The organism is Myxococcus sp. RHSTA-1-4 (assembly GCF_020037125.1).
Lineage (GTDB): Bacteria > Myxococcota > Myxococcia > Myxococcales > Myxococcaceae > Myxococcus.
The window spans coordinates 1-114,667 of record NZ_JAIQDG010000029.1; the positions used below are offsets into that span (position 1 = coordinate 1).

Consider the following 114,667-nt stretch of genomic DNA (forward strand, 5'->3'; position numbering starts at 1 on the left):
GTGGTCTCGCGGCCCCAACATGCCTCCCTACACGCACGGCCAGGGAGCGACACGCTCCCTACACCTTGAAAGGGGTGGGGCTCAGCACACGCAGATGCTGACGCAGATACTGGCGAGAACCCCTTCGCTCATTCCGCCGCTCAAGGTAAGCGATGCAATGTCGGGCGCGGAGAGCCGCACATTGTTGTATTGATTGTTCCCTGGAACCGTGCGGTTGCGCACGACGGCCCCCGTGCTATCGAGTGCCGCGATGTCGACGGGGCCAGCAAACGTCCCGATGCGAAGATTGACCGAGGCGGAGGAGACCGGCAGGGTGATTTCGATACCCTGGTCAGGAAACTGCAAGCCCTTCGAACCGCCCGTGGAGCTGACGAACATCAGTATGCCGCCCGAGGGCTGGACGAAGTCGAACCCGGCGAGCGAGAAGCTGGGGCCGAGCTGGGTGCCGACGGGGAACAATGAGAAGTCGGCACACAGTTGAAATCCAATGCGAGCTGCGGACATGGGTTGGCTCTTTCGGGGGCACCCTGGCTGCGGTGCTCAGGTGTGGAGGGTCTTTCAAAGGGGAGTGAGCCGAGGCACGCCCGATGTGACGTGGAGCGAACGCGCCCGGGTCTTCAACTGAACCCTTTCACGCGCCAACTTCCTCGGCGCTCACCGGTTCGCCTGCGTGAGGTGTGGAGGCAGGCTCAAGGGTCTTTGCGGACGTGAAGGGAGCACCCGGGGGGCAGGCGATTCTGGAGCAACACTCGGGCGGCCCCGTCAGCGGCCCTCCTCGGCCCCTCTTCACCCTCCCCCTCCTCGGGGCCCCCTTCCCTCTTCAGCGCCTTCGACGACACGGCGGCCAGCCAGCGCTGGACGGTGCCGCTGCTGCCCCGCCCGTGAGGCCAGGCTCGGAGGCCGCTACTTGCTGTCGAGGATGAAGACGCCGTCCCAGTCCTCGGGAGGGGGCGCCGCGAGCAGTGCCTCGCACCGCGCGGCGAACCGTCCCGAGGGCCCGTCCTCCGGCGAGGCGAGGAACGCGGCGCGGGCCTCGGCGAAGCGGCGGGCCCGGTAGAGGGCGAGCCCCTCGGCGAAGCGCGCGAGGTGCGGCGGAGGCGGAGTGCCCGCCGCGCCGACGAGCTCGAAGACGCGGACCGGCTGCTGCTTGCCCTTGACGCGCAGCAGGTCCAGCTCGCGCGCCAGCACCACGCCCCGGGCGGCGGTGAGGGTGTCCTCGGCCACCAGCGTGCGGGTGCCGTACACCTTGGCGGCGCCCTCCAGGCGCGAGGCCAGGTTCACCGTGTCGCCGATGACGGTGTAGTCCTGGGCCGCGCTGGAGCCGATGTTGCCGGCCACGCCCTGTCCGGTGTTGATGCCGATGCGGCAGTCCAGCCGGGGCAGCCCGCGCGCTTCGAACCCGGGGGCGAGCCGCTCCACCACCGCCACCAGGTCCAGCGCGGTGAGGCACGCGCGCGCCGCATGGTCCTCCTGCGGCAGGGGCGCGTTCCAGAAGCACATGATGGCGTCGCCGATGAACTTGTCGAGCGTCGCGCCGTGCTTCGTCAGCACGCCGGTGGCCTGCTCGAAGTAGGTGTTGAGGATGGCGACGAGCGCCTCCGGGCTCATCTGCTCGCTCATGGAGGTGAAGCCCACCAGGTCGCTGAAGAGCACGGTGAGCATCTTCCGCTCGCCGCCCGGCGCGGCCTTCTCCGGGTGCTTGAGGAGCTCGTCCACCACCTGGGGCGCGAGGTAGCGCTTGAAGAGGCCCTTTATCTGGTCTCGCTGCCGAAGGCCGCTGACCATCTCGTTGAAGGACTGCGCCACCCGGCCCACCTCGTCCGTGCTCCGCACGGGCACTTCCACGGAGAGGTCTCCCAGGCGCACGCGGCCCGCCGCCGCCTCCAGCTGCACGAGCGGCGAGGCCATGCTCCGCGCCATGAAGACGGCCGCCGCCAGCGCGAGCAGCGCCACGCCCACCGCCGTGGGCACCAGCCAGCGCTGGAAGCGCTGGAGGATGGGGTTGATCTCCGCGTCGAAGTCGCGAAGGACGAACACCTGGCCGATGCGCGTGCCATCCACGCCGCTCAGCTCCCCCCCGCGCACGAGGTAGTGCGTGTCCCCGAGGTACACGTCGTGGGCCTGCCCGGACCGCACGCCCTCGCCATCGAGGAGGGCGCCCACGGCGAGCTGCGAGGCCAGGGCCCCGTCTTCCGTGCGCACGGCGAAGCGGGCGCGGGTGTCCCCCATGTGGGGCCCCGGGGCTCGGGGTGCCGCCGGGCTCCCCAGCAGCACGTCCCCCACCCACTGGCCGGACAGCACCACGCCCACCTTGTCCCGCCGCGAGCCAAAGGCGGGCTGCGCATGGACGAGCAGCAGGTCCCCTTCACGAAGCGCCTCGCGCGGCACGAAGACGAAGGGCAGCGCCCGAAGCTGCGCGGGGGACCAGAGCACGGAGGTGGGGCCGTGCTGGAGCGCCGTGGCGAGCAGGGGGATGTCGAGCGGCCCGTCCCCCACCTGGTCCGGGTCCGCGCGCGTGTAGACGAGCCGCCCGCTGGCGTTGAAGAAGGCCCAGGGCACCGGGCCCCCACGGCTCCAGCCGAAGGCCTCGGTGTCGGCGGAGTCGATGATGGCGCGGGCGCTCTCGATGCCCTCCGTCTCCGAGCTCGCGTCGCCGAGCCCCGCCTCGGCGTCCACGGAGTTCACCGACAGGGACATCTCCTTGAAGGAGCGGTCCAGCGTGCGCGCCTCGGCCACGTCGCGGATGCGCTCCTGGCTGGCCCGGGCGAGCTGCTGGAAGGCCTCCAGCGTCCGCTCCAGGTCACTGGCAATCTTCTCCTTCGCCGCGGCCTCCACGGCGAGGTTGGTGAGCAGCAGCGCGGTGACGAGCGCCGCGCCCGCGAGCGCCATGAAGGCGAGGATGAGCTTCCGGGTGAGCGTCACTGGGGGCCAGGATAGCGGCCCGCGCGGGCCCGCGGCGAGTTCAGCGGTCCTTCTCGGAGTAGTCGGGCCGGGGGCCGTACTTCTTGCCGCGCTTGTCCAGGTGGCTGTCGTCGGTGCGCGTCTCCACGAGCGTCAGGGTGGCCGTGCTGGTGCGGCCCGCCTCCACGACGACCTCCGCCCGGGCGATGTCGCTCTTCTCGTCCCGCCGGTGCACCGCGAAGATGGGGTAGCGCCCGGGGGGAACGCCGCTCAGCCGGAAGCTCCCATCCTTGCCCGTGACGGCGAAGGCGCGGTTGGGCACCACCACCAGCGTCGCCACCATCTGCTCGTGGATGTCGCAGTAGACGTCGACGATGCCCGTCTTCTTGAACGCCTCCACGTACGTCTCGTTGGGCCGGTTCTTGCCCGCGTCGAACTTGCGGGCCACCGAGCGGGAGAAGACGTTGTGCACCACCACGTCCTCGTTGGCGAACTCCACCTTCTGTCCCGCGACGATGGGCAGCACGGAGGGGATGAACGTCTTGTTGCGCTGGCTCATCCGCACCACGCCGGCCGGGGGCGCCTCGGTGTAGCCGGTGAGGTAGACGACGACGCCGGAGCGGTCCGCCTTCGGCCGCGGCTTCCCGTCCGGGCCGACGACGGAGATGAGCACCTCGCCCTGGACGCTGCCCGGCTCCGCCGACGCGAGCGGCGCGGCCAGCAGGAGCGACAGGAGGAAGGGTTTCAGAGAGCGACTGCCCATATGAGCCTCGGCATGAAGCGGGGGGTTTCGGAGGACACGGCCGTCAGGCCGAACAGGGTGCCGGCGGTCACCCACGTCCGGCCGAACGTCCAGGCCACGCTCGGCCCGACGAAGAGGTGCGGGTCCTGGCCCACGTCCTTCAGGTCGAACTCCCCGAAGGACTCGAGCGACAGCCGCAGCTCGTCCTCGATGACGGGATGGGACACGCCGACGGAGTACGTCCCGAGGATGCGGGCCGGGCCCTCGTCGCCGCGCAGCGCGGGGACGCCCACCTGCACGCCCAGGTCGACCACCGCCCGGAAGCCACTCTCCCACTGGTACGAGCCGACGAGGTCCAGGTCCACGCGGTTCGGGCCCGCCGTGTTGATGGCCTGGTGCCACACCGCGCGCACGAGCGGCTGGAAGGCTCGGTCGTCGCCCCGGGGGAAGAGCCGGTAGCGGAAGTCCGCCTCGAAGGACTCAAGCTGGGTGACGGTCCGGTTGGCGCGCACCTGGAAGGGCAGCGCGAGCTCCAGGTGCTGGCTCAGCCCGAGGACGGGCCCCCACCATATCCAGTATACCGAGGGCCGGTCGGGGGCACCGGGAGCGCGGCTGCGGACCCACAGCCACTGCTCGAGCTCGACGTCCCCCTTGGGGACGATGTCGGTGTCGAAAGTCCAGATGAAGGGCCGGCGTCCAGCCTGCGCGGGCGCGGCCCACGTCAACCCCATGATGCATGCCACCACTGCCGCCCAGCGGGCTGCGCGCATTCTGCCTCCCCACCCCCGGCCTCAGGGGCGCCTGCGCGGTGACTATCACACAGCCCGGGAAACGGACGGGAGACGCCGGCTCAAGGCGCGGGGGCGCTCCCGGAGGAAGCGGCCTGGCGCGCGGGGGTGCCGGGCACCGTGACGTGCAGGCAGTAGTTGGGCGAGTCCCGTTTGACGACGCGGCCGGGGCCTGGCGCGAGGTGGACAACGGCTCCCCGGTGGACGCGGCGGGCAACTTCCGGGGCGTCGCCTTCGAGGGGCCGAGGCAGCTCGCCACCATCCTCAAGGGGGACCCCGCGTTCGCGGAGTGCATGAGCCGCAAGGCCCTGGCGTATGGGCTCGGCCGCGAGCTGACGGATGCGGACTGTCCCGTGGTGCGCAGCGTGGACCAGCGCTTCGCCCAGGGAGGACACCGGCTGCCGGAGTTGCTCGTGGCCGTCGCCATGAGCGAGAGCTTCCGCAACCGCTGCCCCGTGCCGGCGGAGCCCTGAAGCCCCGCTGTCCCTGCGCGCCCTTGGGAGTCACGGACGACGGATGGCGTACCAGCCGAACGGGATGCCCGCCCACCATGTACGGCCCGCCATGCCCGAGCCCCCATGCGTGAACAAGTAGCCCTCGAAGGGCTGGGGCGGCTGCCCGCCCCCCAGGTCAATGGTGAAGGCGATGCGGTGGCTGGACTGCGGACAGGGCTCTCCCCGGCGACGGTCGGAGTCCTTGCCTCCCAGCGTTCCGCGCACCGGATGGGCGATGCCGTCGTTGCCCGTATAGGTGCCGTCGATGCGGTAGTGCCGGTAGACGCAAGCGCCATCCACCCCCTCGAAGGCCTGGTCTGGAGGGTGGATGCGAAGCGTGCCCCGCCAGTCGTCGTGCACCATGTCCCATGTGCCGTCCACTCGCAGGGGCGCACGGGAAGCTCCACCCTCTCGGGCCTCCGGCGCGCCTTGCCTCTCCACCTCGCTACCCAGGGCTTCTCTCTTCTCGGTGTCGGTCTGCAACATGGCTTCTCCTCGACGCAGGTGTGCATCGCTTGAATGGGCGAAGGACTGCAGATGGCGCCCAGGAAGTCTGAGTCACACGTGCGCGGGTGTGACGGGACGTACCGGAGACCGTGCCGACTTCCGCATGGAATCCCGCCAGGCTCGCGCGCGATTCCCGGACGGAGGTCACGACGATGACCTTCTCCTCCAGCACCTTCGTCACCCGGCCCATCTTCCGGGTGGAGACACCTTGTACGTAGGCCGCGGTGATGGCCTCGTCCACCTCCTCGGTGCGCCGCTTGTAGCGCTCGAGCACGGCGCCCGCGCTGCCGCCATGGCGCGTGCGAGGCACCTGCACCTCCAGCTTCCCCAGCGACGTGGTGAGGCCGCGCCGATAGTGGCCGTTGCGCGCGTCCTGCCGGCCCACGAGCACCTGAAGGGGGCGCTGTCGCTCACGCCGCGCGCCGCATGCGCTCCAGCGTCTCCACGACCCGGCGCTCGAAGAATCGGCTCTCATGACAACGAGCCACCTCCAGTGCCCTGTGAAGACTGGTGCGTGCCGCGGCTTCGGCCCCCTTCCGCCAGAGCAGCTGCCCCTTCATGTGGTGGAGCTCGGCCTCGAAGATGTGCTCTCCCATCAGCTCGACCCAGCCCAGGGCTTCCCCCACGACCTCCAGACCGGGCTCGAGTTCCCCGCGCCCCAGGTGCAGGTCGGCCAGCAGTCCGAAGCAGTAGGGGATGCCCTTGCGCATCCCCACGGAGGCCCACTGCTGGATGCATGCGAGCAGCCCGCCGGCCTCTCCCCGCTTCTCCAGGCTCCACGCATGCAGGGCCGCCGACACCCCGACGCAGCTCGACAGGTTGTAGCGCGCCGTCAACGGGGTCAGCCTCGCGGACATGGCGAGGGTGCGCTCGACGTCGCCGCAGAGCTGGGAGAAGGCGCCCACATAGACGAGCGCAAGAGACTCGGTCATGGGGCAGCGGAGCGTCTCGAGGTGGCGCAGCGCCTGCTCGCAGTCGCTCAGTGCTTCCCGACACGGACCCTCGAGCAGGAGCCGGGTCATGGCCGGGAGGATGTATGCGAGCACGCGGGGTGAATAGCCATACACCTGCGAAAGCGCCCGCTCGTGCTCCGGGTCGAACTCCGGCCCCAGGAGCTTACGGGCCTGCTCGAAGTGGGCCATTGCTGGCCGCAACCCTCCCTGGAGGAGCTGGCAATTGCCCATCTGCAGGGTGCCTACGGCCCGCGCTTCCGGGGAGTTCGTGCGCTCACCCACCTCCACCAGGGCTTTCGCCATCTCGAATGCATCCGCGTAGTTCGCCCGCTCCATGTGCCAGAAGAAGAGCCCGGAGAGGGCGGGAGGGAGATGCTCGATCGCCCCGGTCTGGTGACACAGCGCCCGGGCTCGGAGGAAGAGGTCCCTCACCGTTTCCTCGGTGCTCTGGGTGAGCAACATCGGCACACCCATCTCCAGCAGCAGCCGCAGCTCCTCCGCCGCGTGGGCTGCCTTCGGGGTGAGCTGCTCCAGCGCGGCCCTGGCTTGCTGATAGTGGTGCACCGCCTCGGTGTAGGCCCGGTGTCCCAGGGCCATCCGCCCCGCCTCCTTCCACCAGTGATGGGCCTGGGCCCACTCCCGCGCCTGGGTGAAGTGGTGGGCCACCCACTCCGGAGGAAACCCGGAGGGCTCCGCGATGTGCTCGGCCAGGTGCCAGGCGATGCGCTGGTGGACACGGCGCCGCTCGGCGGGGGGCAGGGACTCGCGCGCCTGCTCCTGCAACAGGACATGGCGGAACTCGTACCTCGCCTCCTCCGCCTCGTCTTGCCTCCGAAGGAGCCCGGCTGCCACCAGTGCCTCGAGCCTGGGGCGCAGCGCTTCGGCCCGCTCCTCCACACAGGCGGCCAGCAGGGACGGGGAGAAGCCACGGCCAATGATGGCGCAGCGTCGGGCCAGGCTCCGCTGTTCCCTCGGGAGTGAGTCCAGCCGTGCCTGCAGCAGGGACTGCAAGGGAATGGGAATGGCCGGAGTGCTCGTGAAGCGTTGGGCAGTCGCGGCCTCGCTCAGGAACATGCGGGCCATCTCCTCGATGAAGAGCGGGTTTCCGTCTGTCTTCTCGCGGAGGTGCCGGAGTTGCTCTTCGGAGAGGAGTTGGCCGCGCGTCACCTCTGCCACCAGGTGGGTGGTGTGCTCCACGGACAGGCGCGGCAGGACGAGCCTGTGGACCCCGGGGGCGCTGGACTCGGGCAGGCGGAACTCCGGACGGGCGGTGAGCAGCACGCAGAGGCGGGCCGACTGCGTCCGGGTGAGCAGGTGCGTCAGCAGGTCCAGGGTGGAGGGGTCCGCCCAGTGCAGGTCCTCGATGATGAGCAGCGCCGGGCGGGCCGCCGCGTCCCTGGCCCGGGTCAGCTCCAGGAGCAGGGTGACGAGCAGCTCCAGGAACTGTGTCTGCCGGCGCTCCACGCCTCCAGGCGAAGGGGCTTCGGCGCCGGGCAGGCAGAGCAGGGATTCGAGCAGCGGCAGGTGCTCCTCACGGGAGCCGCCCAGCGCCTCCACCTGTTGAAGCACACGCTGTCGCCACTGCGCGGGTGACGCCTCCGGAGGCATGGCGAAGAGCTGTCGCAACAGCTGGCTGAACGGGAAGAGGGGGCTGGTGCTGGACTCCTGCCAGCACTGCGCCACGGCCTGGAGCCCCGCCTGGGAGCCCACCTGTTCGCGCAGCTCCCGCAAGAGCCGGGACTTGCCGATGCCGGCTTCGCCCTGAAGGAGTACGAGCGTGCCCTCTCCCCCGCGCGCCCGTTCCCAGTGCTCCTGGAGCTGGCGCAGCTCCTCGCTTCTTCCCACCAGCGGAGAGAGGCCCGGAGGACACATCCGGTCGAAGCGCAGCGGCTCCTGGCGCTCCCGCATCAGGCGGTACAGGGCGACGGGCTCTGGCCCCGGAGGAAGGGGCTCCGTGACGAAGGCGCCGCGCAGTCCCTGATACGTGCTCTGGCTCAGCAGCACCGTGCCGGCCTCGGCCTGGCGCGCCACGCGGACCGCCAGCAGGTGCGCATCTCCCTGGATGGCCGCGGAGGCTCCGCTCTGTCGTTCCGCGAGCGGGCTCAGGACGACCGAGGCCGTATGGAGCCCCACCCGGACGGCGAAGTGCGCCCGCGGCATCGATGCCAGCTCGAGCCCCGCGCGGACGGCGTGCGACAGCGCGTCTTCTTCCGCGCGTGGGTGCCCGAGGCACCCGAGCACCTCGTCTCCCATGCACTGCAGCACCGTGCCGCCATGCTGCTGGAGGTGTGCCGCGCAGGACTTCTGGAAGCAGTCCTGCAGCTCCCCGAGCGCTTCCTCATCGAGCGGCTCCCTGGGGCGCGCCATGAGACAGCAGACGAAGGTGACCTGGGCTCGCCGGGGCGCGGCCGGAGCCTTTCGCGCGGCCTCCCGCCGCTGTTCGAGTGCCTCCAGCTGGTCCGCCAGCTCCTGGACGGACTGGAAGCGGCGCGCGGGCTCCCGGGCCGTGGCCCTGCCGAGCAGGGCGTCCACCTCCGCGGGAAGCTCCGGACGGCAGTCTCGAATGGAGGGCAGTGGCCTGGGGGAGAGCGCCCATTCACGCAGCGCTTCAGTCGAGCTCCCGGGACAGGGATGCTGCCCGGTCAGCAGCAAGTAGAGCATCAACCCCGCGGCCCACAGGTCGGTTCGCACATCGTGCGGTGCCTCCAGCCACTGCTCCGGGGCCATGTAGGGGGGCGAGCCCTCGGGGCCGAGGCCGCGGGTGGAGGCATCCCCGGGGCTGGCGGCGAGCCGGGCCAGGCCGAAGTCGAGCAGCTTGGCGCGCCCGCCCTCGAGGAGGAGGACATTGCCGGGCTTGAGGTCGCGGTGGATGACCCCGTGCGCATGGGCGTGGGCCAGCCCCGCGAGCACGTCACGGAAGACAGCCACGGCCTCGTCCCAGTCCAGGGCTCCCTTGCGCAAGCGGGCGGAGAGGGATTGTCCCTTCAACAGCTCCATGACGAGGAAGGGGACGACGGCCGAGGGGCTGGCCCGCCATTCCGAGACATCGAAGATGCGGATGATGTTGTCGTGGTCCAGCCGGGCGATGGCTCGCGCTTCCTCCTTGAGGAGCGAGGTGAGCGTCGGGCCGGAGAGCTTCTCGAGAGGCTGCATGAACTTGAGCGCCACGTGGCGCTGCAGCACCGAATCCCAGGCGCGGAAGACCTTGCCCATTCCGCCCTGGCCCAGTTGCGCACGAAGCTCGAAGCGCTCCCCGCGCTGTCCGCCCAGGCTGTCGCCGGGCTGGGGCAGGGGAAGCGGCGCGGAGGCTTCCAGGAAGAGCATCAGGAGCGGGTCATCAAACTCCGATGCACCCTCAAGCGTCTGAAAGCCCGTGTTCTGTCCCATCCCTGGCCTCTTTCGTCAGCGCATCCAAGAGGGTGGGAGTGGCGGAGACGATGTCTGTGAGCAGGCCCTTCCATTGGGGCGTGCTCCAGAGGCGGTCAGGGGTGCTGACCGGCATTGCGTCCAGGCCGCCATGGAGCGTGCGCCCTCGAACGCGAGCAGCAGGCTGTCGCCGCCCTGGTTGTCGTGGATACCGCCACCCATCAGCGGCAGTCCCCCGTTGAAGCCCGGCCCCAGCTCCTCGAGCGAGGCGCTGAGCGGGTACTCCCGGGGCCAGTGGAACTGCTGCGGGAAGACCCGCGGCTCGAAGCCACCCGGGAAGCATGACGGCGCGGCGGCGATGTCCGCCAGCCGGACGTGCCAGGCCACGGAGCGCGGCCTCGTCAGGTGGCAGGGCCTCCGTTGCCGGTCAGGCTTCCTCGTCGGGGAGGAGCGTCCGGAGCAGCTCGTCGTCGGGGCGGAGCGGGCGCCAGCCGGGCGGCGGCGGCGTGGCGAGGAGTGCATCGCTGACCTGGTCTACGCGCTCCTGATGGGTTTCCGGGGGCGTGTGCCCCGAGGGGCTGCGCGGCCTGTCCACCGGCAGGGAGCTTCACTCGGGCGGCCCCGTCAGCGGCCCTCCTCGGCCCCTCCCTCCCTTCAGCACGGCCCCCTTCCCTCTTATGCGTTGGGCTCGGGAGCGGCGCGGGTCAGCGCCCGGTCTGGGCGACGAAGTCGGCGGTGGAGACCACCTGGGCATAGGCCATACCCAGCGCCGCGAGGAACGCGGCGTGGACCTGGGGCGCGGGAACAGTCTGCCCGTTGAGCTCCAGGGCCCGGGCCGCGCACGCATCGTGGAGCACCGTGACGGTGTAGCCCAGGTCCGCCGCGGCACGCACCGTGGCGTCCACGCACATGAGCGTCATCATGCCCGTCACCACCAGCCGCTTCACGCCCAACGCCCGCAGATGCTCCTGGAGGTTCGTCTCCCGGAAGCTGTTGGGGAAGTGCCTGCGCACCACCACCTCTCCTGGGCGCGGCTCGACCCGGGGATGAATCTCCGCCCCCGGCGTCCCCGGGAGGAAGAACGTCGCCCCCGGCTGCATCGAGATGTGCTGCACGTGGATGACCGGCAGGTTCCGCTCCCGGAAGAGGTCCAGGGCGGCCCGCGCCTGCGCCGCCGCGGCGTCGGAGCGGTCCAGCTCGGACCACCCTCCGGGGAAGTAGTCATTCTGGATGTCGATGAGCAGCAGCCCCGTGTGCTCCAAGGTCTTCTCCATGGGTGCCTCCAGGTGGGGTGTGGGGATTCGCGACCACCCACTGGGGGCTCGCCCAGCGCTTCGTGGCGCGCTCCCCCCGCGTGTCGCTCAAGCCCGAGCTGCTCCTGGTGGACTTGGGTGACGTGCTCACCACGGGTGGAGTCACCGCCTACCTGGCCCCCTCCCTGCATCTCGTCTCGAAGCAGGCCTCACCGGAGCTGGCCGCGCTCTGCGCCAAACCGCGTTCCGCCGCCGCTTCAAGGCGCGCACCGGCCTGACACCCGATGCGTACCGGCGGCGCTTCGCGCTGCGCTGAAGCCGCTCCACCGCGAAGGCCCGGAGGTCGCCGGCGGCCTGCCCCGACATCCGGGAGGCCGCCAGCGGAAGGCCGCGTTACTCGATGGACGCGACCTTGTCGTCGTCGCCGAACTTCACCTTCACCTTGGTCACCTTGCTCTTCCAGTACGTCCAGACGCTGGAGTTGAACGAAGGCGTCTCATGCGGAGGCGGCGGGCCCCACGCCATGCGCACGGCCTGGCGCGACATCCCAGGCACCACCTCCGACGCGGAGACCTTCTTGCGGTCCTCCGCCGTCAGCGTCTCCAGCCTGGGGGCCTGGTCCTGGGGCGCGAACGAGCCCTGGAACAGCACCCACGTGTCCGCGCCGGAGCGGGAGTCGTTCTCGAACGTGAACTCCATCCCCGTGTCGACGACCTTGAACTTCACCTTGGACGAGCCCTTGTCCAGCACCTCGACGCGGGTGTTGAACGGGAGGATGGGGCCCTTGAGGTAGTTCACCCAGGACAGCGTGGCGTCCTCGAAGTGAAAGTTCGCGGTCGCGTAGTGGTAGACCTTCTCCGCGGGCGGCGGCGGCGGGGGAGGCGGCTCGTCACCGTACGACACCACCTTGCCCTCGGCGTTGAAGACGACGTCGAAGGTGAAGAACTTCGAGCTCCAGTAGGTCCACTTCGTGGCCCCGAGCGACGGCGTCCGGTGCGGCGGCGGGGGCCCGATGGTCAGGAGCACCGCGTCCCGGCTCATGCCCTTGGCCAGCTCGCCCGCCTTGACCTGCTTCTGCTCCTCCGGCGTGAGCGCGGCGATTCGGGCCGCCGGGTCCGAGGCGGAGAAGAACCCCGAGAACAGCTCCGAGGCATTCTTTCCCAGACTCTTATGAGACACGAACCGGAACTCGGCGCCCGTCTCGACCACCCGGCAGCGCACCTCGTCGTCGTCCCGCTCGAGGACCTCGACCTGGGTCCCCACGGAGAGCAGGGCACCCTTGTTGCGGTAGTTCACCGCGGAGAGCTGATTCTTGTTGAGCAGGAAGTTGGCCTGGGAGAACAGCACCTCGGCCTGGGCACTCAACGCCGTCAGCAGCCCCAGTGCCAGCAGGGTGCCGAAAACGTTCTTTCGATACATGTAGACCCCTCGGTTGTTCAGCATCATCGTTGTAGGTGTCGCCTCGGAACGGTCGCAAGGACATTGCACTCGGAGTGAGGACGCGTCTCCCGGGTACGGCCCTGCCACTGTCGCCACGTCGAGGACGACACGGGGGAAGTCCGCCCGGGTCGCGCTGAAAACGGTGGCAGGGGGCGGATATTCACCCGGGGGCGCTGTCATGCGGTACGGCCTTCGGCCCTGGCCGGTGGCGCCAGGGGCGGTGGGTGTCAACGTAGATGTCGCGTGAGAGGATCAAGCCGAGCGCTTCAACTCCTGCAGTGCCTGGGTGGGGTGCGGGGAGGGGCCGAGGCGCACGGGGCCGGCGGGAGTCCAGTCGCGCGTCTTGCCGCGCCAGCGCTCGGGGTGACGGCGGCGAGCGCGCTGGTAGAGCTCGGCGCGCTGGGCCAGCACCTGCTGTTCGCGGTCAGAGTGACGCTCGTCCGGGGTGACGGAGCACAAGGCGCTGTGGCGGTGCTGGCCGTTGTACCAGGCGACGAAGGAGGCCACCCTGCCCTTCGCCTCGTCGAGGGAAGCGAAGGGCCTGGCGGGGAAGCCGGGCCGGTACTTCAGGGTGCGGAAGAGGGCCTCGGAGAAGGGGTTGTCGTCCGAGACGCGCGGGCGGCTACCGGGCTCGCGGCACTCGCGGCTGGGAGTCCGCGTACTGACGGAGAGGAGCTCCCCGCGGCTCAGCCGTGGCGCGCCGAAGCGTCCACGGGGCGGTGACTGTCGGGGCGTGTCGCCAGGGCACGGCGCAACATCGCCTCCGTCCATTCCAGGCTCTCGCGGGGCAGGCCCGTGCCAACGGCAACGTCTCCGCCCTCGTAATCGACGACGACGCGCTCTCCCCAAAGGTTGTTGCGCGTCCCAACGCGCAGGTCGATATCCCAGACCTTGGAGGCTGCAATCCGCGTAAGGCGGCCGCTCGCCCAGCGCCCATGACGAGACACCTCCAAGCCGCGGGACGAGGCCTTGATGAGCCAGCCGCTGGTGGCCTCGCGCATCACCCGCCAGAGCAGGTAGCTCCCACAGACAAAGAGGACGAGGCATCCCACGGCGGGTTTGAGGACATTCGCCGACGTCCATCCCTGCGAGCGCGCCCAGGCCCACCCGAAGAGAATGGGCCCGGCGACTCCGACGAGCGTGGCGATGCCGGCCTGGGCGACGTAAAGGGGGCGCCAGCCGCGAGCGGGCAACGTCACCGTCAGAACGCCGGACTCACGCGCGACGCGAATGTGGCTGCCCATCGGGGGCGACGGCTGGGTTTCCCGAAGTGGCGCTGCGGACAGGCGTTCGTCCACGGAGCGAGTGTGTCCGCCATCCACCTGGAGTCCGCCGCCCAGCACACGCGAGGCAGCGCGCGCCAACTCCAACACCTCATCCCGGTCATGGCTTCGAGCCAGGACGATGGCCCTGCCTGGCTGGGCACCTTGCAGCACCACCTCATCGGGAGCCCTGTGATGCGAGCGCACCTCCACGCGGGTGAACTGCTCGAATGCGGCCTCCGTCCGAGAGACGCTCCAGAGAAGGCGGGAGTGCCGCTCCACCCTGCGCGACTCTCGATTCATCACGACCTGGTCCCGGGCCAGGAGATGGTGAAGCGCCCAGAGTCCCCCAATCAGCGCGAAAACACATTCAACGAAGGTGTCTCCCCGCAAGCCGGTACGGAGGGAGTATGCAATGAGCGCAGGCGCTCCAATGAGCGCTCCCAATGACAGCGCCCGCTCCACCGGCTTGACGTCTTTCTGGACGACGAGCGAGGAACCCTCCACCTTCCACCTGCTGTTTCCGCAGCGCATGGGGGGAAAGACTACGCCACGCCGCGGGCGAAGGCGCTGGAAACACCAGGGAGCCGTCACTCCGCCGCTTCCGGCAACCCGAAGGCGGTGGTCGATGGACCAGGCGATGTCCAGCCCCACACGGAGAACGAGACGAGTTGGAGCCCCGTTCCGAAGGATGCGGTGCGCTCCCGCACGCCGGCCATCTTCCGCGTGAAGGCGGGGCGGACGGTGGGGCAGCGGGTGAAGATGAAGTTGGCGATGTAGGGCCGCCCCGGAGCTGCGCGCTGCCGAAGGGCTGGCCGTCGTGGCGCGTGAAGGTGAACTCCGGAAGGGCTCCGAGCTGGGGCAGCGGCTCGCTCCGGCCGCGCAGCAGGGTGGCTCCGGAGGCGATGGCCATGCCGAGCATGAACACGGCGAGGCCGCCCCAGAAGCCGGGGCGCTGGGTGAGGCGGGCCGGGCGGGCCGGGAGCGTGGATTCGGCGGTCATGGGAGCCCGAGGTAACGGAAGGCGGAGGGCGGCGCACGGCCGCTCCGAGGGCAGGCAGGCCCGGAGGCGCCGTCGCGCCCCAGCTTGGCGGTTGACGCGCCCAAAAACTCTTTCTGCCGTGAAGGGTACTTCCGGCCCGGGTTCGAATCGCCTCGGGAGGCTCACAAGCTTTCAGCTCCCCCGCGTCTGGAAGCCAAGGCGCCGCACCCGGTGGCGCCGTACCAACGGGCAGAGCTGAACTGAAAGAGGGGAAGTCCACATGCATGAGTCCGTGGATCCGACGTTGATGGGAGAGGTGCGCCTGGGGATGGGTATCAGGCGCGGTTGGGTGTTCTTGTGTTTTTCCGTGGCGTGCATGGCAGGTGCGTCCAGCATGGCGCAGCACCTGGACCCCGCCTGCGCTGTGCCTGCGGCCGTGCCCAATGACGGGCTCGACGATCGCGCGGCGATCCAGGAGGCGCTGACCACTCAGGGCTGCGCGTACCTGCCGGCTGGCACGTACGACATCGACACGCCGAGCTTCGTTCCGCCCGCTCGGCGGATCTACGCCATGCTGACGGCCACCGGCGCCAGGCTGTACGGCGATGGCCCGGCCACGGTGCTGCGCTTTCGCGGCGACGCCGGAGGACAGGACTGGCAGGGGGTGAGGCTCGACGGAGTGAGCCCGTCGCTCCACGACCTGTCGATGAACACCGCGGACCTCACGAACACGAACGAGCAGACCCATGCCGTGCGGGTGGTCGGTCCCACTGCGGACCCGACGATCTACAAGGTCTCATTCACGCACCCGCAGCGCGGCGAGCCCGGCGGCGATTGCGTTCAGCTCGTCGGCTATGCACCGGCTCAACTGATCACCCGGGCGCGCATCCATGACAACGAGTTCGGCAAGTGCGACCGCAGCGGTGTGGCCATCCACAGTGGCACACAGGACCTGGAGATCGCCGACAACCGATTCCACGATACCGGCGACCAGGATATCGATGGCGAGGGGACGGGAGACAACTCGGATTGGCTGATCGCGCGCAATACCATCTCGCTGGGCGCCGCGCCTCAGGGCGCAATCGCGATCCAGATCCAGCTCACCAGCAACGTCCGCATCACCGAGAACGTCCTACAGGGGCGGGGCATCTTCGCCTACAGCTGCAGCGCATGCGAAATCGACCACAACTTGATACTGCGGCGCGCCGGCACGTCCGGGATGGGCGCCGTGGAGATCCAGAAGGCGAGCTCGCACGTGAACGTTCACCACAACGTGATAGAGCGCGCCGACTCCGCAGGCACGGGAAGCGTGGTTCGCGCGTACCCGCACGGCACCGGGACTCCGGACCACGTGACGATCTCGGACAACGTGCTCATCCAGCGCGCCACGGCCGGAAGTGTCATCGAGACCATGGGCGTCGTGGGCCTGTTCGTGGAGCGCAATACCGTGACCCATGCCGGCGCGGCCGATACGAGCTACGGCGTGCTGGCCAATGGATCCGCCGGAACCAATCCGATCCGGACCGACGACCTGCATGTGAATAGCAACACCTGGAGCGGCCCGCTCAAGGCCGTGATAGCCATCAGCGGCTCGTACGGCGGCTGCGGTTCGCTCAGCGCCACGCACAACGTCGCCGCAGCCCCGGGTGTGCTCTGCCAGAACGCCACGACGGGGAGCATGATTCTCGGGCCGCTCGATGTGAGCGGCAACACCTGGCTGCCGTCATTGTGCGGAACGATGATCGCTCCTGGAAACTGATGCAGCGTATTGGCGGACTCGCGGACAGCTCCCGCGCTTTCACTCCATGAGAGCGCGGTGAGTCAGATGCCCGGGAAAGCGCGGGCGAGTCCATCGCCCCGCACCTTCATGGCTCGCGAAGCCGTACGAGCCTCCATCAGCTCTCGGCGGAGGCTACGGGAGCCGGTTGCTCTTCGCAGACGGCGGACGTGTCGTCGGACTGCTCCGTCTCCTCACTCACGGAGGCCTGCTTCTGGCTGGGGGCGCGGCACAGGTCGATGCAGACTCCATCTTGCGCGCAGGAGATGACGACGTTGCTGGTGGGGGTGTGGGTGCATAGAACGCTGCAGCTCGTGTTGCAGGTACAGACGTCCTCACACGGACGGGGAAGCGCGGAGGCCGGCTGTGGGGTGAGGGCGATGAATGCAACGGAGGCCAGCAGCGACTTGAGCATGGGGCGCATCTGCATCTCCTAGCGGTGTGAACTGCCGCGCCAGGGTGGGGGAACTGTGACTCGAAGTAAATACGTGCTCACTCATAGAAGGTGTGCACTTCAAGACAGGCCCGCGTTTCGAAATCAGAGAGAGAGGGATTGCAATCGCCCGCTTCCACGAGCTTCGGCCCTACCGGGCCCGTGCGATGCGGGAGAGCCCCTCGGGGCTGGTGTTCCCGCGTCCGGATGGCTCGATGCACTTCCCGAACGTGGACCTCGTCGCGCTGCTCCGGTTCGCGATGAACCGGGCTCAGCTTGTCGATGGGGGCCACAAGTGCCGCCGCTGTGGACACTCCGAGCACGCGGCCTCATCCGAAGTGCGCCGCTGCTGGCTCGCGCAGGCCGAGGCGAAGAGCAGATGTGCGCTGCGCGCTCGGGGGCGCATGGCCATGCCCTCTCCATCAAGCCAGGGCCTATCGTCAAGAACGGCCCGTTCTGGAGCATGTCAGGCAGGTGGGTTCCCAGGTCATGGGTGTAAATCCTGTCGAACTCCTGCCCCCTCCCGGCCCGCATTGAGGCCCCCGAGCCTCACGAGTGCCAGGGGCAGCCGCTATCTTCCCGAAAGTCGGTCCGTACGATACGACCGCTACGTACGTGGATGCCGGCTCGTCAGAATCGGCCGCCGGGGCCGTCCGCGTGCGACACACCCACGACTCTCCATGAGGGGGAACCATGCCCAGACGCGCGCTTCGCGCCTCCATCATCCTTGCGTCTTTATTGACATCCACACCCGCGGCCGCGCAGCAGGAGTCGCTCTGTATCGACGCCCTCGGCCAGGACCGTCAGCCCGACTTCACGCCTGACAGTCTCTACCTGTCCAGCGTGGTCGTCGTGGATGCGTATCCCCCGGCGCTTCGGCTCGACGTCTCGAGCCTCGCCGGCTTGGACTCGGAGCGCTTCATCCTGCCCGGGGACCAGCAGCTCTCGGTCAGCTTCGTCTCCGAGAGCTCGAGCGCATCCCATGCGCTCGGGTGGTTCTACTACGACGAACTGCTCCAGCGGGGCTACGTCCACCCGGGCCTCCCGGGGGACCCCTCGGATGACGTGCTCGCCGATACCAACGGGAACGGCATCGCGGACCTGCACGAGGACCTCTACAACCTCGCGCCGCCGGGCGGCCCCCAGGCCCGGCCCTACGTCGGTACGACCCGCCGCTGCACCACGACGTTCACCCACAACGGGTTCGTCTACAGCGAGCCGGCCCTCGCGATCCGCGGCTGCAACCCGTCCTATGTACCGCAGAGCCTCTTCACCGATGCCCGGCCCGGTGGCACGGGGAGCTACTACGCCGCGTCCACCGGCGTGATTGGCGCCACCACGGTCACGACCAACGACTACAGCGACAACGGCCTCTACCCACGTGTGCCCAACCTGCTGGAGCCCACCCATGCCGCCAATGGCAACCGGGGGTTCGGGAACCTGCTGTTCCTGCTCGTGGATGACGACTCGGACACCACGACCTACCGAAACCTGGCCCCCGTCCTGGACCGGGCCACGACCTCGGACGGCATCCCGGACTATCCCACCTCGCAGTACGACGAACGGGGCGTCCTGCGGCCCGCGGGCAATGTCGCGGCCCCCATCACCGCCGCGGACCGCACCGTCAAGACGGCCACGTTGCAGGCCGGCCGCGAGGTCGTCTTCTTCCTCATCAGCTACCGCGACTCGGGCAGCTCCGGCGTGCACCCCTGCCTGCGCTACGACGGGACGGGACGCTGTGAGCTGTACCTGAAGACGCCCGTGTCGGTGTTCTTCTCCAAGAGCTTGCTCAACCTGGACCAGAACCCCACCGCGAGCGACCCCGTGGTCTCGCTGGACATGGGGCACGACCAGGACACCTGCGGCTCCTGGCCGAACGACTGCGGCTGGCTGGAGCTGCCCACCCTCGAGCGGCTCGCCACCCCGCCGTACTCCCTGCCCCTGCCCACCGGCGAGCGCGTGAGCCTGCGCCGTTCTCCCAGCGGCAGGATGCCGCATGCCCTGCTGGGCAAGCCTTCCACGGACGCCACCCGGTGGGTGCTCGCCTTCGAGGACGAGCACGGCGGTGGCGACCTCGACTTCAACGACGTGGTGTTCCACTTCCAGCGCGCCCTTTCGGGCACCGTGAGGTCGGAGGTCGTCACTGACATCCCCCCTGAGCTCCAGCAGGATTTCGCCATCACCCGTGTGACGTTCGCCAAGGACGACCAGCCCTCGTTCGAAGCCATTCCGGGGGCCTGCGGCGGGGGAACGCCTCCGCGCATCGACTACGCCATCGCCGCCGACTGCAAGCTCTGCGATGGCTGGGACTGCACCTACAACCCGAATCCCACGTGGGTCTCCGTGCCGCTCACCCCGGGCATGGCTCAGGCCGACCTGGACCTGACGCTGAGCAATCCCTACGGGGCGTCGCTCTGCTGGAAGGCCTCGCTGACCAGCCCCCACATCGGCTGCCTGCCCACCATCCGCAACGTCAACATCGCCTTCCAGGCCGAGCGGCTGCCCCTGGCCACCAGCGGCACCTCCGTGGTTCCGCTCGGCAATGCGTTCGTGCAGGCCGTCACCCGGCGGTGGAGCCCCCAGTCGGCGCCTTCCGCCTCGCTTCGCAAGTACGACGGGCGCCGGGACCTCTCCGCGCGCGGGCACCTGTACCTCCGCACGCTCCATGAGCCGGAGACGCCTGACTTCACCCAGGTCCTGTCCCACTGGGACGCCGGACAGGTCCTGTCCGCGTGGGCCGAACCACTCAATCGCCGTCTCCTCACGGGCACCGGCCCGGGCGCCTCGCAGACCCTGGCCACGGACCTGGCGGAAGGCAACAGCTCCAGTGTGGGCTTCAGCACGGCCCAGCTCTGCACGTTCGCGAACGGGCTCGTGTATGACCTGAACCGGGACGGCTTGTGCGACACGCGGGACCGTGGCTTCCTCCGCGACTGGCTCTACGGGTACGAGTCCCGGACTTCTTCCACGTCCATCCGGCGTGCGTGGACGCTGGGGGCTTTCCGCCAGTCGACTCCGGCCCTCCTCACCCCGCCCCGGCTCCCCGCCAGCCTCCAGCACGCGAGCCCCGAGGAGCTGGCCGCGTTCCAGGTCTACGCAGGCTCGCTGCAGAACCGCCCGACGGTTTCGTTCGTGGGCTCCGCCTCTGGCTTCCTCCACGCCTTCTTCGCCGGAAGGTACGTCCTGGGTGACGACGCCTGTACCCCGGAGGTCGAGGCCGACGGCTACTTCCTGCCGAGCGCTGGGTGCGGCTCGCCACGGCTCCTCGGGGACGGCATGGAGATGTTCGCCTGGTCGCCGCGCAAGCTGCTGTCGAAGTTCGCGCCCCAGTACGTGGGGTATGGCGGCCAGGACGCGCTGGTGCCGAGCCTCGATGCACCGCCGGCCATCTCCGAGGTGGACCTGGGCGGAACGTCGGCGCCGTGGACCTACAGCAGCACGCCGGGCGTCGGCGCGAAGACGGTGGTCGTCTCCACCTCCGCTCGCGGACCGGGTGTTGCCTTCGCGCTGGACGTGAGCAACCCGGACGGCCCCAGCTTCCCTCTGCCGCTGTGGGAGTACGCGCTGGCGGATGTGAACGCGTGGTTCTGGCCCACGAACCTCCGTCCCGACACGCTCGGCTCGCGGCATCCTCCCGTGGTGACGCGGGTGATGCCGGGCCAGGGCGCTCCACGGTGGGTGACCCTCGTCGCCACGGACTTCGTGCCGAGCACCGGGACCGCCGGCGCGCTCTACATGCTCGACCTGGCCACCGGCCTTCCCCTGCGGGATGGACCGACGGGGAAGTGGACCGGCGTCATCCCCTTCGTCAGCGGCCAGGGGCTCGCCGCGGAGCCCGTCCCCGTCGATGTCGACTCCGATGGTTCGACGGACGTGCTCTACGTGCCCACCACCGACGGTGGCATCTACCGGGTCAACCTCCGGGAATCGCGTCCGGAGCGTGCGCCGGCACGCGCGTTCGGCATGTGCCGCGTGGCCCATGTCCCGGGGGACCTGGCTCCCATCCTCACTGGCCAGCGGGTCGACAGGCAGCGGCTCCACTCGCGCATCGCGGCCCGTGTCGAGCGCGATGAGCTGGGCCAGCCCACGGTGCGCCTCTTCGTCACGACCGGGGACAACCCGGATGTCGCCGACCCGGTGGCCGATGAGCCCGCGGACCAGTACCTGGTGCTCGCCTACGAGGACAGCCAGCCGCTCGCCTCCGAGGCCGACTGCGGCACCAGCCGGGCCACGCTGAAGTGGTACTTCCCGCTGTATCCGGGCGAGGTCGCCTGGGGTGGCGTGACGCTCGACGGAGACAGCGTCCTGCTGGCCACCTCCGTGGGGACGTCCACCGCGGCGTGCAGCCTGTCGCCGGACCGGAGCGGCGGCTTCCTCCGGCTCAATCAGGCCATGGGTTTCCCCATGGAGGAGCGGCAGTTCCTGGGCGGTCACTTCCCGCGCGCGCCCGTGGTCCACGGCGGGCGAATCATCCTCGTCGGCGCGGATGGCACGCCCTGGATTCGCGACGCGGGCGGCTGGACGCACTAGGGTTCAACCTGAGCGGGCGCGGTGCTCAGCGTGAGCGCCGCGCCCGCGTGCCGCGCGCCACGGGCAAGCTGGTGCGTGACGAGACCGGCGGCCCTCAGTAGACGTGCCCATCCTCGGCGGGCGCCGGGCGCGCTAACCTCGCGCGGCCCTCAGCCGTCCCTCGCCGGGAGACGCCCATGCCCCCCACATCCATGGCCCGCGCCGTGGCCCTCGCCCTGGACCAGGAAGGCCACGTCCCTCCCGCCTCGCTGGAGACCGCCTGGGAGTCATGTGATGGCACGCTCGCCTCGTTCCTCACGGTGCTGCAGGAGCTCTGGCGGGTCGAGCAGACCCGGCTCCTGCTGACCGCCGCGCGCGTGGTGGGCCTGCCCCCCATCACGCTCGAGCCCCTCCCCGAGGTGCCAGGCGCCCAGCGGCTCCCCTACCACGCGCTCCGAAGCGGCAGCTCGCGGCTCGCGCTCTTCCAGCGGCAGATTCCGGAGGACACGGCCCGGCGCCACCGGCTGGTCCCCTTCCACAGCGCGGACTTCCGGAGCCTGGAACTGGCCGTGGTGGAGCCGCTCTCGCCCGAGGCACTCGCCGCGGTACAACAGGGCACGCGGCTGGCACTGCGCCAGCACCTGCTGCTGCCGGATCAGCTCGCCCCCGCGCAGGAGTGGGTCTACACGACACCCGCCCAGCCGCCCGATTACGCCGCGCCCCTCCCGGTGCGCTCGACGCGCCTCCAGTCCGGGAGCTTTCCTTCCCTGCGCGAAATGGAGGCCCAGGTGCGGGCGGACGCGGGCTCGGGGCGTACCCCTCTCGGGAACCTCCTGCGGTCGCTGCGGAACGGGGTCGGCCCGGGCTGGCTGGCGGACCATCCAGAGCTCCGCGACGGCGTCGCCGAGGTCATCCGCGAAGGGCTCGCCGCTCGCGCGTACGTCCTGTTCCGCGAGGGGGACATCCACTACGACGAGGAGGCCAGCGTGGTGCTCTACGGCTGGCTGGACGAAGCCGGAGCCCTGCAGCTCGCCGTGGCCCGGCATCCGTTCCGTCAGGACCGCCTGCCGCTCTCCGAGGCGGGGCTCTGGCAGCATGCCTTCGATGAGGTCCTGACAGCGGACGTGTGCACCGGCGAGGTCCCCGTCACCGTCATCTACAACCCGCGGACCCGGCGCCACTTCGTCTTCGAGGCCCTGCGCCACAAGCAACGCGTCTTCGGGATGTGAGTTGCCCGTCTTCACCCGGCGGCTTCGAGTGGCGTACCTCGGCGCGAAGCTGGGTCCGCCGCCACCGCTTCGTGGGCCCACTCCCAATACAGCGCTCGGGTGACGGACTCGGGCACGCTGGTACACCTGGTGGCGCTGGCCCGAACGGGCTACGAAGACCGGTACTCCGGCCCTTCCGTCGTGCGGCCCAGGGTGAAGCGCAGGGCGTCTTCCAGGTCACGGTGGAGAAACCTGTAGCCGAGCCGCTCCGCGGCCGTGGGCAGCACCCGGGCCCCCGACAGCACCGTCTCCTGGCCCATCTCCCCGAAGAGGGTGCGGATGACGGGAGCGGGCACCGGGAAGAAGGCCGGGCGGCGGAGGACCCGGCCGAGCGTCCGGGCAAATTCCTCCTGCCTCACCGTGCCCGGCGCCACCGTGTTGATGGGGCCGCGCGCCGCTTCGGTGAAGAGGGAGAAGTGGATGAGGCCGAGCACGTCCTCCAGCGACACCCAGCTGAACCACTGACGTCCGGAGCCGACGGGCCCGCCTCCACCCGCCTTGAACGCGGGCAGCATCTTCGCCAGCGCGCCCTCGCGCGCGTCCAGCACCGGGCCGATGCGCAGGCGAACCACGCGGATGCCGGCGGCCTCGGCGGGGGCGGTTGCGGCCTCCCACGCGCGGCACACGTCGGCGAGGAAGCCGCCACCAGGGGCGCTCTCCTCGGTGAGGGGCTCGTCTCCGCGGTCACCGTAGATGCCGCTGCCGGCGGCGCACACCAGCACCCTCGGCTTGCGCTTCATGCGGGCCAGGGCCTCGGCCAGCGTGCGCGTGCCCTCGCTGCGGCTCTTGAGGATGACGTCCTTGTACTCGGGCGACCACCGCTGGCCCGCCACGTTGGCGCCGGCCAGGTGCACCACCGCGTCCACGCCCTCCAGCGCGTCGGTGTCCACCTGCCCCTTGTCCGGGGCCCAAGAGACCTCGCCCTTCGCGGAGTCCGCCCTGCCCCGCACCAGGCGCTTCACCTTGTGGCCCCCGGTGGTGAGGAAGGGCGCCAGCGACCTGCCCACCAGCCCCGAGGCCCCCGTAATCGCCACCGTGAGGGGCCCCTGTGCCGCGAAGGCGGCGTGCCGGCGCAGGTCCTCGCGCGTCACCCGGTGCCGGTACGCGAACATGCGCGCCAGCTTGCTCCGGGCGATGCCGTTGCCGAAGGCGCTCCCCAGCGGGCCCATGGGCAGGACGTACTCCACCTCGTCCTGGAGGGTGGAGGTGTGGGCATCGGGGCCCGGCAGCATCCGGTGGGTGTGGACCCACTTCGCGAAGGGGCCGAAGCGCTGGGTGTCCTGGAAGAGGGAGCCCTCCTCGTAGAGGGTGTGCTCGGCCACCATGCGCTGGGGGATGGGGCCCAGGGACATGCGGACGACGACCCGGGCACCCGTGCGGATGCCGTCCCCGGTGCGCTCCACGACTTCCACCCGCTCCCAGGGGGGAGACAGCCGCTCGAATGCCCCCTCCCGGGTGTGCCAGGTGAACAACTCGGCGGCGGAGACTGGCATCTGGCTGCGCGCATCGAAGACGTGCGACTTGCCCATGTTCCCTCCCGGGGCGACAGTGCGGCCGCGCATGATTAATCCGGACCTCATCGAGCGCGCAGTGGATTTGCTGCGGCGCGGCGGAGTTGTCGCCCTGCCCACGGAGACCGTGTATGGCCTCGCGGCCAACGCGGAGGACGAGCTGGCCGTGCGCCGCGTCTTCGCCATCAAGGGCCGGCCCGCCACTCACCCGCTCATCGTCCACATCCCCGGTGTGGAGCACCTGGCCTCCTGGGCGCGAGAGGTGCCGGAGGCGGCGCACCGGCTCGCCAACGCCTTCTGGCCAGGGCCGTTGACGCTGGTGCTGCCGCGCACGCCGCGCGCGACGGATGCCGTCACGGGTGGGCAGGACACGGTGGCCCTGCGCGTGCCGAACCATCCCCTGGCGCTCGCGGTGCTCCAGAAGCTCGGAGGCGGGCTGGCCGCGCCGAGCGCCAACCGCTTCGGCCGGGTGAGCCCCACCACGGCGGAGCACGTGGCGAGAGACCTGGGCGATGACGTGGACCTCGTGCTGGATGGCGGTCCGTGCACGGTGGGCGTGGAGTCGACCATCGTGGACCTGAGCTCGGAGGAGCCCGCGATTCTGCGTCCTGGCGGGCTCGCGACCGAGGAGGTGGAGCGCGTGCTGGGGCGGCCGGTGCCGGTGCGGACCGCGTCCAAGGTGCGCGTGTCGGGCTCGCTGGCGTCGCACTACGCGCCGCGCGCGGGCGTGGTGCTGACGGAGCCTCGCGAGGCGCTCGCGCGTGTGAAGGAGTTACGCGGTCAGGGCCTGCGCGTGGGAGTGCTCGGGCCCGAGAGCCTCGGGCTGCCACCAGACGTGCCGCGCTTCGACGTGCCGGAGGACCCGGCCGGGGCCGCGCGCGTGCTGTACGCGCGGCTGCGCGAGGCGGATGAGCAGGGCCATGACGTGCTGGTCGCGTGCCTGCCAGCGGCGAGCGGTCTGGGCATCGCGGTGAGAGACAGACTGGCCCGAGCGGCCGCGCCGCGTGAGTGAGAAGGTCCACCAAGGGACCGGGTGCTTCACGCTCGATGCCCGTCCCGCGACCGGGCAGGCCAGACGATTCATGCGCGGCGCCTGCCCCGAGGCGCGGCACCGCCGGCACGGTCACACTCCCGCGAAACGCCGGATGACGGCCGCGCGAAGGCGCTGCTTCAGGCTCGGCTTGCCGAACGTGAGCCTGTCGAGGTCCGTCGGCAGCGGCGTCAGGACGCGGTAGCCGTCCTCCGTGACGAGCACCGTGTCCGAGTGCCGGTATCCCCCGGTGCCGCGCACGTAGATGCCCGGCTCGATGGAGATGAGCATGTTCCGCTCCAGCCGGTGCTCGCTGCCCACGGCCACCCACGGTGGCTCGTGGTTGCCCAGCCCGAAGCCATGCCCCGTGCGGTGCAGCCGCTGGGCCGGGTCCCCGAATCCCTCCCGGGTCAGGAAGTCATTCACCGCCGCATCGATGTCCGCCGCGAGCACACCGGGACGCACCATTTCAAACGCGACCCGCCGGGCCTCCAACATCAGCGCGAAGAGCCGCCGCTGCTCCGCCGTGGGAGGCGCGGTGAAGAAGGTGCGCTCGCACTCGGCCGCGTAGCCGTTGACGCGCGTCAGCACCAGGGCCACGTGCGGCCCACCGTCGAGCGTCATCGTCGCACCGGGCACCGAGTGCGGCTCGCTGCTCAACGGCGCGGGCCACGGCGCCGCGATGACGTCGGTGGCCAGCGCGTCGAAGTGCTCCTCCTCCTGGATGATTCTCCGCCGCAGCGAGGTGGTCGTCATGTAGCCCTCGATGACGGTCGCCCCCTGATAGGCCGAGCGCAGAATCTCCTCCACGCCCCACATGGCGTACCGCGCCGCGCGCTCGATTCGCTCCACCTCGAAGTCGGACTTCACCATGCGGATGGGCTCGAGCAACTCCAGCGCGCGCCCACCGGCGGCCATCAGCACGGACGCTCGCTCATGCGGCGTGCCCGGCTCGAAAGCGAAGCCCGCCCGCAGCATCGGCACGAGCACGTCCCGCCAACCCTGGCCCTTCGGCGCCGGGAACTCCGCGTACGAGTGGACCTCCTGTGATGCCGGCCCCCACCCCTTGCGCAGGTGCTCCTGCTCCAGCAGTGGAACCAGCAGCCACCGCCTGCCCCGGGCCTCGATGACGAGGAAGAACGGCCGCTCCAGCGGCTCGGCGGTCGCTCCCGTCAGATAGAAGATGCTCTCCGTCGAGGTGAGCACGAGCTGCTCGACGCCCTGCGCCTCCATCGCGGCCACCAACCGGTCATGCCGCCGCTGGAACTCCGTGCTCTCGGCGGCCGAATGGACTCGCTCCACGATTCATCCTCCAGGTCAGACAGGTCCGATGGGTACGGCGGCCACGAACCGTACTTGAACCGCTCGCTCCGCGCTGGCCCAGGCCGGGCGGCACCGCGCCCGATATGCGCCGCCACGTCCCACGTTTCAGATGGCGCCGCGCACCGCGCGGCTCCACTCACGCAACGATGAGAACAGCGAGGGTATGATGATGAAGCGGTGGCTCGTGGGAGTCGTGGTCGCGCTCGCGGTGACGGGCTGTGCGAGCAGCCCCCGGAAGACCCTGCTGGAGCGCACCGGCAGCTACGTCGTCTACGACCTGCCGGCGCAGCAGGTGATGGATGCGGCGGAGGCGGAGCTGGGCGCCCGTGGCTACTCAATGCTGCCCAGCACGGACCCGCTGTTCCTCCACACCCCCTGGAAGGTCCGGGGCAACCACGACGTCTTCACCGCCTGGTCGCGCCGCTACATCGAGGGCCGGGTGCGCCCGGACGGCCGCTTCGTGCTGCGCGCCTACAAGGTGGACGCCAACGTCCACGCCCGGACGCAGCTCCTGCCGGGCTTCGCTTCCTCGGGGGCGGTGACACCGGAGGAGAAGCCGAACACCACCCCCACCGAGGTGCTGGCCACCGAGCCCGTCCTGGGGCGCTACTCCACCCGGCCCGTCATCCGCAGGGACTTGGAGCTGGAGTGGGCCATCCTGGAGCGCCTCAACCCCGACTTCGCCGGGCGCGTCAAGGAGCAGGTCGACGTGTACCTCGCCCAGGGCCCCTCCCAGCGCACGCCGTGACGCGTCCGGGTGACGGACTTGAAATGTCCTCGCAGGCTTGGCTAAGCCCGAGGGACTCCCGAGGAGTGTCCCCGCGTGAAGCGAAGCCTGTCTGGCCTGGTCGTCGCCCTGTCCCTGTTCGCCTGCAAGGAAGAACCCCGCGGCAAGCTGGAGCCCATTCCCCGCCCGCCGGGGATGAATGACGCCCCCGCCCCCGCGCCGGCGGCGGACACCCCCGCCCCGCCCGCCCGTCCCGCCGTGGACCCCGCCAAGGCGGTGCTGCGCTGGAAGCTCGCCCCGGGCGCGTCGGCCTCCTACCGCCTCACCGTGGAGCGCACGGGCGCCGAGCCCGAGGCCGAGGCCGCCGAGCCGGAGGAGAAGTCCACACGGGGCGGCAAGGCCCGTGGCAAGGCCCGCGAGGAGAGCCCGGCGGCACCCGCCCCGGCCGCGGCCTCCTTCCCCAGCGCCTTCACGTACGTCATGGAGCGCACCGACTCGGGCGACTACCGCCTGCGCGTCGTCCCTGAAGGCAAGGACGCCGCGGAGGACCAGGGCACCATCAGCGAGCGCGGCTTCGTGCTGGAGGGCCTGCAAGGCGTCACCCGCAACACGGCCACGCTGGTGCTGGAGCTGCCCAGGGACGCGGTGGGCGCCGGCGACACCTGGTCGCTGGGCACCGAGCTGGTGTCCCCGGACGCGCTCGGCCCCACCTTCCAGGGCCCCCCGCCCGAGCGGCGCAACCGCGTGAAGCTCACCGCGCTGGCCCCCGCGGACGGCGGTGAGCAGGTGGCCACCGTGGAGTACGACCTCTACGAGCGCATCTCCGGCACCATCCGCCCCCCGCGCAAGCCGGCCACCGTGCCCGCGCGCGAGGGAGAGGAAGAGGCGAGCGAGAGCCCGAAGAGCAGCTCCGGCGAGGCCGCCATCAGCACCGAGGTGAAGATTACCGGCCGCGGCGAGTTCCTGGTGAAGGCCGGCCGCTGGCGCTCCTGGGAGGGCAACCTCTCCGCCGTGACGAAGGGCCCCTTCCCCGCCAAGGCCGTGCAGGTGCCACCGGGGTCGCTGAAGCTGAGCCTCAGCGCGCTCGAGTCGCCTCCGGCACCCCAGCCGACGGCCCAGCCGCAGCAGTAGGCGCCGCGTCCGACTCGCGCACCAGCCGCACCACGGCGTCCACCCATGACGGGTGGGCGTTGAGCGAGGGGACGAGCGTCAGCGACTCGCCCCCCGCCTCCACGAACTGCTCGCGGGCGCGCATGCCCACCTCTTCCAGCGTCTCCAGGCAGTCCGCCACGAAGGCCGGGCACATCACCGCCAGCCGCTTCACGCCCCGCTGGGCCAGCTCCGGCAGCACCACGTCCGTGTAGGGCTTCACCCACGGCGTGCGCCCCAGACGGGACTGGAAGGACACCGTCCAGCCCTGTCCCTGCGCGCCCAGCCCCAGCCGCTCCGCCAGTGCCCGCGCCGTCGCGTAGCACTGCGCGCGGTAGCAGTGGCGGTTGGCGTCCGTCAGCACGGCACAGCAGCCCTCCGAAGCGAAGCAGTGCCGCCCCGTCGGGTCGCTCTTCTTCACGTGCCGCTCCGGCACGCCGTGGAAGCTGAAGAGGACGTAGTCCGCGCGCGCCTCGTCAATCACCGGCCGCGCCACCGTGGCGAAGGCGTCCAGGAAGCCCGGGTGGCCGTAGAAGGCCGGCACCGCGCGGACGTTGGGCACGTCCCACCCTTCGGCCATCACCTCGTACGTGCGCGCCAGCGACGACGAGGTGGTGGACGCGGCCTCCTGCGGGTACAGCGGCAGCACCGTGAAGTCCGACACGCCGCGCGCCCGCAGCCGGGCAATGGCGTCCGGAATGGACGGGCTGCCGTAGCGCATGCCCAGCTCCACCTCGTACTCACCCTGGAGACGCTCGGCCACGGCGGACGTCAGCGCCCGGCTGAACACCAGCAGCGGCGAGCCCTCCTTCATCCAGACCTTCCGGTACGCCTCCGCGCTCTTCGCCGGGCGCACCGGGAGGATGATGAGGTTGAGCAGCAGCCAGCGGCCCACGGGGTGGATGTCCACCACCCGCGGGTCGCTGAGGAACTCGCGCAGGTAGCGGCGCACCGGCCCCGTCTCCGGAGCGTCCGGCGTGCCCAGGTTGAGGAGCAGCAGGCCTCGCTTCGCGGCGGGGGGAGACATCAGTGCAGGGCGTTGGGGAGGGTGAGGGCGAACTCCGCGATGCGGGCCTCGAAGCGCGAGCCGTCCGGCCGCACCATGTCGTAGGTGCCGCGCATGGTGCCGAACGGCGTGCGCAGCATCGCCCAGCTCGTGTACTCGAAGCGCTCGCCCGGCTTCAGGCTGGGCTGGCGGCCCACCACGCCCTCGCCCTTCACCTCCTCCACCTTCCCGGTGGCATCGGTGATGACCCAGTGGCGCGACTTGAGCTGCGCGGGCGCGCTGCCCTCGTTGGCAATCTCCACCGTGTACATGAAGGCGTACTGCCCCGACTCCGGCGCGCTGCGCTCCGGCCAGAAGGCGGGCTTCACGGTGATGCGGATGCCATCGGTGGTGGCAGTGGAGGACATGGCACCAGAAATGGCGCCATTACCGCCCGGTTGCAAGGAAAACGCCAGGTTGGCCGGCCGGGTGGCGGGCCCTCACCGGGCCTCCGTCTTCGCGCCCTCCCCGGCCTGCTCGGGCTCGGGGGCCTTGGGCCAGACGAGCGAGGCGACGATGGAGCCCACCAGGATGCCGGCAATCACGCCCAGCGACAGGCCGATGGGGACGTGGATGTCGAAGTAGGTGATGAGCATCTTCACGCCCACGAAGGCCAGAATCGCGCTCAGCCCCACCTTCAGGAAGTGGAACTTGTCCATCAGGCTGGCCACCACGAAGAACAGCGAGCGCAGGCCCAGAATCGCGCACACGTTGGACGTGTAGATGATGAAGGCGTCCTGGCTGATGCCCAGCACCGCGGGGATGGAGTCCAGGGCGAAGAGCAGGTCGGTGGCCTCCACCACCAGCAGGACGATGAACAGCGGCGTCACCTTGCGGCGCCCGTCCTCGGTGAGGAAGAAGCGGCTGCCCTCCCCCTGGCGAGACACCGGCAGCACCCGGCGGGCGAACTTGACGATGCCCTTCTGCTCCGGGTCGATGTCCTCGTCCTTGGAGAAGAGCATCTTCAGCGCGGTGTACACGAGGAACGCGCCGAACAGGTAGATGAGCCAGTGGAAGCGCTGCACCAGGGCCGCGCCGGCGATGATGAGGCCCGCGCGCATGATGAACGCGCCCATGATGCCCCAGAAGAGCACCCGGTGCTGGTGCTCCGGCGCCACCCGGAAGTAGCTGAACACCATCAGGAAGACGAAGAGGTTGTCGACGGAGAGCGCGTACTCCACGACATACGCCGTCACCCACTGCAGGCCCTGCTCGTGACCCCGGTAGTGCCAGATGCCGGCGCAGAACAGCAGGCTGATGCTGATCCACACCACCGTCCAGATGCCCGCCTCCTTGGGCGACACCGCGTGTGCCTTGCGGTGGAACAGCCCGAGGTCCAGCGCGAGCATCACGAGGACGAAGACGTTGAAACCCACCCAGAGCGCGGCTTGCGTGTTCACGTATGATTCCTGGTGCAGTGTGCGACGGGGCGCACCCTACCGGCGGAGGGCCCGGGCGTCGACCCTTCCGTGACAAGGGCCTCGTCCCCCACCCTGCCTAGTCCCACTCCGTCGACGGCCGGCGCAGCACCGCCAGGGAGCGCCCGGCCACCTGCACCTTCCCCCCCGCCGGCGTGTGCGTGCGGTGCGACTCCCCCGTCGCCGCCGTGTCCACCACCAGCTCCCAGTCCGCGCCCCACTCGATTGCGGGCAGCAGGAAGGTGATGGGCTCGTGGTGTGCGTTCATCAGCACCAGGAGCGTGTCCCCGACAATCCGGTTTCCCTCGTCATCCGGGGTGGCGATGGCGTCTCCGCCCAGCAGGAAGGCCAGGGAGCGCACATAGGGCTTCTCCCAGTCGTCCTTGCGCATCTCCTTGCCGTCCGGCCGGAACCACGCCAGGTCCTTCAGCTCGCTGTCCCACATGTGGGCGCCGCGGAAGAAGCGCCGCTTGTGCAGCACCGGCTGCTCCCGGCGCAGCTTGGCCATGCGGCTGGTGAACTCCAGCAGCTCGCGCTGGGTGTCGTTCAGCTCCCAGCTCACCCAGGACAGCTCGTTGTCCTGGCAGTAGGCGTTGTTGTTGCCCCGCTGGGTGCGTCCCATCTCGTCGCCCGCCACCAGCATGGGCACGCCCTGGGACAGGAAGAGCGTGGCCAGGAAGTTGCGCTTCTGCTGCTCGCGCAGGGCGTTGATTCTGGGGTCGCTCGTCTCGCCCTCCACGCCGCAGTTCCAGGAGTGGTTGTCGTTGGCGCCGTCCCGGTTCTCCTCGCCGTTCGCCTCGTTGTGCTTCTCGTTGTAGGTGACGAGGTCGTGCAGCGTGAAGCCGTCGTGCGCGGTGACGAAGTTCACGCTCGCGGTGGGCTTGCGGCCGGAGAGCGCGTACAGGTCCGAGCTGCCGGTGAGCCGGTAGCCAATCTCCGCCGCCTGCCGGTCATCCCCCTTCCAGTAGCGGCGGATGGTGTCGCGGTACTTGCCGTTCCACTCGCTCCACAGCACCGGGAAGTTGCCCACCTGGTAGCCGAAGTCGCCCACGTCCCAGGGCTCGGAGATGAGCTTCACCCGGCTGAGCACCGGGTCCTGGTGGATGATTTGGAAGAAGGCCGCGCGCGTGTCGTAGCCGTGCCTGTCCCGGCCCAGCGTGGTGGCCAGGTCGAAGCGGAACCCGTCCACGTGCATGACCTCCACCCAGTAGCGCAAGGAGTCGGCGAGGAGCTTCAGCGCGTACGGGTGCGTGGCGTTCCACGAGTTCCCGCACCCGGTGAAGTCCATGTAGTAGCGCGGGTCCTTCTCCGTGAGCCGGTAGTAGGCGCCATTGTCGATGCCCTTGAAGGACAGCGTGGGGCCCAGGTGGTTGCCCTCGCAGGTGTGGTTGTAGACGACGTCGAGGATGACCTCGATGCCGGCACGGTGGAGCAGCTTCACCATGCCCTTGAACTCGTCCACCTGCTCGCCCCGCGAGCCCGAGGCGCTGTAGCGCGCGTCCGGCGCGAAGTAGCCCAGCGTGTTGTAGCCCCAGTAGTTCACCAGCCCGCGCTGGATGAGGAAGGGCTCGTCGACGATGTGCTGGATGGGCAATAGCTCCACCGCGGTGACGCCCACCTTCTTCAAGTGCTCGATGCTGGCCGGGTGCGCCAGCCCCGCGTAGGTGCCACGCAGGTGCTCGGGCACGCGCGGGTGCAGCTTCGTGAAGCCCTTGACGTGCACCTCGTAGAGGACGGTGTCGTGCCAGGGGACCCGCGGAGGGCGGTCCCCCTCCCAGTCGAAGGTGTCCGCCAGCACCACCGCCTTGGGCACGGCCGCGGCGTCGTCCCGCGGGTCGAACACGAGGTCCTCGTCCTTGCCCGTGGCCGGCGCCGGGTAGCCGTAGATGGGGGCCTTGTAGTCCACCTTGCCGTGGATGGCCCGGGCGTACGGGTCCACCAGCAGCTTGTGCGGGTTGAAGCGCAGGCCCTTCTTCGGCTCATGCGGGCCGTGGACGCGCAGGCCGTAGAGCGTCCCGGGCTGGAGCCCCGGCGCGTAGCCGTGCCACACGTGGTGGGTCGTCTCCAGCAGCGGGAAGCGACGGGTCTCCTTGGAGGTGTCGTTGGGGTCGAAGAGACAGACCTCCACCCGCTTCGCGTGCTCGCTGAAGACCGCGAAGTTGACCCCGTGCCCGTCAAACGTGGCGCCCAGGGGATACGGCCTCCCTGGAAGCACCTCGGCCCTCCTCATCCCTTGCTCCTCTCCAACAGCACCACCGGGAACTCCGCCAGGAGCGGTCCGAGGGGCAGCACCCCGCCGCCCGGCCCACGCTCCGGCCGCACCTGGCGCCCGGTGAAGACACTTCGGAACATCATGCCCGCATATGCCTCCGGCAGGTCGAGGAACGTGCTCCCGTACGCACCGGCCAGACCTTCCGGGGATTCCAGGGCCGCCAAGGTGTAACGCGGTGCACAGGCCACCACCACGGTGTCGCCGTGCTCGCGCGCGAAGCCCACCGCCGCCCGGGCGAGGGGGCCGGACAAATCCAGCGCCCGGTACCCGCCCGAGCGGAAGAGCACCTGCTGCCGCTGCCGCAGGCGCAGCGCCTCGGTCAGGACGAAGAGCTTCACCCGGCCGTCATCCATGTTGGCCACCAGCCGCGCGCACAGGCCGGGCCTGTCCCGCCGGGCCTCCTGGTCCAGCTCGTCCAGCAGCCGCGCGCGCAGGGCGAAGTCCACCGGGCGCCGGTTGTCCGGGTCCACCAGCGACAAATCCCACAGCTCACAGCCCTGGTAGGTGTCCACCACGCCGGGCGAGGCCAGCTTCATCAGGAGCTGTCCGAGCGCGTTGTGCTGCCCCGCGCGCTCGATGTGGCGCTTGAAGGCCCGCACGTCCTCCAGGAAGGCGCCGCCCGTCTCCGGGGCGAAGCAGGCGTCCACGAAGCGCGCCACCGCGTCGTCATAGGCGCTGTCCGGGTTGGTCCACGAGGTGCGGACCTTGGCCTCCTTGATGGCCTTGCCCATGTACTCGCGCACCCGGCGCTGGAAGTCCGCCAGCTCCTCCGGCGAGTGGGACTCGCCCATGGGCCAGGCCCCCACCACCGTCTGGAAGAAGAGGTACATGTCGTTGGGGCTGGGGGCCGGGCCGGAGGGAAGCTCCGTCACCCGCCTCTCCGTGAGGCGGGCCCACTTCTTCACCCGCCTGCGCCACTCCTCGGGCACCTCCGAGATGACGTTGATGCGCGCGCGCACGTCCTCGCTGCGCTTGGTGTCGTGGGTGCTGGAGGTGAGCAGGCTCGCGGGCCAGCGCTCCGCGCGCTCCTGGTTGCGCAGGTGGAAGGTGGTGGCGCGCACCCCGAAGCGCTCCGGCTCGCCGCCCACCTCGTTGAGGCTCACCAGCCGGTTGTAGACGTAGAAGACGGTGTCCTCCAGGCCCTTGGCCATGACGGGCCCCGTCACCTGCTGCAGCTTCATGGCGAAGCGCAGCATGACGGCCCGCTCCCGCTCGTGGGTGTGCTCCGGGTAGCGGCGCAGGAGGATGTCGCGCAGGAAGCCGAAGATGGAGGCGTTGGTGGTGGCGTTGCGCTCCTTGGCGCGCTGAATCGTCCACTCGACGTACTGCACGTCGCGCGCGTCCAGCTCCGGGCGCCAGCCGTCCACGTAGGTGCGGTAGACGGGAAACAGGGCGATGAACTCCACCAGCGCGCGCCTCAGCGAGTTGAGCGTGAAGTCGCGCGTGCGCCGGTTCATCTCCGAGATGCGGTTGAGCTCGTGGGCCAGCACGTTGATTTCGCTGGCCATGGACACGCGCATGATGAGCTGCTTCTTCTGGTAGACGAGCTCCGCGAAGTCGGCCTTCTCGCCCACGAAGCGCTCGTACGTCTCCGACAGGGAAGCCTCCGCGTCCGGCTGGACGAAGATGCCGCTCACCGCGTTGGCGTAGCGGTAGCCGGTGGTGCCGTGCACGGCCCACGCCTCGGGGATGCGCTCGCGCCCGCCCTGAATCTTCTCCACCACCACGTACAGCGCCTTGCGCAGCGGGCTGTCCGGGCGCTCCGTCACCTCCGCGCGCCAGCGCGCGCGCAGCGCGGCCTCCACTCCGGGCCAGCGTGCATCCCCCTCGCCGTGCGCGTTCACGAACAGGGCCCGGGCCCGCTCCACGAAGAAGCGCTCCTGCAGGTCCAGGAAGTAGGCGGTGGGGTCGAACAGGCCGTCCGGATGGTCGATGCGCAGCCCGGTGACGAAGTCCTCGCGCAGCCAGCGGAAGATGAGCGCGTGCGCCTCCTGGAAGACGTCCGGGTCCTCCTCGCGGATGGCGGCCAGGCCGTTGATGTCGAAGAAGCGGCGGTAGTTGATTTCCTCGCCCGCCACGCGCCAGTGCGCCAGCCGGTAGCTGCACGAGGACAGCACCGCGTCCAGCAAATCATACGAGCGCGGGTTGCCGGGCTCGCCGTTGAAGATGCGGAGGTTCTCCTCGATGTAGGCGCCCACCTCCGGGCCGGCGGCCACCACCGCGGCGAGGCGGCGCTTGATGACCTCCTTCTCGCGGTGGCGCTCGATGACCTTCGCCCGCTCCACCTCCGTGCGCGCCGGCAGGTGCTCAATCGCGGTGAGGATGGAGAGCAGCTCCACCATGCACGGGTGCTCGGCCCCGAGCCGCGCCTCCAGCCGCTCCAGCCCATGCCGGAGGATGCGGCCGTACTGGCGGGGCGCCACCGGCAGGAGGTGGTCGTAGTAGTGAAGGAAGAAGGAGCCCTCCCGGAAGGACAGCCTCAGCTCGCCCCGCTCCAGGACGATGCCGTACTGGTCCCCCAGGATGGGCAGCAGGACCTTGTCCCGCAGCTCCTCCTTCACCGGCGCCCAGTCGATGTCGAAGTACTTCGCGTACATGGAGGACGGGCCGTTCTCCAGCACGTCGAACCAGAGCCGGTTGTCCCGCTCGATGCCCATGTGGTTGGGCACCACGTCCAGCAGGTGCCCCATGCCGTGCTCGCGCAGGGCGGAGCACAGGGCGGCATGCTCCTCCTCGGAGCCCACCTCGGGGTTTATCTGCTGGTGGTCCGTGCAGTCGTAGCCGTGGGTGCTGCCCGGCGTGGCCTTCAGGTAGGGGGAGGCGTACAGGTCGCTCACCCCCAGGCGGGCCAGGTAGGGCACCACCTCGCGCGCCTGCTGGAAGGTGAAGCCCTGGTGGAGTTGCACCCGGTACGTGGACAGCGGCGTGCGCGGCCGGGAGACCCGCTCCGCCAGCACGCGTGTGTAGAGGCCCTCGGCCAGGGCCTCCGCGGTCATGGTGGCGCTTCCCGTCCCTCTGGTGGAGGCGGTCCCCTCTTCTTCCGACCCGTCGAGCAGCATGCGGCCCAGAGGTAGGTCTCCCGCGCTCCGTCCGCCAGCACGCAGATGGCCGTCCGCCCTCTATCCAACGCTCCACGGTGCCGCTCGCGGCGGCTGAAAAAGCAGAGGGCCCGCCGTGTGACACGGCGAGCCCCCGACTGCGTGGCGACCGGGTCTCCCCGGCGCGACTTCAGCTCAGCTGCTTGTTCACCAGCGCGGTCATCTCGAACATGGTGACGTTCTTCTTGCCGCCGAAGATGGGCTTCAGCTTGTCGTCGGCGTTGATCTGCCGCTTGTTCTTGGCGTCCTGGAGGCCCTGCTTCTTGATGTAGGCCCAGAGCTTCTTGACGACCTCGGTACGAGGCAGCGGCTTGCTACCGACGATCTCAGCGAGCGCGGCGGACGGCGTCATCTCCTTCATGAACGACGCGTTCGGCTTGCGCTTCGCGCCAGCGGTCTTCTTGGCGGCAGGAGCCTTCTTCGCAGCAGCAGCTTTCTTGGCGGCCATTCGTCTTGAGTCTCCTCCCCTCCGAAGGGGACGTTATACGGCTTTGCTTGGGTGAAGCTGGAGCCGATGCGGCGTAGAAGTAGCACGCCCAAGCCCGAAAAACAGCCCTCTCCTGCGTTTTTCCCTCGGAGAGCACGTTCTGGAACGCGTCTGGCGCCCGAAAATCCGGCCCCGGAGCACGCTTTTCACTCGGGAGCCACCCGCCCGCGGCGCGTTCCGGGCCCGAAAAACCGGCTCCGGAGCACGATTCTCCTCGAAAGATATGCATGGGAACGCTTCCCGGGCCCGACAATCCGGCTCCGGCGCGCTCCGCCCCTCGGGAGGGAAGCCGACATCCGCTCGGGATTCTCCTTGCGGACGTGGTGTGTTTTTTTGGATGAAAGCCCCCATGAGAGCGCTCATCACCGGTGCTGGCGGCTTCCTGGGAGTCTGGCTGGCGAAGGCCCTGGCCGCGCGCGGAGACGCCGTGACGTGCCTGCTGCGCCCTGGCGGAGACGCCTCCGGGCTGGAGGGAATCCCTCATGCACGGGTGGAGGGGGACGTGACGGACCCGGCCTCGCTGGCTCCGGCGGTGGCGGGACAGGACGTCGTCTTCCACCTCGCCGGCGTGCGACGCGGCGCGACGCGCGAGGACTTCATGCGCGTCAACGCGGAGGGCACCCGCCACCTCTGTGAGGCCATGGTGGCCGCCGGACACCGCCCGAGGCTGGTGCTGGCCGGCTCGCTGGCGGCCATGGGTCCCTCCACTCCCACCCGGCCCCATGTGGAGGAGGACCCCTTCCACCCCCACGAGTGGTACGGCGAGAGCAAGGCGGAGGCGGAGCGCATCGCCTTCACCTATGCGGACCGGCTGCCGGTGACGGTGACGCGCCCGCCGCGCATCCTCGGCCCCGGGGACAGGGAGAACCTCACCTTCTTCAAGCTGGTGAAGCGCGGCATCCGGCTGGAGCTGGCCGGGGGCCCCCGCCCGCTGACGCTGGTGGACGTGGAGGACGTGGTGGACCTGATGCTGCTCCAGGCCGAGCACCCCCAGGCCCCGGGAGAGGCCTTCTTCTGCGCGGGCCCGGGCGCCCCCCTCACCCTCGAGCAGGTGCAGGACGTGGGGGCGGCGGCCCTGGGGCTCCACCCCCGCACGGTGCGGCTCCAGCCCTGGGTGCTGAAGACCCTGGCCTCCGCGGCGGACGGGGTGAGCCGGGCCACGGGCCGCAAGCTGCCGCTGAACCGGAAGCTGGCCCGGCAGCTGCTCGCCCCCGCCTGGACGTGCTCCGGCGCGAAGGCCGAGCGCCTGCTGGGCTTTCACCCCCGGCGTGGGATGGAGGAGTCCATCCGGCGCAGCGCGGAGTGGTACCGCCAGCAGGGATGGCTGTAGGGCGCCGCCAACGTTGACCTTACCCCCCAAGCAGTGTCAGGAACCCGGCTGTCACATGCCCCCCCAGAAAGCCGCCTTTTTCGATGTCGACGGGACGCTCGTGAAGACGAACGTCGTCCACGTCTACGCGTACTACGCGATGAACCGCGGCTCCGTCCTGGGCATCGCGGGGAGGACGCTGAGCACCGCGCTCAGCGTGCCCCTCTTCGGTGTCATGGACGCGCTCGACCGCAAGACCTTCAACGAGTTCTTCTACCGCTATTACGCGGGGTTGAGCGAAGACCGCCTCATCACCATCGCCGAGGACATGTTCGAGGACGTGCTGCAGCCCGCCCTCTTCGAGCAGTCCCAGGACCTCATCGACCAGGCGCGGCGCAGCGGCTGCAAGGTGGTGCTCGTCACCGGAGCACTGGACTTCACCATGCGCCCGCTGGCCCGCCACCTGGGCGCGGATGACCTCATCGCCAACAAGATGCAGTTCGTGGGCGGCAAGGCCACCGGCAAGGTGATTCCGCCCATCATCGAGGGCGCGAACAAGGCCAACGCCATCCGCGCCTACTGCGTGAAGGAGAACCTGTCCCTGGACAAGTGCCACGGGTACTCCGACAGCGCCTCTGACTACGCCATGCTCGCGGTGGTGGGCCGTCCCACCGCGGTGAACCCGGACCTGCGCCTGCGCTCCATCGCGCGCGCCTACAACTGGCCCATCCTGGACCTCAAGTAAGGCCCCCCTACTCCCCATGCGCCCGCTCAAGACGCTCCAGAAGCTGTACGACGAGGAAAGCCAGGTGGTCATCACCGAGAAGGGCAGCCCCCCGCGGGCGCTCTTCTACGGCGAGGGCTTCCTGCAGGAAGACCTGCCCGTCGGCACGCGTGTCATCTTCCCGCGCCCGCCCATGGCCGGCGTGCCCAACGTCAAGGCCGCCATCCGCTGGGCCATCAACCACCCGGAGGGCATGGAGCCGCTGCACGCCCTGCTCAAGCCGGGCATGCGGCTGACGTGCGTCATCGACGACATCAGCGTGCCGCTGCCGCCCATGGTGACGCCGGACGTGCGCCAGTCCATCCTCGAGGTGGTGCTGGAGCTGGCCGCCGACAGCGGCGTGGACGACATCCACCTGGTCATCGCCAACGCCCTGCACCGCCGCATGACGGAGGGCGAGATGCGGCGGATGGTGGGGCAGAAGATTTTCGACGAGTTCTACCCGGACCGTTACTACAACCACGACGCGGAAGACCCGGACGGCATCGTCGCGCTGGAGCGCACGTCGCACGGTGAGGAGGTGTCCGTGAACCGCCGCGTGGCGGAGAGCGACCTCATCGTCTACGTGAATGTGAACTTCGTGCCCATGAACGGCGGGCACAAGTCCATGGGCACCGGCGTGTCCAACTACGCGTCGCTGCGCCACCACCACAACCCGAAGACCATCCGCGCGTCGGACTCCTACATGGAGCCGAAGGCCAGCGCGCTGTACCGCAGCAACGAGCGCATCGGCCGCAACATCGACAAGCACCTGAAGGTCTTCCACATCGAGACCTCGCTGAACAACCGCATGTTCGGCGGCCCCACGGACTTCCTCGCGAAGAAGGAGGAGGACTACACGGAAGGTGACCGGCTGAAGTTCCAGGCCATGCGCTACGCGCTGTCGAAGATGCCGCGCGCGGCGGCGCGCAAGGTGCTCAGCGCGGTGCCCGCGCCCTATGAGGTCACGGGCGTGTACGCCGGCGCCACCGAGCCCACGCACCAGAAGACGCTGGAGACGAGCTGGAAGCAGTACGTGGTGCCGGTGGAGGGGCAGAGCGACATCGTCATCTTCCCCATCCCCTTCATCTCCCCGTACAGCGTCAACTCCATCCTCAACCCGCTGCTCGTGCAGGTGATGGGGCTGGGCTACTTCTTCAACCTCAACCGCGGCGTGCCGCTGGTGAAGAAGGGCGGCGTGCTGATTCTGCTGCACCCGGCCTACGACGAGTTCGACCCCGAGCACCACCCCAGCTACATCGAGTTCTTCAACCGGCTGCTGCCGGAGACGCGCGACTCCATGAAGCTGGAGCACAAGTACGAGAAGGAGTTCGCGGAGAACCCCAGCTACGTGCACCTGTACCGCAAGGGCAACGCCTACCACGGCGTGCACCCCTTCTACATGTGGTACTGGGGCGAGAATGGCCGCCAGCACGTGGGCAAGGTCATCGTCGCGGGCGCGGAGAACAACCACGTCCCCGCCCTGCTGGGGTGGGACAGGACGGACACGCTCACCGAGGCGATTGAAGAGGCGCGCGGCTTCATGGGCCGCTCGGCGACCATCAGCCTGCTGCGCATTGCCCCCACGGTGATGGTGGACGTGAAGTGAGGCCGGGCGTCATGGAACAGGAACAGGGACAGCTTCCCGAGCTGAACGTCTCCCGCGTCTTCACCGGCAAGCGCATCTTGTTCGCGGGCTCCACCGGCTTCGTGGGCAAGGTGACGCTGTCCATGCTGCTGCACCGGTACGGACAGGAGCTGGACAAGGTGTACGTGCTGGTCCGCAAGGGCAGCGCGGCCTCCGCCGAGCGGCGCTTCTTCGACAAGGTGGCCACCAGCGAGCCCTTCCAGCCGCTGCGCGACGCCTACGGCGACGACGGCGCGCTGGAGTTCATCCAGAAGAAGTGCCAGGTGCTGGATGGCGACATCACCGACCCGTGGGTGGGCCTGGAAGAGGCGCAGGTGGCCGCGCTCACCGGGCAGGTGCACGCCTTCATCAACTGCGCGGGCCTGGTGTCCTTCAACCCGTCGCTGGAGGTGGGCCTCAACGTCAACACCCACGGCGTGAAGTACGCGGTGGAGCTGGCGCTGCGCTGGGGCGTGCCGCTGGTGCACATGTCCACCTCCTTCGTGGCGGGCAACCGCCACGGGCTCGTCTTCGAGGACGAGGAGGTGCGCGGCTACTTCCCGAAGAAGGACGAGCTGGACGGGCGCGACTTCAGCCTGGAGCAGGAGCTGAAGGACGCGGAGCGCATCGTCGCGCGGCTGCGCGAGCAGGCGGATGACCGGGCCCTGACGTCCACCTTCCGCAAGAAGGCGCTGGACCGGCTGGCCGAGGAAGGCCGCGACGTCAACGACGAGAAGACGCTGCGGCTGGCGGTGGGCCGCGAGCGCAAGCTGTGGCTCAGCGGCGAGCTGGTGAAGGCCGGCATGGAGCGCGCCGCCCACTGGGGCTGGCCCAACACGTACACGTACACCAAGTCCCTGGGCGAGCAGGTCATCGCCGGCACGCCGGGGCTGCGCTACGCGATTGTCCGGCCCTCCATCGTGGAGAGCGCGCGGCACTACCCCTTCCCCGGGTGGAACGAGGGCTTCACCACCTCCGCGCCGCTGGCCTTCGCGGGCATCAAGGGCCCCGGCGGCATCCCCGCCGGCGAGAGCACCATCCTGGACATCATCCCGGTGGACCAGGTGGCGGGCGCCACCATCGGCATCACCGCGCACACCATGGAGGTGGAGGAGCGGCGCGTCTACCAGCTGGCGTCCGGTGACGTGAATCCGTTCTACGCCAGCCGCTCCGTGGAGCTGGTGGGCCTGTACCGGCGGCGCTACTACCGCAACCGAGAGACGGGCAACTCGCTGATGAATTCGCTGCGCTCGCGCCTGGAGCCGCAGCCCGTCAGCAAGAAGGAGTTCGAGCTGTTCAGCGCGCCCATGCTGGTGCGCGGCGCGCAGTTCCTGAAGAAGGCCATCGACGAGGTGCGGCCCGCCTGGGGCGCGCCGTCCGTCCAGGCGATGCTGGACAAGGCGAAGGTGTCGCTGGACGACGTGGTGGAGCAGAACCAGGGCCTCATCGCCCTCACGGACCTGTTCCTCCCCTTCCTCTACGAGAACCGGTACGTCTTCCGCTGCGACAACACGCGCTCCGTCTACGCGCGCATGGCGCACGCGGACCGGATGAAGGTGCCCTGGGACCCGGAGAACATCGACTGGCGCGCCTACTTCATGGAGACGCACCTGCCCGGCCTGGAGAAGTGGGTGTTCCCCGGCCTGGAGGAGGAGCGCGAGAAGCGCACCGTCATCCCCGCGCACAGGGACTTGCTGGAGCTGCTCGAGGCCACGGTGCACGCGTACCGGCACCGGGTGGCCTTCCGCATGGTGTCCGGCGAGAAGGAGGAGCGCTTCACCTTCGGCGAGGTGCACCGCTATGCCTCGCGCGTGGGCAGCTTCCTCCTGCGCGCCGGCATCAAGCCGGGAGACAGGGTGCTGCTGGTGTCGGAGAACCGGCCCGAGTGGGGCATGTGCTACTTCGGCATCCTGCGCGCGGGCGCCACCGCCGTGCCGGTGGACCCGGGCCTCAGCGAGGCGGAGGTGCTCAACATCTCCCGGCGGGCGGAGGCCAGGGCGTGCCTCGTCTCCGAGGACGCCGCCAGCGACTTCCCCGGCCTGTTCTCCGCGCTGGGTGAGGGCGTCACGGTGGTGAGCCTGGCGCAGGCGATGACGGGCGACGCGGCGTACCCGGACCGGATTGGCCCGGTGAAGAAGGCCGCGTCCGCGGACGACGTGGCCAGCGTCATCTTCACCTCCGGCACCACCGGCACGCCCAAGGGCGTGATGCTCACGCACCGCAACTTCACCTCGCTGGTGGCGAAGCTGGCGGGCGCGTTCAACATCGGCGCGGGCGACGGCGTGCTGTCCGTGCTGCCGCTGCACCACACCTTCGAGTTCTCCGCCGGCTTCCTCACCCCGTTCTGGCGCGGGGCGGAAATCACGTACATCGACGAGCTGACGTCGGACCGGCTGGGCGAGGTCTTCGAGACGGGCCGCATCACCGCCATGGTGGGCGTGCCGGCGCTGTGGCAGCTGCTGCACCGGAAGATTACGCAGGAGTTCGCCAGCCGCCCGCCCTTCGTCGAGCAGGCGCTGAAGGCGCTGATGGCCACGCACGGCGAGCTGCGCAACCGGGGCAACGTCAACCTGGGCAAGCTCCTGTTCTGGCCGGTGCACCGCAAGTTCGGCGGCAAAATCAAGGTGCTCGTCTCCGGCGGCTCGGCGCTGCCGGACGAGGTGCACAAGGCCTTCCACGAGCTGGGCTTCAACATCACCGAGGGCTATGGCCTGACGGAGGCCGCGCCGGTGCTGGCGGTGACGCAGCCCGGCAACAAGCGCCAGCCCGGCACGGTGGGCCGCGCGCTGCCCGGCATCGAGCTGCGCATCCTCAACCCGGACAACGACGGGCTGGGCGAGGTGCTGGCCCGCGGCCCCAACGTCATGCCCGGCTACTTCGGGGACCGCGAGGCCACGGACGCGGTGCTCAAGGAGGGGTGGCTCCACACCGGTGACCTGGGGCGCCTGGACGCGGAGGGACGGCTGTACCTCGTCGGCCGCGCCAAGGACGTCATCATCGACCACAACGGGAAGAACATCTACCCGGACGAGCTGGAGGAGCTGTACCAGGACCACCCGCACATCAAGGAGCTGTCCATTGTCGGCCTGCCGGACGAGGCGGGCGGCGAGAAGGTGGCGTGCCTGTGCGTGCCGGACTACGGCGAGCGCCCGCGCGAGGAGGTGCGGCGCGAGGTGGAGGAGCACTTCCGCAAGGTGAGCGCGGGCATGCCCTTCTACCGGCGGGTAAAGGTGCTGCGCCTGTGGGACGGCGAGCTGCCCCGCACCGCCAAGCGCAGCGTCAAGCGCAAGCAGGTGGTGGAGGAGCTGCAGCGGCTGGAGCGCATGGCGGCCAGCGCCACCAAGGCGCGCGAGAAGGTGGCGGCGAGCGGCACGGGCGGCGTGGGCGACTGGCTCTACCCGCTCATCGCCGAGGTGTGCCACCGGCCGCTGGCGGACGTGCGGCCGGACGCGCACCTCACCGGGGACCTGGGCTTCGACTCGCTGATGCTCACCGAGCTGTCCTCCGCGCTGGAGGGCGCCGGCGTGCCCCTGCCCGCGATTGAGGACCTGACGCAGGTGCAGACGGTGGAGGACCTGCGCAAGGTGGTGGCGGCCTCCGGCAAGCGGCCCTCCGTGGAGACGCGGGCGAAGGACATCTCCAAGGAGAACGCGCGCGAGGAGGAGGTGGAGATTCCGGTGCCCGAGGTGGTGGCGGACCTGGGCCGCCAGCTGCTGAACTTCGGGCAGAAGGTGCTCTACGGCGGCGTCTTCGACGTGAAGGTGACGGGCAAGCCCTTCATCCCGCAGAACCGCAACTTCCTCGTCATCGCCAACCACACCAGCCACCTGGACGCGGGCCTGGTGCGCGTGGCGCTGGGTGACCAGGGCGAGCGGCTCATCTCCCTGGCCGCCCGCGACTACTTCTTCAACACCCCGCTCAAGCGCGCCTGGTTCGAGAACTTCACCAACCTGGTGCCCATTGAGCGGCAGGGCTCGCTGCGCGAGTCGCTGCGGCTGGCGGGGGAGGCGCTGCGCCAGGGCTTCAACGTGCTCATCTTCCCGGAGGGCACGCGCTCCACCACGGGCGAGCTGCAGGAGTTCTATTCCACGCTGGGCTACCTGGCGCTCACCTTCCACGTGGACGTGCTGCCGCTCTACATCCATGGCGCGTACGACGCGCTGCCCAAGGGCAACGTCATTCCCAAGCGCAAGGACCTGAAGGTGAACATCGGCCCGGCGCTGCGCCACGAGGCGCTGCGCTCGCGCGTGCAGGGCATGGCGCGCTCGGAGGGCTACCGCTACGTCACCCGCATCGCCGAGGACGCGATGCGGGCACTCAAGGACGGCCGCGTGCTCGACCTCAGCGGGCCGGGCACGCTGGAGGCCGGGCCGCTCGCCCGCACCTCCTCGGGAGGGCAGGACTCGTGAAGCTGCTGGTGACGGGAGGCACGGGGTTCCTCGGCTCGCATCTGGTGCCGAGGCTGGTGGCGGCCGGGCATGAAGTGCGGCTCATCGGCCGCTCGAAGCCCACGGGCGAGCCCTACGCGGGCACGGAGTACGTCCCGGGTGACTTGAAGGACAGGGACGCGGTGCGCCGCGCGCTGGAGGGCGTGGAGGGCGTCTACCACCTGGCGGGGCTCGTCTCCTTCCAGCCGAAGGACGCGCGGAAGATGTTCGAGCTGCACGTGGACAGCACCCGCGAGCTGCTGCGCGACGTGCGCGAGGCCGGCGTGAAGCGCGTGGTGCTGGCCTCCACCTCCGGCACCATCGCCGTGTCGAAGGAGGAGCGCGTCGGCACCGAGGACGACGACTACCCGATGACGGTGGTGGGGCGCTGGCCGTACTACCTGTCCAAAATCTACGAGGAGAAGCTGGCGCTGGAGTACTGCCGCAAGCACGCCATTCCCCTCGTCGTCCTCAACCCCAGCCTGCTGATGGGCCCGGGGGATGACCGGCTGTCCTCCACGTGGACGGTGGTGAAGTTCCTCAACCAGGAGCTTCCGGCCATGCCGGGCGGCGGCATGTCCTTCGTGGACGTGCGTGACGCGGCGGACGCCTTCTTCAACGCGCTCACCCGGGGCGAGGTGTACGGCCGCCACCTGATGGGCGTGAACATGTCCATGCAGGACTTCTTCAAGCGCCTGGAGCGCATCAGCGGCGTGCCCGCGCCCCGGCTGCGCCTGCCCTCACAGCTCAACGTGCTGGGCGGCAAGCTGCTGGAGCGCTGGGCCAGGGCGCGCGGCACGAAGCCCGCGCTGGACCCGCAGGAAATCGAGATTGGCGAGCACTGGTTCTGGCTGGACGCCTCCAAGGCGGAGGCCGAGCTGGGCTTCCGCGCGCGCGACGCGCACGAGACGCTGTCGGAGACGGTGCAGCACATCTATTCGAAGATGCCGCCCCAGTGCCTGCCGGGCACCAAGGGCCGGCTGGCGGACCTGCGCGAGGGCACCTGAGGTGTGACTGCCCGCGGGGCCCGCGGGTGCTAACGCTCCAGCGGGCTCCGAGCGGCGTCCACCAGGCGCGCCGCCCAGGGCTCCGAGCGGTGGCTCCACACCCAGGCCGCTCCCAGGAAGCCGAGGCCGAGGAGCACGAGCAGCAGCCGCGCCAGGACGGAGGGCCCCGCGTCCTTCGCCACGGACTACCCCACCACCCGGTTGCGGCCCGACTTCTTCGCCTTGTACAGGTTGGCGTCCGCCACCTTGATGAAGTGCGAGGGCTCCGTCATGTCGGGCGTCATCTCCGCCACGCCGATGGAGATGGTGACGGGAATCTCGCGCTCGTCATAGAAGAAGGCCTTCTCCTCGATGAGCCGGCGAATCTTCTCCGCGAACACGCGCGCCTTCTCCGGTCCGTCCTCGGGCATGACGAGCGCGAACTCCTCGCCGCCGTAGCGGGCGAAGCACTGCTCGCGGCGCACCATGCGCTTGACGGACTGGGCCAGCTCCCGCAGCACGTAGTCCCCGGCCAGGTGGCCGTGGACGTCGTTGATCTGCTTGAAGTGGTCGATGTCGAACATCATCAGCGTGAGCGAGCGCTGGTAGCGGCTGGAGCGCCCCATCTCCTTCTCGAGGTACTCGAGGAAGTAGCGCTTGTTGTTCACGCCGGTGAGACCGTCCGCGATGGTCAGCGTGTAGATGGTCTCGTGGTACTGGGTCTCGATGTTGTCGCCATCGAGGAACTTGAAGATGGAGCCGCCCACCTTGATGAGGTCCCCGCTGCGCAGCGGCGAGGGCTGCAGCACCTCCTGGTCGTTCAGGTAGGTGCCGTTGGTGGAGCCCAAATCCTCCACGAACATCCTCCCGCCGTGGGCGAGGACGCGCGCGTGCCGGCGGGAGACGTTGTCCAGGTCCACCCAGATGTGGTTGCCCTGGTCTCGTCCGATGGTGAGCTCGGAGTCGATGAGGTACTTCTTGCCCAGCTCCGGACCGTGAATCTGCACGAGGCAGCACTCGGTGCTGCGCTCGGAGCGCACGTCCTTCAGCGTGGAGATCTTGGTGACGCGGGTTTCGTCTCCGGACATCGCCAGGGAAGGCTAGCAGCCCACCCGCCTCCGGGGAAGCCACGCCACTGGCCCGAAGTGCATCCTCCCCCCGGGCCTCCCTTCTCCCACATCCCGCCCCCACGGGGGGCGGGGGGGCGGACACCCGGCCTGAACAGGCGGTTGGGCATTCAACGAAGGTGGGAGGGCGCGCGCATGTGCCCTTGTCGGATGGGGGAGGCCGGATAACGTCCCCGCCAACCATGTCCAAAGTGCTGGCAATGATTCTGGCGGGCGGTGCGGGTACCCGCCTGGAGCCCCTCACCCGCGAGCGCGCGAAGCCCGCGGTGCCGTTCGGGGGCCGCTACCGCATCATCGACTTCGTCCTCTCCAACTTCGCGAACTCCGGCGTCTACCGGATGAAGGTGCTGACCCAGTACAAGAGCGACTCGCTGAACAACCACCTGTCCCGCGCGTGGCGGATGACGGCCTTCCTGGGCCACTACGTGGAGTCCGTGCCCGCGCAGATGCGGACGGGCCTGGACTGGTACAAGGGCAGCGCGGACGCCATCTACCAGAACCTCAACATCATCACCGACGAGGAGCCGGACCACATCTTCGTCTTCGGCGCGGACCACGTGTACCGGATGGACACGCGGCAGATGCTGGACTTCCACATCGCCAAGAAGGCCGCGTGCACGGTGGCCGCGATTCCGGTGCCGATTGAGCAGGGGCGGGAGTTCGGCATCATCGACGTGGGGCCGGACGGACGGATGCGGCAGTTCCTGGAGAAGCCGAAGGACCCTCCGCCCATGCCGGGCAACCCGAAGATGTGCCTGGCGTCCATGGGCAACTACCTCTTCACCACGGACGTGCTGGTGCAGGAGGTGGTGCGGGACGCGGCGAACGAGACGAGCGCGCACGACTTCGGCAAGTCCATCATCAGCGAGCTGTACAAGAGCGCGCCGGTGTACGTGTACGACTTCGCGCGGAACGAGGTGCCCGGCCAGGAGGAGAAGGAGCGCGGCTACTGGCGGGACGTGGGGAACATCGACGTGTACTACGAGTCCAACATGGAGCTCGTGCAGGTCGACCCCATCTTCAACCTCTACAACGACCGCTGGCCCATCCACACGCAGACGAACAACTACCCGCCGGCCAAGTTCGTCTTCGCGGACAAGGAGAACAACCGCGTGGGCCACGCCACGGACTCGCTGGTGGCCGAGGGCAGCATCATCTCCGGCGGCCACGTGCACCGCTCGGTGCTGTCCCCGAAGGTGCGCGTGAATTCCTACTCGGAGGTGGAGGACTGCATCCTCTTCGAGAACGTCACCATCGGCCGGCGCTGCCGCATCCGCCGGGCCATCATCGACAAGAACGTGGAGATTCCGCAGGGGACGACCATTGGCTACGACCCGGTGGAGGACAAGCGGCGCTTCCACGTCACGCCGGGCGGAGTGGTGGTCATCCCCAAGGGCATGAAGGTGACCTGAGGCGGCCATGGCCGTGGCGGGGGGGCTCCACCTGAGGCCGGCGCGGGAGGCGGACCGGCGCACCCTCTGGCGCATCCACACCCGGGCGGTGGAGACGCTGTGCGTGGGCGTCTACGCGCCGCACGAGGTGAGCACCTGGGTGCGGCTGCTCAAGCCGGAGGGCTACCTGCAGCCGGACAAGCCCCGCACCGTGCTGGTGGCCGAGCGCGGACGGCGCATGGTGGGCTTCGGCCAGCTGGACGCGCGCGCGGGGGAGCTGGAGGCCCTCTACGTGGTGCCCGACGAGGTGGGCCGTGGCGTGGGCTCCACCCTGCTGGCGGCCCTGGAGTCCGCGGCGTGGCATGCCGGGGTGCCGCTGCTGGGCCTGGACGCCAGCCTCAACGCGGAGTCCTTCTACCGGCACCACGGCTACGTGTGGCTGCACGCGGCCCGGCGCCCGCTGACGCCGGAGGTGAAGCTCGCCTGCGTGCGGATGCAGAAGCGGCGGCCGGCCACGGCCCCGAGGCTGGAGCCGGCGACGCCGTGAGGCCCGGGCCGGGGACTGTGAGCCCGGGCCCGGAGCCAGGAGCGCGTCAGCTGAAAGCGGCGCGGACCTCGGGCTTGCGGAGCACCACCAGGGCCCAGATGCCCAGGGGGATGCCCACGCAGACGCAGGGGCCGCAGCACGGGATGAGGGCGAGGATGGCGGCGGTGTTCGCCAGCCCGTAACTCTGGAGGCCCTTCATCCTCAGCGCGCCCAGGAAGACGAGCCCGTTGATGATGAGGTAGGGCAGCGTGAACACCATGCGCCCGGCCGTGGACGTGGAGAACTCGAGGAAGGCCCGCATCTGCTCCATGCTGGGGTCGCTCATCGCCTGCTCGAGCTTCGCCATCTGGTCCGGGTCGACGGGGCTGACGAGGCTCACCACGCCGTACAGGAACGTCAGCGCGGCGGTGACCATCAGCAGGATGGCCGGCAGCGACACCGCCTCGCGCGCCTGCGCGCTCGAGCCCCCAGGCGATACCGGTGTCCCGAAGTTGTCTTGCATGTTCCCCTCTCCCGTGTGCGGCTTGGATGGCGCGGGCACCGGCCCGGGCGGCGCCATTCAACCCGGAGAACGGCGAGCACGCCAAGATGTATGACGTGCCCGCCGGGCAGTGAGCCCGGTACCGGTGCATCGGGCCCGAGCCCGGGCCATGAGGGTGAGCAGGGGCCGGCCGCACCACCTCGCGAACGGTTCCAGCCTCCACCCGGGTCCAGGCTCAGGCCTTGAAGGTGAGCAGGGGTGCCAGCCGCGCCACCTCGCGCACGATGCCGGCCTCCACCCGGGTCCAGGCTCAGGCCTTGAAGGTGAGCAGGGGCGCCAGCCTCGCTACCTCGCGCACGATGCCGGCCTCCACCTGCGAGTCCACCACGGGGCGGATGGGCTTGTAGGCCGCGGGCGCCTCCTCCACCCGCCGCTCGGCCCGGAGGCTGATGCAGTCCACCCCGGTGAGACCCAGCGCCGCCTCGCTGTGGTTCGCCCCGCCGCGCCCCATGGAGAAGCGCGAGCGCGCCCGGCCCGCGCCATGGGACGCGGACTCCAGCGAGCGCGCGTCGCCACACCCCACCATGAGGAAGGACGTGGCCCCCATGGAGCCGGGGATGATGACGGGCTGCTCCGCCCCCGCCGGGCACGCGCCCTTGCGCGCCAGCCACCCGCCCTCGTACGGCAGCGTGAGGTTGTGCGGCACGTCATAGACGAGCGGCGCCTCCACCTCGCCGAACAGCTCGCGCAGCGTCTGGCGCAGCAGCTCCGCGAGCAGCAACCGGTTGAGGAAGGCGTAGTTGGCCGCGGTGGCCTCCGCCTCCAGGTACTCGGTCACCAGGCGCTCGTCCCCCAGCGGGAGGATGCCGCTGTCCGGGAAGGGCTTGCCCTCGGGCCACGCCTTGCGCGCCCGCTCCTGCCAGGCCACGCCCACGTGTTTGCCCACGTCGCGGCTGCCGGAGTGAATCATGAACGCGAGCTGTCCCTCGCGCACACCCCACCCCCAGGCCCGTGCCCGGTCCTCCACGGCCTCCACGCGCTGCACCTCGACGAAGTGGTTGCCGCCGCCGATGGTGGCCAGCCCCGCGTCGCGCACCACGCCCTCGCGGGTGAGGCTGCCGGGCGCCCACGTCGGAGCGCCCTTCAGCGCGCCGCCCAGGTGGATGCGCGCCACCTCCGCGTCGAGCTGGGCCAGGTCGGCCCGGCCCGCGCAGCCCAGCGGCCGCTCCAGCGTCTCCAGCAGCCAGCCGGGGATGCCGTCTCGCAGCAGCGCTTCCGAGGCGCGAGAGGACATGGCCACGTCCCGCGTGCCGAAGAAGTAGTGGCCCTTCATCCGCTCGACGAAGGTGTCGCGCTTCGCCAGGAAGGCGTCCACGGAGAGGTCCGCGACGTGCAGGCGCATGCCGCAGTTGATGTCGGTGCCGATGGCGCCAGGCACGACCAGGCCCCGCGTGTGCAGCACCGAGCCGATGGCCACGCCGGAGTCACCCGGGTGGAAGTCGGGGGTGGCGCGCACGCGCAGCACCTGGCCACCGCCCGGGTGCTTCAGGGCGGCGAGGTTGGCGAGCTGCCGGAAGGCCTTGCCCTCCACGGGCAGGTCCGGCGGGAGGAGCACCTCGGCGGGTGGTGCGTCGGCATCACCCAGGAGGCGCACGGTGTAGAGGCGACCGTCATAGGTCACCTCGAGCCCCTCGCGGGCAAGCGCCCGCAGGAGCCGATTCAGGTTCGGCTGCATGACCCAGCTCGGGAATGGCCCTGGTTCCCGTGTACGGGGCCCAGGGGGACGTGACGGAGGAGATGGTGGGACCTTCGGGTCAGCAGCCGCGGTCGCCAGACGGCGCGAGGCCGTCGTCACCGTGCACGGACGGGAGCGGGGGCACTTCCTGACAGCGGGGCGCTACACGGCGGCGGACAGTCCACCATCCACGTTGATGGCGGTGCCGCTGATGTAGCCGGCGCGGGGGGACAGCAGGAAGGCGACCAGGTCCGCGAACTCCTCGGCCCGGCCCACCCGGCCCAGGGGGATGCCCGCGTGGCGCGCCATCTCCTGCTGGAAGGACTCCACGGGCTTGCCCACCTCGTGCGCGCGGCGCACCCACTGGCCGCTCTCGATGATGCCCACCAGCACGGCATTCACGCGGATGCCGTGCGGCCCGAGCTCCTTCGACAGCGCCTTCGTCAGCGCCAGGCCCGCGGCGCGAGACACCGAGGAAGGCGTCGAGTTCGCCCCCGGCGTCTTCGCGCTGATGGCCAGCACGTTGACGATGGAGCCGCCCCCAGCGTCCTTGAAGAGGGGAATCGCCTGCCGCGAGGCGCGGATGGCGGCGAACAGCTTGAGCTGGAGGTCCGCCTCCCACTCCGCGTCGCTCACCGAGGCGAAGGCCCGGGCAGCCGCGGTGCCGGCGTTGTTCACCAGCGCATCCACCCGCCCGAAGCGCGCATGCGCGGCGTCCACGAAGTGCTCCACCTGCCACTCCTTGGACACGTCGGCCTGGATGGTCAGCACGTCCCCGCCCTCGGCGCGCAGGGAGGCCGCGGTGGCTTCCAGGCGCTCCACGCCCCGGGCACAGAGGGCCACCTTCGCGCCCTCGCGGACCAGCCGCCGGGCCACCGCCGCCCCCAGCCCGTCCGAGCCCCCCGTCACCAGCACCACCTTGCCACCCAGCTCCAGGTCCATGATGTCTCCTCCATTGCCGGCGCCCCACCGCGCCCCGGGGAACAGCGGGCTTCCCCGGAGCTGGCGCGCCGCGCGCCGGAGGCTATGTCATCACGCTGTCTGCTTCACCGCCTGCCGCTTCTTGTCGAAGGCGGCCAGCGTGGTGGCGATCTCCTGGTTCACCATCCGCAACATGTCCTGCTTCTCGCGGAACGGGAGGAAGGCGCTCTTGAAGCCGGAGACGATGATGGTGGTCAGGTCCTCCAGCGACAGGCCCAGCTCCTTGTGCGCCACCCACAGCTCCTTCGTCACCGTGGTGTCGGTGATGAGGCGGTTGTCGGTGTTGATGGTCACCCGCAGGCCGTAGTCGAAGTAGAACTTCAGCGGGTGCGCGGTGATGCTGCTGACGGCGCCCGTCTGCACGTTGGAGGTGGGGCAGACCTCCAGCGGAATCCGGTGGTCGTTGACGTAGTTGAGCAGGTCACCGTCCTCACGCAGCCGGGTGCCGTGGCCGATGCGGTGCGCGCCCAGGTTGTGGATGGCCTGGGAGATGGACTCGGGGCCGTAGGCCTCGCCCGCGTGGGCGGTGCAGTTGACGTTGTTCTTGAGGATGAGCTGGAAGGCGTCCCGGTGGTCCTTGGCGGGGAAGCTGGCCTCGGCGCCGGCCAGGTCGAAGCCAATGACGCCCCGGTTCTTGTAGGCCACGGACAGCTCCGCCAGCCGCATGGACGTCTGCGGGTTGATGTGGCGGATGCCGCAGACGATGACGCCGCACTTGATGCCCGTCTCCTTCTTCGCGGCGCGCAGGCCCTCGAGGACGGAGTCGATGACGGTGGTCATCTTCAGGCCCTTCTGGAGGTGGAGCGCCGGGGAGTAGCGCACCTCCAGCCAGCGCACGTTCTCCGCCGCGGCGTCCACCGCCAGCTCGTACGCGGAGCGGTAGAGCGCATCCGCCGTCTGGAGCACGGAGAGCGTCACGTCGAAGGCGACGAGGTACTCCTCCAGGCTCTTGCACACCTCGCCCATGTGGATGGCCCTGGCCAGCCCGTCCTCGGTGTCCGCGGGCAGCCTCACCTTCTGCTGCTCGGCCAGCTCGAGGATGGTCTTCAGGCGCATGGAGCCGTCGAGGTGGCAGTGCAGGTCCGTCTTGGGGAGCGCGTGCAGCAATTCCTCGGTCACCGCCAGCGTGGGGGGCGGCACCAGGTCCGTCCGCCGGGCGGAGGAGGGGATGCCGGTCGCGCTGGGAAACTCGTCTTCACGAATGGTAGGCATGGTCGAAGTTCCTTCCTTACGCCATCCTCCAAACCATGTCGCCCCGCGCATGTCCATGCACGCCCCTGCTACCCGCCCTGGCGCTGACACTGGTGGCGGCCGTGGGATGCAAGGAGCCCGCCGAGACGGCCTTCCGCGTCTCCACCGACGCCTCCTCGCGCGCCGGGCTGGTGGCCCTGGGGGACGGCGTCGTCACCGGCAACGAGGCCGGCACGGTGGTGCGCCTGGACCGGACCGGGCGCGTCATATGGCGGGTGGCGCTCGGCCGGGAGGTGGCCACCCGTCCCGCGCTGGCCGGGGACAGCCTCATCGTGGGCACGGTGGCCGGAGACCTGGTGCGGCTGGGGCTCGCGGATGGAAAGGAGCGCTGGCGTCTCTCCGGGGAGCCGCCCGTCCTCACACCGCCCGTGGTGGATGAGGCAGGCACCTGGGTGTACCTCGTGGCCCCGGACGGCGCCGTGCGCGCGCACGCGGTGGAGACGGGCAAGGTGCGGTGGCGCAGCCCCGCTCCTCCCAGGGCGCGGGAAGCCGTGCCGGACACCCCACGCGGGCTGCCCGCTCCGGTGCTCGCCGAGGGACTGCTGCTGGTGGCCCGTGGGGAGGCGGGGCTGGCGGCGCTCTCCGTGGAGGATGGGACACCGGCCTGGCGGTACGACGCACGGGACGTGGTGGGGATGGAGCCCTGGCGGGACACCGTCTACGTGGGCACGCGCTCCGGGCGCGTCATCGCACTGGGCGTCAAGGATGGTAAGCCCCTGTGGGAGCAGTCCCCCACGGCGAGCCTTACGGGACCACCGTCGCTGGCGCTGGGCACGCTGTGGGTCGGGGCGCAGCAGGCGGACTCGCCCCTCCTCGTGGGGCTGGCCCCGGCGGATGGGAAGGAGGTGGCACGGCTTCCCCTGCCCGACCCGCTCGTGACGGAGGTGGCGTCCATCCGCGAGGACATGCTGCTGGTGCCCACCCGTGGGCGCGAGGGCCGGCTCGTCGCACTGCGGCAACCAGGCTGGGAGCGCGTCTTCTCGCTGCGCACGGACACGCCACTGCGCACGCCACCCGTCGTCATGGGGGACCAGGTGTTCGTGCTGGGACTGGACGGGCGGGTGCTGTCGTGGCGGCTGCGGCCTCCCGAGCCATGAGCCCGGGGCGGCTCACCCGGGAATCAGGAAGCGGGCGATGACGCGCTTGAGGCCCACGCCTCCGCCGAACTCCACCGTCACCTTCGCATTCGGCCCGCTGCCGTCCGCCGCCACGATGCGGCCGGTGCCGAACTGCTCGTGGCGCACGCGCATGCCGCGCACGTCCCCGCCCACCCCGTCCATGTCCGACGCCTGCGAGTACGAGCGGTCGATGCGCGGCCCGTCGTCCTCGTCATACGCGCGCTTGCGCGGCGCCACAGCCGAGGGCCGGGGCGGCTCCGCCACCTCCTGCTCGGTGATGCCGAAGAGCCCCGGGGGCACGTCCCGCAGGAAGCGGCTGGGCGGGTTGTAGCGCAGCTCGCCAAACAGCGAGCGGCACTGCGCCAGGCTCACGAAGAGCCGCTTGCGCGCCCGCGTGAAGCCCACGTAGCAGAGGCGCCGCTCCTCGGCCATCTCCTCCCCGTCATCGGGGTCCTCGCCCCTGAGCGCGCGCGAGTGCGGGAAGACGCCGTCCTCCATGCCCGTGAGGAACACCGCGTCGAACTCCAGGCCCTTGGCCGCGTGCAGCGTCATCAGCGCCACCCGGCCCTCCCCCACCTCCGCGTCCGCCTCGCCCACCAGCGAAATCTGCTCCAGGAACGCCTGCAAGGGCGGCACGTCCGCCGTCAGCGGGGCCGCGTCCACCTCCGGCGGCACCTCCGCCGGAGCATTCTGCGCCGCCGCCACCGCCGCGGCGGCCCGGTTCAGGTCGAACTCCTGCGCGGCGCCCAGGAACTCGCGCAGGTTCTCCGCGCGCGTCTGCGACTCGTCGCTGCCCTCGGCCTGGAGCGTCTCCACCAGCTTCGTCTCGCGCAGCATCTGCTCCACCGCGCTCGCCGCGTCCTTCGCGTCCAGCGCGAAGGTGGCCAGGGACGTGAGCAGCCCCCGGAAGCCCTTCAGCCGCTTCACCGCCGCGGCGTTGAGCGCGGGGATGGTCTCCGGCTGCGCCAGCGCCTCGTACAGGCTGACGCCCCGCGAGTTGGCGTAGTCCGTCACCCGCTCCACCGTGGTGTCGCCAATGCCGCGCGCCGGCGTGTTGATGATGCGAAGGAGGTCCGCGTCCGAGCGCGGGTTCACCATCAGCCGCAGGTACGCGGACGCGTCGCGCACCTCCGCCCGGTCATAGAAGCTGCGGCCGCTCACCAGCGTGTACGGCACCCGCGCCAGCCGCAGCCCCTCTTCCAGCACGCGGCTCTGCGCGTTCACCCGGTAGAACACCGCCATGCTGGAGAACTTGATGAAGCCCTCCCGCTGGAGCGAGAGAATCCGCCGCGCCACCTCCTGCGCCTCGGACCGCTCGTCGCGGTTGAGCAGCAGGGTGAGGTTCTCCCCCCGCTGGCGGTCCGACCAGAGCTTCTTCGGCATGCGCCGCGTGTTCTTGCTGATGACCTCGTGCGCGGCCGTGAGGATGTTCTGGTCGGAGCGGTAGTTCTGCTCCAGCTTCACCACCTTCGCGCCGGGGTACTGCCGCGGGAAGTTGAGGATGTTGTCCACGTCCGCGCCGCGCCAGCGGTAGATGGACTGGTCGTCGTCGCCCACCACCACCAGGTTCGCCGACGGCGGCGGGGCCAGCAGCTTGAGCAGCTCGTACTGCACCGGGTTGGTGTCCTGGAACTCGTCCACCAGCACGTGGTGGAAGCGGCGCCGGTAGTTCTCCAGCACGTCCGGCCGGGTGCGGAACAGCGTCACCAGCAGGAGCAGCAGGTCGCCGAAGTCCACCGCGTTGGCCGCGCGCAGCCGCTCCTGGTAGGCCGCGTACACCTTGCGCACCAGCATGCCGCGCTCGTCGCCCGGCTCCACCTGCATGTGCTCCGGCAGGCGCGCCGCGTTCTTCTCCTGGTCGATGCGGTGCAGGATTTCGCGCGGCTGCATGGACTGCTCGATGCCCGCCTCGCGCATGGCCCGCTTCACCACGTTGAGCTGGTCCGAGTCGTCATAGATGACGAACGAGCGGGTGAGCCCCACGTGCTCCGCCTCGCGCCGCAGAATCATGGCCGCCGACGAGTGGAACGTGCTCACCACCAGGTCGTTGGCCTGCGCGCCCAACAGCTGAGCCAGGCGCTCGCGCATCTCCCGCGCGGCCTTGTTGGTGAAGGTGACGGCGAGGATGCGCCACGGGAAGACGCCGTGGACCTTCACCAGGTACGCCACCCGGCGGGTGATGACGCGCGTCTTGCCGCTGCCGGCGCCCGACAGGACGAGCAGGGGCCCGCCGCCATGCAGCACGGCCTCGCGCTGGGGGTCATTCAGGTCTTCGAGGAGGGCGATTTCGTGGGGGTTCTTCACGGGGCACTCAAGAGAGAACCCCTGCTTCTAACGTCTTTCATCGTCCGGTGGGCGTCCTTCCACCACCCGCCCGCCCGCCCGCTCTCCCAGCGCGACGGGCCTCATATATAAGGATACGAGCCCATGTCCGACTCCCCGTCCGGCTCCCCCCACCGGCCGCCGTCCCAGGCCGACCTGGACCGCTACGCCGACCAGTTCAACCGCAGCGCCAGCCTGCGCCACTTCGGCGCCCACCTCTCCTTTCCGGAGGGCCGCAAGGTGGTCATCACCCTCCCGGAGCTGCGCCCCGAGCACCGCGGCGGCCTGGGCAGCGCCGCCGCCGTCAACGGGGGCATCCTGGCCGCCATGTTCGACCTGGCCATTGGCTGCAGCGGCGCCCTGGTGGACCCCACCCGCCGCTGCGCCACCGTGCAGCTCTCCATGAACTTCGAGCGCCCCGTCACCGGCGAGGGCATGCGGGTGGAGGCCGAGGTGGAGAACAAGAGCGTCTCCCTCCTCTTCGCCACCGCCCGGATATATGACGGCCAGGGACGCGTCTGCGCCCGCTGCCAGGGCGTGGTGAAGCTCTCCAACCTCCCCTGGGCCTCCGGAGAGAGCCCCGCCGTCAACTGACCTTTGGATACCCCTCCCCACACGCTCTCGGCTCCCGCCGATATGTCCGTCACGGACACACGTTACCCGGGGACCGGGGAGCCGACAGGCCCCGGAGACGCCTCAGAGCGACGGGAAGACGGCATGAGTGCAGCCGTGCAGGGCCTGCGGATGACGCTTCGGATGCCAAGGGAAGCCGAGGAGCCAGTGGAAGCGGAGGTTGCGCGCCAGGGAGACGAAGACACCCTGGCGCGACGAGCCCTGGCCGGCGACCGGGCGGCCTGGGACGCGTTGGTGGCACGCCACCACCGCCGGGTCGTGGTATCGCTGCTCGCGCGTGGCGTCCGGGTGGACCGGGCGCATGAGCTGGCCCAGGAGACGTGGGCCCGGCTCATCCAACAACAGCAGCGTGGGCTGCTCACGGAGTTGCGCCTGCCGAACCTCGCCCTCACCCAGGCGGCCTTCCTGGCCGCGGACGATGCCCGCCGCTCCCGGCGCGAGTCCATCTCCGGGGCGGTGGAGGAATTACCGGAGCGGCAGCACCCGGTGGACCCGTCGGTGTCCGCGGAGCGGCGCCTCCTGTCGGAGGAGCAATTGTCCCGCGCCCATGCCGCGCTCGCGCAGGTGTCGCCGAGCGCGCGCACCGTCTTCCTCCTGGCCTGTGACGGCCAGGAGCTACCCCATGCCGAAGTCGCCTCGCGTGTCGGGCTGTCCGTCCAGCGCGTGCGACAAATCCTGTGCGAGGTCCGTAAGAAGTTGCGGTCCGCGCTCGAGGAGGAGACCCATGCTTAAGCCCCACCTGACCCGCGACTCCGCGGAGCAATACATCCTGGGGGCGCTGTCACCCGAGGCGTCCGCCGCGCTGGAGGCGCACACGCTGGAGTGCGAGCCCTGCGCCCGGCTGCTCCAGGAAGAAGCCGTGCTGTCCGAGCAGCTCCAGGAGGTGGCCCAGTCGTTCCCTCGGGAGGACCGCGTCATCCGCCCCGCCCGCTGGCACGTGCGGCGCGCGGCGGCGGGCGCGGTCGGCGCGGCGCTGGCGGCGGCGGCTTCGCTGGCGCTGGTCCTGCTGCCCGGCGGCCGCGCCCCCCACCCCTCCGGCGTCGCCGGAAGGGCCACCACTACGGCCGCGCTGGAGCTGGAGATGGGAGCGCCGCGAGCCATCGTCGTGGCCTGCCCGGACCTGGCCACGCAGGACTCCTGCATGCAGGCGGCGGAGGAGCGTGGGCTGCTGGTCCAGTACCCCTGGGGCACGGGTGAGGTGCCGCGCTACGAGGCCCGCACCGGCCTCCCCGAGGGCGCGTTGAGCGCGCGCCATCCCGTGTCGCTGTGAGGACTCACGTCATGGACTTCCGGAAGAAACTCGCCGCCCTGCTGCTCGCGCTGGCCGCCACCGCGGCCGGGGCCCAGCCGTCGGGTGGCGCCCAGAAGCTGCCGGTGGGCTGGTACGTGACGGAGAGCGCGCCCAAGCGCTACGAGGCGGGCGTGGACAGCTCCGCCCCGTGCGAGGGCACCCGCAGCGCCTACCTCCGCTCGCTGACGCTGGACGAGAACGGCTACGGCACCTTCATGCAGGCCTTCGGTGCCCAGGACTTCCGCGGCAAGCGGCTGCGCTTCTCCGCCGCCGTGCGCGTCAAGGACGTGGACGGCTGGGCGGGGCTGTGGATGCGCGTGGAGGGGCCGGACCCGAAGCAGCCGCTCGCCTTCGACAACATGCAGTCGCGCGCGCTGGTGGGCTCCCGGGGCTGCAAGCGCTACGACGTGGTGCTGGACGTCCCCAAGGAGGCCACCACCATCATGGCCGGCCTCATCATGAGCGGCACCGGCCAGGCGTGGCTGGACGGCGTGCGCTTCGAGGTGGTGGAAGCCTCGGTGCCGGTGACGGACCTGCTGGCCTCCCGTCCCGTCGTGGCCTCCACCGGCCCCGCCAGCCTGGACGAGCCCACGCCGGTGGCGGAGAACGACCAGGTGCCGCTGGGGCGCGTGGGCGACGTCTGGTTCAACCATGGCCGCGTCGCCGCGGACAAGCCGTACACCCGGCGCGGAGACGGCGTCTGGGCGAGCATCCTCTCCGAGGAAATCTACGAGCACGGCATCGCGGTGACGGGCACGTACGGCCAGCGCCAGCTGGACCTGAAGGTGAAGGCCGGCGGGCCCCGCACCGTCATCGACGGGACGTGGGGCGGAGAGCCGGTCAACATCCTCATCTCCCCGGACAGGCTCGTCATGCGCTGGGGCCGCCTCACGCGCGACCTGCCGCGCGACAAGAACGCGCAGGTGGACGGCGCGTGCAACCGCTACCAGGTCAGCGACGGGCCGCGAGTGACGGATCAGCTCGACGTGTGCGGCGCGGCGCTCGGTACCCGGCCCCCGCCCGCCCAGCTCGTGGTGGCCATGCTGGCCAACGGCTTCCGCGCCTCGCTGCCAACGCAGAGCCTCCCCATTCCGCAGCCGCCCGTGCGCAGCCGCCAGGCGCTCGACACGGAGCGCGGCGGCAATGGCGGCACCCTCGTCGCCCCGTGAGAGCGAGGGGCCCGTGACACAGGGCCCCGTGCTCCGGGGTGCTTCCCTTCAGAAGGCGAAGTCCCGCTCCAGCGTCTCGTTGCCCGCCTGTACCGACAGGTGGGCCGAGCGCGCGCCGGTGGAGGACGCCGTCGTCAGGTCGAAGGCCAGGCCCTCCGGCCCCTGCGTGGGCTTGAGCGAGGGACGGCCGGGACTGAGGAACACCGCCGCCGTCACCGTGCGGCCCGACAGGGGCTGCACCAGCAGGCGGACGCGCTGGCGCTCGCGGACCAGCACCACCCGGAAGTCGCGCCGCTCCTCCAACACCTCGCGCTGCTCGGGGTGACGGGCGGCGGAGGGGCGCTGCGCCACCGGAGCGCGGGACGTGCGCGCGGCGCGGCCCACCATGCCCTCCTCCGCGTCCATGTCGAGGGCCTCTTCGATGGCCTCGTCGCCCTCTTCCAATGCCAGCACCGCCTGGGCGCACTCGCCACAGCGGGCCGTGTGCGCATCCAGCCGCGTGCGCTCGTCCTCGGACATCAGCCCCATGTCGAGGCGCCAGAGGTCATCCGCGCTGAGGTGGCGCCGCGGGGGCGCGTCCACGGGCGCCGCATCCGCCATGTCCGCGCGGCAGTCGGCACAGCCCTGAAGGTGGGAGGTGAGCGTCTGGGGCCTTCCCGTCCAGGTGGCCACCAGGTCATCGCAACCGGCGCGGGCGGAGAACCACCAGGCCGTGTCCTGCTCGGCGGGCTCGAGAAGGTCGCGCTCCTGCCGTCGCTGCGGATTGAGGGGAATGAACCAGCGGGCTCTCGGGCGGAGTGACGAATCCAATGTCCCGAGCGCGGAGAGAAAGCGCTCTCGAAGCTGCGCGGCCTCACCTTCCAGGGCACCGTGAAGTCCCTCCCACGCGGCCAGCGCGCGGGCGGCGGAGGCGGCCCTGTCGCGGGCGGCAAGTCCCTCCATCGCCGAGGCCCTCCACATCTCGGCCTCTTCCCCCCCGTCCAGCGCGACTTCCACGGCTTCTTCCGCGGCCCTCAGCAGCAGCGGCTGCAGCGACTGCGGTTTCTGGGCCTTCAGCCAGGCTTCGACTTGGGGGCGACCCAATCCACGAAGAGCTGCGTCCACACCTTCGGTCCCCACCTTCGAGGCGCGACGCAAGAGGTCGCCGGCTGCCTCGAGAACTTCTCCGGGAGAGGACTTCGCCGCGGTCAGGACGGTGCGGCGGGCGGAATAGCGGGACAGAGCATCGGCAATCATGGATTCAATCCTCCTGGGTACCCCGGGGTGTGGCCGGGAAGGAGGCTCATGCTTCCTCCCCTTGCGACTCGCGCTGGAGATCCAGCAGGTAGAGCTTCAGGTAGGCCTGAGCGCGGCTGACGCGCTTGTAGGAATTGACCACGCTGATGTTCAGGCGCCGAGCACATTCCTCGTGATCCTCGACGTCCTCGTGGTGGTACAGCTCCCATGCGGAGGCCTCCTTCGGGTGCTCCTGCTGGAGTCGGGCAAACGCCGCCCAGTACAGCTCCTGGGCCTCGGCCCGCTCCTCGCGCCGCTTTCCTGCTTCCACCGCGCGGGCCACCTCGGAGGGTGGCTCCTCCATGGCGTCATCGGGGTCCGACGGAGGCGCCGCGAGCTCCTCGCGGTGCCGCCGGTAGAAGTCGATGGCCACGTGCTTGACGATGCGCAGGAAGAACGTCTTGGGAGACGCGCTTCGGCCGGGCATCTGCTCGGAGACGCCCCGGAACTGGTCCAGGCCGCGGTCGAGGAACTTCCCCACCGCGTCCTGGAAGAGCTCGTCCGCGTCCGCCGGGGAACCGCGGCCGTAGCTCGCCTGAATCTTGCTGATGACATAGCGCGCGGGGCGGGCCCAACGGTCCACCAGCGAACCGAGGGGCGACCCGACGGGCTCGCCAGCGGAGCGGCGGCGGACCACCTCCGCGAACAATTCGTCATCCGTGAGCTGCTCGTACACCGGAAGGACCTGGGGGCTGCGCCGGGAGAATCACCCCGGGAGATTGGGTTTCGAGGATGTGGCGCGGCAAGGTACCACGTTGGCATCCGCAGGCAGCCTCCGAGACGGGCAGGGGGGCTCCAACCGCCCGGAACACCGGACAATCAGCGCCTCAGGGGGCCGGACGCGGGGGGCGCCGGTTTCCTGACAAAATTGCCTCTAAAGAGGGGGGAGGGTGTCCCGGGACCAGGGGCGGGGGTTTCCGGAGCCGGAAAATCCCCCGTCAGGAATACCGGAAAGCCGCGTCCCTGCCCGCAACGGTTTCGAGCGCCCGGCCGAAGCGGCCCCACAAGCGCGTGGTTCGACTCCACGCATCTACCTTCCGGTAGGTGAACGCCGGCGGTCCGGCACTGAATTCGAGATTCAGCCTCCCGGCTTCTTCACTCGGGCGCTCATCTTCTTTCGAGGTTTCGCGTCATGTCCCCCCGCACCATCGTCATCGGAGACCTCCACGGCTGTCACGACGAGGCCCTGGAGCTGCTCGACAAGGTGGGTGCCACCTCCAGCGACCGGGTCATCTTCGCGGGTGACCTGGTGGACCGCGGCCCCAAGCGCCGCGAGTGCGTGGAGCTGGCGATGCGGCACGAGGCCATCCTCGGCAACCACGAGGAGAAGCACCTCCAGCAGCGCCGCCGGCCGGACGACCGGCTGCTGCCGGACCACCTGGAGACGCGCCGTGTCCTGGACCCGGAGCACTACGACTGGATGGCGGGGCTGCCCCACTTCATCCGGTTGCCGGAGCACAACGCCATCGTCGTGCACGCCGGCATGCTGCCCGGCCGGGCGCCCGAGGAGCAGGACCCGTACCACCTGCTCCACGTGCAGTGCATCCAGCCTCCCGCCACCAAGAGCTACTGGCCTTCCAAGGCCCCGGCCGGGTGGAAGCTCTGGACGCACCACTGGAAGGGCCCGGAGCGGGTCATCTTCGGCCACACCGTCTTCGACCAGCCGCTCGTCACCGAGCACGCGGTGGGTATCGACACCGGGTGCGTCTACGGGCGCTCACTGACGGCGGTGGTGCTCCCCACCTGGGAGCTGGTCTCCGTGCCGGCCCGGCACACGTACCGGGGCGGCAAAGAGGTGGCGAAGTTCCCGGTCCACGGCGACGTGTGCGTCTACTCCTGAGCACGCGCCGCCCATCCACGGTTTCGCGCCCGTTCGACGGGGTCCAACACGCAAAGAGGCGCGGGTTCGAATCCCGCCGGGGCCTCCGGGCCTCGTAGCTCAGTCTGGTAGAGCGCTGGACTCCGACTCCAGAGAAGCACCGGCCTCGTCACTCGGGCGCACTTTTCTTCTTCCTTCCGACTTCGCACGCGCGGCCTTCGCTGACGTGAAGGCCCGCGTGCGTTCCACGCGCGGTGCACTCCCCTCGCCGTCACGCGAGAGGTCCGCCCCGCGCCTGACCCGCGGCACGTCCCGAAAGGGGGACACCCATGACGACCCCGACGCAGAACACGAACCTGCTGCCCGAGGCGCAGCGTGGCCCGGCCGAGCGGCTGTTGGACCTGGTGCTTGGAGGCTCCGCGCACCTGTGGCACAACCGGCCCGGCCTGGACGTGAACGGCACCTGGTACGCGGCGGCGCACGCCTCCCCGGCGCAGAAGTCGCAGGGGCGGACGGTGAAGCCGGGGCTCTTCGTGCCGGCGGCCGTCAAGCTGTACCGGCAGCTGCTGGACATCTACAAGCTCAACGCGGAGCTGATGGCGCACTTCGCGTCGTACGCGCTGACGCAGACGGACTGGCGTGACCTGAAGGTGGCCACGTGCGCGCTCATGCTGGTGCAGGAGCACGCGGGTCAGCCCGTGCGCGACGACCACGGCCAGGTGGCGTTCCACGACGACGACTGGCGGGCCATCGGCGAGGCGATGATTCTCCACTACGAGCGCAAGTCCACGCGCATGCTCACGCCCAAGGCGGTGCTGCGGGTGGCGGAGCTGCTCGAGCAGCCGGAGATCGCGCGCCTCAACCGCGAGGCGGGCTTCGGTGACCCGGCGTCCCGCAAGGCGCCCATGGGGCGCTGGAAGCGCGTGGCGTCCCGGTGGCTGGCGGCGCGTGAGGCGAACCTGCCCATGCTCCAGGGGCTGGTGAAGGCCGGGTACAAGGAGACGCTGAAGAAGCTTGCGCGCAAGGCGGGGTACAAGCCCGCCACGCAGGGCTTCTTCGAGGTGCTCGGCTGGAAGCAGAAGCAGTCCGCGGAGGGCCACCGCACGGTGGGCCTGAGCGGGCTCACCCTGGTCAAGCGGGAGCGCTTCGACGGGCTGTCGGAGGCGGAGATCTGCGAGTGGATCGAGCTGGAGCGCCTCTCCTACAAGGAGGTGGTGGGCCGGCTGCCGAAGGACGTGGGCCTGACGCCGGCCATCATGGCGGCCCTGCTCCCGTCCCTGTCGGACAGGGACTTGCGGCTGATGACGCCGACGCTGGAGGAGCTGGGGCTGATGGCGGAGCCCTCGGTGCGGACGCGCTGGGAGAAGGCGGTGGCGAACGCCACGGACCAGCGGGCGCTGAACATCGCGAAGAACGTCCGGAGCGAGGTGCTGCGGCAGAAGCTGGAGGAGGCGAGCGACAACGCGGCACGCCACGCGGTGGCGGAGGCGACGGCGGAGACCGACGTGCGGGTGATGTTCCTCATCGACAAGTCGGGCTCCATGGAGGGGGCCATCGAGAACTCGAAGGAGGCGCTGGCGCGCATCCTCGCGGGCTTCCCGATGGACAAGCTGCACATCGCCGCGTTCGACACGATGGGCACGGTGCTGAAGCCGAAGGCGGCCAACCGCACGGCGGTGCAGCACATGCTGTCGGGGCTGAAGGCGGCGGGCGGCACGACGCACGCGGCCGCGGTGCAGGCGCTGCACCGCGACGGCGTGAGGGTGCCGGAGGGGGCGAAGCTGGTGGTCATCGTGGTGGGCGACGAGGCGGGCGAGGCGGGCGACCAGTTCGCCCGGGCGTTCCGCGACTTCGGCTACACCGTGGCGGCCATGGCCTTGCTGGTGTCCGTGGCGGGTGCGCGCGGCAACACGGTGCGCACGTGCGCGGGGCAGCTCAAGGTGCCGTTCAGCGAGGTGAACGTGGACCAGTTCGCGGACCCGTACCAGGTGCCGCGCGTGCTGAAGGCGCTGCTGGACGCGCCGGCGGCGCAGAGCGTCTCCGCCCCGCAGTCCGGGTGGGTGGAGCGCGTGATGCGCACGCCGCTGCTGAAGGCGGCGTGAGGTACCACCGCGGTTGAAGTGAGGAAGGAGGAGGCGGCGTGGACTACCGGAAGTTCCTCGGGAAGGTGGAGTCGGCGGTGCTGCCGTACTTTGGCGGCGGCACCGTGGACGCCCCCTCGCGCCGCCTCCGTGTCGCCGCCCCGGTGCAGCCGGGGTGGTGGCGCTTCGAGGTGCAGGGGCGGGTCGCCACGGCGCGCGAGCCGGCCGGGCCGGAGGGCCTGGAGGCGCTGCCGCGTGTGCGTGGACATGTGTGGGGCAGCCGGCTGGTGCGCGAGGGCGCGGTGGCCGAGCCCCTGGAGTTGATGCCGGAGGAGGAGCCGCCACGGCTGGCGCTGGTGAGCGCCCGGCGGTGGTTTGACGGCTCGCTCGTGTTCGACGGCCTGGAGTTCGAGGGCGAGGCGGAGGACGGAGCGCGCCGCGCGCTGGAGGAGGGGCGCTGGCTGTCCGACGTGAAGGGCGTGAGCGCGACGCTGCGGGCGGCGTTTGGCTATGCGCTGCTGGAGGCGGTGTCTCGAGCGCTGCGGATTCCGTTCGCGCCGGCGGAGGTGCGTAGCCGGGTGCTCACGGTGGCCGAGGGTGGCCGCGAGGCGGCGGAGTCCTGCCTGCGCCACCTGGTGGCCGAGCGCGAGGCGCACCTGCGCGCGCGGGCGGTGCGGGCGGCGGCGATGGAGGCGGCGGCGCGGGCGGAGCGGGAGGCCGCGGCGACGCGGGACTACGCGGCGGGGTTGGTGTCCGAGGCACGGCGGCGGGTGGCGGAGCGCGAGGCGGCGGGCCTGGACTCCGAGACCCTGCGGCGGGCGGAGGAGCGCGAGCTGGCGGGGCTGGTTTCCGAGGCACAGCGGCGGGCGGAGGGACGCGAGGCGGCGACGGCGCGGGCCCATGCGGCGGAGCTGCTGGCCGAGGCGCAGTGGCGGACGGCCCAGTCGCGGCACGGGCGCCACGGGCGGCGGGGCTCGCGGGAGGACGGCGTGGAGCGCGCGGAGCGGGCGCTGCACAGCGCGGGCGCGCGGCTGCGGGACGCGCGGCGGCTGGGGGACAACCGGCTGGAGGTGACGTACTCGTTCATGGACGAGCGCTTCATCTCCATCGTGGACGCGGACTCGCTCCAGGTGGTGGACGCGGGAGTGTGCCTCGCGGGCGCGGACAGCGAGGTGACGCTGGAGAGCCTGCCGTCGGTCATCCGCGAGGCCATCGACACGGGCGTGCTGGTGATTACGCGGCACGCCTAGCGGGAAGGGAGGAAGCCATGGCGGCGCGAGAGGTCTGCCTGCTCATCGGCCGTGACAACGAAGTGCTGTGGAGCGACGAGTCCGACAACCCGTTCCTCCTCCCGGACTCGCGCGAGCGGTGGGAGGCCATCTGGCGGTGCCGGGCCGAGCTGGAAGAGGTCGCGCACAGCCACCCCGAGGGCCCGCTCGGCTTCTCCGCCGAGGACGAAAGCACCATGTCCGCGCTCACCTCCGCGCTGGGACGGCCGCTGCGGTTCTCCGTGGTGGCGCCCGGGGGCATGGTGGCGCGCGTGGGTGGCCGCGACGTGCTCGTGGCCGAGGAGCCCTGGTGGGCCGAGCCGCTGCGGCGCGTGTCCGGCATGCGCAGCGAGCCCATCGCCCTCGCCTGAGGGACTCCTCTCAGATGGCCCGGCCCCAGAGGTCTCTCAGGTCCGAGGGGAGCTGGGACATCACGTCCTCGGCCTCGCCCTCGGAAATCAGGTGCCGGATGGAGTCCAGCACCGCGCGCACCACCGGCTCCACCGCGTCCGGGTTGAGCGACAGGTCCTCCCCCACCCGCTTCAGCAACTCCTCGCGGCCGAACTTGCCTGGCAGCTCCTCTTCGTGGCGCTCGCAGCGGTGCAGCAACTCCGTCAGCTTGCGCGGAAGCTGGGCTTCCAGGTCCGCGGCCTCCTCGCTGAAGATGCGCTGCTCCAGCGCGCACAGCACGGAGACGGCCGCCTGCTCCGCCACGTGGGGGGACATGCCTCCCCGCTCACACAGGTGGTCGAGGAAAGCCTTGTAGGTCTGGCTCGCGCGCGACTCGCTCCGCCGGGCACGCCGGACCTCGATGGGAACGTCGCGACGGCTGGCCGGGCGCTCGGCCTCCGGGGGGGCGCCCTTCCCCTGCTGCTCACGGTCACTGGCCATGGGGTGTTCTTCCTCCAAGAGTCTGGGCTTCACGGTGCCCATGGCCTCCCGGAGGGGCACGCCCGCCGCGACACGGACGGCGGGCCGATGCCTCCCCGCTCGCTACGCCGCCTTGCGCACGTACGTGTCGAACAGCGCGCCGAAGAAGAAGCGCCCGAAGCGGGCCAGCGCCGCCAGCCGCTGCGCCGAGTCCCGTGCGTGCAGCACCCGCAGCGTGGACAGCTGCACGGTGAAGTCCTTCGCGTTCAGCCGCAGGAAACCCCGGTAGACACACGGCCCCAACGCGTCCGTGCCCCGGTACACGGACACCCGCAGCCGCGTGGTGTCCACCCACAGGTCCAGACCCGCGTCGTCGTGGACGTCCTTGTAGCCGTCGACGAAGAAGCGCTCGCCGGATTCGGAGACCAGCGGGAGCTGGTAGCGCATCCGCCGGCCCCCCTGGCGAGCCCCGTCGCGCGTCATCAGGTGCAGCACCCCACCCTCCACCGCCAGCGGGCGCGACGACAGCACCGGGGCCTGCACGGAGCCGGACATGCTCAGGGCGTGCAGCGGGTCCGCGAACACGGCGTCCAAGTCACCGGCCTCCACCGTGAGGATGAAGCGGAAGGGCGAGGTGTCCCGCCGCTCCGGGTCTCCCGCGCGCAGGAAGTCCTCGTCCACCGCGCCGGAGATGTACCCGTACATGGTCTCCGTGAACTGGACGGACAGCGGCCGCGAAGGCAGCGGCGCCGGAGCCTCCGGCACGGGCGAGTAGTCCACCGTCCACCCGTAGCGCCGCGCCATGAGGGCCACGCAGCGCTCCGCCACCGCGGAGATGGCGAGCAGCGGGTTGGTGCCCAGCGGCCTCGGAATCACCGAGCCGTCGCTGACGTAGAGCCCGTCGTGCACGCCGGTGCCCGACTCGCCCGCGAAGACGCGGCCCTCGTGGTCCACCACGCCCTCCTCCGCGCGCTCGCCCATGGCGCAGCCGCCCAGCGGGTGCGTGCACAGCAATTCGTGGCCGGTGAGCTTGCTCCACAGCGGGTTGCGCACGAAGGTGCCGCCCAGCGCCTCCGTGGCGCGGCGCAGCCGCTCGTCCACCCGGGTGAAGACCGGCTGCAGGCCCGCGTCCGGCCAGCTCACGCGCACCCGGTCTCCCACCAGCCGCAGCTCGCCGTTGCCGTCGTCGTGCGACATGACGAGGAACGTCTGCGTGTTGCGCATGGCCCCGTGGTACGGCCCGCGCACGGCGCTCTCCGCCACCCGCGCCATCTCCTCCAGGCGGTCCTTGAGGCCCCGGTCCGTGTCATCTCCCGACAGGGCGGAGGCCGTCGCGAGCAGCGCCATCACCGGCCGGGCCATCGCCCCGGGGATGACGCCGTTCTCGATGACCATGCCGTCTTCCTGCACGGGCGTGGCGCGCTCGTCGATGATGCCGCTGATGGTGGGGCCCACCGGCTCCCCGTGCTCGGGAGGCTGCGCGCCCCAACCCACGCCGTTGACGGGGACGTCCGTGTTGTAGCCGAAGGCCATCACGTCCCCGTTGTTGCTGAAGTGCCGGCCGAGCTCCTTCGACAGCGGCAGCCCCAGCGCCCTCGAGCGCAGCAGGATTTCCGCCGTGCCCATGGTGCCCGCCGCGAGGATGACGCGGTCCGCGGACACCCACAGGTCCGGCGCGTCGAAGCGCTCACGGCCGGCGCTCATCGGCCGGTAGTAGACGCGCCAGCGCGCGCCGTCGCGCGCCAGGTAGCGCACGCCCACCTCCGTGAATATCTTCGCCCCGTGCCGGTGCGCGTCCGGCAGGTAGTTCATCAGCACCGAGTTCTTCGCGCCGACGTTGCAGCCCGTCATGCAGTCGCCGCACAGCGTGCACCCGCTCTGACGCACCCCCGCGGGGTTGACACCCGGCTCGAAGGAGACGGCGAGCGGAGGCCGGCGGAAGGTGCCGCCCATCTTCCGGGCCGCCTGCTCCAGCGCCTTCAGCGTGGCCAGCGGCGGCGCGGACTCCGGATAGGGGATGGGGCGAAGCATGTGCTCCGCCCAGGCGAAGCCGTCCTCCAGCAGCCCGTCCACGTCGTCGCGCAGCGCCTGGGGCCACCGGGTGTCCAGGAAGACGCGCGGGTCCGGGCGCAGGGCCACGCTGGCGTTGATGAGCGAGGTGCCCCCCAGGCCACAGCCGTTGACCACGGAGACGTCGCCACCCCGGTGCACCTCGAACAGGCCGGTGGGGTTGCCCACGTCGATGCCGCTCTCGGGGTCGAAGTGGACCTGAAGCTCTTTGAAGAACTCGGACTCGGTGCGCGGGTAGTCACCGGGCAGCAACTCGCGGCCCCGCTCCAGCACACAGACCTGCTGTCCCGCTCGCGCCAGCCGGCTGGCGCTGATGGCGCCTCCATACCCAGAGCCCACCACCACGACGGAGTAGTGGGACTCCATCTCGCTCCACGGTGACGACAGCCTTCGCATCGGCGCTCCCAAGTGGCTCCTCCCGCCCTGTTCGCCCTCCACCGCGGCACGGTGCTACCGCCAGTGCGGCTCGCGGTGGAAGGGCGTCCGGGGAGACAGACGCCCGAGCCTCCATTCCTTGAGGGTGGAGGCTCCTCGAACCTTCATCGGACATAGAAGCGGTTCTTGCGACCGTCAAACTCCGGTCCGCGCGAGATGCGGCGGCGCTCGTGGCGCGGCATCCGTCCGCTGGCGTTCACTCCGGGTGCAGAGCCCCTGTGCGCCGCGGGCGGGCGGGTCCACGCTGCGAGCCCTCACGTCCCAGGAGGACAACCGCATGTCATTCGAGGCACGCCCCCCGACCGAGGCCGAGACCGCCGAGACGCCGCCACAGCAGGCACCGGCCGAGCTCGCCACCACCGTGCTGACGCCCAGTGAGGCCGGCGCGGTGAGCAAGCGGTCTCCCGGCAAGCCGGGCCCCTCCACCCGCCGGGCCCGCACCGCCGCGAAGCGGAAGCCGGGGGCGAAGACGCCCTCCAGCGCGAAGAAGGCCGCACGGAAGGTCTCCCCCGGCCAGGGCATCCGCAAGCGCTCCGCCACCGCCGCGGCGAAGAAGAGCGGTGGCTGGAAGGCCGGGCCGCGCGTGGCCGGCCGCAAGCCGAGCGCCGCGCAGAAGGCGGCCACCAAGAAGACTCCCACCCGCAAGACCGCGGCGGCCCGGACGAAGCGGGCCACCGGGCGCGCGGGCGGCACCCCGAGCCGGACCGGGAAGGGCACCCGCACCGGCAGCGCTCGCACCACCGGCGCCCGCCCCGGCAGTCGCTGACCTACTTCAGCTCGAGCTCCGCCGCCTCACCTCCCGCGCGGCGGAGCGCATTGACGAGCCGGTGCGCATGACGCGTCGTCTCCGGCTCGCGGTACTTCGGGCTCACCTTCAGCACCAGCTCCACCGCGGTGGGCAGGTCCATCAGGTGGCCCGGCGACACGTACACGGGCTGCACGCCCTTGCGCGTGCGCACCGCCATGCCCACCACCTCGCCCCTGTGAATGATGGGCGCGGTGGAGCCTCGCGCGTCTCCCAGCTTGCCGTACGTGCCCACCAGCAGCGACTTGGCGCACCCGATGGAGGGAACGCCGAACAGCAACCCGCCGTGACACGCAATCCCCATCCGGCGCGGGTGCGCCGTCCCCTGTCCATCGAAGATGACCACGTCGGGCCGCACGGTGAGCCGCTCCCACGCGGCGGCCACGATGGGCAGCTCGCGAAACGACAGCAGGCCCGGCACGTACGGGAAGGTCAGCGCCACGGCCGCGCCGGACTGCGCCACCGGCGCCAGCGTGGCCACGTCCAGCACCACGATGCCGCCGAAGCCCGTGTCCCTCCCCTTCTCCGTGGAGATGTCCGCGCCCGCGATGCGCTCCACCTTCAATCCCGGCGGAGGCCGCAGCACCACCTGCTCGGCCAACCGGCGTTGCAGCGCCACCGCCTCCGAGGGCGTGACATCCCAGCGGCTCACCTCCGGCTGAAGCTCCATGCGCGCGGCTCTCCTCGCGACTCCCTCCCTCAATCTGGTGCCCCAGCGCCCCAAGGCAACCCACCACGTCAGCTCCCTTTCACCCGACCGTGGAATAACAAACACCGGTGCGCCCTCGCGGGCAAATCCGGTGTTCCTTGGCTCACTGCCCTCTGGGGAGCCCGGCACCTTGGCCATCACAACGCGCGTAGGGTGGACCTTCCCAGGCACTCGTGAATCCGCTCCGGCGGGCCTCACCCCGAGTCGAGCCTGGGAATTCATCGGGGTGGGGCCGCCGGCAGCAGCACGTGCTGGAGGCCGTGATGCGTCGATTTCTCGCAGGCTGTCTCACAATGTCCGCGCTGATGTGGGCCGGGCCCGCCACTGCGTCCGAGTGTGGCTACACGGCCGCCGGCTGGAACGCGCCCAACGGCGCGGTGGTGTTCGACCGCGGCGCGGGCCCCATCCGCAACGTGATTGACGCCATTGGCGAGTACCGCACGCACTCCATGCTGTCCCACGGCACCGGCGGCGGCGTGTCCCACGCCACCATGAAGGACCCCGACCAGAACGGCTGGCCCACCGTGTGTGGCACCCCGCTCAACGTCAATCAGCTCCAGTACGGCTACCCCGGCCTGGAGCAGATAAACCAGGGCGGCATCTACCACTATATGTACGACCCGAACGGGTATGGCCCGGAGTGGACCGCGTGGCAGCTCGGCGATGCCATGGGCGCGGCGCAGGTGGCGGACAACCTCTGGTACAACCACCCCTACGTCAGCGACGTGTCGCGCGTCGACGCGAACCAGTACATCGACCGGCCGATATGGAACGGGGCGCGAGTGCCCTACTCGCTGTTCCAGTACCGCGACCTGCAGACCGTCAATCAGATGCCCGGCAGCGCGGCGAACAACGGCATGGTGTGCTCCACCTTCCTGGCCTACGCGCACCACTACGCGGGCCGGGGCTACGTCTCCGCGTACACCTACTCGCATGACCGCATCGCCACCGCGTCCAACTCGCTCTACTCGGGCGTCTACAACCACTGCAAGTCGTCGCTCGGCTGGTTCGAGAACGCGGCGCTGACCGTCATCTGCCCCATCTTCTGGAACGTGTGCGGCAACGCCGGGAACCAGGTGACGAACTGCATGTCCGCCAACCGCTGCGACACCAGCAGCAGCAGCATCTGGAAGGGCGTGCGCGACGACGGCTCCACCACCGCCACGTCCATCAGCCCGGACCGCGTCGGCGGCTGGGGCGTCCACCCCATCTCCACCACGCTGTGGGCGAGCGATTACTCGCACCAGCTCCAGTGGAACTCGGGCGGCAACGTCTACGGCTGCTGGCAGTAGGTGCGGGTTTCTCGAAGCGACGAGAGGAGCGCTCGGAATGAAACCGGACGACCGTCCCTTCTGGAAGCGGCGCCAGGCCTGGATGCTGGGCCTGGCCGCCGTGGCACTCGTGGCCGGGTGGCTGCTGTCCGGGAGCCGGGAGGCTCCGCTCACGCCTGCCCCGGCCGCGGAGGGGCCCTCGGCCTCCAGGCCCGTGGAGACTCCGCCCACACCTCCGCCCGCCGCCACGCCCACGACCCTGGCCGTGGGGGCGGAGCCCACCCCAGCGCCGGTGCCTCCGCCCGTCATCGACGCGGTGACGGTGGAGAAGCAGGAGGTGTGCTCCGGCGAGGACAACCTCATCAGCGTCCGCGCGCACTCGCCGGACGGGAATGACTCGTACCTGCACACCACCATCGGCACGGGCACCGGCATGCGCGTGCCCCTGCGAGTGTGGCTGGAGCCGGATGGGACGTACGAGCCCCCCGTGGTGACGGTGTTCGGCAAGGACAACGTGGCCACGTCGGTGCCGGTGCCCCGGTACAAGGTGAAGCCCTGCGAGCCCGAGCGCCTCGTCGACGTCTATTCCCGGCGGCTCCCCAACGCCGACGAGGACTACGAGTTCCTGGCCCGGGTCATCGAACTGAAGAAGCGGGACGCACCGCCGCGCCCGCCCTTCGCGCCGGTGAAGTTCGTGTGGACCTTCGACGACCAGCACACGGTGACGACGACCACGCCCGTGGTGACACATACGCTGGGCGCTGGAGGGACGCGGCCCTGGGCCATGTACTTCCAGCACCTCGTCCGCGTGGATGTCTTCGATTCGCAGGGCCGGAGGGTGACGGGCCGCTCGTCGCTCCAGGTGCTCAATACGTCGTTCGAGAACTTCGACAAGAAGGGTGTCGTCACGGTGCTGGCGCGGGGCACCCCGCGCTTCCCGGAGCTGGGCGAGGACGGCATGGTGCGGCAGACCTTCCGCCTGTACCACGCCTGGAAGGGGCTGGTGCGCCTGGAGCGGGTGACACTCCTCCGGGCCCGGAAGCCGGAGCCGGGGGCGCCTCCCCTTCCCGAGGATACGGACGAGGTGTCTCTGGGAATCGACACCATTCCCGAGGGCCGCGGAGTGGAGGTGACGGTGTCCCTGGACACGAAGGCCGAGCCGGATGTGTCCATGCTCACCTACTCGCTGGAAGGGCACACGCTGGACGGCCACCCGGCGCGGGGGACGTTCTCCGTGATGCGACCGCCGCCCCGGCCCACGAAGGAGAACAGCACGCCCATCTCCGACCCGCTGCTGATGGCGAAGGTGAAGAAGGCGCGGGAGCTGCTCGGCCAGCCCTACGTCACCGACGAGGACCTCTGGCGCCTGGAGCGCGAGGGGCGCTTCGACGACCTCAACGTGCGGCGCGAGGGGCCCTGACGGCCGGCCACCGGGCGGGAACGAACGTTCCCGTCCGGGCCACGGCTGGCTCCGGCAGCCGGCCATCCGGCGGAACGGACATTCCATTCCACCGCTGCGCTGGGGCCCGGCGGCTGACCATCTGACTGGAATGGACGTTCCGTTCCACCTCCGCGCTGGGGCCCGGCGGCTGACCACCTGGCTGGAATGGACGTTCCGTTCCACCGCCGCGCTCAGCCCGGGCGGCTCGCCATCTGGCATAGACGTTCCATTCCACCGCCGCGCTCCCCCTTCGGCCAGCCGTCGGGCGGAATGGGCGTTCCATTCCATCGCCGGACTCCCCCAGCGGCCGGCCATCTGCCCGGAACGGACGCTCCATTCCACCGCCGCGCTCGCCCCTTCGGCCAGCCATCGGGCGGAATGGACGTTCCATTCCACCGCCGCGCCTGCCCCGGTACCTGGCTACCCGACCGGAACGGACATTCCATTCCGCACCGCGCCCCGCCCGACCGCCGCCCTCCTGGCGAAACGAACGGTCCCTCCAGCGACCGCCCATCTGGCCGGACAGACTGTTCCATCCAGGACCGCGACCGGTGGCCTCGCGGCTTGAACCCGCGGCGCGCTGGTGTGGTGGCATCTCCACGCATGTCCGGCGCCTCTTCGACCCTCCCCGGCTGGCGGGCCCTGGCCCCTCTCCTGGTGCTGTGCTGCGCTCTCCCAGCCGCCGCGCTCGCGGAGGACGCCGGTTCCGCTCCGAGCAGCCCCGTGGTCCATCCCCCTCCGAAGCCCACCACACGGTCGGTGTCCGTGGAGTCACTGGAGGCCCTGGAGCGGCGCATCCTCGGCAAGGGCTGCCGGCCGAGGCTGCTTGGCGACAAGGGCCGCGGCTTCATCGAGGCCCAGCTCCTCTGCGACGCGCACCTGTCCTTCATCCTGGTGCAGGCGGCGCTGGACGGACGCCCGCTACCGGAGACGCCCCGGCGCTTGAAATCGCTGCTCGCGGATGCCCTCGGACGAGCACAGGCCCCCTTCAAGCCGCACGGCGGAAGAGCCGCCGCGGGGCACCCGCTCCCGCTCAGCGTGCTCTACCGGGGCTACGTACTGCTGATGCTCGCGGGCATGGAGCGCGCGGGCATGGCGGATGAGGCGTCCACCGCCCTGTTCGATGCACTGGCCGCGCAGCTCGTGGAGGCGCTGTCCCGGCAGTTGGTGCTTCCCAGCTTCGGGAAGTCGGCCATCTGGCCGTGCGACAGCGCTCCCGCCGCCGCGGGGCTGTTGCTGCACGGGCGGCTGCGGGGCAACGCGGAATCCCGCGCAGCGGGCGAGCGACTCGTCGCGCGACTGGTGGAGCTCGCGGCCCTGCCCACGGGCTTTCCCGCGAAGGTGGACGCGAAGGGCCGCCCCGTGGAGCCCACGCCTCGAGCCACCACCCTGGCCTGGACGGGCGCCTTCCTGGCCATGGCCTCCCACCCGGCGGCGAGGACCTTCACGGACACGCTGGTGGACGATTACTGCGACCGGCCCGCGGGCGACCTCCTCCCGTTCGCCGCGTGTCGCGAGTGGCCCCGAGGCATGAAGGGACGGGAGGACTCCGCCAGCGGTCCGCTCGTGCACGGCGGTTACTCCATCGGGGCAAGCGCGCTGGCCATCGCCGCCACCCGGCTCTCGGACAAGCACTCGCAGTGGCACGCCCACCTGCTCAACGCGGCCCGGGAGATGGGCATCGGCTCCACCCTGGAGAACCCCGGGCATTACCCGCTGGAAGCGGCGCTGTACTGGTGGGGCACCACCGCGCGCCCCTGGTAGGCCCGGCCCTACGGCGTGCCGCGCGCCTGGGCGGTCTTCCCTTCCTTCACCAGGAGGTAGCCGCGGTTCTCCTTCACATCCGGCGTACGCATGGAAGCGAAGAGCGCGGAGGCCTTCACCCATACCCAGCGCTGCTCCGTGGCATTGACGTCCATGACGAGGAACGAGTCGGACTTCGCGTCATACGCCGCCAGCGGCGAGATGTGACCTCCGCCCTGCTGCCCCAGCACGGGCCGGAAGTAGTTGACGATGACGTAGTCCCCCTCCGTCTTGAGGTTCTGCTTCAGCTCCTCGCGCAGGGTGGCGTCCTTCAGCGAGTCATCCAGGACGCGGAGCTTCACGTCCAGCCCCTGCGCCGCGAGCATGCCGGCGAGCTGGCGGAGCTGGATGCCGGCGTCCGACGTGCTCCCCTCGCCGCGCGGCTGGCCGAAGACCTCGGGGCGGGTCTTCACCTCTCGAACCTTGTCGTCGAAGAAGTTGTTCTGGGTGTAGCGGTGGAAGAGGGGGTCGAAGCCCGGGGGAAGCAGCTTGCGGTCCTCATCCGTCACCAGCGACGGGTCCTGCGGCTTCGCCACCGCGTCGTTCCCCATGCGCAGGGCGTTGAGCACGATGACGGAGGACGTGGGGCCACAGAAGGCCTTGTTGCCCTGGGACTCGAACTGGTTGGCCAGGTGGAAGAAGTCCACCTTGTGGCGGCTGCGCTCGAGGCGCTTGATGGACTCGGGCGCGGAGAACGTGACGAGGCCCGGGTCCGCCGGCGCCGTGGGACCCCTGGCGGGAGCCGTCAGCGGCGCGAGGGCGGCGAGCCCACCGCCGAGGACGAGCAGCGTGGTGCGGAGCGTCTTCATGGATGGCGTCTTCATGGAGATGTGTGCGCGGAGCCTGCCACGGGCCCGGGCAGGGCGGAAATCCGACACCCTCGCCGCCCTGCCCGGCCCAGTGACTGCACGCGTCGATCGCGCGTGTTCATTGACAGACCTCTGTCTCATCCCTGGGTGCCGAATCAGGGATAAACCGCCTTTAACGTCGATTCGTTTCACCAGGACAACTCCTTTTCCATGGGTGAAACATGTATCGAAACATCCTGAAGTGGACGTTCTCCGTGGGTGCGCTGGTGTTGCTGGGCGGGTGCGCAACGAATTCGGCGCCATGCAAGGACCCGGCCGCCACGCGGGCCCTGTTGAGCCAGAAGCCCGCCGGGAAGTTCTTCACCGTCCGCAAGAAGGTGCCGGGCGAGTACATCGTCGTATTCAAGACACCGGAGAGCAGCCTCCAGCAGGTCGCGGTGACGCAGGCCACCCAGGGCCTCACCGCGAAGTACGGCGGCACCGCCTTCGCCGTGTACGAGCACGCGCTGCGAGGCTTCGCCGGCAAGATGACCGAGGCCCAGGCGAAGGCCATGGCGCAGGACCCGGCGGTGGACTACGTGCAGGAGAATGGCGTGGTCTCCCTCTTCGAGAGCCAGCCGAGCCCCACCTGGGGCATCGACCGGGTGGACCAGCGCACGCTGCCCCTGGACAAGCTCTACATGTACAACGCCACCGGCCTGGGCGTGCACGTGTACGTGCTCGACACTGGAGTCCGCTACACGCACCGGGAGTTCGGCGGCCGGGCCTCGGTCAGCTTCGACGCCATTGGCGACAGCATGAAGGGCAATGACTGCCATGGCCACGGCACGCACGTGGCGGGCACCGTGGCGGGCAGCACCTACGGCGTGGCGAAGAATGCCTTCATCCACTCCGTCCGGGTGCTCGGCTGCGATGGCTCGGGCTCCACGTCCGGCGTCATCGCGGGCATCGACTGGGTGACGAAGAACCACGAGTCCCCCGCGGTCGCCAACATGAGCCTGGGCGGTGACGTGGACCAGGCCATCGACGACGCGGTCCGCCGCTCCGTCGCCTCGGGCGTCACCTACGTGGTCGCGGCGGGCAACGAGGACGCGGATGCGTGCAAGCACTCGCCCGCGCGCACACCGGAGGCCATCACCGTGGCCGCCACCGACAGCGGGGACAAGCGCGCGTCCTTCTCCAACTGGGGTGACTGCGTGGACGTCTTCGCGCCCGGCAACCGCATCACCTCCGCGTGGCACTACGGCGACAGGGAGACGCGCGTCCTCAGCGGCACCTCCATGGCGTCGCCCCACGTGGCGGGCGTGGCCGCCCTCTTCCTGGAGCTCAACCCCCAGGCCGCGCCCGATGCCGTCACCAGCGCCCTGATGACCAACTTCACCCCGGACACGGTGGCCAACCCGGGCTGGTGCTCGCCGAACCGGATGGCCTACTCGGGCTTCATTGGCGCCGTGCCGCTGATGCCCACCGTCCAGACGGAGCCGGCCTCGGCGCCCGCTCCCGTCTCTAGCGGCACCGCGCGGTAGCCCCTCCCCCGCGTCGGTTGCTCCAGGCAGCCCGGCTTCCCTTCCTGGGGGCCGGGCTGTCTGCTGTCCGGCGCCCCGCGGGAGCTCCCGAGGCTGGGCGAGCCCCCGCCCTGGGTTTCACGGGTGCGCGCTCCCTGGCACCCGCCAGCCGCCCCCATGGCTCCCGTGCCTCCGTGGGCATGCCCTGGAGGCGCCTGCGTCAGGAAGCCCCCTCCGCCCGCGTCCCGGCGGGAGCCCCGCCGGCCGCGCTTGTGCGTCCCGCCAGGGGTGCGAGGAGGCACGAGAAACCATGGCGACGCTCAACATCACCTACGACGGGATGTCCGCGGACGTGCCCGTGGAGCTGGACCGGCCGGTGTCGGACGCGGACGTCCGGCGCATCGCGGCGGAGTTGGTGCGCTCCGGCGGTGTGCCCGGGCTGCACCTGTCCCACCTGCGCGAGGACGCGTTCCAGCACTACGTGGTGGACCGGTTCCGCGGTGCGCGCGGCGACGAGCGCATCTACCTGCGCCCCAAGGTGCCCTTCGGCGCCCGGTGAGGTGAGGCCATGCGCATCATCTTCTGTGGCGTGGGGGCCATCGGCTCCACGGCGGCGGTGCTGTGCCGCAACCTCGAGGCCACGCTGGCCTTCATCGACTTCGACCGGGTGGAGTCCAAGAACCTGCTCGCGCAGGCCTACGTGAAGCCCTCGGTGGGGAAGAACAAGGCCGAGGCCCTCAAGCTGCAGCTGCTCAACCTGCACGGGGTGAAGGCCGAGTCCTTCGGCGTGCGCCTCACCCGGGACAACGTGGAGGCGCTGTGCGGCGGCGGTGATTTGCTGGTGGACTGCTTCGACAACCGGGACAGCCGCCTGCTCCTGAGTGAGTACGCCCGGAAGGCGGGCAAGCCGCTGGTCCACGGGGCGGTGAGCGCGGACGGCAACTTCGGCCTGGTGCGCTGGGACGAGCGCTTCACCCCGGACGCCGAGGACACCGCCGGCCAGGCCACCTGCGAGGGGGGCGCCCACCTCCCCCTGCTGGGCCTGCTGGCCGCGACGCTCGCCCGCTCCGTGCAGGACTTCCTCAAGCACGGCGTGAAGCGCGACGCCCTCGTGAATCTGACCGCGGTCGTCCCCACCGCGGGGACCTGAGAGATGGCCTCGGAGCTCCGGCTCCGGGGCCTTTTTCGTTTCAGGGGCGTCCGGAGGCTCCCCCTCCTTATAGGCGCATTGCGTGCTCCCCTCCCCACGCCGCGCCACGAAAAAGAAATCAACGCGCTGTCAGGGATGATTTTCAGCCGCGTCAATTCCCCATGAAAGGAGCGGTGGCCATGAACACGGTGACGCGGACGAGCCCGATGAAGTCGCAGTATCAGCACAACCTCTGGTCCAATGGTTTCGTTGTCCTCCCGTGCATTCGCCCGGTCGCCGCCCCCAGCTTCACCGTGGGACTTCGCGCGTATCACGGCCACCTGCCCGACTCCTGCTGACGCTCCCGTCCTGTCTCCACAGGCGATGCCACGCAGAGGCCGGGCTCCCACCAGGGAACCCGGCCTCGCTGCATTCCGGGCTCCCGACCTCCTTCGGGGACGTAGAGCGTTAGGGGAGGCGCGTCGGCCTGTAGAGCCGGAGCCCGCGAGGGCCCGCTGGGTTCAACTCCCAGCGTCCCCATCTTCCGCAGCAGCAGCACCAGTCCTGGGTGTAGCTCAGTCTGGCCAGAGCGCACGGTTCGGGTCCGTGAGGCCGCAGGTTCAAATCCTGTCACCCAGATAGGCAGCATAGAAGCACCGCAGCACACGGGGTATGGCTCAAAGGCAGAGCTCTCGCTTGATAAGCGGGCGGTCCCGGTTCGAGTCCGGGTGCCCCGACAGACGCAGCTCTCTGACAACTGAATCGCAGTGGTGAAAGCACGCCGCCCGCTCTCTTCAGGGGCGGCACGCAAACACCTCCGTAGCTCAACGGCTGAGCACCCGGCTCTTACCCGGGCGGTGAGGGTTCGAATCCCTCCGGAGGTACTCACGCGGGTGTCGTCCAGCGGCAGGATTTCGGTCTCCCATACCGACGACACGGGTTCGAATCCCGTCACCCGCTCTCACACATACCGGAGTGGTCAAACGGCTCACGACGGCGGAATCTGACTCCGCAAGCGCAGGTTCGACTCCTGCCTCCGGTTCTCTCGCAACACGCAGCACATTCCCTGGTAGCTCAATGGCAGAGCACGCGGCTGTTAACCGCGGGGTTGAAGGTTCGAGTCCTTCTCAGGGAGCTGTTTCATGGCCTGTTCCGCCTGGGGCGGCAGCGGTCTGCAAAACCGTTTGGGGCGGGTTCGACTCCCGCACTGGCCTCTCACCGCAGCACATGCCGGCCTGGCGTAGGTGGTCCGCGCGCCTGTCTGAAGCACAGGAGGACTCGGTTCGATTCCGGGGGCCGGCACTCGTAGCACCGCAGCACGTAGCACCCTCATAGGCCGCGCTCCGGATGAGCAGCACCGACTCCAAATTGGCGCCAGCGGGGCTCGACACCCCGGCGGCCTGTTTCAACCGCTCCTGTAGCTCAGATGGTAGCAGCACCGGTTTCGTAAACCGGGGGTCGTCGGTTCGAGCCCGACCGGGAGCACTCGTCGTACCGCAGTCCCTTCATGGGGCCATGGCTCAATGGGAGAGCGCTCGGCTTGCACCCGAGACGTCCGGGTTCGAATCCCGGTGGTTCCACTTCACGCCCCTGTAGCTCAGTGGATGAGAGTGCACGGCTCCGAACCGTGAGGCCGCAGGTTCAATTCCTGCCAGGGGCACTGACACACACGCTTCCGTAGCTCAGTGGATTCAGAGCGGGCGCGTCCTAAGCGCACGGTCGCAGGTTCGAGTCCTGCCGGGAGCACACACACGACTTTTCTGCGGAGTGGGACCGGACGTCCCACCGGGCCTCATAAGCCTGGGTCGCAGGGTTCGACTCCCTGCTCCGCAACTTCATGCACGCCGAGCCAGCTGGAGACGGCGACGGTCCCACACACCGTATCGGCCGGGTTCGATCCCCGGGGCGTGCACACGCAGTCGCAGTGAGAGGTCAGAGGAAGCTCCCGAAGCACGTCCGCGTAGCCCAACTGGGAGAGGCCGCCGGCTCAAACCCGGCCGAGTGCGAGTTCGAATCTCGCCGTGGACAACAACCCCGAGAGGCACCGTGTCATGGAGACGCTGGTTCTCAGTCAGTCCTACGAGCCCGTCGCGCGAATCCCCTGGCAGCGCGCGGTGATGCTCATCTTCCAGGGGAAGGTCGAGGTGGTCGAGGAGTACGAGGACCGCTTCGTGCGCTCGGTGACGGTGGCGGTGCGCATGCCCTCCGTCATCCGCTTCATCCGCGGGCTGCGCAAGGGCCCCAAGGGCGTGAAGTTCAGCCGGGAGAACGTGTACCTGCGCGACAACTGCCGCTGCCAGTACTGCGGCGTGAAGGTGTCGCGGCCCGAGGCCACGTACGACCACGTCCTCCCCCGCGCCCAGGGGGGCAAGACGTGCTGGGAGAACGTCGTCATCGCGTGTGTGCCCTGCAACCAGAAGAAGGGCAACCGCACGCCCGCGGTGGCGAAGATGGCGCTGCGGAGCACTCCGGTGAAGCCGAAGAAGCTGCCGGAGGCGCTGCACCTGACCTTCATGTTCGAGAAGGGCATGCCCGTGTCGTGGGCGAAGTTCCTCGGGGACGTCGCGTACTGGCACGTGGAGCTGGAGGAGTGAGGTCGCGGATCGAAGGGGGGCCACCAGAGGTGGCCTCCGCCCCTCGGGGGTAGGAGGTACCGCCAGAGGCGGGCCTCCCGCTCCGCGCTACCTCCCCGCGCGCCGGCAGGCGGGAACGCTGCTGCCGGCACTTTTTTCTGGGAGGTCGACGCCGGAGGCCGGCGGCCCGTTTCGAAAACGGTGCGAGCGACATGCGCGCTTGGGGTTCGAGTCCCCTGCCTTCCGCTGTGTTGTCTGGAGCATGCGGGCCGGGTGGCCGGCCGCCTGGCTGGAGACCAGGAGGGCCCCTCGGGGCTCGTGGTTCGACTCCACCTTGCTCCGCTCGCCGTACGTCTCATGGAAGTTGGACTGGCGATGGCGCCAGGCCCCGCTGCTACCGGGTGCGAGCCGGACTTCCGGCTTGAGGTTCGAGTCCTCCGACTTCCGCTTCACCTGCCCTCCGGGGCCAGGGCCCGCTCCGGGTGTGCGCCGGATGACGCGCGCCCGATACCGGCACACGGCATGGCCGGCCGCCGCGTCGTCCCTAGCCTCCCCGGCACCGGCACACCCGGTGCTGGGAAAGGAACACGCATATGACGTACTTCCGGAGGGGCCGCTGGGCGGCGGCGGGGCTGGGCTTTCTCGCCGTCGTGGGAGGTGTCGCGCTGGGATGCGGGTCGGAGGACTCGCCGGCGCCCACGCAGGACCAGCACGCCGAGGACACCGTGGGTGCCGAGGACAGGGAGCGCATCGAGAAGGGCCTGGAGCTCTCCCCCGTGCCGGTGAACCTGGAGGGCCTGGACAGGGACCTGGTGGGACTGGGCAGCTACATCGTCAACGCCCAGGGCGCGTGTAATGACTGCCACACCAACCCGCCCTTCGCCCCCGGGGGCAATCCCTTCCTGGGGGAGCCCGAGCGCATCAACACCGAGCACTTCCTGGCGGGCGGGATGGTCTTCGGCACTGTGGTGTCCCCCAACATCACCCCGGACGAGGAGGGCCTGCCCGGGGGCTACACCCTCGAGGAGTTCCTGGAGTTGATGCGCACCGGCCGCGAGGCGGACGAGGAGGACGAAATCCTTCAGGTGATGCCCTGGCCCATCTACGCGAAGATGACGGACAGGGACCTGCGGGCCATCTACGAGTACCTGCGGTCCATTCCCCCGGCCCAGCCGGGGACGGCGCCCGCTCCGGCGCCCTGAGGGCGGCCGCTCGCGGCCCGGCCCCGGCCTTCCGGGGCCCTCGGGCGGCCTCTCGGGATTGCGCGCTCACCACGGCGGTTCAGCAAGGTTAGAGTGCGCATCCGCGAGGGGGCGTCTGACGACATGGCGACGAGGAAGAGCAGCGAGGACCAGGAGCGGCTCATCGACCGCGACCTCACGGCGCTGGCCCGCGAGGGCAAGCTGCCGGCCGCGCACGGGGTGGATGCCGCCGTGACGGAGGTGCTCGGCCTGCTGACGCGGGGCGGCAAGCACCCGCTGCTGGCGGGGGAGCCCGGTGTGGGCAAGAGCGCGCTCGTGCAGGAGGTGGCGCGCCGCATCGCGGAGGGGCGCGTGGACGCCGAGCTGGCCCAGGGCCGGCTGGTGGAGGTGTCCGTCGCCAACATCCTCGCGCGCAGCACCCAGCGCCAGGCGGCGGAGAGCTTCGAGGAGCTGCTCGCGCACCTGGGCCGGCACTCCTGCCCCATCATCTACATCCGGGATTTGCCGGCGGCCCTCGGAGGGCCCCTGGCCCCGGTGGCCGTGCGCGCGCTGCGCACCGGCGGCCTGCGCTTCATCTTCGAGACGGAGCCCAAGCGCGTGCAGGAGCTGCTGCGCTCGGACGAGGCGCTGGCCGAGCGGCTCCACCTGCTGCCCCTCCACGAGCCGCCGCTGGACAAGGCGCGCTGGGTGCTGGGCCGGGTGGCCGAGGAGCTGGAGAAGGAGCTGCGGCTGCCCATCGACCCGGCCGCGTGCGACCTGGCCCTGCGCCTGTCGTCCAAGTTCCTGCTGGCGCAGCGGATGCCGCGCAAGGCGATAGAGCTGCTCAAGGAGACGGCGGCGGAGGCCGCGGGCGCGGCCAAGGACCATGTGGGCCCCGAGGACGTGCTCACCCGCTTCTGCGCCGCCACGCGCCTGCCGCGCTTCGTGGTGGACGACGCGATGCCGCTGGATTTGGAGGAGACGGAGCGCTTCTTCGGCGAGCGGCTGCTGGGCCAGACGGACGCGGTGGCCGCGGTGCTGCGCTCGGTGGCGCTCTTGAAGGCGGGGCTGAACGACCCGCGCCGGCCGCTGGGCGTGTTCCTCTTCGCGGGCCCCACGGGCGTGGGCAAGACGCAGCTCGCGAAGCTGCTGGCGGAGTACCTCTTCGGCTCGGCGGACAGGCTGGTGCGCCTGAACATGGCGGACTACCCCAACGACGGCGACGAGAGCGTCCCGTTCGGCGCGGCGTGGGCCCCCGCCCTGGAGACGCGGCGCGGAGAGCTGAGCGCGCTCCTGGACGGCAAGGTGTTCACCGTGCTGCTGCTCGACGAGTTCGAGAAGGCGGCGCGCAGCGTGCACGACCGCTTCCTCCAGCTCTTCGACGAGGGCACCTTCGTCAACGGGGCCGGGGAGACGGTGTCGTGCAACAACACGCTCATCGTCGCCACCTCCAACGTGGGCGCGGAGGTGTACCGCGAGTCCGGCCTGGGCTTCGTGGGGCACAAGCGCGCGGAGGAGATGGTGATGGAGGTGGACCGCCGCATCGGCGAGGCCTTCCGTCCGGAGTTCCTCAACCGCTTCGACGCCATCTGCCACTTCCGGCCGCTGTCCAAGGTGGACATCCGCAAGATTGCCCAGCGCGAGGTGGGCCGCGTGCTGGAGCGCGAGGGCATCCGCGCGCGCTCGCTGGACGTGGAGGTGACGCCGCAGGTGGTGGACCTGCTGGTGGAGCGTGGCTACTCGCCGCAGTTCGGCGCGCGCTACCTGCAGCGTGAAATCGAGAAGACGCTCACCGCGGCGCTGGCGGTGGAGATTGCGCGCAAGCCGCTGCCTCCGGGCACGCCGGTGCGGGTGGAGGCACGGCCCGGGGGCCGGGTGGTGGCGGTGGCCGAGCCGGCGCTGCCGCCTCCGTCGCCCACCGCGCAGCTCCTCCTGCCGTCCGCGCGCGCGGCCCCGGTGAAGCGGCGGCTGGACCGCAAGTCGCTCCTGTTCGAGATGGACCGGCTGGTGGGCAAGACGCGGGCGCTGGCGGCCTCGGCGGGCCGGCCGGAGCTGGAGCAGCGGCGCGCGTCGCTGCTGGCGGAGACGCAGGCGCCCAACCTCTGGGACGACCCCACGCGCGCGGCGGAGGTCATCCGGGCCTTCCGCACGGTGGAGGCCCACATCAACGAGATGGACCGGCTGGAGGCCGCGTGCCTCTTCGCGCGGCGGCTGGTGCGCGAGGCGAAGAACGAGGTGCAGCTCGCCTCCGCGGCGAAGCAGGTGGAGGACGTGGCGCGCGAGGTGCAGATGGCCGAGGCGCTCAACGCGTCCGGTGCCACGACGCAAGACAACGAGGCGCTGGTGGACATCTGCGCCAGCGACTCGGCGGAGACGCAGGAGGCCTGGGTGCAGGAGCTGGCCACCATGTACCTGGGCTGGGCGCAGCGGCGCGGCTACGAGGCGGTGGCGGTGGCCGAGGCGGAGGAGCCCGCGCGCGTGGTGGTGCGAATCGCCGGCCCGGGCGCGTACGGCTTCCTCGCGGGCGAGGCGGGCATGCACCGGCGCCTGGAGGACGAGAAGCGCCAGCGCGCCTACGTGCGCGTGCACCGCGGCGGCGCGCTGCCGGCGGAGGACCTGGAGCTGCTGGACGTGCAGGGCCGGCCGGTGAAGGCCCACGAGGGCGCCTACCTGCAGCGCGTGCGCACCGAGGTGACGGTGAAGGACGAGTCCACCGGGCGCGTGCTCACCCTCACCGGCGCGGGCGAGCTGGACGAGCTGAAGGACATCGCCGCTCGCGTGGTGTCCGGGCAGGCGGGCGCCACGGACGAGGCGCGGCGCTACTACGTGGGCCGTGGAGCCCGGGTGGAGGACCCGCGCACCGGCGCCGGCACCCCGCGCGTGAAGGACGTGATGCGCGGCGAGCTGGACGTCTTCATCGCCGCGTGGATTTCCCGCCCGCCCGCGGACCCTCCCGCCACGGGGAGCTGAAAGGGCGGGAGCCACGTGGGGCCCCCGCCCTCGGCGGGTGAAGCGCTGCTACCAGGTCAGCTCGAGCGCGAAGTCCGCCCGGGCGTTGTTGTCCTCACGCAGCTCATGCTCCGACTGGTACGCGTCCACGATGGCGCCCAGGTAGAACGACCCGACGTTCGGTGCCGCGGGCGGCCGGTAGGCCGGCGCCTGCACGCTGAGCGTCACGCACTGCCCCGCCGCCAGCGGGCTCACCTGCACCGAGCCCACCGGCTGCTGGTCCATGGGCATGGGGCCCGGGCCCGGGGGCGTGAGCGTGGTGTCCATGGAGATGTACAACGCCATGTAGGGCTGGTTGTAGGAGTACTCGGTGCCCTGGTTGCACACCTCCACGGTAGCGGTGAAGGTGTCGCCCTCACGCACGGTGGCGGGGGCGCTCAACTGCTTCACCACCAGGTCGGCGCGGTTGCCCACGCCCATCAGGCCGCTGACGAAGACGTTGTTGTCCTCGCGCAGCTCCTGCTCCGACTGGTACGCGTCCACGATGGCGGCCAGGTAGTAGGCGCCGTCGCCCTGCGCGCCGGGAGGCGGATGCGCCGTGGCCTGCACGGGGAGCGTCTCACACTGCCCCGGGGCGAGCGGGCCCACCTGCACCGCCCCCACCATCCGCTGGTCCATGGGCATGGGGCCCGGGCCCGGAAGGGTGAGCGTGGCATCCATGGACAGGTACAGCTCCACCTGCGTGTTGCCGTACATGGAGCCAGGCTCCGTGCCCTGGTTGCACACCTTGACGGTGGCAGTGAAGGCGTCACCGGGCCGCACGCTGACGGGCCCGCCCACCTCCGTCACCACCAGGTCCGAGCGGTAGCCCACGCCCACCTGACCACCCACGGTGCTGTTGTTGTCCTCGCGCAGCTCCTGCTCGGACTGGAACGCGTCCACGATGGCGCCCAGGTAGTAGGCGCCGTCGCCCTGCGCGTCGGGAGGCAGGTTCGCGTTCACATTCACATCCTGGGTCACGCACTGTCCCGCATTCAGCGACGGCAGCGACAGAACGCCGATGGGCGCCTGATCCGTGGGCATCGGCATGCCCGGACCCGACATGACCGGAGCGGTGAGCGTGGTGTCCATGGACAGGTACAGCGCCACCTGAGGCGGGTTGTAGGTGTACTCGGTGCCCTGGTTGCACACCGTCACCGTGGCGGTGAACGGGTCGCCGCCGCGCACGCTGGCGGGCCCGCTCAGCTCCGTCACCACCAGGTCAGCGCGGTAGCCCACGCCCATCAGGCCTCCCACGGTGCTGTTGTTGTCCTCGCGCAGCTCGTACTCGGACTGGTACGCGTCCACGATGGCGCCCAGGTAGTAGGCGCCGTCGCCCTGCGCGTCGGGAGGCAGGTTCGCGTTGACGTTCGTGCTCCGCGTCACGCACTGCCCCTCGCTCAGTGTCGGCAGGCTCACGACGCCAATCGGCCGCTGGTCCGTGGGCATCGGCATGCCCGGGCCCGACATGACTGGAGCCGTCAGCGTGGCGTCCATGGACAGGTACAGCTCCACCTGAGGTTGGTTGAAGGTGGCCGACGTGCCCTGGTTGCACACCGTCACCGTGGCGGTGAACGAGTCGCCGCCGCGCACGCTGGCGGGCCCGCTCAGCTCCGTCACCACCAGGTCGGAGCTGGTGCCCACGCCCATCAGGCCGCTGATGAAGGTGTTGTTGTCCTCACGCAGCTCCTGCTCGGCCTGGTACGCGTCCACGATGGCACCCAGGTAGTAGGCGCCGTCGCCCTGCGCGTCGGGAGGCAGGTACGCATTGACGTTCGCGCTCCGCGTCACGCACTGCCCCACGCTCAGCGGCGGCAGGCTCACGATGCCAATCGGCCGCTGGTCCGTGGGCATCGGCATGCCCGGGCCCGACATGACCGGCGCCGTCAGCGTGGTGTCCATGGACAGGTACAGCTCCACCTGCGACTGGCTGTAGGTGGTCGTCGTGCCCTGGTTGCACACCGTCACGGTGGCGGTGAAGGCGTCACCGGGCCGCACACTGACCGGACCCGACAGCTTCGTCACCACCAGGTCGGAGCGGTTGCCCACGCCCATCAGGCCGCTGATGAACGCGTTGTTGTCCTCACGCAGCTCCTGCACCGACTGGTAGGGGTCCACGATGGCACCCAGATAGAAGGAGCCGCCTCCCGTGGCATCCGGCGGCATGTTCGCCGTGACATTCACATCGCGAGACAGACACTGCCCCACGTTCAGGGAGGGAAGCTGCACGGCGCCAATCGGCCGCTGGTCCGTGGGCATCGGCATGCCCGGGCCCGGCATGAGCGGACCGGTGAGCGTGGTGTCCATGGACAGATACAGCTCCACGAAGGGCTGCTCGTAGGCGCGCTCGGTGCCCTGGTTGCACACCGTCACGGTGGCGGTGAAGGCGTCACCGGGCCCCACACTGGCCGGACCCGACAGCTTCGTCACCACCAGGTCAGAGCGGTTGCCCACGCCCATCAGGCCGCTGATGAACGCGTTGTTGTCCTCGCGCAGCTCCTGCTCGGACTGGAACGCGTCCACGATGGCGCCCAGGTAGTAGGCGCCATCACCCTGTGCATCGGGAGGCAGGTACGCATTGAAGCTCGCGCTCTGCGTCACGCACTGGCCCGCGCTCAGCGGCGGCAGATTCACGGCGCCAATCATCCGCTGGTCCGTGGGCATCGGCATGCCCGGGCCCGACATGACCGGCGCCGTCAGCGTGGTGTCCATGGACAGGTACAGCGCCACCTGAGGCGGGTTGTAGGTGTACTCCGTGCCCTGGTTGCACACCGTCACCTTCGCCGTGAAGGAGTCACCGCCGCGCACGCTGACCGGTGCCGTCACCGCCGTCACCACCAGGTCGGCGCGGTTGCCCACGCCCATCAGGCCACCCACGAAGGCGTTGTTGTCCTCGCGCAGCTCCTGCTCGGACTGATACGGGTCCACGATGGCGCCCAGGTAGAAGGCACCGTCGCTCCCGCCGGACACCGGCGGCGTCTGCGCATAGGCGTTCACGCTCCGGGTCACGCACTGCCCCGCGCTCAGGGTGGGAAGCTGCACGGAACCAATCATCCGCTGGTCGCCAGGCATCGGCGCGCCCGGGCCCGACATGGACGGAGCCGTGAGCGTGGTGTCCGTGGACAGGTACAGCTCCACATGAGGATTGCTGTACCCACCGTTGGAGACCGTGCCCTGGTTGCACACCGTCACGGTGGCGGTGAAGGCATCACCGGGCCGCACGTTGGCGGGCCCGCTCACCCGCGTCACCACCAGGTCGGAGCGGTAGCCCACGCCCATCAGGCCGGACACGTGGGCGTTGTTGTCCTCGCGCAGCTCCAGCTCCGAGGAGTAGGGGTCCACGATGGCGCCCAGGAAGTACGCCCCATCACCCTGCGCGTCCTGCGGCAGCCAGGCGGACACCTGCGCGCTCTGCGTCACGCACTGGCCCGCGCCCAGCGGGGGCATGGACACCTGGCCAATCATCCGCTGGTCCGTGGGCATCGGCGCGCCCGGAGGCATCGGCGTGAGGTCGCCGTCCATGGAGAGGTACAGCTCCACGATGGACGAGTTGTAGCTGGACTCCGTGCCCTGGTTGCACACCGTCACGGTGCTCGTGAAGGGCTCACCGTGCTGCGCGCTGGCGGGCCCGCTCACCTGCGTCACCACCAGGTCCGCGCGGTAGCCCACGCCCATCAAGCCGGACACGTGGGCGTTGTTGTCCTCGCGCAGCTCCTGCTCGGACTGGGACGGGTCCACGATGGCGCCCAGGTAGTAGGCGCCGTCACCCTGCGCATCGGGAGGCGGATACGCGTTGACGTTCGCGCTCCGCGTCACGCACTGGCCCGCGCTCAGCGGCGGCAGATTCACGATGCCAATCGGCCGCTGGTCCGTGGGCATCGGCGTGCCCGGGGGTGGAGGCATCGGCGTGAGGCTGTCGTCCATGGAGAGGTACAGCTCCACGGAGGGCGGGTTGTAGGTGTACTCGGTGCCCTGGTTGCACACCGTCACCGTGGCGGTGAAGGCGTCACCGGGCCGCACGCTGGCCGGGCCCTTCACCTCCGTCACCACGAGGTCGGAGCGGTAGCCCACGCCCATCAGCCCGGACACGTAGGCGTTGTTGGTCTCATCCGCCTCGGTCAGCGCCTGGAAGGCATCGACGATGGCACCCAGGTGGTAGGCGCCTTCACCCTGCGCGTCCGGGGGCAGGGACGCGTAGGCGTTCACGCTCCGAATCACGCACTGCCCCGGGTCCAGCGGGGGCACGTCCACGGAGCCGACCAACTGCTGGTCCGTCGGAGGGGGCGTGCCGCCTCCCGGCATCGACAGGCTGGTGTCCGTGGAGAGGTACAGCTCCAGCCAGGGCCAGTTGTAATACGTGGTCGCGGGGTCCGAGCCCTGGTTGCACACCTTCACGTCAGCCGTGAAGGCGTCACCGGTCCGGACGCTCCGGGGCGCGGATATCTCCGTCACCACCAGGTCCGGGCCGGGCTGCAAGGCGCTCGACCGCGTCTGCACCTGAGGCCGGGTGTCCTCGGGAGGGGGGCTCGCTACGCCTCCACACCCGGTTCCCGCGAACAATCCCATGACCAGCCACAATGGCGTGGTTCTCGCTACACGTTGCTGCCTATTCATGGAGTCTCCCGCTGCGGCGTCCTTCTGGGCACGCCGACAGCGGCGGGCCCTCACTGCGGACGCACGCTTAAGCTCCTAGCAGGCAGACTGAAAGTCAGAGAAGCACGCACCGGGTATGACTCACAGGCGTGCTTCGGACCGCATGCACGAAGGGTGGGTCCCGAAAGACGACAGCCCATTCGTGGCAGCGCATAGCGGCGAAATCCGTCACATGGCACATGCCGGTGACAAATTGTGTCAGCGGCTCATGCCAGCCACCCTGGTTGGTGGGCTCTGGCGAGGGCCTGAGACCATCGCTCGGACGAACTGACGGGCGCTTTGCGGGAAGGGTCCGCGCGCCAGTTCCGCTCCGGCAGGGTCGAGCACCTTGGCGACGACCTGCTTGAAACCCTTCTGCAGGCCCATGGACTCGTGCGGCTCACCCTTGGAGTCCGCGACCATGAAGAGCGACGTCTCCAGCTCCGGCGGGGGCGCCTCGCCGTGCTGGCGGAACACGTCTCGCATGAGGTCGAGCGACTCCTGGTGGCTCTTGCGAATCTCCCCCTTCGCCATGCCCTTGAAGAGGCCGGGCACGTCCCGCAGGTCCACGTGCACCACCACGATGGGCTTCTCCTTCCGCACGTCGTAGATGAAGTCGTAGACGTGCTGGCGCAGCTCGTCGCGGGTGCCCTTGTTGGCGTACAGGACGACGGTCGGCCGCCCCTCCCCGATGGGGATTTCCCTGCCGAAGACGTCCTTGTTCTCGGCGGCGTGGGCCGGGATGGCCCCCAGCAGACCCAGCAGACATGCGAGCGCGGCGATTTTCCTCATTCAGCGTATCCCTTTCGTCACGTGCTTCCGGAGTCCTGTCCAACACGACCGGTCCCATGCGGAATCCCCAGCCATCGCCGGCGGGCCCCGGCGCACTCCCGTCCTCCATGCCAGGGTTCCCGCGCATGACTGCTTGATTGCCCGGCATCCCTGACCTCTGCTATCGCGCCCCCACCACGCCACATGAACGTGGCGTCAGGTCTGGAGGGGGTGCACCTTGACGACGTCGTTTAAGAATCTGAGAGGGATTGTCACGCTGCTGCTGATGGCGCTGGCAGTGCCCGCATCCGCGGCCAATCCGTTCGAGCAGGGGATGGTGACCATCACCCTGGATGACGGCTGGGCCACGCAGTACACGAAGGCGCGTCCGGCGCTCAATGCGCGCAACATCGACGCCACGTACGCGCTCATCAGCAACGCCCTCGCGCAGAGCTGGGGCGGCTACATGACGACGGCCCAGGTGCGGACGCTCGTGGCCGAGGGCAATGACATCGCCAGCCACACGGCGACGCACCCGGACCTGACGACGGTGTCCGCCACCCAGCTCGCCTCCGAGCTGCAGGACTCCCAGGCGTGGCTGGTGAGCAACCTGAACCTGCCCGCGGTGCCGAACTTCGTCGTGCCCTACGGCCGCTATGACGCCAACGTGCTCACGGCCATCCGCCAGTCCTACGCCAGCAACCGCACGGTGAATGCGGGCCGCAACTTCCGCGACACGCTGATGTACGAGCTGCGCGCCAACGACGTGCACCGCGCGGTGACGGTGAGCACCGTGCGCGGGTGGATTGACCAGGCCATCGCGGAGAAGAGCTGGCTCATCCTCGTGTTCCACGAGTTCGTCGACGGCACGCCGACGCGCGACACGCAGTACCGGACGTCCAACTTCACGGCCATCCTCGACTACATCCAGACCCGCGGCATCCAGACCGTCACCCTGGCCCAGGGCGCGGCGATGATGGAGGGGCGTACCGACCCGGACCCGGCGGCCGGCCTGCCCATCTACGTGGATGGCCTGGAGAGCGGCTTCGACAATTGGAGCTGGGCGACGCACTCGCTCAGCGAGACGGGCGTGGTGCACGCGGGCTCCACGTCCATCAGCTTCGAGCCGGACGGGTGGGCGGGGCTCATGTTCCACCACTCGGGCGTGGACCTGTCCCTGTACCAGTCCGTCGAGCTGTGGGTGCACGGCGGCACCACGGGAGGCCAGGCCGTGCGGCTCGTGCTTCACGACGGCGGCCAGACGCTCGGAAGCATCGGACTGGACGCGGCGCTGGGCGGCCCCATCGCCGCGGGCACCTGGCAGAAGGTGACCATTCCCCTCGCCAACCTGGGCGTGACGTCGGGCACGCTGGTGGACCTGTACTTCCAGGACGACTCGGGCGCGGACCAGGGCACGGTGTACCTGGATGACATCACCCTGATTCCGCGCTGAGCCGCCGTGTGCGCCCGGGCTCCCCGCGCAATGGGGCTCAGGCGCCGGGCGTCAGCTCCCCCTGGACGTGGGGCTGGCCGTCCTCGCCCCTCACGCGATAGGCGACGCCGCCGTCCCGCCGCGCTGTCTGGAACACCACGCGCGAGGGCAGCAGCAGCGGGCGGCGGAACTCCGAGGTGAGCGTGAGCTCGGGGGCCTCCGCCGCCTCGCCCATCTCCGCCACGCAGCGGCCCACCGTCCACATGCCGTGCGCGATGGCGCGTGGGAAGCCGAAGGCGCGCGCGGTCAGCGCATACAGGTGGATGGGGTTGTAGTCACCGGAGGCCCTGGCGTAACGGCGGCCGGTGTCCTCGGGCACGGACCATGTCGCGGGGCGGCTGCTGGCGAAGAGCGCCTCCTCCTCGGCCTCGGCCGTGGCGTTCGCCGGCTTCGCCTCGCGCGGGCGCTCGTCGGCGCGAGGCAGGCGGCGGAGCATGGTGGTGACGGCGCTCCAGACGGGCGTACCCTCCACCTCCACCCGGGTGTGCAGGTCCAGCTCGCGTCCCTGCCGCGCCTCGCGCTGCCCCTCCACCCATACGTGCACGGAGAGCGGGGTGCTCTCCGGCAGGCGGCGGTGCTGGTGGATGCGGTTGCGCACGTGAATCATGCCGAGGAGCCGGTAGGGGAACTCGGGGTGATTGAGCAGCGCGATGTGCAGCGCCCCCACGAGCACCTGGGGGAAGGGCAATGGCAGGTATCCATCGGCGGGAAAGCCACAGACCTCGCGGTAGCGCGCGAGCTGGCGCGCGTCCGGCGCGAAGTGACCCAGCCGCGCCTCCAGCCGGGGCACCTCGCCAGGGCGCGCGGGGCGGCGGGCCACGGCGGCACGCAGCAACTCCCTGGCGAGCGGCGGAGGCGAGGCGAACTCGAGGACGCGCGAAGAGACGGACACGGGGGGGCTCCAGGCGTGAGGCGTTCGGACGCGCCGGCATGGCAGCACGCCCCGCCTCCGGCGGGAAGCAGAGAGTCTCGGGAGGGGTGGAATGGGTGGGGCCCCTTCTCACGAACACGCGGCGTGGGAGAACATCCCGGCCGTGTCCTGCTTCGACGAAAAGACCGCGCACCAGCTCGCCGCCGGGCAGCTTCCCTCCGTGGACGCCAACCGGCTGCGCCGCCATGCGGAGGGCTGCCGTCAATGCGCGGCGCTCCTGGCCCGGGTGACGCCCCCTGGCGCCGCCTCTCTGCGGCTCACCGCGGCTCCGGAGCTCGAGGAGGTGACTGCCCGGGACAGCGCTGACGATGAGCTCATCACCGAGCCCGTGGTGCTGGCCCGCGCCTCCACGGCCCGGGCGGACGCAACGAGCCCCGAGGCCGGCTCCGCGCCGGACACGGTGATTGCTCCCCCGCCCACGCGGCCCGAGCCCGCCACCGTCGTCTCCGCGCCGTCCGCGCGGGACACGGAGATTTGTCCCCCACCCGAGCGGCCCGAGCCCGTCACCGTCGTCTCCGCCCCACCCTCGCCACCCGCCGCATCACCCTCGTCCGCCACACCCGCCTCCGAAGCCGGCGTGTCCGCTCCCGTGGCCGCGCCGGGTCACACCACGCTCGTCACTCCGCCACCTGTTTCGGGGGCCTCACTCGCGTCCGCGCTCCCGCCCGCGCCTTCCGTCCCAGGCACTCCCGCCGCACCGCGCGTGCTCCCCGCGCCAGCGTCCCTCGCACCGCCTCCCGCGCCGCCGCCGCCCGTGACGATGGTGGTCCCACCGCCCGCGCCTCCGCAGAGCGCCGACGTGCGCGCCCTCGCCTCCAAGCCATTCCCGAGTGCCAGCGCACCACGGCCCCCCGTGTCCATCAGCGCACACGCCTCGCCGTCCGCCCCGCCCCACTCCATCAAGGTGCGCGCTCCGGCCCCCGTGCGTGCCGCGCCCCAGGCGCCGCCGTCCGCGTCCAGCGCCTCGGAATCACCGCCCGCGCGCAAGGAATCGGAGCCGTCCGGGCGCGCGACGGTGGGCCGCTACCACATCCTCGACAAGCTCGGCTCGGGCGGCATGGGCGTCGTCTACAGCGCGTATGACCCGGAGCTGCACCGGCGCGTGGCCATCAAGCTGCTGCACCCGGACGCCAACACGGTGGCCCGCGTGGACGGCGCGTCACGCCTGCTTCGCGAGGCCCAGGCCATGGCCCGCCTCTCGCACCCCAACGTGGTCTCCATCCACGACGTGGGCACCTTCGCGGGGCGCGTCTTCATCGCCATGGAGCTGGTGGAGGGCCTGTCGCTGCGCCACTGGCTGCGCGCCGAGCACCGCACCTGGCGCGAGGTGCTGGAGGTCTTCCGCCAGGCCGGCAGGGGGCTCGCCGCGGCGCACGCGGCCGGGCTCGTCCACCGCGACTTCAAGCCCGCCAACGTGCTCGTCAGCCAGGACGGCCGCGCGCAGGTGACGGACTTCGGACTGGCCCGCACCACCGCGGACCAGGAGGCCGCGGAAGCAGGCCGGCGCACCACGCCCGGACGGGTGGCCATCACCGGGGACGACCTGCTGGAGTCGCCCCTCACCGAGGCCGGCCTCGTCATGGGCACGCCCGCGTACATGCCGCCCGAGCAGCATGAAGACGGGCGCACCGACGCGCGCGGCGACCAGTTCAGCTTCTGCGCCTCGCTGTACGAGGCCCTCTACGGACAGCTCCCCTTCGAGGGCAAGCGCGCTCCCGAGTACCTGCGCGAGGCGCGCTCCGGCCGCGTGCGCCCGCCGCCCCGGAGCAGCCGCGTCCCCGCGTGGCTGTTCCGCGCCATCTCCCGGGGCCTGTCTCCGTCACCCGACGCGCGCTACCCGTCCATGGGGGTGCTGCTGGAGGCGCTCGGCAGGGACCCGTCCGCGGCGTGGCGCCGTCGCGGGGCCGTGGCCGCCGCGGCGCTGCTGCTCACCAGCGCGGTGGGCCTCACGTGGTGGGCCGGCAACCGCCGCCAGGCGCCATGCCGTGGCAGCGAGGCCCGGCTGGCCGGCATCTGGGACGCCCAGCGCAAGGTGGACATCCAGAAGGCCTTCACCGCCACCGGCAAGCCCCACGCGGCGGCGGCCTTCACCCGCGTCGCGGCGGCGCTCGACGGCTTCGCGCGCGAGTGGACCGGCATGCACCGCGAGGCGTGCGAGGCCACCCGCGTGCGCGGCCACCAGTCCGACGAGGTGCTGTCGCTGCGCATGGCCTGCCTGGACCGGCGCCGCTCCGCCCTCGACGCGCTGACGGGCGTGCTCGCCCAGACGGACGCGGAGTCGCTCGACGCCTCGCTGGACGCGGCCCAGCGCCTGCCCTCCGTCGCCGCGTGCGCGAACGTGGAGGCGCTGCGGCGCGGCCTGCCCGAGTCCCCCGAGCAGCAGGCGCGCATGGAGTCCCTGCGCGCCCGGGTGGACCGCGCCACCGCGCTGGTGGACGCGGGCCGCTACTCCCAGGCCCGGGAGGAGCTGAAGGCCGCGCTGGAGCAGTCGCGCGCCCCCGGCTTCCGGCCGGTGCTCGCGGAGGCGCTGGAGCTGGAGGGCCGGCTCGGGCTGGTGACGGGCGACGAGGCCCGCGCCCGGGCCGCGCTGCGCGAGTCCCTCTTCACGGCGCAGGCCCTGCGCCATGACCAGCTCGCCGCCCGCGCCGCCGCGCGCCTGGTCACCACCGTCTCTTCCGAGGCCTCCCTGGCGGAGTGGAGCGTGGCGCAGGCGCGCGCCTCCATCGAGCGCGCCGGTGGGGCCGCGGAGCTGGAGGCCCTGCTCCAGACGAGCCTCGGCCGCAACGCCTTCCTCCGGGGCCAGTATGCCCAGGCCGCCGAGGCCTTCGGCCGCTCCGCCACCTTGCGCGAGAAGGAACTGGGCGCCGAGCACCTGCTCACCCTGGAGTCACTCCGGAACCAGGCCGCCGCCCTGTCACGCACGCCGGAAACGGAGCACGCCGCGAGCCTCCTGCGCCGCGTGCTGGAGACCACCGAGCGAGTCATGGGCCCGGACCACCCGCAGACGGCCATGGCCGCGAACGCGGTGGGCTACCACCTGGTGGCCAGCCGCCGCTTCGAGGAGGGCATGCCCTTCCTGAGGCGGGCCATCACCCTGGAGGAACAGGCGCTGGGCCCCGACAGCGCCACGCTGAGCTACCCGCTCAACAACCTCGCCGACGCGCTGGAGTCCCTCGGCCGCTACACCGAGGCCCGCCCCCTGCGCGAGCGCGCCCTGGCCCTGGACTTGAAGGCCTACGGCCCCACCCACCCGGAGACGGCCACCGACCTGGCCGCCCTCGGTGAGCTCGCCCTGCGCGAGGGGAAGCCACGTGATGCCGTGGACTTCGCCCGCCGGAGCGTGGACGCCTACGAGACCTTCCAGAAGGACCACCCGGACCTGGCGACCCCGCTCACCACGCTGGGCCAGGCCCTGCTGGAGCTGCGCAAGACGCGCGAGGCCCGCGCCGCGCTGGAGCGCGCGCTCTCCCTCCGCACCGCCCACCCCGGCCCCGGTGAAGAGCTGGCGGAGACCCGCTTCGCCCTCGCCCGCGCCCTGGTCGTCCAGGACGGCCCCCGTGCCCGGGCCCTGGCCACCCAGGCCCTGACCTTCTACGGCTCCGACGCCGCAACCTTCTCCACCGAGGCCACCCACCTCCGGGAGTGGCTCCAGGGCCTCAAGCGCCGGCGCCGCTGAGTCCACGCGCCGGGTCGCTCCGGACCTGGACCCCTGACGCGCCGCATCCGCGACTTCTCAAGCAATTCCGGAGGCCCTGGGGCCGATAACCCGGGTGTGTGGTTCCACGCGGGTTGTGTCCCACCCGACCGGAGTTCGCCGTGCGCATCCCTTCCAGCAACGCCGCCCCCGCCGCCGCCTCGCGTCCCGCCTTCTCGCTGTCTCCGGCCTCCGCGCGGACGCCCGTCTTCCGGGCCCTCTTCCCACAGCTCCGGCTGCTGGGGCGCGTGCTGAAGGACCTGAAGCCCCAGACGCCTCGGTGGCCCATGCAGGCCGGTCCCCAGCGCCCGCCCCGGGGGCTCGACAAGTTCTCGCAGCCCGTCGGGCACGGTGCCGGCATCCCCATCCGCATCTGCTCCGCGGACGCCGGCCTGCCCCAGCGCCCGCTCCGGCTCGAGCCGTGGCACGGCTCTGCGCTGAAGCCCTGGTGCGGCACGCGGCTGAAGCCCTGGCTCAGCCTGCCCCACGTCTTCCGGCCCCTCGGAAAGTTGCTGGACCGCGTCTGCCGGGCCATCTGTGAAGAGGGGCCACGCGGCAAGGGCGTCCCCATCCGCATCAACTAGCCCGCGGGGCCCGGGCAACCGGGCGGGGCCCGGCCCGCTGCCCGAGGCCCGTGCAACTTTCCGGCGCGCGTGACGGAAGGAGTCCTTAGACTTCCGTCAAATGCTTCACGTCATTCCCCTGGGTGGCCTGGGAGAAATCGGCCTCAACTCCCTGGTCATCGCCTGTCGCGGGGAGATGCTGCTCATCGATGCCGGGTTGATGTTCCCCACGGAGGGGATGCCCGGCGTGGACATCATCATCCCGGACTTCACCCACCTGAAGCAGAACGCCGCGCAGCTCAAGGGCGTGCTCCTCACCCACGGCCACGAGGACCACCTGGGCGCGCTTCCCTACCTGCTCAACGAGGTGCCGGTCCCCGTCTACGGCACGCGCTTCACGCTGGCCATGGCCCGCCACCGGCTCAACGAGCTGGGACTGGAGGCGGACCTGCGCGAAATCGAGCCGCGCGAGCCCTTCCACGTCGGCAGCCACTTCAAGGTGGAGGCCAGCCGCGTCACCCACACGGTGCCGGACGCGGTGGGCTTCATCGTCCGCACGCCCGAGGGCACCGTCATCCACACCGGGGACTTCAAGCTGGACCCGGACCCCATCGACGGGCTGCGCACGGACCTGGAGCGCTGGGGCGAGGCCGGCGAGGAGGGCGTGCTGTGCCTCCTGTCGGACTCCACCAACTCCGAGCTGACGGAGGAGACGGGCAGCGAGCGCGTGGTGGAGGAGACCTTCGAGCGTCTCTTCCGGGGCGCCACCGGCCGCATCGTCGTGGCCCTCTTCTCCTCCAACCTCCACCGCGTGCGGCACCTCCTGTCGCTGTGCGAGCGGCTGGGGCGCAAGGTGGCCCTCCAGGGCCGCAGCATGATTCGCAACGTGGAGATGGCGCGCGAGCTGGGCTACCTGGACGTGCCCGACTCGCTCTTCATCCACCTGGACACGGTGGCGCAGCTCCCCGGACACCGCGTGCTGGTGCTCACCACCGGCGCGCAGGGCGAGCCGCGCGCGGGGCTGTCGCAGCTCGCCTCGGGTGAAGGGCCGGTGCGGTTGGACCCCGGAGACCTGGTGGTGCTCAGCTCGCGTCCCATCCCCGGCAACGAGCGCTCCGTGGGCGCCCTCATCGACCAGCTCCAGTGGCGCGGCGCGCGCGTGGCCTACGCGCAGCTCGAGCCGGGCGTCCACGTCTCCGGACATGCCAGCCGGCCACAGCAGCGGCGGGTGCTGGACCTGGTGCGCCCGCGCCACTTCATCCCCGTCCACGGCGAGGGCCGGCACCTGCACCGCCACCTCGCCACCGCCCGCGAGGCCGGCCTGGAGCCCGCCCAGTGCCTGCTGGCCCAGGACGGGGACGTGGTGAGCTTCGAGCACGGCCATGGCCGCTTCAGCGGCAGCGTGCCGGCGGGCCGCATCTTCAAGGACCGCTACGGCAGCGGGGTGGTGACGCCGGACACCCTCCAGGAGCGTGTGAAGCTGTCCGAGACGGGCATGGTGGCCGCGGTGGTGGTCCTCCAGCGCGACAACCAGAAGCTGGTGGCCGGGCCGCAGCTGTCCGGCCAGGGTCTGAATCTGGACGAACAGGTGCTGCTGCCCCGCGTGGCCCAGGAGGCCCGTTCCATATTCGAGGAACTGTCACCCCAGCTCCGGGGGGATGACGCCCTGGTGCGAGAAGAGCTCACCCGGGCGGTGCGGCGCGCCTTCAGGCTGTACACCTCCCGGCGCCCCCTGGTGGTGCCCATGGTCGTCCGGGTGTAGGTGTGGTAAGGGCCGCCCCTGCCCATGCCATCCTTCGACGTCGTCTCGAAAATCGATCTCGCTGAGCTCGACAACGCGGTCAACCAGACCAAGAAGGAGATCAGCACCCGGTATGACTTCCAGGGGAGTCAGGCGGACGTGGTGCTGGCCCCGGACAGCACCTTCATCACCGTGAAGGCCAACAGCGAGGACCGCGTCCAGACCGCCAAGGAAGTGCTGCTGGCGAAGCTGGCCAAGCGCGGCATCAGCCTCCACGCGCTGGAGTACGGCGACATCGAGAAGACCGGCCTGCACAACGTGAAGCAGGTCATCAAGCTCCAGCAGGGCATCCCCGTGGAGAAGTCCAAGGAGCTGGTGAAGCTGCTCAAGGACTCGAAGCTGAAGGTGCAGGGCTCCATCCAGGCGGACCAGCTCCGCATCACCGGGAAGAACAAGGACGACCTGCAGGCCGCCATCGCCCTGTTCCGCAAGGAGCAGGACCGGCTGAAGCTGGACATGCAGTTCACCAACTTCCGCGATTAGTAGACGCACCATGCGCGCCGCCCTGCCCCTCTTCCTGATGCTCTGCGCTCCGGCCGTGGCCTCCGCCCAGGAGGAACGCCCCGCGCGGGCGGTGCCGGTGCTGAGCAAGGCGCCGAAGTTCCAGGGGGGCCTCAAGGGCCTCGCCTCGCCGCTGGTGCTCAAGCCCACGGCCACGCCGGGCGCCAGCGCGTCCTTCACCGCCAAGGCCGGCTTCCGCAAGGACACCCTCTTCGTGGGCGTGGAGGCCACGGACGACCAGCTCGGGGCCACCGACCTGCTCACCGTGTCCCTCTTCTTCCCCGGCGCGGGCCCCACCGCCACCGGCTACACGTGGCGCTTCGCCTTCGACGGCAAGCGGCCGTCGGGCGCGGACAGCGGCACGCCCCCGTTCGCCCAGGAGAAGGTGGACGCGGCCGTGGAGCGCCGGGGCAACACGCTGGTGCTGATGGCGGCCTTCCCCGTGCGCGCCTTCCCCCGCTTCCCCGCGACGGACCCGCTGGTGATGGACCTGTGCATCACCTATGAGGACGCGGACGGCGCGGGCGGCAAGGCGGTGCCCGTCTCCAACTGCCGGAGCGGCGCCATGGAGGGCGAGGCGCTCCGGCTGCCGGACGACGCGCGCAAGGCCCTGAAGCTGAAGCCGCCGGAGGCCGTCACCGCGCTGGAGGCGGCGAAGGACGGCTGGCTGGGGTGGGACCTGCTCAGCTACCCGGCCTGGGCCGAGGGGGACGCGGCCCTGACGCCCGCCTCGCTGCGCGCCCTGGTGGCGCCGGGCGCGCTGGATGCGGCCAGGGCGGGCGTGGAGGTGCCGGACACCCTCAGCCTGCCGGACGGGCGCCCGGTCGTCACGGTGCTCACGGGGAAGAATCCCTATGCCGTCGCGGGTCGGTGTGACGCCGAAAGCGAGCTGCGGCTGGGGTTGTACCTGGTGACGGGGAAGACGGCGCGGCGGGTGCTCGAGTGGCCGGCCGCCACGTGCGCGCTGGGGCGGGCCGCTTCGATGGAGCTGGATGAAGAGGGAGCGCTGACCATCGGTTACTCGAACGGCGCGACCATGAACTTCGCCTGGAGTGGAGACCACTTCGAGCGAACCGAACTCGGAAAGCGGTAGACGCAGTGGAAGACACCAAGAGCCTGTACATGATGACCCTCGGCTGCCCGAAGAACCGGGTGGACTCCGAGGTGATGCTGGGCACGTTGCAGCACCGCGGCTACAAGCTGGTGCAGGAGCCCGCGGACGCCCAGGTCATCGTCGTCAACACGTGCGCCTTCATCGGTCCGGCGAAGCAGGAGTCGGTGGACTCCATCCTGGAGATGGCCGAGCTGAAGAAGTCCGGCGCCTGCAAGACGCTGGTGGTGACGGGCTGCCTGTCCCAGCGCTACGGCCAGGAGCTGGCGAAGGAGATGCCGGAGGTCGACCACTTCCTGGGCACCAGCGCCTACGCCCAGATTGGCGACCTGCTGGCCGCCGAGGCGTCGCCGCGTCAGGTGATTCCGGACCCCGACTACATCCACGACGCCAACACGCCGCGCGTCAACTCGATGCCGAAGTACACGGCGTACCTCAAGGTGTCCGAGGGCTGCGACAACGCGTGCGCCTTCTGCATCATCCCCACGCTGCGCGGCGGGCAGCGCTCGCGCCCCATCGACGACATCGTCACCGAGGCGAAGCGGCTGGCGGAGAGCGGCGTGCAGGAGCTGAACCTCGTCGCGCAGGACCTCACCGCGTACGGGCATGATTTGCCGGGCAAGCCGAAGCTGCACGAGCTGCTCAAGGCCCTGGTCCAGGTGGACGTGCGCTGGATTCGCCTGCACTACGCCTACCCGCGCGTCTTCCCGGACGAGCTCATCGAGGTCATGGCGACGGAGCCGAAGATCGCCAAGTACCTGGACATGCCGGTGCAGCACGTCAGCGACAAGCTGCTGCTGTCCATGAAGCGCGGCCGCAACTCGGAGTTCCTCAAGGGCCTCTTGAAGAAGCTGCGCGAGCGCGTGCCGGGGCTGGTGATGCGCACCTCGCTCATCGTCGGCCTGCCGGGCGAGACGGAAGAGGACTTCGAGCTGCTGAAGGAGTTCGTGAAGGAGCAGCGCTTCGAGCGGCTGGGCGTGTTCCAGTACTCGGACGAAGAGGGCACGGCGGCGTACGACCTGCCGGACAAGGTGCCGCAGAAGCTCATCGAGCGCCGCTGGCGCGAGGTGATGGCCATCCAGAAGCGCATCAACCGCGAGCAGAACAAGAAGCTCGTGGGCAAGCGGCTGGAGGTGCTGGTGGAGGGCCCCGCGCCGGAGACCGAGCACCTGCTGGTGGGCCGTCACGAGGGCCAGGCGCCGGACATCGACGGAATGGTCTACATCAACGACGGGCTGGCGTACCCGGGGGAGATTGTCACCGTGGAGGTGACGGAGGCCCACGACTACGACCTGGTCGCCCGCGTGGTGGAGCGCCCGGACCCGAAGCAGCGCCAGCACACCGCTCGCGACGCGCACCCCGCGCCCGTGTCCCTGGGCACGAAGCCGCGCACGGCGACACACGCGGAGTAGCCGTCACGCCTCCCTGGAGCCGCGTGAGGTGTGAAGCGCGGCCCGGGGGCACCGGGCCTGACGCCTGAGTGGCGAGACAGCGTAGCCCGCCACGACACCCGGGCCGTCAGCGTCGTGCCGCGAGGCCCGGGGAGTGGAGCGCCGCCCTCAGCTCGACGGAGCGTCCTCCAGGATGATGCGGCGACCCGGGCTGACGGCGTGCAGCCGCTCGCGCAGCCTCTCCCGCTCCGCCTGCATCCCCTTCGGCAGCGCGGCCAGCTTCTCGTGCAGCTCGCGCGCCGTCTCGTCGTACCAGTCCTGGCGCGCGGTGCCGCCCGACGCGAGGTAGTGCGCGGCGCCCGCCAGGAGCACGCAGGCGTTCTCCCAGCCCGGGTCCTGTCCGGGGCCGCCCTCGTTGCGGGTCAGGAGGATGGCCTCCCCCAGCGTCCTCCCCTGCCCGAGGTACACGTTGACGAGGGAGAACGCCGCGGTGCCCGAGGGCTCGCGCAGACAGAGCCACAGGAACCAGTAGCGCCCCTCAGGCGCGGGAGACTCCACCGCGTAGATTTCGGTGATGGGCGCCAGGCCGCCGCCGGGCAGCCGGCCCACGAGGCCGACCTCCTCGGGCACCACCAGCACCAGCGAGTCCACGGGCAGCTTCAGCCCGTCACAGGGCAGCGTGGGCGGGGTCTCCCTCAGGAAGCGCCGGGCAAGGTCCGCCGTCACCTCGTAGCGCTGCCGGCCGCGCTGCTCGTGGGCGACGAGGTGCCAGTGCCGGAGGACCGTCTGGAAGGTGGACTGGCGCAACTGCTCGCGGGCCTCGGGCGTGTTGATGCCGCGCCGCTCGCTGATGTCCTCCAGGGCGAAGCGCATCGCCTCCGCCATCTCCTGGTCCTTCATGAGCTCGACGTAGCGCGTGTAGCCCACGCGCGCGGCGACGCGCTCGACGACGGCGAGCAGCGCGTAGCGGACGGCGCCCGCGGCCTCGCCGGCGGGCAGCTTCCCGCGCTCCACGTCCTTCGCGAGCACACGCTGCATCCGCGTGAAGCCCTCCTTCTCCAGGTATTGGCGGGCCAGGTCGATGGCGTGGCGCTGCTCGGTGTACTGACGGTCGAACTCGGTCGGAGGCGGTCGCATACGGGACGATGCAGGTAGGACGTGGAGGCCGGAGCAGAACGCAGGGGGCGCCAACTGTCCAGGTAACGCGCGTGAGACGCGGTGGGCCTGACTTCGGAGCGACGGGCCGCCTCCCCGCCCGGAGCACGGGCGGCACCGCGTGGCGACACGGCTCGGAGCCACCTCGACTCGGGCTCCAGGGGCTCCCGCTTGGACGACGTGGAAAAGGGGCTTGCCTGCTTCGGGTTCCTGGCTCCAGCTCGAGCGGCTCGGGAGAGGGCTCGCCTACTTCGGATCCTCGGGCTCCAGCTCGCGCTCCTCGGGCGGAGGCGCGCGTGAGGGCGATGTACGCGACGGCAGCGCCACGCCCTCCCCCAGCGGCGTAGGCTGGCACTCGCACACGGTGCGGCGCGAGGCCGACTCGGTGACGAAGGCGCAGGCCGCGGGGCACTCGGGCTGGCGGCCCTCCTCGAACAGGGCGAGCTTGAAGCCGGCCGCGGCGGACAGCGCCCCATGGCAGGCGGGTAGCGACTGGGCAAGCGAGGCCCACGGGAGCCGGTGCTGGGTCGTCAGTCCCCGGCTGGTGGCGGGGAAGCTCAGCCCCACGCCACACCCCGTCTCCAGCCGCTGGCCGTCCGCGCCCACTGGCTCCAGGTGCAGCCGCCCGCCCTCGGGCAGGTCGCGGTACACGGCGCCGCTGACGGAGACGCTCCCGTCCGGCTCGCGCCGCACGTGCAGGCCGTAGCAGGCCTCCTCGCTGAAGGCGCCACCGGGCCCCGCGCACTGCTGGCGCTCGGCCAGTCCCTGGTGCGGAGACGGGGATGGGACAGGGACGGTCCCTGGAGCCTGGTCCTCGGCCTGAGATGACGGCGAAATCGGAGCCGGAGTCGGGCCCGGAGCGGTCGCTGGAGCCGGAGATGAGGACGGCACCGGGGCGGCCGCGGGGGCCTGCCCCGAAGCTGGAGACCGAGACGCGGCCGGAGATGAATCCCGCGCTGAAGCTGGAGCCGCCGCCACGGGCCCCACCCGGGGCCTGCGCAGCACCAGCGCCCCGCCCTTCGCGTCCAGCGTGGCGGTGAAGCGTCCCCATACATCCGGCCCCAGGCGCCCCAGGCTGCTCGGTGAGTCCCAGCGTCCCGCGGCCTCCACCACCAGTGGGCGGGCCCCCACGCCTTCGGCCACCTCCACCGCGTCCACCACGAAGGTGCGCGGCGGCAGGTTCGCCGCCGTCTCCAGCGGCTCCAGGCCTTGTGCCTCGGCGGGGCCCAGGGCCAGCCGGGAGAACGGCTCGCGAGAGCCGAGGACGAACGGCCCCGTGAGCTCCGCCTCGCCCTGCCGCACCCGCGCGGCCAGCAGGGGCCAGTCGCCCAGCGGCTCGCGGCTGAGCTCCACCACGTACACCTCGCGAGCGGCGTCCGAGGCCTCCGCTTCCGCGGCGTAGGCCTCGCGCGGGCGGGACGCGGAGAAGGTCACCTCGCGGCGTAGTGGGTCCACGGTGAGCGCGTAGGGCTCCAGCACGTCCGCACCCAGCGTCACCGCGCAGGTCCGCTCGCCGGACAGGCCCGCGGTGCGGACCGGGGACGCCACCGGCCCCACGGAGAAACCGGGCAGCGGCACCACCGGCCAGCTCCGGAAGCCGCCCGCGGGCTCCGGCGCGCGCACGGTGCCCTCCGGCACCGGGAGCCCGCCCTCGAAGCAGCCCTTGGACACGAGCGACAGGGGCCTCGCCACGTCCAGCACCACCGGCACGGCCCGGGTGCCCAGCCGTCCCGCCACGGTGAGACGCAGCGCGGGCGAGGCCAGCAGCGGCAGCGTCCGCCCCTCGAAGCCCTGGGGACGCGAGGGGCCGGAGGCCGTGCCGCGATGGCACCCGGCCCCGGCCATCATCATCCCCGCCACCAGAAGGAACGCGCCGCGCACGTCCTGGAGGTTACTGCTTCTTCGCCTTCGTGAAGTCGTCCACGCGGGTGTCGTCCGGCACGTCCAGCTTGAAGCTGTCCGCGGAGATGCCCACGTTCGTCTTCAGGTTCAGGAAGGAGATGGCGTTCTCGCTGCCGTCCGGGTCCACCACGGTGCTCTTGAGCACCTGGGCCGTGGACGGGTCCACCTCCAGGCGCACCTGGCGGAAGCGGGGCTCGGGCTTCAGCGGGTCCAGCACCAGCAGCGTGCCCTTGCAGTCCTTGCACGTGCCCTTGGTGATGGAGAACTCGTCCGCCAGCTTCCCCTGGCCGAAGAGGAACGTCACCGATGCGGAGAGCTGGCTCGTGTCCACGCTGCCCACCGTGAGGGTCTGCGCGGCCGGGTCGTGCGCGTACACCTTGTTGCCGGCCAGCACGAACGTGCGCGCGGAGGGCTTCTGGTACTCCCAGCGCATCAGGCCCGGCTTCTTGTAGATGACGGTGCCCTCGGACGTCTGCGTGCGCCGGAAGGTCTTGTACTTGTAGTCCTGCCGGAAGCTCGCCCGGAAGTCGCCCGTCTTCTCGTAGAAGGCCTGCATCCGGTCCACCAGCGACTTCACCTCCGGCGCCATCGGCGCCGGCTTCGCGGCCGGGGCCGCCCCCTGCGCGGGCGTCGCCTCGGCGGCCTTGCCCTGCGAAGGGGCCGCCGGCGTGCCGGCCCCGGTGGCGGGCGCGGGCGTCGCGGCGGGCGGTGTCGCGGGCTTGCCCGCCTCGGGCGCCTTGGCGGCCTCACCCGCGGGCTTCGCGGCGGGCGTGGCCTGCGCCACCAGGACGGGCTTCACCGGGTCGGCGGAGGGCGCCGGGACAGCGGGCGCGGACAGGAGCGTGGCGAGCAGGGTTTCCAGGAACATGGCGTGCGTCTCCAGGCGGGCCATGTGGGCCCGCAGCGTCCATCTACTCCATACCGACGGGGGCTGGGGGCCCTGCATTCATGGGCGCGGCTTGAAGAGTCGCTTCCTCTGTTTGATGGCCAGCACGTAGAAGCGCTCGCGGAGCGCCTGGGCCTCCTCGGGAGACAAATCCCCCGAGCTCCCCAGGTGCTCGTCCCGCCAGGCGACCGCCCGGCTGATGCAGGCCGAGGCGGCGGCGGAGATGTTCAGGCTCTGGCTGAAGCCGCGCATGGGCACCCAGAAGGTGCCGTCCACGCCCGCCAGCACCTCCTCGCTCACGCCGTACCGCTCGTTGCCGAAGATGAGCGCCATCTTCGTGTCGAAGCGCAGCGTGTAGAGGCTGGTGGCCCCCTCGCGGATGGCGGAGGCGTACAGGGAGAAGCCGCGCGACTTCAGGTGCTCCCGGCACTCGGCGAAGGACTTGTACAGCTTCACGTCCAGCCACTTGTCACAGCCCTGGGCCACCCTCGAGTTGGGCAGGAAGGGGGCCTCCGGGTTGATGACGACGTGCACCTCCTGGACGCCGAAGGACTCGCAGGTGCGCAGCACCGCGGCCATGTTGAAGCTGTCCTCCAGCCGGTCCAGGACGACCGTGAAGTTGCGCGTGCGCTGGCTCACGACGCGGTCGATCTTCTCCTTGCGCACGTCGAGCAGGAACTGCTCCGGCTCGAACTGTTCCTTCTCGTAGCGCTCGTAGCGAGCACCGCCGCCGGACATCGCCTCAGGACCTCCTGCCGCCGGGCTTGCGCGCCGGAGCCTTCTTCGCCGCCCGCACCTGCTTCACGGCCGGCCGCTTCTTCGCCACCGCCCCGCGCTTCGCCGGAGCCTTCCGCGCGGTGACCTTCTTCGCCGCGGGCTTGCGCGCCGGGGCCTTCTTGGCCGCCGCCGCCCTGCCCGCGCCCGCCGCCTTGCGCGCCGGAGCCTTCTTCGCCGCGGGCTTGCGCGCCGGAGCCTTCGCCGGAGCCTTCCGGGCCGCGCCCTTCTTCGCCGTGGCCTCGCGCGCCGGAGCTTTCTTCGCGGCCGCCTTGCCCGCGCTCTTGCGCGCCGGAGCCTCCTTCGCGCCAGCCCCCGCGCTCTTGCGCGCCGGAGCGGCCTTCACGGGCGGCTCCACGTGCAGCTTCTCCGTGCGGCCGGTGAAGAGCACCTCCGCCACCGAGTCCATCAGCGCCTGCATGCCCTCGCCGGTGGCGCAGGACACGGGATAGACGCGGATGCCGCGCTCGCGCAGGGCCTCGGTGAAGGCGCCCAGCTTCGCCTGCGCGTCCGGCAGGTCCTGCTTGTTGGCCGCCACCACCTGGGGCTTGGACGCCAGCTCCTCGCTGTACTTCGCCAGCTCCGTGTTGAGCACGTCGAAGTCGTTCAGCGGCTCGCGGCCCTCGCCCTCCGCCCCCATGTCGATGAGGTGGATGAGCACCTTGCAGCGCTCCACGTGGCGCAGGAACTGGTGGCCCAGGCCCACGCCCTCGCTGGCGCCCTCGATGATGCCGGGGATGTCCGCCATCACGAAGGACAGGCCGTCCTTGTACTGGACCATGCCCAGGTTGGGCACCAGCGTGGTGAACGGGTAGTCGGCGATCTTCGGCCGCGCCCGGCTCACGCGGGAGATGAAGGTGCTCTTGCCCGCGTTGGGGAAGCCCAGCAGGCCCACGTCCGCCAGCAGCTTCAGCTCCAGCCGCAGCGTCCGCTCCTCGCCCTTCGTCCCGTCCTGCGCGAAGCGCGGCGTCTGCCGCGTGGACGTGGCGAAGTTCATGTTGCCCAGGCCGCCCCGGCCCCCCTTCGCCGCCACCCACTGCTGGCCGGGCTCGCTCAGGTCCACCAGCAGCTCTTCGGTGTTGGCGTCCTTCACCAGCGTGCCCACGGGCACCTTGAGGATCATGTCCTCGGCGGCGCGGCCGTTGCAGTCACTGCCCATGCCGTGCTCGCCATTCCTGGCCCGGTGGTGCTGCTGGTAGCGGTAGTCGAGCAGCGTGGTGAGCTGCGGATCCGCCACGAAGATGACGGAGCCACCGTCGCCGCCGTCACCCCCGTTGGGGCCGCCGCGCTCGATGTACTTCTCCCGCCGGAAGGACACGGCGCCGTTGCCGCCATCCCCCGCCTTCACGAAAATGCGGACCTCGTCGACGAACTTCATAAGGACTCCTGGAAAAACGCAGAGCGGGCCGCCCTCGCGTCCCGCCGCCGAAAAGGGCGCGTGGACTGGAGATGCGACCCGCTCGTGGTGCCACACGGCTGCCGGCCTTGAAGGCCGGCGGGCCGTCAGGCGGTCGGCTGCGCGGCGGCCGGGTAGACCGAGACCTTCTTCTTGTCGCGGCCCAGGCGCTCGTACTTCACCACGCCGTCCACCACCGAGTAGAGGGTGTAGTCGCGACCGAGCTTCACGTTGGCGCCGGCGTGGATGACCGTGCCGAGCTGGCGCACGAGGATGCTGCCGGCCGACACCGTCTCACCGCCGTACACCTTCACACCACGATACTGCGGGTTGGAATCGCGCCCGTTGCGCGAAGAACCCTGTCCCTTTTTATGGGCCATGACACCTTGCTCCTGAAGTTTGAGGGGAAACCGTCCGGACTAGCCGGCGATGGAGGTGACCTTCACCTCGGTGTACGGCTGACGGTGACCGCGGCGGCGCGTCCAGCCCTCCTTCTCCTTGCGGAAGTGGAGGACGCGGCGGTGCTTGTCCTGGGCCAGGACCTTGCCCACCACGCGAGCGCCAGAAACGGTCGGCTTGCCCACCTTGGGGCTGTCCGTGCCGCCCAGCATGAGGACGTCCGTGAAGGTCACCTCGGCACCGACGTCGCCGGCGATCTTCTCGATCCGGAGGACGTCGCCCTCGGCGACGCGGTACTGCTTCCCGCCCGTGCGAATGACTGCGTACATCGTCTAACCCCTGTCAGCTCTTGGGTTGGGTCAACCCTTGGAATCGACCGCGCATTTCGGACGGGTCCACCATCCAATCGCGCCAAAGGCGGCGGGATTTACGGGAGATGCCCTGGGGAGTCAAGGCGGATGACGGATCAGCCCGCACACGGGGGGTGGTTTACTCACTCCTTGAGCCGGTGTTAACTGGAACGCGGGCTTGCGGTCGCTAGAGTGCGAACCGCCCAACCAACCTCTTTCGAGGGGGAATCCACAATGAAGAAGCTCGTGTTCAGCCTGGTGGCCGCGACGTCTCTCGTCTTTGGCACCGGCTGCGGCGGCGACGTGTGCGACGACGCTCAGGACGCCTTCGAGTCCGCGATCGAGAAGACCGAGGACTGCCCGACGTCGAACGCCATCCTCCGGCAGTTCAAGCCCACCGACTCGCAGGTCGACGAGTGCAAGGACAACCTCGACGACTGCCCTGACTCCGACCAGGACAAGCTGAGCGAGGCCTACGACTGCATCGCCGACCTGCCGGAGTGCAAGGAGAGCGAGGAGGAGGCCTGGGGTGTGAAGTTCGAGGCCTGCACCGCCGGTCTGTCGGGCATCAGCGACGCCTGCAGGGCGGAGTAGTCCTTCCACTCACGCGTGAAGGCACTCGGGGCCCGGCTCCCTCTCAAGGGGACCGGGCCCTGTCGTTTCTGGGGGCCGGAGAGGCGATTCGGACCGCCAGGGCGCGGCAGACCACCCGGTAGCGATGGAGCAGCCCCGGCTCCAGCGGGTCCAGCGCCAGCCCGCGCTCGTAGTGCTCCAGCGCCTTCGCCAGCTGGCCGTCCCGCTCGAGCCCCCCGCCGGAGAGGAAGTGGACGCGCGCGGTGCCCGCGGCCTGGGGACGGCGGGCCAGGAACTCGCGCCGCAGTGACTCCAGCTGCTCGCCGGTGAGCCCCGCCTCCAGGCACCTCACCACGCCCGCGTGGTTCCCATGCCAGGCGTCGTACAGGGCCCGCTGCACCGGGGCGCCTAGCGCCTCGCCCGCCTCCCGGACGCGCACCACCAGTGCGTCCAGCTGGGCACGCTGGGAGGGGGACAGGGGCCGCTGACGGAGCGACTCCAGGGAGCTCCAGGCCTCGCGCGCCCGGGCTCGCACGGACTCCATGTCGGCGTCCGGGGCCAGGGCCAGCACGGCGTAGTGGTCCCCCGCCGAGCGCTGGCGCCAGGACTCCAGCACTCGGGCCGCCTCCATGTCGTCCTCCTGGGGCCCCTGGGGAGGCCGGCGCGCCGTCCCTTCCTTGAGGAGCTGATCCACCGCGGCCTTCAGCGTGGCCGTGGCCTCCACGAACTGAACGCCGAAGCCGGTGGGCATGCCCCAGACCCGGGCCTGCTCGGGTGGGACATGGCGCACCACCTCGCACAGCACGGACAGAGGCCCGGACTCCAGCTCCAGCACCACCGGCAGCCTCGCGCACAGCGGCGGCAGTGATTCGTCGCTGCGCAGGAACAGGCCTCCCCGGGACAGGTCCGAGCCGGTGAGCCGCACGGGCGAATCCCCCGGGCGCAGCACCACCTGTACCGGCAGTTCCACCGTGCGAGGACGGACGGGCGTCGCGGGGCGGACGACTGGCGGGGAAGGGCTCCGCACCGGAGCAGCGGGGGACCCCCGTGGCGGCAGACCGGGTGGCGACGACAGCTCCGGCCCGCTCCGCACCGGAGCGGCGGGGGGCCCACGGTGTGGCTGCTCCGGAGTCGCCGACGGCCCCGGTCCGCGCTCTCTCGCGAGCCCGGGGGCCTCGTCCGGAGCCCTCGCGGGCGGCGTCGCCGCCAGTGCGTTGACCTCCGGAGCCGGGCCGCGGGCATCCTCGGCGATGGCGGCTTGCAGCGCCGCGCGGAGGGCCGCGGCGGACGGGTAGCGTTCCTCCGGGTGCTTGGCCAGGACGCGCAGGATGACCCGCTCCACGGCCGGAGGCACACCCGGGTGCACCGAGCGCGGGGATGGCGGCGGTCGCGTCTGATGGGCGACGAGCTGCGCGGCCAGCCCCTCGTCGTTGAAGGGCAGCCTCCCGGTGACGAGCTGGTAGGCGATGACGCCCAGCGCGTACAGGTCCGCGCGCCCGTCCAGGCGTCCCCCCAGGGACTGCTCCGGGGCCATGTACTCGGGCGTGCCCACGATGATGCCCGCGTGCGTCTGCGGCATGTTCGCGTCCACCAGCTTGGCGATGCCGAAGTCGAGCACCTTGACGAAGGGCGTGCCCCGCCCGCGCCGCACCAGGAAGATGTTGTCGGGCTTGAGGTCGCGGTGGACGATGCCTCGCGCGTGCGCCGCCTGGAGCGCGTCGCATACCTGCGCCAGCACGGACACCACCGCCGCGGCCGGCAGCGGCGTGCCCACCCACGCGGACAGCGGCGCCCCGTCCAGGTACTCCATGATGAGGTGCGGACGCGGCGGCGCGGCGTTCAGGTCGAAGATGCTGACGATGTTCTCGTGGCCGATGAGGTTGACGGCCCGCGCCTCCGCGTGGAAGCGCTGCACCAGCTCCGGGTACATGGCCAGGTGGTCATGCAGCACCTTCACCGCCACCTTGCTGCCAATGGAGACGTGCTCGCCCAGGTACACCGACCCCATGCCGCCCCGCCCCAGGCGCCGCACCAGGCGGAAGCTGCCGAACCGCTGCCCCACCAGCGGGTCCACCTCCTCGACCACCGGGGCGTACCTCCGCCGAGGCGCCCCCCCGCTCCCGGCATCCGCGCGGACCAGCGTCGAGCATGACGCATCCGCCCCGTGCCGCCGGCTGCATGTCACGCACACGTCATCGCTGCTCACCTCGGCCATACCGCTCCCCCGGGCCTGCCTGCATAGCTTGGACACCGGTGAAGACGTGCTTCCACTGCCGGTACGGGCGGGTGTCGCGTAGTGCCGCGCAACCCGGTGCCGCGGTCGGAGGCGACGGTCCTCCGGCGGACGCACGTCCTGCCGACAATCCATCACGCTGGTTAGAGTGCGGCCCCATGTTCGGAACCGCACGTCGCATCCCCGTCGTCAACCTGTCCCACTACCGCACCGGCACGCCGAAGGAGCGCGCCCGCTTCGTGCAGGTGTTCGGCGACGGCCTCAAGGAGTTCGGCTTCGTCACCGTGGAGGGCCACGGCGTGGATGACGGACTCATCCGCCGCACCTACTCGGACGTGGAGCGCCTCTTCGCGCTCCCGGAGGCGGTGAAGTCCCGCTACGCGGAGGCCGAGCGCGCTGGCCAGCGCGGCTACATCGGCTACGGCCAGGAGCACGCGAAGAACCGCCAGGTGGGCGACCTGAAGGAGTTCTGGCACGTGGGCCGCGAGCTGCCGCCCTCCCACCGCTACCGCGACGTCTACGGCGCCAACGTGTGGCCGGAGGAGGTGCCCACGTTCCGCGAGCACACCCTGGCGCTCTTCCACGCGCTGGACGGCGCGGCGGGGGTGATGCTCCAGGCGCTGGCCGAGTACTTCGGCGTGGAGCGCGACACGTTCCGCGACATGGCCACGGACGGAAACTCGGTGCTGCGGCTCATCCACTACCCGCCGCTCCGGGAGCGCTTCATCCCCGGAGGGGTGCGTGCCGCCGAGCACGAGGACATCAACCTCCTCACCCTGCTCTGCGAGGGCACCGCGTCCGGCCTGGAGCTGCTCACGCGCGACGGCGAGTGGCTGCCGGTGGACACCCTGCGCGGGCAGATTGTCGTGGACTCGGGAGACATGCTCAGCCGGGTGACGAACAACGTCATCCCCGCCACCACGCACCGGGTGGTGAACCCGCGCTCCGCGGACGAGGACACGGTGCGCTACTCCCTGCCCTTCTTCGTGCACCCCTATGCGGACTGCGTGCTCCAGCCGCTGCCGTGCACGCAGACGCCGGACAACCCGGCGCGCCATGCCCCCATCACCGCGGACGCCTTCCTCAAGCAGCGGCTGCGGGAGAACGGCCTGCTGAAGTAGGGGCCCCGGACGCCTCCATGGACGCTCCCCTGCCCGCCACCCATGTCGAGCTGTTCGCCGTCCAGCCCCGCGTCTCGCTGGAGGACTACGCGTCCCCGGCCTCCTTCGCCGCGCACCACCGGGCCCTGGCCGCCCGGGTGGACGCGCTGAGGGCCCGGGACGCCTCGGGACGGCCCCTCCACCCCGCGCTCGCGGTGTGGCCGGAGATGGTGGGCGCGGCCCTGGGGTTGATGGGGCACCTGCCCCGGGTGCGCCGCTGCCGCACGACGAACGGCGCCATGACGCGCATGGCCCTGGCCGAGGCGTGGACGATGTGGCGCACCTGGCGCCGCTTCCGTCCCCCCTCCATGGAGGAGTGCCTCTACGCCGCGGTGGCGCCCCGGGTGCACCGCGCCATGTGGGAGACCTTCTCCGGCATCGCCCGGGACTTCGGGCTGTGGGTGGTGGCGGGCAGCGCGCTGTTGCCGGCCAACCGCCTGGGGCCGGACACGCCGGACTTCGAGCCGGACGGCGCGCGCACCTTCAACACCAGCTACACCTTCTCTCCCGAGGGGCGCTGCGTGGCGGTGACGCGCAAGGTGAACCTGGTGCCCACGCAGGAGGACGTGCTGCACCTCAGCCCGGGGCGGCCGGAGGACCTTCCCGTCCTGCAGACGCCCTTCGGCCGGCTGGGGACGCTCGTCTGTTACGACGGCTTCCGCGAGCCGCACACCTCGAAGGAGCCGTGGTTCGTCCCGTGCGCGCAGTACCTGGACGCGCTGGGGGTGGACGTCATCGCCCAGCCCTCCGCCAACGCGTGGCCGTGGGACGCGCCGTGGGCCTTCAACGACGAGGCCGCGGGCGAGTCCCAGCTCCGGCGCGAGCAATGGTTCAACGAGGGCCTCTACACCCAGCTCCGCGCCCTCACCCGGGTGCGCTACGCGGTGAACCCGCAGCTCGTGGGGGGCTTCTTCGACAACACCTTCGAGGCGCCCTCTCTCATCCTGGAGCGCCCGGCACCGGGCGAGGTGCGCGTGCTCGCCCGGTCCCCGACTCCCCGCGACGAGGACGTGCTCCACGTCACGGT

Annotated in this window: 90 protein-coding genes and 16 tRNA genes (1 of these 106 cut by a window edge); 60 read left to right on the plus strand and 46 right to left on the minus strand. The window is 70.6% G+C overall.

All coding sequences use genetic code 11. The features are described from left to right. Positions 1-81: 81 nt before the first annotated feature. The 4 genes from K8638_RS32175 to K8638_RS32190 form a co-directional block, all read right to left on the minus strand. Entirely contained in the window at positions 82-504 is a 423-nt protein-coding gene (locus K8638_RS32175; protein WP_223758517.1) for a hypothetical protein, read from the minus strand. 399 nt (positions 505-903) lie between these two features. Continuing rightward, positions 904-2,922, minus strand: a complete 2,019-nt coding sequence (locus tag K8638_RS32180) for an adenylate/guanylate cyclase domain-containing protein (protein ID WP_223758518.1) — start codon at positions 2,920-2,922, stop codon at positions 904-906. A gap of 40 nt (positions 2,923-2,962) precedes the next feature. Further along, on the minus strand, positions 2,963-3,664 hold the full coding sequence (locus K8638_RS32185) for a carboxypeptidase regulatory-like domain-containing protein (protein WP_223758519.1): 702 nt from the start codon (positions 3,662-3,664) through the stop codon (positions 2,963-2,965). After that, positions 3,646-4,374 carry a hypothetical protein gene (locus K8638_RS32190; RefSeq protein ID WP_223758520.1) on the minus strand — a complete coding sequence of 243 codons (729 nt, stop codon included), beginning with the start codon at positions 4,372-4,374 and terminating at the stop codon, positions 3,646-3,648. The genes K8638_RS32185 and K8638_RS32190 overlap by 19 nt, the downstream gene beginning before the upstream one ends. A gap of 182 nt (positions 4,375-4,556) precedes the next feature. Here K8638_RS32190 and K8638_RS32195 point away from each other — a divergent pair, with 182 nt between their 5' ends. Further along, positions 4,557-4,904 (plus strand): DUF1585 domain-containing protein, encoded by a 348-nt coding sequence (locus K8638_RS32195; protein ID WP_223758521.1) that lies wholly within the window; start codon positions 4,557-4,559, stop codon positions 4,902-4,904. Positions 4,905-4,934: 30 nt separating this feature from the next. On the opposite strand, the gene K8638_RS32200 is transcribed toward K8638_RS32195, so the two are convergent. The 5 genes from K8638_RS32200 to K8638_RS32220 form a co-directional block, all read right to left on the minus strand. After that, positions 4,935-5,411 carry a hypothetical protein gene (locus K8638_RS32200; protein ID WP_223758522.1) on the minus strand — a complete coding sequence of 159 codons (477 nt, stop codon included), beginning with the start codon at positions 5,409-5,411 and terminating at the stop codon, positions 4,935-4,937. Then, positions 5,371-5,907: a transposase gene (locus tag K8638_RS45370; protein ID WP_223758523.1), complete on the minus strand. Its 537-nt coding sequence runs from the start codon at positions 5,905-5,907 to the stop codon at positions 5,371-5,373. Before K8638_RS45370 ends, K8638_RS32200 begins: the two co-directional genes overlap by 41 nt. Next, entirely contained in the window at positions 5,843-9,772 is a 3,930-nt protein-coding gene (locus K8638_RS32210) for an AAA family ATPase (RefSeq protein ID WP_223758524.1), read from the minus strand. Before K8638_RS32210 ends, K8638_RS45370 begins: the two co-directional genes overlap by 65 nt. A gap of 15 nt (positions 9,773-9,787) precedes the next feature. Then, positions 9,788-10,138 (minus strand): hypothetical protein, encoded by a 351-nt coding sequence (locus K8638_RS32215; RefSeq protein WP_223758525.1) that lies wholly within the window; start codon positions 10,136-10,138, stop codon positions 9,788-9,790. Positions 10,139-10,455: 317 nt separating this feature from the next. Beyond that, positions 10,456-11,025, minus strand: coding sequence for a cysteine hydrolase family protein (locus K8638_RS32220; protein ID WP_223758526.1), 570 nt, complete (start codon positions 11,023-11,025; stop codon positions 10,456-10,458). Positions 11,026-11,042: 17 nt separating this feature from the next. Between K8638_RS32220 and K8638_RS32225 the strand changes: the two genes are divergently transcribed. Further along, positions 11,043-11,282 carry a hypothetical protein gene (locus K8638_RS32225; protein WP_223758527.1) on the plus strand — a complete coding sequence of 80 codons (240 nt, stop codon included), beginning with the start codon at positions 11,043-11,045 and terminating at the stop codon, positions 11,280-11,282. A gap of 115 nt (positions 11,283-11,397) precedes the next feature. Here the strand turns inward: K8638_RS32225 and K8638_RS32230 are convergent, their stop codons facing one another. From K8638_RS32230 to K8638_RS45375, 4 genes are all read right to left on the minus strand, one after another. Next, positions 11,398-12,423, minus strand: a complete 1,026-nt coding sequence (locus K8638_RS32230) for a hypothetical protein (RefSeq protein WP_223758528.1) — start codon at positions 12,421-12,423, stop codon at positions 11,398-11,400. A 273-nt stretch (positions 12,424-12,696) separates the two neighbouring features. After that, positions 12,697-13,215, minus strand: coding sequence for an integrase core domain-containing protein (locus K8638_RS32235; RefSeq protein WP_370644165.1), 519 nt, complete (start codon positions 13,213-13,215; stop codon positions 12,697-12,699). Next, positions 13,131-14,009: a hypothetical protein gene (locus K8638_RS32240; protein WP_223758637.1), complete on the minus strand. Its 879-nt coding sequence runs from the start codon at positions 14,007-14,009 to the stop codon at positions 13,131-13,133. Before K8638_RS32240 ends, K8638_RS32235 begins: the two co-directional genes overlap by 85 nt. A 287-nt stretch (positions 14,010-14,296) precedes the next feature. Continuing rightward, entirely contained in the window at positions 14,297-14,974 is a 678-nt protein-coding gene (locus K8638_RS45375) for an SCO family protein (protein WP_370644166.1), read from the minus strand. A gap of 108 nt (positions 14,975-15,082) precedes the next feature. On the opposite strand from K8638_RS45375, the gene K8638_RS32250 reads away from it, so the two are divergent. Further along, complete coding sequence (locus tag K8638_RS32250) at positions 15,083-16,447, plus strand: right-handed parallel beta-helix repeat-containing protein (protein WP_223758529.1); 1,365 nt, start codon at positions 15,083-15,085, stop codon at positions 16,445-16,447. Positions 16,448-16,583: 136 nt separating this feature from the next. On the opposite strand, the gene K8638_RS32255 is transcribed toward K8638_RS32250, so the two are convergent. Then, positions 16,584-16,889, minus strand: a complete 306-nt coding sequence (locus K8638_RS32255) for a hypothetical protein (RefSeq protein ID WP_223758530.1) — start codon at positions 16,887-16,889, stop codon at positions 16,584-16,586. A gap of 702 nt (positions 16,890-17,591) precedes the next feature. Here K8638_RS32255 and K8638_RS32260 point away from each other — a divergent pair. Both K8638_RS32260 and K8638_RS32265 read left to right on the plus strand, forming a co-directional pair. Beyond that, positions 17,592-21,428, plus strand: coding sequence for a hypothetical protein (locus tag K8638_RS32260; protein WP_223758531.1), 3,837 nt, complete (start codon positions 17,592-17,594; stop codon positions 21,426-21,428). Between the two features lie 176 nt (positions 21,429-21,604). Continuing rightward, the gene (locus K8638_RS32265) at positions 21,605-22,636 is read left to right on the plus strand and encodes a hypothetical protein (protein WP_223758532.1); all 1,032 of its coding nucleotides are present in this window, start codon (positions 21,605-21,607) and stop codon (positions 22,634-22,636) included. 149 nt (positions 22,637-22,785) lie between these two features. On the opposite strand, the gene K8638_RS32270 is transcribed toward K8638_RS32265, so the two are convergent. Next, positions 22,786-24,204: a TIGR01777 family oxidoreductase gene (locus K8638_RS32270; RefSeq protein ID WP_223758533.1), complete on the minus strand. Its 1,419-nt coding sequence runs from the start codon at positions 24,202-24,204 to the stop codon at positions 22,786-22,788. Positions 24,205-24,235: 31 nt separating this feature from the next. On the opposite strand from K8638_RS32270, the gene K8638_RS32275 reads away from it, so the two are divergent. Then, a complete protein-coding gene (locus K8638_RS32275; RefSeq protein ID WP_223758534.1) occupies positions 24,236-25,198 on the plus strand; it encodes an L-threonylcarbamoyladenylate synthase in 963 nt (320 codons plus the stop codon). A 111-nt stretch (positions 25,199-25,309) separates the two neighbouring features. On the opposite strand, the gene K8638_RS32280 is transcribed toward K8638_RS32275, so the two are convergent. After that, complete coding sequence (locus K8638_RS32280; RefSeq protein ID WP_223758535.1) at positions 25,310-26,518, minus strand: Xaa-Pro peptidase family protein; 1,209 nt, start codon at positions 26,516-26,518, stop codon at positions 25,310-25,312. 184 nt (positions 26,519-26,702) lie between these two features. Between K8638_RS32280 and K8638_RS32285 the strand changes: the two genes are divergently transcribed. Continuing rightward, complete coding sequence (locus K8638_RS32285) at positions 26,703-27,287, plus strand: hypothetical protein (RefSeq protein WP_223758536.1); 585 nt, start codon at positions 26,703-26,705, stop codon at positions 27,285-27,287. Between the two features lie 75 nt (positions 27,288-27,362). Next, positions 27,363-28,397 (plus strand): hypothetical protein, encoded by a 1,035-nt coding sequence (locus K8638_RS32290; protein WP_223758537.1) that lies wholly within the window; start codon positions 27,363-27,365, stop codon positions 28,395-28,397. On the opposite strand, the gene hemH is transcribed toward K8638_RS32290, so the two are convergent. The 6 genes from hemH to K8638_RS32320 form a co-directional block, all read right to left on the minus strand. Continuing rightward, positions 28,342-29,442: a ferrochelatase gene (hemH, locus tag K8638_RS32295; RefSeq protein ID WP_223758538.1), complete on the minus strand. Its 1,101-nt coding sequence runs from the start codon at positions 29,440-29,442 to the stop codon at positions 28,342-28,344. The two genes, K8638_RS32290 and hemH, sit on opposite strands and share 56 nt — an antisense overlap. Then, the gene (apaG, locus tag K8638_RS32300) at positions 29,442-29,828 is read right to left on the minus strand and encodes a Co2+/Mg2+ efflux protein ApaG (protein ID WP_223758539.1); all 387 of its coding nucleotides are present in this window, start codon (positions 29,826-29,828) and stop codon (positions 29,442-29,444) included. The genes hemH and apaG overlap by 1 nt, the downstream gene beginning before the upstream one ends. A 72-nt stretch (positions 29,829-29,900) precedes the next feature. Further along, on the minus strand, positions 29,901-30,860 hold the full coding sequence (locus K8638_RS32305; protein WP_223758540.1) for a TerC family protein: 960 nt from the start codon (positions 30,858-30,860) through the stop codon (positions 29,901-29,903). A 97-nt stretch (positions 30,861-30,957) separates the two neighbouring features. Next, positions 30,958-33,108, minus strand: a complete 2,151-nt coding sequence (gene glgX / locus K8638_RS32310; protein WP_223758541.1) for a glycogen debranching protein GlgX — start codon at positions 33,106-33,108, stop codon at positions 30,958-30,960. Continuing rightward, positions 33,105-36,209: a malto-oligosyltrehalose synthase gene (gene treY / locus K8638_RS32315; RefSeq protein ID WP_223758542.1), complete on the minus strand. Its 3,105-nt coding sequence runs from the start codon at positions 36,207-36,209 to the stop codon at positions 33,105-33,107. Before treY ends, glgX begins: the two co-directional genes overlap by 4 nt. 169 nt (positions 36,210-36,378) lie before the next feature. Then, positions 36,379-36,696 carry an SWIB/MDM2 domain-containing protein gene (locus K8638_RS32320; protein WP_223758543.1) on the minus strand — a complete coding sequence of 106 codons (318 nt, stop codon included), beginning with the start codon at positions 36,694-36,696 and terminating at the stop codon, positions 36,379-36,381. A gap of 388 nt (positions 36,697-37,084) precedes the next feature. Here K8638_RS32320 and K8638_RS32325 point away from each other — a divergent pair, with 388 nt between their 5' ends. From K8638_RS32325 to K8638_RS32345, 5 genes are read left to right on the plus strand one after another with little or no spacing between them, the layout of a single operon-like run. Then, positions 37,085-38,065: an NAD(P)-dependent oxidoreductase gene (locus K8638_RS32325; protein ID WP_223758544.1), complete on the plus strand. Its 981-nt coding sequence runs from the start codon at positions 37,085-37,087 to the stop codon at positions 38,063-38,065. 55 nt (positions 38,066-38,120) lie between these two features. Further along, positions 38,121-38,789, plus strand: coding sequence for an HAD family phosphatase (locus tag K8638_RS32330; RefSeq protein ID WP_223758545.1), 669 nt, complete (start codon positions 38,121-38,123; stop codon positions 38,787-38,789). 16 nt (positions 38,790-38,805) lie between these two features. Continuing rightward, on the plus strand, positions 38,806-40,416 hold the full coding sequence (locus tag K8638_RS32335; protein WP_223758546.1) for a lactate racemase domain-containing protein: 1,611 nt from the start codon (positions 38,806-38,808) through the stop codon (positions 40,414-40,416). A gap of 11 nt (positions 40,417-40,427) precedes the next feature. Beyond that, positions 40,428-44,843, plus strand: coding sequence for an AMP-binding protein (locus tag K8638_RS32340; RefSeq protein ID WP_223758547.1), 4,416 nt, complete (start codon positions 40,428-40,430; stop codon positions 44,841-44,843). Then, on the plus strand, positions 44,840-45,868 hold the full coding sequence (locus tag K8638_RS32345) for an NAD-dependent epimerase/dehydratase family protein (RefSeq protein ID WP_223758548.1): 1,029 nt from the start codon (positions 44,840-44,842) through the stop codon (positions 45,866-45,868). Before K8638_RS32340 ends, K8638_RS32345 begins: the two co-directional genes overlap by 4 nt. Positions 45,869-45,897: 29 nt before the next feature. On the opposite strand, the gene K8638_RS32350 is transcribed toward K8638_RS32345, so the two are convergent. Both K8638_RS32350 and K8638_RS32355 read right to left on the minus strand, forming a co-directional pair. After that, entirely contained in the window at positions 45,898-46,050 is a 153-nt protein-coding gene (locus K8638_RS32350) for a hypothetical protein (protein ID WP_223758549.1), read from the minus strand. 3 nt (positions 46,051-46,053) lie between these two features. Further along, positions 46,054-46,935, minus strand: a complete 882-nt coding sequence (locus K8638_RS32355; protein WP_223758550.1) for a GGDEF domain-containing protein — start codon at positions 46,933-46,935, stop codon at positions 46,054-46,056. A gap of 221 nt (positions 46,936-47,156) precedes the next feature. On the opposite strand from K8638_RS32355, the gene glgC reads away from it, so the two are divergent. Then, positions 47,157-48,386, plus strand: coding sequence for a glucose-1-phosphate adenylyltransferase (gene glgC / locus K8638_RS32360; RefSeq protein WP_223758551.1), 1,230 nt, complete (start codon positions 47,157-47,159; stop codon positions 48,384-48,386). Between the two features lie 7 nt (positions 48,387-48,393). Continuing rightward, a complete protein-coding gene (locus tag K8638_RS32365; protein WP_223758552.1) occupies positions 48,394-48,912 on the plus strand; it encodes a GNAT family N-acetyltransferase in 519 nt (172 codons plus the stop codon). A 46-nt stretch (positions 48,913-48,958) separates the two neighbouring features. On the opposite strand, the gene K8638_RS32370 is transcribed toward K8638_RS32365, so the two are convergent. From K8638_RS32370 to add, 4 genes are all read right to left on the minus strand, one after another. Further along, on the minus strand, positions 48,959-49,414 hold the full coding sequence (locus K8638_RS32370; RefSeq protein WP_223758553.1) for a hypothetical protein: 456 nt from the start codon (positions 49,412-49,414) through the stop codon (positions 48,959-48,961). 289 nt (positions 49,415-49,703) lie between these two features. Beyond that, the gene (locus tag K8638_RS32375; RefSeq protein ID WP_223758554.1) at positions 49,704-51,128 is read right to left on the minus strand and encodes an RtcB family protein; all 1,425 of its coding nucleotides are present in this window, start codon (positions 51,126-51,128) and stop codon (positions 49,704-49,706) included. A 162-nt stretch (positions 51,129-51,290) separates the two neighbouring features. Then, the gene (locus K8638_RS32380) at positions 51,291-52,070 is read right to left on the minus strand and encodes an SDR family NAD(P)-dependent oxidoreductase (RefSeq protein ID WP_223758555.1); all 780 of its coding nucleotides are present in this window, start codon (positions 52,068-52,070) and stop codon (positions 51,291-51,293) included. A gap of 90 nt (positions 52,071-52,160) precedes the next feature. Further along, positions 52,161-53,321 carry an adenosine deaminase gene (gene add / locus K8638_RS32385; RefSeq protein WP_223758556.1) on the minus strand — a complete coding sequence of 387 codons (1,161 nt, stop codon included), beginning with the start codon at positions 53,319-53,321 and terminating at the stop codon, positions 52,161-52,163. A 101-nt stretch (positions 53,322-53,422) separates the two neighbouring features. On the opposite strand from add, the gene K8638_RS32390 reads away from it, so the two are divergent. Then, complete coding sequence (locus K8638_RS32390; RefSeq protein WP_370644168.1) at positions 53,423-54,457, plus strand: PQQ-binding-like beta-propeller repeat protein; 1,035 nt, start codon at positions 53,423-53,425, stop codon at positions 54,455-54,457. A 12-nt stretch (positions 54,458-54,469) separates the two neighbouring features. Here the strand turns inward: K8638_RS32390 and K8638_RS32395 are convergent, their stop codons facing one another. Beyond that, the gene (locus tag K8638_RS32395) at positions 54,470-56,782 is read right to left on the minus strand and encodes a UvrD-helicase domain-containing protein (RefSeq protein ID WP_223758558.1); all 2,313 of its coding nucleotides are present in this window, start codon (positions 56,780-56,782) and stop codon (positions 54,470-54,472) included. A gap of 123 nt (positions 56,783-56,905) precedes the next feature. On the opposite strand from K8638_RS32395, the gene K8638_RS32400 reads away from it, so the two are divergent. From K8638_RS32400 to K8638_RS32415, 4 genes are all read left to right on the plus strand, one after another. Continuing rightward, a complete protein-coding gene (locus K8638_RS32400; RefSeq protein WP_223758559.1) occupies positions 56,906-57,394 on the plus strand; it encodes a PaaI family thioesterase in 489 nt (162 codons plus the stop codon). 123 nt (positions 57,395-57,517) lie between these two features. Then, positions 57,518-58,165 (plus strand): RNA polymerase sigma factor, encoded by a 648-nt coding sequence (locus K8638_RS32405; protein ID WP_223758560.1) that lies wholly within the window; start codon positions 57,518-57,520, stop codon positions 58,163-58,165. Then, the gene (locus K8638_RS32410; protein WP_223758561.1) at positions 58,158-58,703 is read left to right on the plus strand and encodes a zf-HC2 domain-containing protein; all 546 of its coding nucleotides are present in this window, start codon (positions 58,158-58,160) and stop codon (positions 58,701-58,703) included. The genes K8638_RS32405 and K8638_RS32410 overlap by 8 nt, the downstream gene beginning before the upstream one ends. 11 nt (positions 58,704-58,714) lie before the next feature. Then, positions 58,715-59,893, plus strand: a complete 1,179-nt coding sequence (locus tag K8638_RS32415; RefSeq protein WP_223758562.1) for an AraC family transcriptional regulator — start codon at positions 58,715-58,717, stop codon at positions 59,891-59,893. 48 nt (positions 59,894-59,941) lie between these two features. Here K8638_RS32415 and K8638_RS32420 read toward each other — a convergent pair whose 3' ends face one another. Both K8638_RS32420 and K8638_RS32425 read right to left on the minus strand, forming a co-directional pair. Next, on the minus strand, positions 59,942-61,129 hold the full coding sequence (locus tag K8638_RS32420) for a hypothetical protein (protein ID WP_223758563.1): 1,188 nt from the start codon (positions 61,127-61,129) through the stop codon (positions 59,942-59,944). A gap of 46 nt (positions 61,130-61,175) precedes the next feature. Further along, positions 61,176-61,844 carry an RNA polymerase sigma factor gene (locus K8638_RS32425; RefSeq protein WP_223758564.1) on the minus strand — a complete coding sequence of 223 codons (669 nt, stop codon included), beginning with the start codon at positions 61,842-61,844 and terminating at the stop codon, positions 61,176-61,178. A gap of 456 nt (positions 61,845-62,300) precedes the next feature. On the opposite strand from K8638_RS32425, the gene K8638_RS32430 reads away from it, so the two are divergent. From K8638_RS32430 to K8638_RS32445, 4 genes are all read left to right on the plus strand, one after another. Continuing rightward, positions 62,301-63,008: a metallophosphoesterase gene (locus tag K8638_RS32430; protein ID WP_223758565.1), complete on the plus strand. Its 708-nt coding sequence runs from the start codon at positions 62,301-62,303 to the stop codon at positions 63,006-63,008. Positions 63,009-63,316: 308 nt separating this feature from the next. Beyond that, positions 63,317-65,089, plus strand: coding sequence for a VWA domain-containing protein (locus tag K8638_RS32435; protein WP_223758566.1), 1,773 nt, complete (start codon positions 63,317-63,319; stop codon positions 65,087-65,089). 38 nt (positions 65,090-65,127) lie between these two features. After that, positions 65,128-66,318, plus strand: coding sequence for a hypothetical protein (locus K8638_RS32440; protein WP_223758567.1), 1,191 nt, complete (start codon positions 65,128-65,130; stop codon positions 66,316-66,318). Between the two features lie 17 nt (positions 66,319-66,335). Continuing rightward, positions 66,336-66,707, plus strand: coding sequence for a hypothetical protein (locus K8638_RS32445; protein ID WP_223758568.1), 372 nt, complete (start codon positions 66,336-66,338; stop codon positions 66,705-66,707). A 10-nt stretch (positions 66,708-66,717) separates the two neighbouring features. On the opposite strand, the gene K8638_RS32450 is transcribed toward K8638_RS32445, so the two are convergent. Next, complete coding sequence (locus tag K8638_RS32450; protein ID WP_223758569.1) at positions 66,718-67,227, minus strand: DUF2267 domain-containing protein; 510 nt, start codon at positions 67,225-67,227, stop codon at positions 66,718-66,720. Positions 67,228-67,329: 102 nt separating this feature from the next. After that, positions 67,330-69,672, minus strand: a complete 2,343-nt coding sequence (locus tag K8638_RS32455; RefSeq protein ID WP_223758570.1) for a GMC oxidoreductase — start codon at positions 69,670-69,672, stop codon at positions 67,330-67,332. Positions 69,673-69,988: 316 nt separating this feature from the next. On the opposite strand from K8638_RS32455, the gene K8638_RS32460 reads away from it, so the two are divergent. Then, a complete protein-coding gene (locus K8638_RS32460; RefSeq protein WP_223758571.1) occupies positions 69,989-70,477 on the plus strand; it encodes a hypothetical protein in 489 nt (162 codons plus the stop codon). Between the two features lies 1 nt (position 70,478). On the opposite strand, the gene nfi is transcribed toward K8638_RS32460, so the two are convergent. Next, complete coding sequence (nfi, locus tag K8638_RS32465; RefSeq protein WP_223758572.1) at positions 70,479-71,186, minus strand: deoxyribonuclease V; 708 nt, start codon at positions 71,184-71,186, stop codon at positions 70,479-70,481. A 332-nt stretch (positions 71,187-71,518) separates the two neighbouring features. Here nfi and K8638_RS32470 point away from each other — a divergent pair, with 332 nt between their 5' ends. From K8638_RS32470 to K8638_RS32480, 3 genes are all read left to right on the plus strand, one after another. Beyond that, positions 71,519-72,517 carry a hypothetical protein gene (locus K8638_RS32470; RefSeq protein ID WP_223758573.1) on the plus strand — a complete coding sequence of 333 codons (999 nt, stop codon included), beginning with the start codon at positions 71,519-71,521 and terminating at the stop codon, positions 72,515-72,517. A 37-nt stretch (positions 72,518-72,554) separates the two neighbouring features. Next, positions 72,555-73,916, plus strand: a complete 1,362-nt coding sequence (locus tag K8638_RS32475; RefSeq protein ID WP_223758574.1) for a hypothetical protein — start codon at positions 72,555-72,557, stop codon at positions 73,914-73,916. 780 nt (positions 73,917-74,696) lie between these two features. Then, on the plus strand, positions 74,697-75,701 hold the full coding sequence (locus K8638_RS32480; RefSeq protein ID WP_223758575.1) for a hypothetical protein: 1,005 nt from the start codon (positions 74,697-74,699) through the stop codon (positions 75,699-75,701). Positions 75,702-75,709: 8 nt separating this feature from the next. Here the strand turns inward: K8638_RS32480 and K8638_RS32485 are convergent, their stop codons facing one another. After that, a complete protein-coding gene (locus K8638_RS32485) occupies positions 75,710-76,549 on the minus strand; it encodes a phytochelatin synthase family protein (RefSeq protein ID WP_223758576.1) in 840 nt (279 codons plus the stop codon). A gap of 221 nt (positions 76,550-76,770) precedes the next feature. Here K8638_RS32485 and K8638_RS32490 point away from each other — a divergent pair, with 221 nt between their 5' ends. The 22 genes from K8638_RS32490 (at position 76,771) to K8638_RS32595 (ending at position 85,907) form a co-directional block, all read left to right on the plus strand. Then, a complete protein-coding gene (locus K8638_RS32490; protein WP_223758577.1) occupies positions 76,771-78,075 on the plus strand; it encodes a S8 family peptidase in 1,305 nt (434 codons plus the stop codon). A 289-nt stretch (positions 78,076-78,364) separates the two neighbouring features. Then, a complete protein-coding gene (locus tag K8638_RS32495; RefSeq protein ID WP_223758578.1) occupies positions 78,365-78,613 on the plus strand; it encodes a hypothetical protein in 249 nt (82 codons plus the stop codon). A gap of 9 nt (positions 78,614-78,622) precedes the next feature. After that, on the plus strand, positions 78,623-79,204 hold the full coding sequence (locus tag K8638_RS32500; protein WP_223758579.1) for a ThiF family adenylyltransferase: 582 nt from the start codon (positions 78,623-78,625) through the stop codon (positions 79,202-79,204). A gap of 433 nt (positions 79,205-79,637) precedes the next feature. Next, positions 79,638-79,723, plus strand: a tRNA-Tyr gene (locus K8638_RS32505). 24 nt (positions 79,724-79,747) lie between these two features. Continuing rightward, a tRNA-Pro gene (locus K8638_RS32510) sits at positions 79,748-79,822 on the plus strand. A 27-nt stretch (positions 79,823-79,849) separates the two neighbouring features. After that, positions 79,850-79,920 (plus strand) — tRNA-Ile (locus K8638_RS32515). A gap of 76 nt (positions 79,921-79,996) precedes the next feature. Beyond that, positions 79,997-80,067 (plus strand) — tRNA-Lys (locus K8638_RS32520). A 5-nt stretch (positions 80,068-80,072) separates the two neighbouring features. Then, a tRNA-Gly gene (locus K8638_RS32525) sits at positions 80,073-80,143 on the plus strand. A 9-nt stretch (positions 80,144-80,152) separates the two neighbouring features. Next, positions 80,153-80,225, plus strand: a tRNA-Gln gene (locus tag K8638_RS32530). 21 nt (positions 80,226-80,246) lie between these two features. Beyond that, a tRNA-Asn gene (locus K8638_RS32535) sits at positions 80,247-80,318 on the plus strand. Positions 80,319-80,327: 9 nt separating this feature from the next. Then, positions 80,328-80,397: transfer RNA gene (locus K8638_RS32540), tRNA-Cys, on the plus strand. A 15-nt stretch (positions 80,398-80,412) separates the two neighbouring features. Then, positions 80,413-80,485: transfer RNA gene (locus K8638_RS32545), tRNA-Phe, on the plus strand. A 109-nt stretch (positions 80,486-80,594) separates the two neighbouring features. Next, a tRNA-Thr gene (locus K8638_RS32550) sits at positions 80,595-80,668 on the plus strand. Positions 80,669-80,692: 24 nt separating this feature from the next. Next, positions 80,693-80,763, plus strand: a tRNA-Ala gene (locus K8638_RS32555). A 6-nt stretch (positions 80,764-80,769) separates the two neighbouring features. Further along, positions 80,770-80,843: transfer RNA gene (locus K8638_RS32560), tRNA-Arg, on the plus strand. 11 nt (positions 80,844-80,854) lie between these two features. After that, positions 80,855-80,929, plus strand: a tRNA-Arg gene (locus K8638_RS32565). 15 nt (positions 80,930-80,944) lie between these two features. Next, positions 80,945-81,016, plus strand: a tRNA-Met gene (locus tag K8638_RS32570). A gap of 121 nt (positions 81,017-81,137) precedes the next feature. Next, positions 81,138-81,211 (plus strand) — tRNA-Leu (locus tag K8638_RS32575). 23 nt (positions 81,212-81,234) lie between these two features. Next, positions 81,235-81,777: an HNH endonuclease gene (locus K8638_RS32580; protein WP_223758580.1), complete on the plus strand. Its 543-nt coding sequence runs from the start codon at positions 81,235-81,237 to the stop codon at positions 81,775-81,777. A 236-nt stretch (positions 81,778-82,013) separates the two neighbouring features. Further along, a tRNA-Ser gene (locus K8638_RS32585) sits at positions 82,014-82,098 on the plus strand. A gap of 251 nt (positions 82,099-82,349) precedes the next feature. After that, positions 82,350-82,958: a cytochrome C gene (locus tag K8638_RS32590; protein ID WP_223758581.1), complete on the plus strand. Its 609-nt coding sequence runs from the start codon at positions 82,350-82,352 to the stop codon at positions 82,956-82,958. A 123-nt stretch (positions 82,959-83,081) separates the two neighbouring features. Further along, a complete protein-coding gene (locus K8638_RS32595) occupies positions 83,082-85,907 on the plus strand; it encodes an AAA family ATPase (RefSeq protein ID WP_223758582.1) in 2,826 nt (941 codons plus the stop codon). A 48-nt stretch (positions 85,908-85,955) separates the two neighbouring features. Here the strand turns inward: K8638_RS32595 and K8638_RS32600 are convergent, their stop codons facing one another. Continuing rightward, positions 85,956-90,422 carry a CARDB domain-containing protein gene (locus K8638_RS32600; RefSeq protein WP_223758583.1) on the minus strand — a complete coding sequence of 1,489 codons (4,467 nt, stop codon included), beginning with the start codon at positions 90,420-90,422 and terminating at the stop codon, positions 85,956-85,958. 354 nt (positions 90,423-90,776) lie between these two features. Then, entirely contained in the window at positions 90,777-91,349 is a 573-nt protein-coding gene (locus tag K8638_RS32605) for a hypothetical protein (protein ID WP_223758584.1), read from the minus strand. A 217-nt stretch (positions 91,350-91,566) separates the two neighbouring features. Between K8638_RS32605 and K8638_RS32610 the strand changes: the two genes are divergently transcribed. Beyond that, positions 91,567-92,781: a polysaccharide deacetylase family protein gene (locus K8638_RS32610; RefSeq protein WP_223758585.1), complete on the plus strand. Its 1,215-nt coding sequence runs from the start codon at positions 91,567-91,569 to the stop codon at positions 92,779-92,781. 37 nt (positions 92,782-92,818) lie between these two features. On the opposite strand, the gene K8638_RS32615 is transcribed toward K8638_RS32610, so the two are convergent. Continuing rightward, positions 92,819-93,712, minus strand: a complete 894-nt coding sequence (locus K8638_RS32615) for a MaoC/PaaZ C-terminal domain-containing protein (protein ID WP_223758586.1) — start codon at positions 93,710-93,712, stop codon at positions 92,819-92,821. A 142-nt stretch (positions 93,713-93,854) separates the two neighbouring features. On the opposite strand from K8638_RS32615, the gene K8638_RS32620 reads away from it, so the two are divergent. The 6 genes from K8638_RS32620 (at position 93,855) to rimO (ending at position 102,833) form a co-directional block, all read left to right on the plus strand. Continuing rightward, positions 93,855-97,427, plus strand: a complete 3,573-nt coding sequence (locus K8638_RS32620; protein ID WP_223758587.1) for a serine/threonine-protein kinase — start codon at positions 93,855-93,857, stop codon at positions 97,425-97,427. A 140-nt stretch (positions 97,428-97,567) separates the two neighbouring features. Continuing rightward, positions 97,568-98,029 (plus strand): hypothetical protein, encoded by a 462-nt coding sequence (locus K8638_RS32625; RefSeq protein ID WP_223758588.1) that lies wholly within the window; start codon positions 97,568-97,570, stop codon positions 98,027-98,029. 100 nt (positions 98,030-98,129) lie between these two features. Further along, positions 98,130-99,770: a ribonuclease J gene (locus tag K8638_RS32630; RefSeq protein ID WP_223758589.1), complete on the plus strand. Its 1,641-nt coding sequence runs from the start codon at positions 98,130-98,132 to the stop codon at positions 99,768-99,770. A 24-nt stretch (positions 99,771-99,794) separates the two neighbouring features. Then, positions 99,795-100,292 carry a YajQ family cyclic di-GMP-binding protein gene (locus K8638_RS32635; RefSeq protein ID WP_223758590.1) on the plus strand — a complete coding sequence of 166 codons (498 nt, stop codon included), beginning with the start codon at positions 99,795-99,797 and terminating at the stop codon, positions 100,290-100,292. A 10-nt stretch (positions 100,293-100,302) separates the two neighbouring features. After that, the gene (locus K8638_RS32640; RefSeq protein ID WP_223758591.1) at positions 100,303-101,403 is read left to right on the plus strand and encodes a CBM9 family sugar-binding protein; all 1,101 of its coding nucleotides are present in this window, start codon (positions 100,303-100,305) and stop codon (positions 101,401-101,403) included. 32 nt (positions 101,404-101,435) lie between these two features. Beyond that, positions 101,436-102,833: a 30S ribosomal protein S12 methylthiotransferase RimO gene (gene rimO / locus K8638_RS32645; RefSeq protein WP_225937789.1), complete on the plus strand. Its 1,398-nt coding sequence runs from the start codon at positions 101,436-101,438 to the stop codon at positions 102,831-102,833. Positions 102,834-102,980: 147 nt separating this feature from the next. On the opposite strand, the gene K8638_RS32650 is transcribed toward rimO, so the two are convergent. The 7 genes from K8638_RS32650 to rplU all read right to left on the minus strand — a co-directional run bounded on the left by K8638_RS32650 (position 102,981) and on the right by rplU (position 109,653). After that, complete coding sequence (locus K8638_RS32650; protein WP_223758593.1) at positions 102,981-103,949, minus strand: hypothetical protein; 969 nt, start codon at positions 103,947-103,949, stop codon at positions 102,981-102,983. A gap of 264 nt (positions 103,950-104,213) precedes the next feature. Further along, positions 104,214-105,848, minus strand: a complete 1,635-nt coding sequence (locus K8638_RS32655; RefSeq protein ID WP_223758594.1) for a hypothetical protein — start codon at positions 105,846-105,848, stop codon at positions 104,214-104,216. Positions 105,849-105,858: 10 nt separating this feature from the next. Then, complete coding sequence (locus K8638_RS32660) at positions 105,859-106,737, minus strand: outer membrane lipoprotein carrier protein LolA (protein WP_223758595.1); 879 nt, start codon at positions 106,735-106,737, stop codon at positions 105,859-105,861. Between the two features lie 78 nt (positions 106,738-106,815). Then, positions 106,816-107,493 carry an RNA methyltransferase gene (locus tag K8638_RS32665; protein ID WP_223758596.1) on the minus strand — a complete coding sequence of 226 codons (678 nt, stop codon included), beginning with the start codon at positions 107,491-107,493 and terminating at the stop codon, positions 106,816-106,818. A gap of 4 nt (positions 107,494-107,497) precedes the next feature. Continuing rightward, on the minus strand, positions 107,498-108,907 hold the full coding sequence (obgE, locus tag K8638_RS32670; RefSeq protein ID WP_223758597.1) for a GTPase ObgE: 1,410 nt from the start codon (positions 108,905-108,907) through the stop codon (positions 107,498-107,500). Between the two features lie 125 nt (positions 108,908-109,032). Further along, positions 109,033-109,305 (minus strand): 50S ribosomal protein L27, encoded by a 273-nt coding sequence (gene rpmA / locus K8638_RS32675; RefSeq protein ID WP_223758598.1) that lies wholly within the window; start codon positions 109,303-109,305, stop codon positions 109,033-109,035. 39 nt (positions 109,306-109,344) lie between these two features. Beyond that, positions 109,345-109,653 carry a 50S ribosomal protein L21 gene (gene rplU, locus K8638_RS32680; RefSeq protein ID WP_169345125.1) on the minus strand — a complete coding sequence of 103 codons (309 nt, stop codon included), beginning with the start codon at positions 109,651-109,653 and terminating at the stop codon, positions 109,345-109,347. A 255-nt stretch (positions 109,654-109,908) separates the two neighbouring features. Between rplU and K8638_RS32685 the strand changes: the two genes are divergently transcribed. Further along, positions 109,909-110,268, plus strand: coding sequence for a hypothetical protein (locus tag K8638_RS32685; protein WP_223758599.1), 360 nt, complete (start codon positions 109,909-109,911; stop codon positions 110,266-110,268). Positions 110,269-110,311: 43 nt separating this feature from the next. On the opposite strand, the gene K8638_RS32690 is transcribed toward K8638_RS32685, so the two are convergent. Further along, positions 110,312-112,462: a protein kinase gene (locus tag K8638_RS32690; RefSeq protein ID WP_223758600.1), complete on the minus strand. Its 2,151-nt coding sequence runs from the start codon at positions 112,460-112,462 to the stop codon at positions 110,312-110,314. A gap of 176 nt (positions 112,463-112,638) precedes the next feature. Between K8638_RS32690 and K8638_RS32695 the strand changes: the two genes are divergently transcribed. Next, positions 112,639-113,601: an isopenicillin N synthase family oxygenase gene (locus tag K8638_RS32695; protein ID WP_223758601.1), complete on the plus strand. Its 963-nt coding sequence runs from the start codon at positions 112,639-112,641 to the stop codon at positions 113,599-113,601. A 17-nt stretch (positions 113,602-113,618) separates the two neighbouring features. After that, positions 113,619-114,667, plus strand: the 5' portion of a protein-coding gene (locus K8638_RS32700; RefSeq protein ID WP_223758602.1) for a carbon-nitrogen hydrolase family protein. It continues 34 nt past the right edge of the window; 1,049 of the gene's 1,083 nt are visible here — the first part of the coding sequence; its start codon is at positions 113,619-113,621; its stop codon lies off the right edge, out of view.

Excerpts from the sequence above, each read along its gene's own strand:
- K8638_RS32175 (WP_223758517.1), bottom strand. The coding sequence starts at position 504 with ATGTCCGCAGCTCGCATTGGATTTCAACTGTGTGCCGACTTCTCATTG.
- K8638_RS32185 (WP_223758519.1), bottom strand. The coding sequence starts at position 3,664 with ATGGGCAGTCGCTCTCTGAAACCCTTCCTCCTGTCGCTCCTGCTGGCC.
- K8638_RS32190 (WP_223758520.1), bottom strand. The coding sequence starts at position 4,374 with ATGGGGTTGACGTGGGCCGCGCCCGCGCAGGCTGGACGCCGGCCCTTC.
- K8638_RS32200 (WP_223758522.1), bottom strand. The coding sequence starts at position 5,411 with ATGTTGCAGACCGACACCGAGAAGAGAGAAGCCCTGGGTAGCGAGGTG.
- K8638_RS45370 (WP_223758523.1), bottom strand. The coding sequence starts at position 5,907 with ATGAGAGCCGATTCTTCGAGCGCCGGGTCGTGGAGACGCTGGAGCGCA.
- K8638_RS32210 (WP_223758524.1), bottom strand. The coding sequence starts at position 9,772 with ATGGGACAGAACACGGGCTTTCAGACGCTTGAGGGTGCATCGGAGTTT.
- K8638_RS32220 (WP_223758526.1), bottom strand. The coding sequence starts at position 11,025 with ATGGAGAAGACCTTGGAGCACACGGGGCTGCTGCTCATCGACATCCAG.
- K8638_RS32230 (WP_223758528.1), bottom strand. The coding sequence starts at position 12,423 with ATGTATCGAAAGAACGTTTTCGGCACCCTGCTGGCACTGGGGCTGCTG.
- K8638_RS32235 (WP_370644165.1), bottom strand. The coding sequence starts at position 13,215 with ATGGACGGAGGCGATGTTGCGCCGTGCCCTGGCGACACGCCCCGACAG.
- K8638_RS32240 (WP_223758637.1), bottom strand. The coding sequence starts at position 14,009 with ATGAATCGAGAGTCGCGCAGGGTGGAGCGGCACTCCCGCCTTCTCTGG.
- K8638_RS45375 (WP_370644166.1), bottom strand. The coding sequence starts at position 14,974 with ATGCATGTGGACTTCCCCTCTTTCAGTTCAGCTCTGCCCGTTGGTACG.
- K8638_RS32250 (WP_223758529.1), top strand. The coding sequence starts at position 15,083 with ATGGCGCAGCACCTGGACCCCGCCTGCGCTGTGCCTGCGGCCGTGCCC.
- K8638_RS32255 (WP_223758530.1), bottom strand. The coding sequence starts at position 16,889 with ATGCGCCCCATGCTCAAGTCGCTGCTGGCCTCCGTTGCATTCATCGCC.
- K8638_RS32260 (WP_223758531.1), top strand. The coding sequence starts at position 17,592 with ATGCCCAGACGCGCGCTTCGCGCCTCCATCATCCTTGCGTCTTTATTG.
- K8638_RS32265 (WP_223758532.1), top strand. The coding sequence starts at position 21,605 with ATGCCCCCCACATCCATGGCCCGCGCCGTGGCCCTCGCCCTGGACCAG.
- K8638_RS32270 (WP_223758533.1), bottom strand. The coding sequence starts at position 24,204 with ATGGGCAAGTCGCACGTCTTCGATGCGCGCAGCCAGATGCCAGTCTCC.
- K8638_RS32275 (WP_223758534.1), top strand. The coding sequence starts at position 24,236 with ATGATTAATCCGGACCTCATCGAGCGCGCAGTGGATTTGCTGCGGCGC.
- K8638_RS32285 (WP_223758536.1), top strand. The coding sequence starts at position 26,703 with ATGATGATGAAGCGGTGGCTCGTGGGAGTCGTGGTCGCGCTCGCGGTG.
- hemH (WP_223758538.1), bottom strand. The coding sequence starts at position 29,442 with ATGTCTCCCCCCGCCGCGAAGCGAGGCCTGCTGCTCCTCAACCTGGGC.
- apaG (WP_223758539.1), bottom strand. The coding sequence starts at position 29,828 with ATGTCCTCCACTGCCACCACCGATGGCATCCGCATCACCGTGAAGCCC.
- glgX (WP_223758541.1), bottom strand. The coding sequence starts at position 33,108 with ATGAGGAGGGCCGAGGTGCTTCCAGGGAGGCCGTATCCCCTGGGCGCC.
- treY (WP_223758542.1), bottom strand. The coding sequence starts at position 36,209 with ATGCTGCTCGACGGGTCGGAAGAAGAGGGGACCGCCTCCACCAGAGGG.
- K8638_RS32320 (WP_223758543.1), bottom strand. The coding sequence starts at position 36,696 with ATGGCCGCCAAGAAAGCTGCTGCTGCGAAGAAGGCTCCTGCCGCCAAG.
- K8638_RS32325 (WP_223758544.1), top strand. The coding sequence starts at position 37,085 with ATGAGAGCGCTCATCACCGGTGCTGGCGGCTTCCTGGGAGTCTGGCTG.
- K8638_RS32330 (WP_223758545.1), top strand. The coding sequence starts at position 38,121 with ATGCCCCCCCAGAAAGCCGCCTTTTTCGATGTCGACGGGACGCTCGTG.
- K8638_RS32335 (WP_223758546.1), top strand. The coding sequence starts at position 38,806 with ATGCGCCCGCTCAAGACGCTCCAGAAGCTGTACGACGAGGAAAGCCAG.
- K8638_RS32340 (WP_223758547.1), top strand. The coding sequence starts at position 40,428 with ATGGAACAGGAACAGGGACAGCTTCCCGAGCTGAACGTCTCCCGCGTC.
- K8638_RS32355 (WP_223758550.1), bottom strand. The coding sequence starts at position 46,935 with ATGTCCGGAGACGAAACCCGCGTCACCAAGATCTCCACGCTGAAGGAC.
- glgC (WP_223758551.1), top strand. The coding sequence starts at position 47,157 with ATGTCCAAAGTGCTGGCAATGATTCTGGCGGGCGGTGCGGGTACCCGC.
- K8638_RS32365 (WP_223758552.1), top strand. The coding sequence starts at position 48,394 with ATGGCCGTGGCGGGGGGGCTCCACCTGAGGCCGGCGCGGGAGGCGGAC.
- K8638_RS32370 (WP_223758553.1), bottom strand. The coding sequence starts at position 49,414 with ATGCAAGACAACTTCGGGACACCGGTATCGCCTGGGGGCTCGAGCGCG.
- K8638_RS32375 (WP_223758554.1), bottom strand. The coding sequence starts at position 51,128 with ATGCAGCCGAACCTGAATCGGCTCCTGCGGGCGCTTGCCCGCGAGGGG.
- K8638_RS32380 (WP_223758555.1), bottom strand. The coding sequence starts at position 52,070 with ATGGACCTGGAGCTGGGTGGCAAGGTGGTGCTGGTGACGGGGGGCTCG.
- add (WP_223758556.1), bottom strand. The coding sequence starts at position 53,321 with ATGCCTACCATTCGTGAAGACGAGTTTCCCAGCGCGACCGGCATCCCC.
- K8638_RS32400 (WP_223758559.1), top strand. The coding sequence starts at position 56,906 with ATGTCCGACTCCCCGTCCGGCTCCCCCCACCGGCCGCCGTCCCAGGCC.
- K8638_RS32405 (WP_223758560.1), top strand. The coding sequence starts at position 57,518 with ATGAGTGCAGCCGTGCAGGGCCTGCGGATGACGCTTCGGATGCCAAGG.
- K8638_RS32410 (WP_223758561.1), top strand. The coding sequence starts at position 58,158 with ATGCTTAAGCCCCACCTGACCCGCGACTCCGCGGAGCAATACATCCTG.
- K8638_RS32415 (WP_223758562.1), top strand. The coding sequence starts at position 58,715 with ATGGACTTCCGGAAGAAACTCGCCGCCCTGCTGCTCGCGCTGGCCGCC.
- K8638_RS32420 (WP_223758563.1), bottom strand. The coding sequence starts at position 61,129 with ATGATTGCCGATGCTCTGTCCCGCTATTCCGCCCGCCGCACCGTCCTG.
- K8638_RS32430 (WP_223758565.1), top strand. The coding sequence starts at position 62,301 with ATGTCCCCCCGCACCATCGTCATCGGAGACCTCCACGGCTGTCACGAC.
- K8638_RS32435 (WP_223758566.1), top strand. The coding sequence starts at position 63,317 with ATGACGACCCCGACGCAGAACACGAACCTGCTGCCCGAGGCGCAGCGT.
- K8638_RS32445 (WP_223758568.1), top strand. The coding sequence starts at position 66,336 with ATGGCGGCGCGAGAGGTCTGCCTGCTCATCGGCCGTGACAACGAAGTG.
- K8638_RS32450 (WP_223758569.1), bottom strand. The coding sequence starts at position 67,227 with ATGGCCAGTGACCGTGAGCAGCAGGGGAAGGGCGCCCCCCCGGAGGCC.
- K8638_RS32455 (WP_223758570.1), bottom strand. The coding sequence starts at position 69,672 with ATGCGAAGGCTGTCGTCACCGTGGAGCGAGATGGAGTCCCACTACTCC.
- K8638_RS32460 (WP_223758571.1), top strand. The coding sequence starts at position 69,989 with ATGTCATTCGAGGCACGCCCCCCGACCGAGGCCGAGACCGCCGAGACG.
- nfi (WP_223758572.1), bottom strand. The coding sequence starts at position 71,186 with ATGGAGCTTCAGCCGGAGGTGAGCCGCTGGGATGTCACGCCCTCGGAG.
- K8638_RS32470 (WP_223758573.1), top strand. The coding sequence starts at position 71,519 with ATGTCCGCGCTGATGTGGGCCGGGCCCGCCACTGCGTCCGAGTGTGGC.
- K8638_RS32475 (WP_223758574.1), top strand. The coding sequence starts at position 72,555 with ATGAAACCGGACGACCGTCCCTTCTGGAAGCGGCGCCAGGCCTGGATG.
- K8638_RS32485 (WP_223758576.1), bottom strand. The coding sequence starts at position 76,549 with ATGAAGACGCTCCGCACCACGCTGCTCGTCCTCGGCGGTGGGCTCGCC.
- K8638_RS32490 (WP_223758577.1), top strand. The coding sequence starts at position 76,771 with ATGTATCGAAACATCCTGAAGTGGACGTTCTCCGTGGGTGCGCTGGTG.
- K8638_RS32495 (WP_223758578.1), top strand. The coding sequence starts at position 78,365 with ATGGCGACGCTCAACATCACCTACGACGGGATGTCCGCGGACGTGCCC.
- K8638_RS32500 (WP_223758579.1), top strand. The coding sequence starts at position 78,623 with ATGCGCATCATCTTCTGTGGCGTGGGGGCCATCGGCTCCACGGCGGCG.
- K8638_RS32580 (WP_223758580.1), top strand. The coding sequence starts at position 81,235 with ATGGAGACGCTGGTTCTCAGTCAGTCCTACGAGCCCGTCGCGCGAATC.
- K8638_RS32590 (WP_223758581.1), top strand. The coding sequence starts at position 82,350 with ATGACGTACTTCCGGAGGGGCCGCTGGGCGGCGGCGGGGCTGGGCTTT.
- K8638_RS32595 (WP_223758582.1), top strand. The coding sequence starts at position 83,082 with ATGGCGACGAGGAAGAGCAGCGAGGACCAGGAGCGGCTCATCGACCGC.
- K8638_RS32605 (WP_223758584.1), bottom strand. The coding sequence starts at position 91,349 with ATGAGGAAAATCGCCGCGCTCGCATGTCTGCTGGGTCTGCTGGGGGCC.
- K8638_RS32630 (WP_223758589.1), top strand. The coding sequence starts at position 98,130 with ATGCTTCACGTCATTCCCCTGGGTGGCCTGGGAGAAATCGGCCTCAAC.
- K8638_RS32635 (WP_223758590.1), top strand. The coding sequence starts at position 99,795 with ATGCCATCCTTCGACGTCGTCTCGAAAATCGATCTCGCTGAGCTCGAC.
- K8638_RS32640 (WP_223758591.1), top strand. The coding sequence starts at position 100,303 with ATGCGCGCCGCCCTGCCCCTCTTCCTGATGCTCTGCGCTCCGGCCGTG.
- rimO (WP_225937789.1), top strand. The coding sequence starts at position 101,436 with ATGACCCTCGGCTGCCCGAAGAACCGGGTGGACTCCGAGGTGATGCTG.
- K8638_RS32650 (WP_223758593.1), bottom strand. The coding sequence starts at position 103,949 with ATGCGACCGCCTCCGACCGAGTTCGACCGTCAGTACACCGAGCAGCGC.
- K8638_RS32660 (WP_223758595.1), bottom strand. The coding sequence starts at position 106,737 with ATGTTCCTGGAAACCCTGCTCGCCACGCTCCTGTCCGCGCCCGCTGTC.
- K8638_RS32665 (WP_223758596.1), bottom strand. The coding sequence starts at position 107,493 with ATGTCCGGCGGCGGTGCTCGCTACGAGCGCTACGAGAAGGAACAGTTC.
- obgE (WP_223758597.1), bottom strand. The coding sequence starts at position 108,907 with ATGAAGTTCGTCGACGAGGTCCGCATTTTCGTGAAGGCGGGGGATGGC.
- rpmA (WP_223758598.1), bottom strand. The coding sequence starts at position 109,305 with ATGGCCCATAAAAAGGGACAGGGTTCTTCGCGCAACGGGCGCGATTCC.
- rplU (WP_169345125.1), bottom strand. The coding sequence starts at position 109,653 with ATGTACGCAGTCATTCGCACGGGCGGGAAGCAGTACCGCGTCGCCGAG.
- K8638_RS32685 (WP_223758599.1), top strand. The coding sequence starts at position 109,909 with ATGAAGAAGCTCGTGTTCAGCCTGGTGGCCGCGACGTCTCTCGTCTTT.
- K8638_RS32690 (WP_223758600.1), bottom strand. The coding sequence starts at position 112,462 with ATGGCCGAGGTGAGCAGCGATGACGTGTGCGTGACATGCAGCCGGCGG.
- K8638_RS32695 (WP_223758601.1), top strand. The coding sequence starts at position 112,639 with ATGTTCGGAACCGCACGTCGCATCCCCGTCGTCAACCTGTCCCACTAC.